The 113,157-nt window shown below is 68.8% G+C and carries 104 protein-coding genes and 1 tRNA gene (2 of these 105 only partly in view); 56 read left to right on the forward strand and 49 right to left on the reverse strand.

Annotated elements, in window-relative coordinates; all coding sequences use genetic code 11:
* The 3 genes in view from ACJMK0_RS16540 to ACJMK0_RS16550 are tightly spaced (at most 16 nt apart) and all read left to right on the forward strand, a layout consistent with a single transcriptional unit that may run on beyond the window.
* A protein-coding gene (locus ACJMK0_RS16540) for a glutathione S-transferase family protein (protein ID WP_405239966.1) crosses the window boundary here: on the forward strand, positions 1-315 show its 3' end. 387 nt of this gene lie to the left of the window's left edge; only the last 315 of its 702 coding nucleotides appear in the window; the start codon falls outside the window, past its left edge; its stop codon occupies positions 313-315.
* A 16-nt stretch (positions 316-331) separates the two neighbouring features.
* On the forward strand, positions 332-1,219 hold the full coding sequence (locus ACJMK0_RS16545; RefSeq protein ID WP_405239967.1) for an SDR family oxidoreductase: 888 nt from the start codon (positions 332-334) through the stop codon (positions 1,217-1,219).
* Positions 1,212-2,459, forward strand: coding sequence for a sialidase family protein (locus tag ACJMK0_RS16550; protein WP_405239969.1), 1,248 nt, complete (start codon positions 1,212-1,214; stop codon positions 2,457-2,459). The genes ACJMK0_RS16545 and ACJMK0_RS16550 overlap by 8 nt, the downstream gene beginning before the upstream one ends.
* A gap of 49 nt (positions 2,460-2,508) precedes the next feature.
* Here the strand turns inward: ACJMK0_RS16550 and ACJMK0_RS16555 are convergent, their stop codons facing one another.
* Complete coding sequence (locus ACJMK0_RS16555; RefSeq protein WP_405239971.1) at positions 2,509-3,981, reverse strand: WS/DGAT/MGAT family O-acyltransferase; 1,473 nt, start codon at positions 3,979-3,981, stop codon at positions 2,509-2,511.
* A gap of 176 nt (positions 3,982-4,157) precedes the next feature.
* Between ACJMK0_RS16555 and ACJMK0_RS16560 the strand changes: the two genes are divergently transcribed.
* The 3 genes from ACJMK0_RS16560 to ACJMK0_RS16570 all read left to right on the forward strand — a co-directional run bounded on the left by ACJMK0_RS16560 (position 4,158) and on the right by ACJMK0_RS16570 (position 8,202).
* Entirely contained in the window at positions 4,158-5,732 is a 1,575-nt protein-coding gene (locus ACJMK0_RS16560) for a 4-hydroxyphenylacetate 3-hydroxylase family protein (protein WP_405239973.1), read from the forward strand.
* Between the two features lie 24 nt (positions 5,733-5,756).
* Complete coding sequence (locus tag ACJMK0_RS16565; RefSeq protein ID WP_405239975.1) at positions 5,757-7,631, forward strand: Na+/H+ antiporter NhaC family protein; 1,875 nt, start codon at positions 5,757-5,759, stop codon at positions 7,629-7,631.
* A 151-nt stretch (positions 7,632-7,782) separates the two neighbouring features.
* Entirely contained in the window at positions 7,783-8,202 is a 420-nt protein-coding gene (locus tag ACJMK0_RS16570; RefSeq protein ID WP_405239977.1) for an NfeD family protein, read from the forward strand.
* A gap of 20 nt (positions 8,203-8,222) precedes the next feature.
* Here ACJMK0_RS16570 and ACJMK0_RS16575 read toward each other — a convergent pair whose 3' ends face one another.
* Positions 8,223-9,128 (reverse strand): glycoside hydrolase family 17 protein, encoded by a 906-nt coding sequence (locus ACJMK0_RS16575; RefSeq protein WP_405239979.1) that lies wholly within the window; start codon positions 9,126-9,128, stop codon positions 8,223-8,225.
* Positions 9,129-9,406: 278 nt separating this feature from the next.
* Here ACJMK0_RS16575 and ACJMK0_RS16580 point away from each other — a divergent pair, with 278 nt between their 5' ends.
* Positions 9,407-10,204, forward strand: coding sequence for a hypothetical protein (locus ACJMK0_RS16580; RefSeq protein WP_405239981.1), 798 nt, complete (start codon positions 9,407-9,409; stop codon positions 10,202-10,204).
* A gap of 27 nt (positions 10,205-10,231) precedes the next feature.
* On the opposite strand, the gene ACJMK0_RS16585 is transcribed toward ACJMK0_RS16580, so the two are convergent.
* The 12 genes from ACJMK0_RS16585 to ACJMK0_RS16640 all read right to left on the reverse strand — a co-directional run bounded on the left by ACJMK0_RS16585 (position 10,232) and on the right by ACJMK0_RS16640 (position 27,056).
* Positions 10,232-11,074, reverse strand: coding sequence for a hypothetical protein (locus tag ACJMK0_RS16585; RefSeq protein ID WP_405239983.1), 843 nt, complete (start codon positions 11,072-11,074; stop codon positions 10,232-10,234).
* Between the two features lie 60 nt (positions 11,075-11,134).
* Positions 11,135-12,892, reverse strand: coding sequence for an SDR family oxidoreductase (locus ACJMK0_RS16590; protein WP_405239985.1), 1,758 nt, complete (start codon positions 12,890-12,892; stop codon positions 11,135-11,137).
* An 18-nt stretch (positions 12,893-12,910) separates the two neighbouring features.
* The gene (locus ACJMK0_RS16595; protein WP_405239987.1) at positions 12,911-13,864 is read right to left on the reverse strand and encodes a bile acid:sodium symporter family protein; all 954 of its coding nucleotides are present in this window, start codon (positions 13,862-13,864) and stop codon (positions 12,911-12,913) included.
* 17 nt (positions 13,865-13,881) lie between these two features.
* A complete protein-coding gene (locus ACJMK0_RS16600; protein ID WP_405239989.1) occupies positions 13,882-15,666 on the reverse strand; it encodes a thiamine pyrophosphate-binding protein in 1,785 nt (594 codons plus the stop codon).
* Positions 15,667-15,796: 130 nt separating this feature from the next.
* Positions 15,797-16,561 (reverse strand): SDR family oxidoreductase, encoded by a 765-nt coding sequence (locus ACJMK0_RS16605; RefSeq protein WP_405239991.1) that lies wholly within the window; start codon positions 16,559-16,561, stop codon positions 15,797-15,799.
* A 42-nt stretch (positions 16,562-16,603) separates the two neighbouring features.
* Positions 16,604-18,400, reverse strand: a complete 1,797-nt coding sequence (locus tag ACJMK0_RS16610; protein ID WP_405239993.1) for a PHA/PHB synthase family protein — start codon at positions 18,398-18,400, stop codon at positions 16,604-16,606.
* A gap of 428 nt (positions 18,401-18,828) precedes the next feature.
* Positions 18,829-19,626: a TIGR03084 family metal-binding protein gene (locus tag ACJMK0_RS16615; RefSeq protein ID WP_405239995.1), complete on the reverse strand. Its 798-nt coding sequence runs from the start codon at positions 19,624-19,626 to the stop codon at positions 18,829-18,831.
* A gap of 27 nt (positions 19,627-19,653) precedes the next feature.
* Positions 19,654-20,793: an NAD(P)H-dependent flavin oxidoreductase gene (locus ACJMK0_RS16620; RefSeq protein WP_405239997.1), complete on the reverse strand. Its 1,140-nt coding sequence runs from the start codon at positions 20,791-20,793 to the stop codon at positions 19,654-19,656.
* Positions 20,794-20,826: 33 nt separating this feature from the next.
* A complete protein-coding gene (locus tag ACJMK0_RS16625) occupies positions 20,827-22,827 on the reverse strand; it encodes an acetyl/propionyl/methylcrotonyl-CoA carboxylase subunit alpha (RefSeq protein ID WP_405240298.1) in 2,001 nt (666 codons plus the stop codon).
* Complete coding sequence (locus tag ACJMK0_RS16630) at positions 22,827-23,633, reverse strand: enoyl-CoA hydratase/isomerase family protein (protein WP_405239999.1); 807 nt, start codon at positions 23,631-23,633, stop codon at positions 22,827-22,829. Before ACJMK0_RS16630 ends, ACJMK0_RS16625 begins: the two co-directional genes overlap by 1 nt.
* A 2-nt stretch (positions 23,634-23,635) precedes the next feature.
* Positions 23,636-25,258 (reverse strand): acyl-CoA carboxylase subunit beta, encoded by a 1,623-nt coding sequence (locus tag ACJMK0_RS16635; protein WP_405240001.1) that lies wholly within the window; start codon positions 25,256-25,258, stop codon positions 23,636-23,638.
* A 1-nt stretch (position 25,259) separates the two neighbouring features.
* Positions 25,260-27,056 carry an acyclic terpene utilization AtuA family protein gene (locus ACJMK0_RS16640; RefSeq protein ID WP_405240003.1) on the reverse strand — a complete coding sequence of 599 codons (1,797 nt, stop codon included), beginning with the start codon at positions 27,054-27,056 and terminating at the stop codon, positions 25,260-25,262.
* Positions 27,057-27,159: 103 nt separating this feature from the next.
* Here ACJMK0_RS16640 and ACJMK0_RS16645 point away from each other — a divergent pair, with 103 nt between their 5' ends.
* Positions 27,160-27,858: a TetR/AcrR family transcriptional regulator gene (locus ACJMK0_RS16645; protein WP_405240005.1), complete on the forward strand. Its 699-nt coding sequence runs from the start codon at positions 27,160-27,162 to the stop codon at positions 27,856-27,858.
* Between the two features lie 118 nt (positions 27,859-27,976).
* On the opposite strand, the gene ACJMK0_RS16650 is transcribed toward ACJMK0_RS16645, so the two are convergent.
* Positions 27,977-29,446, reverse strand: a complete 1,470-nt coding sequence (locus ACJMK0_RS16650) for a coniferyl aldehyde dehydrogenase (protein ID WP_405240007.1) — start codon at positions 29,444-29,446, stop codon at positions 27,977-27,979.
* Positions 29,447-29,621: 175 nt separating this feature from the next.
* Between ACJMK0_RS16650 and ACJMK0_RS16655 the strand changes: the two genes are divergently transcribed.
* A complete protein-coding gene (locus ACJMK0_RS16655; RefSeq protein WP_405240009.1) occupies positions 29,622-31,157 on the forward strand; it encodes an acetyl-CoA acetyltransferase in 1,536 nt (511 codons plus the stop codon).
* 90 nt (positions 31,158-31,247) lie between these two features.
* Here ACJMK0_RS16655 and manA read toward each other — a convergent pair whose 3' ends face one another.
* The 7 genes from manA to ACJMK0_RS16690 all read right to left on the reverse strand — a co-directional run bounded on the left by manA (position 31,248) and on the right by ACJMK0_RS16690 (position 38,050).
* Positions 31,248-32,486 (reverse strand): mannose-6-phosphate isomerase, class I, encoded by a 1,239-nt coding sequence (manA, locus tag ACJMK0_RS16660; protein WP_405240011.1) that lies wholly within the window; start codon positions 32,484-32,486, stop codon positions 31,248-31,250.
* A complete protein-coding gene (gene pth, locus ACJMK0_RS16665; RefSeq protein ID WP_405240012.1) occupies positions 32,470-33,162 on the reverse strand; it encodes an aminoacyl-tRNA hydrolase in 693 nt (230 codons plus the stop codon). Before pth ends, manA begins: the two co-directional genes overlap by 17 nt.
* Positions 33,163-33,261: 99 nt before the next feature.
* Positions 33,262-33,957: a 50S ribosomal protein L25/general stress protein Ctc gene (locus ACJMK0_RS16670; protein WP_405240014.1), complete on the reverse strand. Its 696-nt coding sequence runs from the start codon at positions 33,955-33,957 to the stop codon at positions 33,262-33,264.
* A gap of 523 nt (positions 33,958-34,480) precedes the next feature.
* Positions 34,481-35,419, reverse strand: coding sequence for a ribose-phosphate diphosphokinase (locus tag ACJMK0_RS16675; RefSeq protein WP_405223802.1), 939 nt, complete (start codon positions 35,417-35,419; stop codon positions 34,481-34,483).
* A 95-nt stretch (positions 35,420-35,514) separates the two neighbouring features.
* Positions 35,515-35,589: transfer RNA gene (locus tag ACJMK0_RS16680), tRNA-Gln, on the reverse strand.
* A gap of 120 nt (positions 35,590-35,709) precedes the next feature.
* A complete protein-coding gene (gene lolB / locus ACJMK0_RS16685) occupies positions 35,710-36,324 on the reverse strand; it encodes a lipoprotein insertase outer membrane protein LolB (protein WP_405240016.1) in 615 nt (204 codons plus the stop codon).
* A gap of 7 nt (positions 36,325-36,331) precedes the next feature.
* On the reverse strand, positions 36,332-38,050 hold the full coding sequence (locus tag ACJMK0_RS16690; RefSeq protein ID WP_405240018.1) for a tetratricopeptide repeat protein: 1,719 nt from the start codon (positions 38,048-38,050) through the stop codon (positions 36,332-36,334).
* Positions 38,051-38,155: 105 nt separating this feature from the next.
* On the opposite strand from ACJMK0_RS16690, the gene hemA reads away from it, so the two are divergent.
* The 5 genes from hemA (at position 38,156) to ACJMK0_RS16715 (ending at position 42,348) form a co-directional block, all read left to right on the forward strand.
* Positions 38,156-39,424, forward strand: a complete 1,269-nt coding sequence (gene hemA, locus ACJMK0_RS16695; RefSeq protein ID WP_405240019.1) for a glutamyl-tRNA reductase — start codon at positions 38,156-38,158, stop codon at positions 39,422-39,424.
* Positions 39,425-39,451: 27 nt separating this feature from the next.
* A complete protein-coding gene (prfA, locus tag ACJMK0_RS16700; RefSeq protein ID WP_405240021.1) occupies positions 39,452-40,537 on the forward strand; it encodes a peptide chain release factor 1 in 1,086 nt (361 codons plus the stop codon).
* Positions 40,538-40,551: 14 nt separating this feature from the next.
* On the forward strand, positions 40,552-41,556 hold the full coding sequence (locus tag ACJMK0_RS16705) for a cysteine synthase A (protein ID WP_405240023.1): 1,005 nt from the start codon (positions 40,552-40,554) through the stop codon (positions 41,554-41,556).
* Positions 41,557-41,582: 26 nt separating this feature from the next.
* Positions 41,583-41,858: a CBU_0592 family membrane protein gene (locus tag ACJMK0_RS16710; RefSeq protein ID WP_405240025.1), complete on the forward strand. Its 276-nt coding sequence runs from the start codon at positions 41,583-41,585 to the stop codon at positions 41,856-41,858.
* Between the two features lie 127 nt (positions 41,859-41,985).
* A complete protein-coding gene (locus ACJMK0_RS16715) occupies positions 41,986-42,348 on the forward strand; it encodes a VOC family protein (RefSeq protein ID WP_405240027.1) in 363 nt (120 codons plus the stop codon).
* 31 nt (positions 42,349-42,379) lie between these two features.
* Here ACJMK0_RS16715 and ACJMK0_RS16720 read toward each other — a convergent pair whose 3' ends face one another.
* Together ACJMK0_RS16720 and ACJMK0_RS16725 are read right to left on the reverse strand one after the other, a co-directional pair.
* Positions 42,380-43,576, reverse strand: a complete 1,197-nt coding sequence (locus tag ACJMK0_RS16720) for a hypothetical protein (RefSeq protein WP_405240029.1) — start codon at positions 43,574-43,576, stop codon at positions 42,380-42,382.
* Positions 43,573-43,959: a hypothetical protein gene (locus tag ACJMK0_RS16725; protein WP_405240031.1), complete on the reverse strand. Its 387-nt coding sequence runs from the start codon at positions 43,957-43,959 to the stop codon at positions 43,573-43,575. Before ACJMK0_RS16725 ends, ACJMK0_RS16720 begins: the two co-directional genes overlap by 4 nt.
* A 290-nt stretch (positions 43,960-44,249) precedes the next feature.
* Between ACJMK0_RS16725 and ACJMK0_RS16730 the strand changes: the two genes are divergently transcribed.
* From ACJMK0_RS16730 to ACJMK0_RS16775, 10 genes are all read left to right on the forward strand, one after another.
* Positions 44,250-46,967 carry a protein kinase domain-containing protein gene (locus ACJMK0_RS16730; protein ID WP_405240033.1) on the forward strand — a complete coding sequence of 906 codons (2,718 nt, stop codon included), beginning with the start codon at positions 44,250-44,252 and terminating at the stop codon, positions 46,965-46,967.
* 73 nt (positions 46,968-47,040) lie between these two features.
* Entirely contained in the window at positions 47,041-49,386 is a 2,346-nt protein-coding gene (locus ACJMK0_RS16735) for a tetratricopeptide repeat protein (protein ID WP_405240034.1), read from the forward strand.
* A gap of 27 nt (positions 49,387-49,413) precedes the next feature.
* Complete coding sequence (locus tag ACJMK0_RS16740; RefSeq protein ID WP_405240036.1) at positions 49,414-49,821, forward strand: hypothetical protein; 408 nt, start codon at positions 49,414-49,416, stop codon at positions 49,819-49,821.
* Complete coding sequence (locus ACJMK0_RS16745) at positions 49,818-50,267, forward strand: pilin (protein ID WP_405240038.1); 450 nt, start codon at positions 49,818-49,820, stop codon at positions 50,265-50,267. The genes ACJMK0_RS16740 and ACJMK0_RS16745 overlap by 4 nt, the downstream gene beginning before the upstream one ends.
* Before the next feature lie 36 nt (positions 50,268-50,303).
* A complete protein-coding gene (locus tag ACJMK0_RS16750) occupies positions 50,304-50,924 on the forward strand; it encodes a LysE family translocator (RefSeq protein ID WP_405240039.1) in 621 nt (206 codons plus the stop codon).
* Between the two features lie 50 nt (positions 50,925-50,974).
* On the forward strand, positions 50,975-51,664 hold the full coding sequence (locus ACJMK0_RS16755; RefSeq protein ID WP_405240041.1) for a hypothetical protein: 690 nt from the start codon (positions 50,975-50,977) through the stop codon (positions 51,662-51,664).
* Positions 51,665-51,729: 65 nt separating this feature from the next.
* Positions 51,730-52,149, forward strand: a complete 420-nt coding sequence (locus tag ACJMK0_RS16760) for a hypothetical protein (protein ID WP_405240043.1) — start codon at positions 51,730-51,732, stop codon at positions 52,147-52,149.
* Positions 52,150-52,533: 384 nt separating this feature from the next.
* On the forward strand, positions 52,534-53,316 hold the full coding sequence (locus ACJMK0_RS16765) for a hypothetical protein (RefSeq protein WP_405240044.1): 783 nt from the start codon (positions 52,534-52,536) through the stop codon (positions 53,314-53,316).
* A 153-nt stretch (positions 53,317-53,469) separates the two neighbouring features.
* The gene (locus ACJMK0_RS16770) at positions 53,470-53,610 is read left to right on the forward strand and encodes a hypothetical protein (protein WP_405240046.1); all 141 of its coding nucleotides are present in this window, start codon (positions 53,470-53,472) and stop codon (positions 53,608-53,610) included.
* 4 nt (positions 53,611-53,614) lie between these two features.
* Positions 53,615-53,887, forward strand: a complete 273-nt coding sequence (locus ACJMK0_RS16775) for a DUF167 domain-containing protein (RefSeq protein WP_405240048.1) — start codon at positions 53,615-53,617, stop codon at positions 53,885-53,887.
* An 8-nt stretch (positions 53,888-53,895) separates the two neighbouring features.
* Here the strand turns inward: ACJMK0_RS16775 and rsgA are convergent, their stop codons facing one another.
* The gene (gene rsgA, locus ACJMK0_RS16780; RefSeq protein ID WP_405240050.1) at positions 53,896-54,954 is read right to left on the reverse strand and encodes a ribosome small subunit-dependent GTPase A; all 1,059 of its coding nucleotides are present in this window, start codon (positions 54,952-54,954) and stop codon (positions 53,896-53,898) included.
* An 81-nt stretch (positions 54,955-55,035) separates the two neighbouring features.
* Between rsgA and ACJMK0_RS16785 the strand changes: the two genes are divergently transcribed.
* Together ACJMK0_RS16785 and ACJMK0_RS16790 are read left to right on the forward strand one after the other, a co-directional pair.
* Positions 55,036-55,515 (forward strand): GNAT family N-acetyltransferase, encoded by a 480-nt coding sequence (locus ACJMK0_RS16785; protein WP_405240052.1) that lies wholly within the window; start codon positions 55,036-55,038, stop codon positions 55,513-55,515.
* Between the two features lie 29 nt (positions 55,516-55,544).
* On the forward strand, positions 55,545-55,925 hold the full coding sequence (locus tag ACJMK0_RS16790) for a GFA family protein (protein ID WP_405240054.1): 381 nt from the start codon (positions 55,545-55,547) through the stop codon (positions 55,923-55,925).
* 156 nt (positions 55,926-56,081) lie between these two features.
* Here the strand turns inward: ACJMK0_RS16790 and ACJMK0_RS16795 are convergent, their stop codons facing one another.
* Positions 56,082-57,248, reverse strand: a complete 1,167-nt coding sequence (locus ACJMK0_RS16795) for a cystathionine gamma-synthase (RefSeq protein WP_405240055.1) — start codon at positions 57,246-57,248, stop codon at positions 56,082-56,084.
* Complete coding sequence (locus ACJMK0_RS16800) at positions 57,245-58,624, reverse strand: pyridoxal-phosphate dependent enzyme (RefSeq protein ID WP_405240057.1); 1,380 nt, start codon at positions 58,622-58,624, stop codon at positions 57,245-57,247. The genes ACJMK0_RS16795 and ACJMK0_RS16800 overlap by 4 nt, the downstream gene beginning before the upstream one ends.
* Before the next feature lie 129 nt (positions 58,625-58,753).
* Between ACJMK0_RS16800 and prmC the strand changes: the two genes are divergently transcribed.
* Genes prmC through ACJMK0_RS16815 form a run of 3 tightly spaced genes read left to right on the forward strand, consistent with a single transcriptional unit; the run spans position 58,754 to position 60,893 of the window.
* Positions 58,754-59,623 (forward strand): peptide chain release factor N(5)-glutamine methyltransferase, encoded by an 870-nt coding sequence (gene prmC, locus ACJMK0_RS16805; protein ID WP_405240059.1) that lies wholly within the window; start codon positions 58,754-58,756, stop codon positions 59,621-59,623.
* 23 nt (positions 59,624-59,646) lie between these two features.
* Entirely contained in the window at positions 59,647-60,144 is a 498-nt protein-coding gene (locus tag ACJMK0_RS16810) for a peptidylprolyl isomerase (protein WP_405240061.1), read from the forward strand.
* 14 nt (positions 60,145-60,158) lie between these two features.
* A complete protein-coding gene (locus tag ACJMK0_RS16815) occupies positions 60,159-60,893 on the forward strand; it encodes a HesA/MoeB/ThiF family protein (RefSeq protein ID WP_405240063.1) in 735 nt (244 codons plus the stop codon).
* A gap of 28 nt (positions 60,894-60,921) precedes the next feature.
* Here the strand turns inward: ACJMK0_RS16815 and ACJMK0_RS16820 are convergent, their stop codons facing one another.
* Positions 60,922-61,344 (reverse strand): UrcA family protein, encoded by a 423-nt coding sequence (locus ACJMK0_RS16820; protein ID WP_405240065.1) that lies wholly within the window; start codon positions 61,342-61,344, stop codon positions 60,922-60,924.
* Positions 61,345-61,482: 138 nt separating this feature from the next.
* On the opposite strand from ACJMK0_RS16820, the gene ACJMK0_RS16825 reads away from it, so the two are divergent.
* Positions 61,483-62,793 carry a metal-dependent hydrolase family protein gene (locus ACJMK0_RS16825; RefSeq protein WP_405240067.1) on the forward strand — a complete coding sequence of 437 codons (1,311 nt, stop codon included), beginning with the start codon at positions 61,483-61,485 and terminating at the stop codon, positions 62,791-62,793.
* Positions 62,794-62,820: 27 nt separating this feature from the next.
* On the opposite strand, the gene ACJMK0_RS16830 is transcribed toward ACJMK0_RS16825, so the two are convergent.
* Positions 62,821-63,792 (reverse strand): NAD(P)-dependent alcohol dehydrogenase, encoded by a 972-nt coding sequence (locus ACJMK0_RS16830; RefSeq protein WP_405240300.1) that lies wholly within the window; start codon positions 63,790-63,792, stop codon positions 62,821-62,823.
* 279 nt (positions 63,793-64,071) lie between these two features.
* On the opposite strand from ACJMK0_RS16830, the gene ACJMK0_RS16835 reads away from it, so the two are divergent.
* A complete protein-coding gene (locus ACJMK0_RS16835; protein ID WP_405240068.1) occupies positions 64,072-64,494 on the forward strand; it encodes a nuclear transport factor 2 family protein in 423 nt (140 codons plus the stop codon).
* On the opposite strand, the gene ACJMK0_RS16840 is transcribed toward ACJMK0_RS16835, so the two are convergent.
* Together ACJMK0_RS16840 and ACJMK0_RS16845 are read right to left on the reverse strand one after the other, a co-directional pair.
* Entirely contained in the window at positions 64,491-65,780 is a 1,290-nt protein-coding gene (locus tag ACJMK0_RS16840; protein WP_405240070.1) for a choice-of-anchor B family protein, read from the reverse strand. The genes ACJMK0_RS16835 and ACJMK0_RS16840 overlap by 4 nt on opposite strands.
* Complete coding sequence (locus ACJMK0_RS16845; protein WP_405240072.1) at positions 65,777-66,589, reverse strand: helix-turn-helix domain-containing protein; 813 nt, start codon at positions 66,587-66,589, stop codon at positions 65,777-65,779. Before ACJMK0_RS16845 ends, ACJMK0_RS16840 begins: the two co-directional genes overlap by 4 nt.
* A gap of 125 nt (positions 66,590-66,714) precedes the next feature.
* Here ACJMK0_RS16845 and ACJMK0_RS16850 point away from each other — a divergent pair, with 125 nt between their 5' ends.
* Positions 66,715-67,029, forward strand: a complete 315-nt coding sequence (locus tag ACJMK0_RS16850) for a DUF2834 domain-containing protein (RefSeq protein ID WP_405240074.1) — start codon at positions 66,715-66,717, stop codon at positions 67,027-67,029.
* A 34-nt stretch (positions 67,030-67,063) separates the two neighbouring features.
* Here ACJMK0_RS16850 and ACJMK0_RS16855 read toward each other — a convergent pair whose 3' ends face one another.
* Complete coding sequence (locus ACJMK0_RS16855) at positions 67,064-67,324, reverse strand: hypothetical protein (protein WP_405240076.1); 261 nt, start codon at positions 67,322-67,324, stop codon at positions 67,064-67,066.
* Between the two features lie 216 nt (positions 67,325-67,540).
* Between ACJMK0_RS16855 and ACJMK0_RS16860 the strand changes: the two genes are divergently transcribed.
* Positions 67,541-67,687: a hypothetical protein gene (locus ACJMK0_RS16860; RefSeq protein WP_405240077.1), complete on the forward strand. Its 147-nt coding sequence runs from the start codon at positions 67,541-67,543 to the stop codon at positions 67,685-67,687.
* Here the strand turns inward: ACJMK0_RS16860 and ACJMK0_RS16865 are convergent.
* The 8 genes from ACJMK0_RS16865 to gatC form a co-directional block, all read right to left on the reverse strand.
* Positions 67,672-68,604: a homocysteine S-methyltransferase family protein gene (locus ACJMK0_RS16865; RefSeq protein ID WP_405240079.1), complete on the reverse strand. Its 933-nt coding sequence runs from the start codon at positions 68,602-68,604 to the stop codon at positions 67,672-67,674. The two genes, ACJMK0_RS16860 and ACJMK0_RS16865, sit on opposite strands and share 16 nt — an antisense overlap.
* Before the next feature lie 62 nt (positions 68,605-68,666).
* Entirely contained in the window at positions 68,667-72,371 is a 3,705-nt protein-coding gene (gene metH / locus ACJMK0_RS16870) for a methionine synthase (protein ID WP_405240081.1), read from the reverse strand.
* Between the two features lie 2 nt (positions 72,372-72,373).
* On the reverse strand, positions 72,374-73,282 hold the full coding sequence (metF, locus tag ACJMK0_RS16875; RefSeq protein ID WP_405240082.1) for a methylenetetrahydrofolate reductase: 909 nt from the start codon (positions 73,280-73,282) through the stop codon (positions 72,374-72,376).
* An 80-nt stretch (positions 73,283-73,362) separates the two neighbouring features.
* Positions 73,363-74,268, reverse strand: coding sequence for an ArsR/SmtB family transcription factor (locus ACJMK0_RS16880; RefSeq protein ID WP_405240084.1), 906 nt, complete (start codon positions 74,266-74,268; stop codon positions 73,363-73,365).
* 154 nt (positions 74,269-74,422) lie between these two features.
* Positions 74,423-75,295, reverse strand: coding sequence for an Hsp33 family molecular chaperone HslO (gene hslO, locus ACJMK0_RS16885; protein ID WP_405240086.1), 873 nt, complete (start codon positions 75,293-75,295; stop codon positions 74,423-74,425).
* A 6-nt stretch (positions 75,296-75,301) separates the two neighbouring features.
* Positions 75,302-76,741: an Asp-tRNA(Asn)/Glu-tRNA(Gln) amidotransferase subunit GatB gene (gatB, locus tag ACJMK0_RS16890; RefSeq protein WP_405240088.1), complete on the reverse strand. Its 1,440-nt coding sequence runs from the start codon at positions 76,739-76,741 to the stop codon at positions 75,302-75,304.
* Between the two features lie 10 nt (positions 76,742-76,751).
* The gene (gene gatA, locus ACJMK0_RS16895) at positions 76,752-78,206 is read right to left on the reverse strand and encodes an Asp-tRNA(Asn)/Glu-tRNA(Gln) amidotransferase subunit GatA (RefSeq protein ID WP_405240091.1); all 1,455 of its coding nucleotides are present in this window, start codon (positions 78,204-78,206) and stop codon (positions 76,752-76,754) included.
* Between the two features lie 150 nt (positions 78,207-78,356).
* Positions 78,357-78,644 (reverse strand): Asp-tRNA(Asn)/Glu-tRNA(Gln) amidotransferase subunit GatC, encoded by a 288-nt coding sequence (gene gatC / locus ACJMK0_RS16900; RefSeq protein ID WP_405240092.1) that lies wholly within the window; start codon positions 78,642-78,644, stop codon positions 78,357-78,359.
* A gap of 155 nt (positions 78,645-78,799) precedes the next feature.
* Between gatC and ACJMK0_RS16905 the strand changes: the two genes are divergently transcribed.
* The 11 genes from ACJMK0_RS16905 (at position 78,800) to lipB (ending at position 89,481) form a co-directional block, all read left to right on the forward strand.
* On the forward strand, positions 78,800-79,843 hold the full coding sequence (locus tag ACJMK0_RS16905) for a rod shape-determining protein (RefSeq protein ID WP_405223519.1): 1,044 nt from the start codon (positions 78,800-78,802) through the stop codon (positions 79,841-79,843).
* 198 nt (positions 79,844-80,041) lie between these two features.
* Positions 80,042-80,938, forward strand: a complete 897-nt coding sequence (gene mreC / locus ACJMK0_RS16910; RefSeq protein WP_405240094.1) for a rod shape-determining protein MreC — start codon at positions 80,042-80,044, stop codon at positions 80,936-80,938.
* The gene (gene mreD, locus ACJMK0_RS16915) at positions 80,931-81,422 is read left to right on the forward strand and encodes a rod shape-determining protein MreD (protein ID WP_405240096.1); all 492 of its coding nucleotides are present in this window, start codon (positions 80,931-80,933) and stop codon (positions 81,420-81,422) included. Before mreC ends, mreD begins: the two co-directional genes overlap by 8 nt.
* 3 nt (positions 81,423-81,425) lie before the next feature.
* Entirely contained in the window at positions 81,426-83,375 is a 1,950-nt protein-coding gene (gene mrdA / locus ACJMK0_RS16920) for a penicillin-binding protein 2 (RefSeq protein WP_405240098.1), read from the forward strand.
* A 3-nt stretch (positions 83,376-83,378) separates the two neighbouring features.
* Positions 83,379-84,518 carry a rod shape-determining protein RodA gene (gene rodA, locus ACJMK0_RS16925; RefSeq protein ID WP_405240099.1) on the forward strand — a complete coding sequence of 380 codons (1,140 nt, stop codon included), beginning with the start codon at positions 83,379-83,381 and terminating at the stop codon, positions 84,516-84,518.
* A 46-nt stretch (positions 84,519-84,564) separates the two neighbouring features.
* The gene (mltB, locus tag ACJMK0_RS16930) at positions 84,565-85,587 is read left to right on the forward strand and encodes a lytic murein transglycosylase B (RefSeq protein ID WP_405240101.1); all 1,023 of its coding nucleotides are present in this window, start codon (positions 84,565-84,567) and stop codon (positions 85,585-85,587) included.
* On the forward strand, positions 85,574-86,458 hold the full coding sequence (locus ACJMK0_RS16935; RefSeq protein ID WP_405240103.1) for a septal ring lytic transglycosylase RlpA family protein: 885 nt from the start codon (positions 85,574-85,576) through the stop codon (positions 86,456-86,458). Before mltB ends, ACJMK0_RS16935 begins: the two co-directional genes overlap by 14 nt.
* A gap of 8 nt (positions 86,459-86,466) precedes the next feature.
* Positions 86,467-87,657, forward strand: a complete 1,191-nt coding sequence (locus ACJMK0_RS16940) for a D-alanyl-D-alanine carboxypeptidase family protein (RefSeq protein WP_405240105.1) — start codon at positions 86,467-86,469, stop codon at positions 87,655-87,657.
* A gap of 30 nt (positions 87,658-87,687) precedes the next feature.
* Positions 87,688-88,563, forward strand: a complete 876-nt coding sequence (locus ACJMK0_RS16945) for an aminotransferase class IV (RefSeq protein WP_405240107.1) — start codon at positions 87,688-87,690, stop codon at positions 88,561-88,563.
* On the forward strand, positions 88,556-88,822 hold the full coding sequence (locus ACJMK0_RS16950) for a YbeD family protein (RefSeq protein ID WP_405240109.1): 267 nt from the start codon (positions 88,556-88,558) through the stop codon (positions 88,820-88,822). The genes ACJMK0_RS16945 and ACJMK0_RS16950 overlap by 8 nt, the downstream gene beginning before the upstream one ends.
* Complete coding sequence (lipB, locus tag ACJMK0_RS16955) at positions 88,819-89,481, forward strand: lipoyl(octanoyl) transferase LipB (RefSeq protein WP_405240111.1); 663 nt, start codon at positions 88,819-88,821, stop codon at positions 89,479-89,481. The genes ACJMK0_RS16950 and lipB overlap by 4 nt, the downstream gene beginning before the upstream one ends.
* A gap of 65 nt (positions 89,482-89,546) precedes the next feature.
* Here lipB and murU read toward each other — a convergent pair whose 3' ends face one another.
* Together murU and ACJMK0_RS16965 are read right to left on the reverse strand one after the other, a co-directional pair.
* The gene (gene murU / locus ACJMK0_RS16960; protein ID WP_405240112.1) at positions 89,547-90,218 is read right to left on the reverse strand and encodes an N-acetylmuramate alpha-1-phosphate uridylyltransferase MurU; all 672 of its coding nucleotides are present in this window, start codon (positions 90,216-90,218) and stop codon (positions 89,547-89,549) included.
* Positions 90,215-91,231 carry an aminoglycoside phosphotransferase family protein gene (locus tag ACJMK0_RS16965; protein ID WP_405240114.1) on the reverse strand — a complete coding sequence of 339 codons (1,017 nt, stop codon included), beginning with the start codon at positions 91,229-91,231 and terminating at the stop codon, positions 90,215-90,217. Before ACJMK0_RS16965 ends, murU begins: the two co-directional genes overlap by 4 nt.
* Positions 91,232-91,416: 185 nt before the next feature.
* On the opposite strand from ACJMK0_RS16965, the gene ACJMK0_RS16970 reads away from it, so the two are divergent.
* The 11 genes from ACJMK0_RS16970 to ACJMK0_RS17020 are packed head-to-tail and all read left to right on the forward strand — an operon-like array spanning position 91,417 to position 102,697.
* Complete coding sequence (locus tag ACJMK0_RS16970; RefSeq protein WP_405240116.1) at positions 91,417-93,585, forward strand: LPS-assembly protein LptD; 2,169 nt, start codon at positions 91,417-91,419, stop codon at positions 93,583-93,585.
* 25 nt (positions 93,586-93,610) lie between these two features.
* Positions 93,611-94,906, forward strand: coding sequence for a peptidylprolyl isomerase (locus tag ACJMK0_RS16975; protein WP_405240118.1), 1,296 nt, complete (start codon positions 93,611-93,613; stop codon positions 94,904-94,906).
* Positions 94,907-94,913: 7 nt separating this feature from the next.
* Positions 94,914-95,906, forward strand: coding sequence for a 4-hydroxythreonine-4-phosphate dehydrogenase PdxA (gene pdxA / locus ACJMK0_RS16980; RefSeq protein WP_405240120.1), 993 nt, complete (start codon positions 94,914-94,916; stop codon positions 95,904-95,906).
* 7 nt (positions 95,907-95,913) lie between these two features.
* On the forward strand, positions 95,914-96,702 hold the full coding sequence (rsmA, locus tag ACJMK0_RS16985) for a 16S rRNA (adenine(1518)-N(6)/adenine(1519)-N(6))-dimethyltransferase RsmA (protein WP_405240121.1): 789 nt from the start codon (positions 95,914-95,916) through the stop codon (positions 96,700-96,702).
* A gap of 56 nt (positions 96,703-96,758) precedes the next feature.
* Positions 96,759-97,142, forward strand: coding sequence for a Co2+/Mg2+ efflux protein ApaG (apaG, locus tag ACJMK0_RS16990; protein WP_405240123.1), 384 nt, complete (start codon positions 96,759-96,761; stop codon positions 97,140-97,142).
* A 33-nt stretch (positions 97,143-97,175) separates the two neighbouring features.
* Complete coding sequence (locus ACJMK0_RS16995; RefSeq protein WP_405240125.1) at positions 97,176-98,003, forward strand: symmetrical bis(5'-nucleosyl)-tetraphosphatase; 828 nt, start codon at positions 97,176-97,178, stop codon at positions 98,001-98,003.
* 9 nt (positions 98,004-98,012) lie between these two features.
* Entirely contained in the window at positions 98,013-98,435 is a 423-nt protein-coding gene (locus ACJMK0_RS17000) for a RidA family protein (protein ID WP_405240127.1), read from the forward strand.
* Positions 98,436-98,490: 55 nt separating this feature from the next.
* Positions 98,491-99,003 carry a 3-hydroxyanthranilate 3,4-dioxygenase gene (locus ACJMK0_RS17005; protein WP_405240129.1) on the forward strand — a complete coding sequence of 171 codons (513 nt, stop codon included), beginning with the start codon at positions 98,491-98,493 and terminating at the stop codon, positions 99,001-99,003.
* Positions 99,004-99,007: 4 nt separating this feature from the next.
* On the forward strand, positions 99,008-100,012 hold the full coding sequence (locus tag ACJMK0_RS17010; protein WP_405240131.1) for an amidohydrolase family protein: 1,005 nt from the start codon (positions 99,008-99,010) through the stop codon (positions 100,010-100,012).
* Complete coding sequence (kynU, locus tag ACJMK0_RS17015) at positions 100,009-101,295, forward strand: kynureninase (protein ID WP_405240133.1); 1,287 nt, start codon at positions 100,009-100,011, stop codon at positions 101,293-101,295. Before ACJMK0_RS17010 ends, kynU begins: the two co-directional genes overlap by 4 nt.
* Before the next feature lie 10 nt (positions 101,296-101,305).
* Entirely contained in the window at positions 101,306-102,697 is a 1,392-nt protein-coding gene (locus ACJMK0_RS17020; RefSeq protein ID WP_405240135.1) for an FAD-dependent oxidoreductase, read from the forward strand.
* Here ACJMK0_RS17020 and ACJMK0_RS17025 read toward each other — a convergent pair.
* The 3 genes from ACJMK0_RS17025 to lgt are packed head-to-tail and all read right to left on the reverse strand — an operon-like array spanning position 102,657 to position 104,829.
* A complete protein-coding gene (locus ACJMK0_RS17025) occupies positions 102,657-103,181 on the reverse strand; it encodes a dihydrofolate reductase (protein WP_405240302.1) in 525 nt (174 codons plus the stop codon). The two genes, ACJMK0_RS17020 and ACJMK0_RS17025, sit on opposite strands and share 41 nt — an antisense overlap.
* Before the next feature lie 10 nt (positions 103,182-103,191).
* Entirely contained in the window at positions 103,192-103,986 is a 795-nt protein-coding gene (gene thyA / locus ACJMK0_RS17030; RefSeq protein WP_405240137.1) for a thymidylate synthase, read from the reverse strand.
* Positions 103,987-103,989: 3 nt separating this feature from the next.
* Entirely contained in the window at positions 103,990-104,829 is an 840-nt protein-coding gene (lgt, locus tag ACJMK0_RS17035; protein ID WP_405240304.1) for a prolipoprotein diacylglyceryl transferase, read from the reverse strand.
* Positions 104,830-104,918: 89 nt separating this feature from the next.
* Between lgt and ACJMK0_RS17040 the strand changes: the two genes are divergently transcribed.
* Positions 104,919-107,003, forward strand: a complete 2,085-nt coding sequence (locus ACJMK0_RS17040) for a thioredoxin domain-containing protein (protein WP_405240139.1) — start codon at positions 104,919-104,921, stop codon at positions 107,001-107,003.
* Between the two features lie 378 nt (positions 107,004-107,381).
* On the opposite strand, the gene ACJMK0_RS17045 is transcribed toward ACJMK0_RS17040, so the two are convergent.
* The 4 genes from ACJMK0_RS17045 to gcvPB all read right to left on the reverse strand — a co-directional run.
* Positions 107,382-107,861, reverse strand: a complete 480-nt coding sequence (locus ACJMK0_RS17045) for a putative molybdenum carrier protein (RefSeq protein ID WP_405240140.1) — start codon at positions 107,859-107,861, stop codon at positions 107,382-107,384.
* A 45-nt stretch (positions 107,862-107,906) separates the two neighbouring features.
* Positions 107,907-108,860 (reverse strand): M23 family metallopeptidase, encoded by a 954-nt coding sequence (locus ACJMK0_RS17050; RefSeq protein WP_405240142.1) that lies wholly within the window; start codon positions 108,858-108,860, stop codon positions 107,907-107,909.
* Complete coding sequence (locus ACJMK0_RS17055) at positions 108,832-111,624, reverse strand: trypsin-like peptidase domain-containing protein (protein WP_405240144.1); 2,793 nt, start codon at positions 111,622-111,624, stop codon at positions 108,832-108,834. Before ACJMK0_RS17055 ends, ACJMK0_RS17050 begins: the two co-directional genes overlap by 29 nt.
* A 128-nt stretch (positions 111,625-111,752) precedes the next feature.
* On the reverse strand, positions 111,753-113,157 hold the 3' portion of the coding sequence (gene gcvPB, locus ACJMK0_RS17060; RefSeq protein WP_405240146.1) for an aminomethyl-transferring glycine dehydrogenase subunit GcvPB. 71 nt of this gene lie beyond the right edge of the window; only the last 1,405 of its 1,476 coding nucleotides appear in the window; the start codon falls outside the window, past its right edge; the stop codon is at positions 111,753-111,755.

Below are 113,157 nucleotides of genomic sequence, written 5' to 3' on the forward strand. Positions count from 1 at the left end.
GAGTGGTTCCGGAAACTGGGACCCAGGATCATCCCGCGCGCGGCGCTGAAGGCGACCCGGGCCCAGGGCATCGGCCGCAAGTCGCCGGAGACCATCGCGAAGGACCTGAATCGCCACGTCGACGCCATCGACGGCCTGCTCGGCGATCGGAAGTGGCTGGTGGGCAAGTCCCTCAGCATCGCGGACATCTCGGTGTTCGTGATGCTGCACTGCCTGCAGGGCGTGCCCGAGGGCGAGGCGGCGCTGGCGCGGAAGAAGGACGTGCGCCGCTGGATGCAACGGGTGGACGAAGCCACCATGGCGCCGGTGCTCTAGACCACGGAGGAAGACCATGTTCAGAGACGACCTGCTGAAGGGCAAGCGCATCCTGGTGACCGGCGGCGGTACCGGGCTCGGCAAGGTGATGACCGAGCAGTACCTCCGGCTCGGCGCCGAACTCTACATCTGCGGCCGACGCCAGTCCGTGCTGGACGAGACGGCCGGCGAACTGACGGAGAAGCACGGCGGCCGGGTGAACACGCGCACCCTGGACATCCGCAACGCCCAGGCGGTGGACGAGGTGATCGACGGCATCTTCGCCGAGGGCCCGCTGGACGGCCTGGTGAACAACGCCGCCGGCAACTTCGTCAGCCCGACCAAGGATCTCTCGCCGCGGGGTTTCGACGCCATCGCCAGCATTGTCTTCCACGGCACCTTCTACGTGACCCACGCGGTGGGCCGGCGCTGGATCGAACGGGGTCACAAGGGCAGCGTCATCTCCATCACCACCACCTGGGTGCGCAACGGCTCGGCCTTCGTCGTGCCCTCGGCCATGTCCAAGTCCGGCATCGATGCCATGACCAAGTCGCTGGCCACCGAATGGGGCCGCTACGGCATCCGCCTGAACTGCATCGCGCCGGGGCCGTTCCCGACCAAGGGCGCGTGGGAGCGGCTGAACCCGGGCTCGAAAGCCGCGGAGAAACAGGACTCGATGGAGCGATCCAACCCCTGGGGACGTTACGGGGAGATGCCGGAGCTGGCCAACCTCGCCACCTTCCTCATGGCGGACGGCTGCGACTACCTCACCGGCGAAACCATCGCCATCGACGGCGCCCAGGGACTCGCCACCGGCGGCAACTTCTACTCCCAGCTGATCGACGTCACCGACGACGAATGGGACGAGATGCGCGAGGAGATCCGCAAGGCGAACGAGCGGGACAAGGCGGCGCGCAATGGGTAACGTCCGGCTGTGCCGACTGGCGGCGATAATTGTCCTGCTCTGCCTGCCGCTGCCGCCTGTTCAGGCCGCCGACATCGGTCTCTCCCGCTGGCGAGCAGTCGAGCCCATCCCGTCGCCGGCGGGCGATGGCAGCGCCCAGCCCCATCTCGCCGTGGCACCGGACGGCACGGTGCTACTGAGCTGGCTCGAGCCGAAGGGCGACGTTCATGCGTTGCGCTACTCGCGGCTAGAAGGCGAGACCTGGAGCGAGCCGGTGGAGATCGCGCGCGGCACGGATTGGTTCGTAAACTGGGCCGACTTCCCGTCGGTCGTGCCCATCACCGACGAAATTTGGGCCGCCCACTGGCTCGCGAGATCCGCCGACTCCGCCTACGCTTACGATGTGATGCTGACGGTGTCCGACGACGCCGGCGAAACCTGGTCGAAACCCTTCCGGCCTCATACCGACGGCACACCCACCGAGCACGGCTTCGTAACCCTGTTTCCCTGGCAGGATGCCGTCGGCGTGGTCTGGCTGGACGGACGCAACATGACCGGCGGCCACGGCGGCCATGGCGGCGGCGGCATGACGCTGCGCTCGGCACTGGTGTCGCCAGAGGGCGAGCTGCTTGCGGGGAAACTGGTGGACGGGCTGGTCTGCGACTGCTGCCAGACCGATGCGGTGGTGACCGAAGACGGCCCGCTGGTCGTCTACCGCAACCGTACCGAAGACGAGATCCGCGACATCCAGACCGTCCGCGCCGGCGACGACGGCTGGGGGGAACCCGTGGCAGTCCACGACGACGGCTGGAAGATCGCCGGTTGCCCGGTTAACGGCCCGGCCATATCCACTGACGGTCGGCAGATCGATGTCGCCTGGTACACGGCAGCCGACGAGCCGGCGGTCCGATTCGCTCGCTCCCACGATGGCGGTGAAACGTACTCTGAACCGCTGCACGTCGATCTCGCGCCCCGCCCGACCTGGGGCCGCGTCGATGTGGTGACGCTCGAGGATGGCAGCTCGGTCGTGAGCTATGTCGATCACACAGCTCCCGGCCGAGGGCATGTGATGCTGCGCGAGATCACCGCCGCGGGTGAGCTCGCGCCAGACGCGAGTTTTCTCTCCGGAGACGAACCCGCGCGACAAGTCGGCTTTCCCCAGATAGCGCGTGACGACAACGACCTGATCGTGGCATGGACGTCTGCGGAAGGCGAGGACACACACCGCGTCCACACCGTCCGCGTAACTCCGAACAGGTAGGAGGGCCTTCAGGCCCGATTCGCCAAGACAATCGGGCCTGAAGGCCCTCCTACGAGGACGGCGCTTTCTTCTTGCGCTTCCTTTTCTTCTTCGCGGCCGGCGGTGCCTCCGCCGCGGCCTTAAGTTCGCCCAGCGACTGGCGCAGGCATTCCACGAAGAAATCGATGTCCGGCAGGATGTGGCGGGTTGAGGTCACGTTGAAGGTGATCTCACCGTTGTAGCTGGGCGTGCCGATGAACAGCCCCATGCCGTCCGCCAGCGGCGCCATGCCGAACGAGTGCAGGTTCAGGGCGCCGGCCATGTACAGCGGCTGCTGCGGGCCCGGCACGTTGGAGATGAACAGGTTGCACACGCGCTGGGCGGCGCCGGCACGCAGCACGAGGCGGCCGGCCAGGGCCTGGGTGGCGGCCGGGATGTGCCGGGAGATGTCGGTCATGAGCCGGGCGGAAATCCCCGACTTGGCCTCCTTGCTCTGCCGGGTGCCCGCCGTGATGGCGGTGAGACGGGCCAGCGGGTCGGCCACGTGGGTGTGCAGGCTCGCGGTCATCGCCGTGATGCGATTGCCGGAGGCTTCCACGTCCACGCCGGTACTCTTGCCCGGGCGCGCGTTGATGGGCACCCAGGCCACCAGCGGGTCCTCGGGCAGCTCACCGTGGTGCTCCAGATAGCGGCGCAGACCGCCGGCGCAGACGGCCATCACCACGTCGTTGATGGTGGCGTTCTCCACCGCCTTGCGGATCTGCTTGAGATCGTCGAGCGCGAAGATGGCGGCATCGAACATCTTGTGCGGGCCCACCGGCACGTTGAAGCGGGTGAACGGCACGCGCTTGCTCGTTCCGTCGTCGCGGCGAAGCGCCTTCTGCGCGAGGCCGGCCAGCGCCGGCACGGAGCGCACCACCGTGTTGGCCAGCTGGAACGGCTCGCGCACGTTGTTCACCAGGGCACGGCCGACCATCTCCCGCGGGGTCGGCTCCGCCGCCGGCTCCTCTTCCCGCTTGGGCACCACCAGCGCGGGCGTGCCCAACGCATCCACATCCGACATGGCCGCGTAGAAGCGGATGACGGCGGCGCCGTCCACGGCCGTGTGATGGAGCTTGGTCGCGATGGCGTACGCGCCCTCGGGAAAGCCTTCGATCCGGTCCAGGCCCTCGATGACGTACATCTCCCAGGGCGGACGCTGCATGGCCAGCGGCCGGGAGTGATAGCGGGCCACGTGGATGCAGAACTGGCGCCAGTCTCCCGGCTCCGGCAGCCGCCCGTGGGTGATGTGGTATTCGATGTCGAAGTACTCGTCGTCCGCCCAGTAGGGGAAGTCCAGCTCAAGCGGCACGCGCACGAGCCGCCGCCGGAAGATCGGCGAGGTGTGCAGCCGGCTCTCCACGTGGGCGATGATGTCCTTGAAGCGCACCTTGCCGCCCGGCGCGGTCGAGGGGTCGAAGACGTGCACACCCGTGACGTGGGTGAAGTTGTTCGCCGATTCCATGTACAGGAACTGGGCATCCTGGGGGCTGAGCTGGTGCATGATCGCTACCTGGCGGCTGTGCGGGAATATGCCGCAGTTTACCGCTACGGGGCGCCCATGGCAGCGGCTGGCGGCGCGGCGACGGCCTGCGGGCCTGCATGCGGCGCCGATCTGCGGTAACTTTGGGGGTTCGGGCCGCCCCACGGCACCGGACAGGACACACAGAGGTAGATGCCATGAGCAGCGGAGCAGCAGCGGCAGTCACGTCGACCCGCAAACCCACACGCAAACCAATACGCACCGGCCAGGAGTACATCGATAGCCTGCGCGGCCGGAACCTGAAGGTCTGGCTGTTCGGCGAACTGGTGGAAGAGCCCGTCGACCACCCGATCATCCGGCCCTCCGTCAACGCCGTGGCCCGCACCTACGACCTCGCCGTGGAGAACCCGGAGCTGGCCACCGCCCTCTCGCCCTTCACCGGCGAGCGGGTGAACCGGTTCCTGCACGTGGCGCAGTCCGCCGAGGACCTGGTGATGCAGAACAAGATGCAGCGCCGCCTCGGCCAGCTGACCGGCACCTGCTTCCAGCGCTGCGTGGGCATGGACGCGCTGAACTCTCTGCACTCCGTGACTTATGAGATCGACGAGAAGCACGGCACGGACTACCACGCCCGTTTCACCGAATTCGTGGCCGAGGCCCAGCGTGACGGCGTGGTGATCGGCGGCGCCATGACCGACGTGAAGGGAGACCGCAGCCTGCCGCCCCACAAGCAGGCGGACCCGGACCTGTTCGTCCACGTCACGAGGCGCAACGACGAGGGCGTCTGGATCACCGGCGCCAAGGCCCATCAGACCGGCTGCCTGAACTCCCACTGGTTGATCGTCATGCCCACCATGCGTCTCGGCGAGGGCGACGAGGACTACGCCATCGTGGGCGCCATCCCGGTGGAGGCCGAGGGCATCACCTACATCTACGGGCGCCAGTCCTGCGACACCCGGGCCATGGAAGGCGGCGACATCGACACCGGCAACAACGAGTACGGCGGCCAGGAGGCGATGGTCATCTTCGACGATGTCTTCATCCCCTGGGACCGCGTCTTCATGCACGGCGAGTACGAGTACGCGGCGATGCTGGTGGAGCGCTTCACCTGCTATCACCGCAGAAGCTACGTCTGCAAATCCGGCGTGGGCGACGTGCTGATCGGCGCGGCGGCCACCGTGGCCGAATACAACGGCGCGGACAAGGCCTCCCACATCAAGGACAAGCTCACCGAGATGACCCATCTCAACGAGACCATCTATTCCACGGGCATCGCCGCGAGCTACCAGTCCCACAAGCTGAAGTCCGGCGTCTGGATCTGCGACGACATGATCGCCAACGTGTGCAAGCACCATGTGACGAAGATGCCGTACGAGATCGGCCGTCTGGCCCAGGACCTCGCCGGCGGTCTCGTGGTCACACTGCCCTCCCAGAAGGACTTCGAGAGCCCGGAGATCGGCGGCCTGCTGGAAAAGTACCTGAAAGGCCGCGCGGACATCCCCACCGAGAACCGCATGCGCATCCTCCGCCTGATCGAGAACATGACGATGGGGCGCAACGCCGTCGGCTATCTCACCGAGTCCATGCACGGCGCCGGCTCGCCCCAGGCTCAGCGCATCCAGATCGCCCGCGCCGCCCAGATGGACTTCCGGAAGGCACTGGCCAAGGAGCTGGCGGGCATCGAGGAGACGGACCGCGAGGAGATCCTGGAGACGTTCACGGACTACTTCGCGCGGGTATTCGCGACGGCGGAACCGAAGGCGAAGGCGTAGCGCCGGCCCGGCTGCGCGCACCCGATGTCCGAAGAGCGCAAGCCCACACGCAAGCGCGAGTCCGAGGACAACGGCAGCGAGCCGATCGCCTCCATCGAGGAATCCGGCACCGGCACGGCGGATCAGCCGGACATCGTCGCCGCCACGGCGCGGTGGCTCGTACCGCTGATCCGACCGGCCGTCCTGGTGGTGCTGGCCGGTCTCGGCGCCGGGCTGTGGGTGTCGGCGAACGTCGACCGGCACTGGGTCGAACAGAAGGTCACCTATAACGTCTACGAGAACGACGCCGGCCGCCTGGTCTACGTGGAGCGCGGCCGGGAGAAGCCGGTACTCGACGTGGTGCCCTACGGCGAGTCGCCGCTGCGCCAGGCGGCCCTGGACGAACTCGAGGGCGAGCCGCCGCTGGAAGAACAATGGGTGGTTGAGACGGTGCCCGCCGATGACGGCAGCGAGCGCCGCTATTCCCTGCTGGAACCCACCTACCACTTCGGTCCGTGGTCGCTGCTGCCGGCAGCCATCGCCATCGCACTGTGCCTGCTGACCCGCGAGGCGCTGACCGCCCTGTTCGCCGGCGTCGTCACTGGTGCGTTCATGCTCGGGCAGTTCGACATCACCAACGCCGTGCTGCTGCCGAGCCTCGCCAGCGAGAGCGCCGCCGCCATCCTGCTGCTCTATCTCTGGCTCGTAGGCGGTCTCATGGGCATCTGGTCGCGCACCGGCGCGGCACAGGCCTTCGCGGAATTCATGACCACGCACTTCGTGAAGGGGCCCCGCTCGGCCAAGCTGGTCTCGTGGCTCATGGGCGTCATCTTCTTCCAGGGCGGCACCATCAGCGTGGTGCTGGTGGGCACCATCGTCAAGCCGGTGGCGGACAAGGAGCGCGTGAGCCACGAGGAACTGGCCTACATCGTCGACTCCACGGCCTCGCCCATCGCCTCGGTGCTGGCGTTCAACGCCTGGCCCACCTACGTGCAGGCGTTCATCTTCATTCCGGGCGTCGCCTTCCTGGCCACCGAAGAGGAGCGCGTCCGCTTCTTCTTCCAGAGCGTGCCGTTCAGCTTCTACGGCATCCTCGCGGTGCTCGGCACCCTCCTGCTCTCACTCGGCATCACCCGTTTCGCCGGCCCGGGCATACGAGCCGCCCGCAAACGCGCCCGCGAGACCGGCGAGCTGGACGCTCCCGGCGCCATCCCCATGAGCGCGAAGGAGCTGCACGCGAGCCACGTACCGGCCGGCTACCGTCCCCAGGTGGCCGAGTTCTTCGTGCCGCTGGCGCTGCTGATCGCCATCGCCGTCGGCACCTTCGTGGTTATGGGCACGCCGCGGGTGAACTGGGCCTTCGGCGCGGCACTGCTGCTGTCGGTGCTGGTGGCGCTGTTCAAGGGTATGCACCTCGGCCAGGTCATCGAAGGCATCGGCGACGGGCTGAAGGGCGTGGTGCTCGCCTCGGTCATCCTGATGCTGGCGGTCACCATCGGCGGCATCAGCCAGGAGATCGGCGCCGGCACCTACCTGGTGCAGCAGCTCGGCGAACGCATCCCCTACTGGGCGCTGCCGGTGGCGCTGCAGCTCATGACCATGATCATCGCCTTCTCCACCGGCACCAGCTGGGGCACCTATGCCATTGCCTTCCCGCTGGCGATGCCGCTGGCGTGGACGGTCGGCCAGGTGCAGGGGGTAGCCAACCCGGAACTCTACCTCTCCGTCTGCTTCGCCACCGTGCTCAACGGCAGCGTCTACGGCGACCAGTGCTCGCCGATCTCGGATACCACCATCCTCTCCGCCATGACCACCGGCTGCGACCTCATGGACCACGTGAAGACCCAGATCGTGCCGGCAAGCTACGCGGCCGGCCTGGCCGGCCTGCTCTGGACCCTGGCCGCCTGCGCCGTCGCCTGACCCCGTCGTGCTTCGCCTCGGTCACCGGCTGACCGAGCGCCGCATCGAACGCTTGGACGGCTAACCGCGGCGCTCGAAGATCGCGTACCGTAATATCGTCCACCGTGGATGACCGACCCAGCCGAAGGACTCCGACCATGGCCGCACCACTATGAAGCGCTATTCCCTGATGTGGTGGCTGGTCATCCTGCCTACCTCGGTAACGGTGGGCGGCACTTCCATCCTGCTTGCCAGCCTCCTTACGGACTGGGGCGTCTTCACGGTTCTCGCCGTCGCGGCGGTCGCAACCGCCCTCGCCGACCTGGCGATAGCTGCCTGGATGGAGTCTATCGCTCCAACCAGGGTCCATATCGGTCCGGGGGAAAAGCACCTGGTATCCGATCGGCCTGCCGAGAAGGCCGTCGTCGTTGACGGTTTCGAATCGGAGCCGCACGGCCACGTATCGATACGCGGGGAGACGTGGCGAGCGGTCCGCGCACCCGACGATACCGGAGCCCTCGCCGCGGGGATGACCGTGAGCGTCGTCGACCGCGAGGGCCTCACCTTGATCGTGTCCACCGTGCCCCGCTAGCGGCCCGGTGGGCTACCCGGCTACTGCAGTACCGGCTTCGGCGTCCGGTCGCTGTAGTAAAGCCCCCAGTGCTTCTCCGCCTTGTCCATCGGGTTGGCGCCGTCGAACCCGCCCTTCCACTTTTCGTCGAACGACGTGAAGTAGAACGAGATGATCCTGTTGCGGTCCACCCATGGATCGTACTGATTGAAGAAGACTTCCTGCTCGGCCTCACCCGCCTTACCGATCAGTCCGCCTTCGTGGCTGCCGTCGCCATAGACCCGGCTCGTCGGCCAGCCGGTCTCGCAGTAGGCAATCTTGTGCTCGGGATGACGGCTCTGTATGTCGCGGTAGATCGACTCGGTCCATTCCATCGCGACATCGAGCGTCTTGTCGTTCCAGAACGCATAGGCGTGCAGGCAGATGAAATCCAGTTCGTCGGCCACCCGGCTTGCCTGGGGCTTGTTCCAGAAATTGTAGTCGTCCGCCACCGTCACCGGCTGGTCTATGCTTTCGCGCACCTGCCGGATCTTGTCGATGACACCGTCCATGTCATCGATGCGGTGGTACGACCAGTCGACGAATATCTCGTTGCCGACGTTGACCGCAATGATGATGTCGCTGAAGCGATTGGCGTATTCGATCGCGAGCCGCACCTGCTCGTCGTTCTCCTGCTCGGTCTTGTGGGCGTCCAGCCAGATGCCCTGCATGACCCGGATCGGCAGGTCGTGCTCCTCGATCACCTCCAGGATGTTCCGCGCCTGCTCATCCGCGCCGTAGAGTCGGATCAGGTTCCACCGTGGCGCGAGAATCCTGAGGTCTTCGAGTATGTGCTCTTTCGACGTCAGCGCCTCGCCGGGCGCTTCGCCGTCCCGGTAGGCACCATACGAGATTCCGTTGCCGATCCATTTGCCGTCGAGCATCGGCTCGAAAGGGCGCTTGGTCACGGCGTTACTCTCCGCAACGTCAGTGTCCCCGTCGGGAGTCGTCGAACCGCAAGCTGCGAGCGTGAGAGCCGCCGCAACCGGTACCCAGAAGTTTCGATATTTCATGGAGCCAGGCCCTTATCATTCTTGTGTCGCTGCATAACTTACTACACGGACGCGCTCCGTTCCTCCCTTCCCGCGCACTTCACACATCCACGATTGCCAGACAGCGAAATCCGTCCTAGCGTGGAATAGGGAGAGGAATGGCAGGGAAGCCAGGACGTCACGAGGAGAAGACCGTGACAGACTACATCAGAAAAAGCATCAAAAAGGGGCAGATGGCCGAGTCCCAGGCGGATGTGGCGCTGCGTCCCGAGGTGCGCCGGCAGAGCGGCGAGTTGCGCCACGGCGAGTGGATCCGGCAGGCCGAGTCGCAGCTGAAATCGAGGCGATTCACGAATCCGCTGTTCGCACTCGTGGTCGTGTTCGCGTTCCTGTTCGGCGGGTCGCTGTATCTGTTCGAGAACCTGCCGGTCATCGCGGGCGATCCGATGTACGCGATCAAGATCACCGTGGCCAGCTTCTTCGCGGTGAGCCTCGGTTTCATCCTCTCGGTGTGGTGGAACGCCACCTCCCGCTTCGACGCGAAGCTGCGCGAGGCCGAGAGGATCGACCGGGAGTACCGCGAACTGCTGATCGGCTTCTCGGACAGCCTGTTCGACATCATCAACGCGCTGAACACGCTCGCCACGAAGCCGCCGAAGCCGTTCGTGATCGCCACGGAGTTCCTGCTCGGCGAGTACATCCACCTGCTGCAGAGCCAGCTGCAGCGCTACGGTGACTACATCGCCGGACTGGGCTTCGACGCGACGGGCTTCCTCGACGAGAAGATCCGCATCTTCGAGGGCATCCGCGAGCGGGCCAGCCTGTCCATCAAGGGCATGCCGAAGGAGATCGAGTCGCTGTTCGTCGACAGCCTGAACCTGCAGACCGAGAAGCTGATCGACCCGCAGGCACGGCGTCAGAAGAGCCTGCAGGAGACGCTGGCGGACCTCGGCACGGCCGAGAAGGGACCGGAACTCAAGCGCGCCGGCTAGTGTCCTGTCTCGCTAATTCGCAGCCTTTCAGCGCCTGACGCGGCCCGCCAGCTCCACCGTCGTGCCTTTCTCCGACACGGCGGTGGCGCTGCCCGTGATGCGCAAGGCGGTGTGCCCGGCCGCATCGCTCAGCAGCAGCACGCGCCCCGCGGCCGCCCGGTTCGCGGTCGGCAGGTCGACGAATTCGACCGGATCGGTCGCCGCCGCGGCTCCGGCGAGTGCTAACGTGTCGGTCAGCTCCGGCCAGATGCCCGCCGGCAACTCGCGCAGCGACAGTCCTGCCAGCGCAGGCCGCATGCGGATCGTGACATCGATCGGCTCCACCGTGACCCACGTCAGGCCGGAGATCCCCGCGGCCTGGACCGGGCCGGCGCCGATGCGGCGCAGGACGGCGTCCGACGCTTCGAGCGCCCGCCCGAACGCCTCGCCGGCAGCCGGCTCGGGCGGTAATTCGGGCTCGCCCACGGCGATCTCGAGGGTGGCGGTGCTGCGGCGTTCCTCCCGGTCCGTGAGTGTCACCAGGAAGAGGTATACGCCGTCCGCCGTCAGCCGCTGGTTGATGTAGGGGCTGAAATCCAGCGTGACGTCGTAGGCCTGCAGCGGACGGGACTCCAGACCGAACAGCGGGAACAGGGCACGGTCCGGCGTGGTGGCCAGATCGGCCTCGAACTCGCCCTGCCTGACGACCAGGGAAGCGATGCGTGCCGGCGCCTCCGCCCGCAGGCGCACCGGCGGGAACGCGCCGGGCTCGCCGCGCTGGACGCTGGTGATGGCGAAACCCTGGGCGGTGAGGCGGGGTGGATCGGCGGCTATCGCGGGCTTGGTCAGTAGCAGGAAGAACAGAAAGTAGAAGAGTAAGCGGAGGTTCATGGCTGGCTGGTCTCGTTCCGTGATCGCGGCGGAGGATCGGGGCTGAAGCCCCTCCCACATCTATCTTTCCCGCAGGCGGCGGGTCATGCCGCGGGCGTAGAGCCGCGGGGTGAGTCTGGCCATGTAGTACGACAGTCGCCCGAGGAAGCTGAGCACGACGATGTGTTTTCCCTTCTTCGCGCCGCGGACGATGGCGTCCGCCACGTCGTCGGGCTCGGCCAGGCGGCCGATCATGGTGCGCCTCGTGCCGGCCGGTCTGCCGTCGCCGCCCATGGCCCGCTGCTCGAAGGGGCTGCGCACGAAGTTCGGGCAGGCCATCATCACGCGCACGCCGTCCGCGGCGACCTCGCAGCGCAGCGACTCGAAGAAGCCGTGCAGCGCGTGTTTGCTGGCCGCGTAACCGGTGCGCCCGTACAGCGGCGCGACACCCGCAATGCTGCTGGTGACGACGATCAGGCCCTTCGTCGCCTTCAGATACTCCAGCGCGGCCTTCGTGCAATTCACGCTGCCGAAGAAGTTCACCTCCATCACCTTGCGGTACACGTCGAGGTCGGTCTCCTCGAACAGGCTGCGGTGGACGGTGCCGGCATTGTTCATCAGCACGTCGAGACGCCCGTAGTGGCCCACCACCGCCCGGACCGCGCGCTGGCAGGCCGCATAATCGGTGACGTCGCACTCGACGGTCATGACGTCTGCACCCGTCACGCGCAGCCCTTCGGCGGCCTGCTCCAGCGGTTCGGGCTCGAAGTCCAGCAGGGCGATGCGGGCGCCCTCCAGCGTCCAGCGCCGGGCCAGTGCGCGTCCAATGCCGCCGGCGCCGCCCGTGATGGCGACCACCGGGCGGTAGTCGGCATCGCCGGCGAGGCTCTTGTCGTCCGGCTCGTCCCGGTCCTCCAGCCAGATGCGGAAGGCCGCCGCGGAGGAGATGGGCGTGTAGCCGAACTCGCTCTTCAGCCGTTCGTTGGAGAGCACCGGGCGATAGCGCAGGAAGTCCACCGTCTCCGGGCCGTTCACGGTCTTGCCGAGGCGCTTGGCGAGGCCGAGCCCGGCAGCCAGCAGGGCGGCGGGCACGGGCACGTAGGGCTTGCGCAGGGCCTTCGCGATGGCTTTCGCGGTGAGCGCGCCGTCGCCGGCGACGTTGTAGACGCCGGTCTGCTCGCCGAGCGCCGCCTGCACGAGGATGGCCACCAGGTCCCGGTCCCAGACGAACACGAAGGGCGCATCCGTGCCGAGGATGCCGGGCACCACCGGCCCCTCGAAGATCTCGGTGACCGGGCTGCTGGTGCCCTTGCCGATGACCGTGCCCGGCCTGAGCAGCACCTGGGCGAGTTCGGGATGCGTGACCCGGTACTCGGCCAGTATCCGCTCCACCTCGCTCTTGTTGCGGCTGTACTCGAACGCGGGATGGCCGCGGGCCGGCGCCTCCTCGGTCATCCAGCGGGGATTGTCGGGGCTGTAGCCGTAGGCGGCCCCGCTGGTGGTGACCACGAAGCGCCCCACGCCCGCCTCCACGCAGGCCTCCAGCAGCCGGCGGGTGCCGATGACGTCCACCCGGCGGGCGAGGTCCGGCGGCGCGTCCGGCGGCGGCTTCAGAATGCTGGCGAGGTGGATGACGGTATCGATGCCGTGCTCCCGGAGCAGGGGCCCGATGTCCGCGCTGGCGATGTCGCCGCTGACCGTCACCACGCCCGCCGGCGCCTCCGCCTCGCGGATGTCGTAAGCGACCACCGTACCCACGTCGTCGTGGCCGGCCAGCTCGGCGATGGTCAGCCCGCCGATATAGCCGGCCGCGCCCGTGACGAAGATGTTGCTCGGCATGGATGCCTCCCGTGTCTGTCAGCCGGGCAACGCCCGTCCGGTCCCGTCGCCGGAATTGTCACCGGAATGGCCGCCCGGCTCGCGCCGCGACCACAGGGCGGCCAGGGTCAGCCCGCCGACGATGTGCCAGCTGCCCCACCAGGCCGCCACAATGGCCATACCGCCCAGCCCCGCGAAGAAGGTGAAGATCAGCGCGAGCCCCAGGCCGCTGTTCTGGATGCCCACCTCGATGGTCACGGCGCGGCGGTCCCGCGTCGAGAGACCGGTGAGCCGGGCCGCGGTGTAACCCAGCGCCAGAGCGAGGGCATTGTGCGCGGCGACGATCCCCAGCACCGGCAGTATAGCGAGAGTGAGGTATTCCCGGTCGCGCCAGAACGCGAGCACGATGAAGCTCAGGAAGAACAGGCCGCCCGCCACGCGCAGCGGGCGGCGCATGCGGGCGGCGAACTCGGGATAGCGGGAACCGGTCCACATGCCGGCGAGCAGCGGCAGCGCCAGTATCAGCAGGATAGTGATCACCATGATCACCGGGTCCACGGCGATGTCCGCGAGCAGCCGCCGCGTGTCCGGGTCCAGTGCGGCCCAGAAGGTGAGGTTGAACGGCGTCATGAACATGGCCGCCGTGCTGGTCACCGCCGTCATGCTCACCGAGAGCGCGGCGTTGCCCTTCGCGAGCCATACCAGGAAGTTGGAGACGTTGCCGCCCGGGCAGGCCGCGATCAGCATCATGCCCAGCGCCACGCTGGGGATGGGGTCGATGAGCTGGACCAGCAGGAAGGTGGCCGGCGGCAGCAGCAGGAGCTGGGTGGCGATGCCCACGAGCGGACCCCGCGGCGCCTTCGCCACCGCCCGGAAATCCGACAGACGCAGATCCAGCGCCACCCCGAACATGAGCAGCGCGAGGATGATATTGAGCGCGAGCAGGCTGGCCGGCTCGAAGTCCAGCCTGATGGCGTCGAGGGCGGGATCCACGCGGGCGGCTCAGCCGCTCAGCCCACCGGCTCCCCGTGCATCTCCTTGAACTCGGTCAGCCCCGGCGCCATCAGGTGGGCCATCGGGTCCACGTCCACGTGGATTACCGCCGGCCGGCCGGACTCCATCGTACTCCGGAGCACGCCCTCCAGCTCCGCCGGGTCGGCCACCCGTTCGCCGATGGCGCCCATGGCCTTCGCGACCTCGTCGAAGCGGGTTTCCTCGAAATCCGTGTTGATGGTGGAGTCGGCGTCGATGCCCATGGCCTTTCGGAGCTGGCCGATGCCCACGGTCTGGGTGAGCTTCACCATGCCCCACTGCTTGTCGCAGAGCACCACGTACACCAGCGGCAGCTTCTCGCGCACCGCCGTCTCCACCTCCTGCAGGTGCATGGCCATGGCCCCGTCGCCGATGATGCAGACCACGGGGCGATCCGGGCAGGCGGTCTTCACGCCGAGCGCCTGGCCGACGCCGGCACCGAGCATGCCGAACTTGAAGGTGGAGTAGATCGCATCCGGCCTGGCGTTGCGGTAATAGTGCGCGCACCACACCGCCGTGTTGCCGCCGTCGATCACCAGCATGGCGTCGTCGCCGAACACCTCCCGCGCCTTCGCCGGCACGTGGGCCGGATGCATGGGCGACTTGTCCGAGGCGAGCACGGCGTCCAGCCCGGCGCGGACCTTCGCGCGGGCTTCGGCGAGTTCCGCGATGGCCTTGCCGCGCGCCGTGATGAGCGCATCGGCCACCGGCTCGCGCTCCAGTTCGGCACGCAGCGCCTGCAGGAACACCTTCACGTCGCCGACGATGCCGAGGCCCACGGGGCGGTTGCGGCCAATGATGTCCGGGTCGATGTCCACCTGGATGGTGCGCTTGGGCACCTCCGGGTCGGAGCCGCCCCAGAACCGGCCGCGGCCCCACCAGTCGGTCTCGCCCACGCGCGAGCCCAGGATCAGGAACAGGTCGCTGCGACCGCGCGCCTCCCGGGCCACGTCCAGGGTGCTGTTGGGGATGGCGAGCGGACTGGATTCGTCCAGCGCGCCGCGGGCGCCCCAGCTGACCGTGACGGGCGCCTGCAGCAGATCGGCCACGGCCTGCAGTTCTGCCGCTGCGTCCGCGTGCACGATTCCGGTGCCGCCGTGAAGCATCGGGAATTGTGCCTCGCGCAGCATGTCCGCCGCCGCGCGCACCTGATCGGGATGGACCGCCAGCGGCGCCACCGGCCGGTAGCTGGCCGGCTCGCGCAGGAAGTCGACGGGATAATCCGCCGGCCCGTTCATCAGGTTCTCGGGCACGTCCAGGTGCACCACGCCGGGACGCCCGATCCATGACATGCGGAACGCCTCCCGCGCGAGCTCCGGCAGCCGGTCCGGCGTGGCCACCGCGCCCGACCACTTGCTCATGGGCGCCGTCGTACCCACCTGGTCGAAATACTGGAACGTGCCGCCCCGGTCCGGATATGCGAGCCCGGTGCGCCGGCAGCTCGTGATCAGCAGCACCCGGTTGCCCTCGCCCTGTTCCACGGCCACGCCGGGCAGGATATTGGCGACGCCGGGCCCGTTGCTGGCCATGCAGACGCCGAGCCTGCCGGTGGCGCGAGCGTAGGCGCCGGCCATGTGCGCCGCGGTGGATTCGTGCCGCGGCGACACCAGGCGGATGCCATATTTCTGGAACGCGGTGTAGAAGCCGAGATAGGTGCCGTCCACGATACCGAATATCGTGTCCACCCCTTCCTTCGCCAGCATGGCGGCCAGCACCTCGCCGCCGATCATCTGTTTCGTCGCGGGTGATTGCGCGTCGTTCATGGTGTCCCCCTCGCCTTTCTCATGCCGGTAGGAGGGCCTTCAGGCCCGATGCCGATTGCCATTTTCAAAACGGGGGTCGGGCCTGAAGGCCCTCCTACAGCCCCATATCGAATCGGGGATAAATCCCCTCCTACAACCTTAATGCGCCGTCCACCTCTATGCAGCGGCCGTTCACGTAGTCGTTCTCCAGGATGAACTGCACCGCATGGGCGATCTCGTCCGGGTCGCCCACCCGGCCGGACGGTATGCCCTTGGTCAGCTTCTCGCGGGCCTCCGGCTTCATGGACATCACCATCTCCGTGCCGATGAAGCCCGGCGCGATGGAGGCGGCGCGGATGCCGTAGCGGGCGAATTCCTTGGCCCAGACGACGGCCATGGCCTGCACGCCCGCCTTGGTGGCCGAATAGTTCACCTGACCCATGTTGCCGGCGCGGGAGATGGAGGAGATGTTGATGATGCAGCCCTTCGAGCCGGTGGCGATCATCTTCGCGGCCGCTTCCCGCCCGCACAGGAACACGCCGGTCAGGTTCACGTCGACCACCAGCTGCCACTGGTCCAGCGACATCTTCGAGACCAGTTCGCCGTCCTTGACTTTCAGCGTCAGCGCATCGCGGGTGATGCCGGCATTGTTCACCAGCCCGTGCAGCGCGCCGAAATCGCTCCCGATGTCCTCGAACAGGGTGACCACCGATTCCTCCTCGGCGACGTTGGCCTTGTAGACGGCCACCTGGGGCGAGCCGGCCTTCTCGCATTCTGCGGCAGTCGACTTCAGGGCGTCCTCGTCGAGATCCACCAGCGCCAGCTTCGCGCCGCGGGAGGCCAGGCGGAGTGCCATCGCGGCGCCGAGTCCGCGCCCGCCGCCGGTGATCGCAATGGTCTTGTCTTTGAGGTCCATGGGAATGATTGCTCCTCGTTGTCGTTGTCGAATGCGTGTCGTTCAGCCGAAGACGTACTCGCCAGGCGCATCGCGCAGCGGGCGATAACCCTTGCGCGGCGCGCCCATGGACGGCGGTTTCACCCGGCTGGTGGTCTGCGCGTCCAGCCACGCATCCCACACCGGCCACCACGAACCGTCCTCCGGCGGCGTCTCGGCCAGCCAGCGCTCCGGCGCAATGTAGCTCTCGCCCGGCGCACGGGTGCGCAGGCGGTAGCGGCGCCGCGGGTGGCTGGGGCCGCTGATGATACCTGCATTGTGGCCGCCGCTGGTGAGCAGGAAGGTCACCTCCGCGTTGGTGAGCCGGTTGATCTTGTACACGGACTTCCACGGCGCCACGTGATCGGTCTCCGTGCCGACGACGAACAGCGGCACGTCGACGGCGTCCAGGTGCACCTTCTCGCCCTCCACCTCGAAGCGGCCCTCGGCCAGATCGTTGTCCAGGTACAGCCGGCGCAGGTACTGGGAATGCATGCGCGGCGGCATGCGGGTGCCGTCGGCGTTCCACGCCATGAGGTCGTTCAGCTGCGGCTCCTTGCCGAGCACGTAACGGTCGACCGCGGGCGCGTACACGAGATCGCTCACCCTGAGCGCGGCGAAGGCGCCGCCCATGTTCTCGACGCCGAGATAGCCCTGCTTCCACATGAAGCTGTCCAGGAACGAGACGATGCTGTCGGAGAGGAACAGCCGGATCTCGCCGGCCTCCGTGAAGTCCGCCTGGGCGGCGAAAATGGTCAGCGACTTCAGCCGCTCGTCGCCGTCCCGGGCCATCTTCGCCGCGGCGACATAGGCCAGCGTGCCGCCGATGCAATAGCCCACCAGGTGGATCTTGCGCCGCGGCACGACGGCGCTCACCGCGTCCAGCGCCGCCATGATGCCCAGATTCAGGTAGTCGTCCATGCCCAGGTCCCGGTCGTCTTCGGTCGGGTTCTTCCAGGAGATCATGAACACCGTCTTGCCCTGCTCCACCAGGTAGCGCACCAGCGAGTTCTTCGGCGAGAGATCCAGGATGTAGTACTTCATGATCCAGGCGGGCGTGATCAGCACCGGTTCGGCGCCAACGTCCCCGGTCTGCGGCGTGTACTGGATCACCTCGATCAGACGGTTCTCGTAGATCACCTTGCCCGGCGTCACCGCCACGCTCTCGCCGGGCCGGTAGGCTTCCACGCCCGGCGGCGGCAGGCCGCGGGCCCGGCGCAGCTGATCGTCCACCAGGTTGCGCGCGCCGCGCAGAAGGTTACGGCCGCGCTCGGCGACGGTGGTCTGGATGACCTCCGGATTCGTGACCGGCACGTTCATCGGCGAGGCCAGGCTCAGTATCTGCTGCGCCATGAAGGCGACCAGCTGCTCGCGGGACCGGTCGACGCCGTCCACACCGGTGGTGGCCTCCTGCCACCAGTCCTGGCTGAGCTGATACCCCTGGGCCATCACGTTGAACGGCCAGCGCTGCCAGGCCTCGCCCTGCATGCGCCGCTCCATGATCCGCGCCGGCGGCTCGCCGCCGTGGCCGAACATGGCCTTGACGTTGTAGATGCCCAGCTGGACGGTCTTGCGTATGAAGCTCTGGGCGAGCAGCGCGACCTTCCCGGGGGAGAGACTGAGATGCACCAGCCAGTCGAGATACGCCAGCGACAGTTCCACCGGAGACATGCCCCGGGTGGCCCGCGCGATCAGCGACCGCACCTCGCGGTCCAGCTTCTCCGCGTCCTGCCTGCCCAGCGGCTGATACTCCCTGACGAAATCGTCAAGCGATGCCGCAAGCGAGGTCCCTTTTTCTTCTTCGCCGCCGTTGTCCGCCATGGTCTCGACCCCCGGATCGTGCGCAAACAGGCTTGCCTGATGCTACAGGCTTCTTGCGGTGCAGCAAGTCGGGTAAACCGAAACGTGTTCTCTTATGGCCGCCCTGCGGGGGTATCCATCTTGCTCCCGACAAAAGGTCGCGGCGATGGATACCCCCGCAGGACGGCCGCCTCGTGGTGGCGTGCAGGAGCTGCCGGTCAGACACGGTGACTGACGGGTGCCAAGCCTCTCGGCTACGGGTCCGTCAGCGGGTGGATAAGGGTTGCGGGGTCGTCCGGACCGACTGCAGCCAGGACGGCGGGAAGAAGGTCTGGCCGAAGCGAGCGAGGATAGGACGTCCGAGTGAGCGTCCCCGTGACCCTTATCCACCCGATGGCGGGCCAACGCCAGAAGAAAGCCGGATCGGGCCTGAAGGCCCTCCTACGTGGTTATTTCACCGTGTGGCGGGTGCCTGGTTCGGGCGGGTCTTCCGGCGGGCCGGCGAAGCACTGGGCCATGGCCATCCAGCGGACGGCGGTCTCGCCCTTCACGTCGAGGCTGGTGTCAGCCACGTTGCGGGTCTGGGTCACCACCTGGCAGAACTCGGTGGCGTCACCGGCCACGGTGTTCACCTCGCTCGGCTCGTTGAACTCCCAGACGGCGCCGGAGGGCGCATCGAGGCGGACGAACGGCGGCTGCTCCGGTATCTCCAGGCCGCGATTGCGGAAGGTCCAGCCGAAGGTGTTGACGCCGAGAACGGCGATGCTCCTGATGCGGTCGGCATCCCGGCGCACGACGCCGAGTTCGTCGTAGACCTCCTGGCCGTGGGCCCAGGTCTCCATGTGGCGGGCGGTGATGGCCGAGCGCACGCTCATGTCCGGCCCGGCCCACTGCACCCGGGCCTTCGGGTCGGCCTCGCGGAAGCGCTCGCACATGGGCAGGTAGAACTCGCGCCACGCCTCCAGCAGGGCGCGGCCGGCGAGCTCGCCGCGCCACTCCCGCTCGAAGGCCCGCATGCCGCCTTTCTGCGCCGCGGCCATCACCTCGGCCAGGAACTGCCGGAACGCCTCCGGATCCGCCAGCGACAGCGCGGCCGCCCGGTTCCAGATGTGCAGGTGGCTGATGACGTCGTCGATGGTCCAGTCCTTGAACTGGGTGGGCCGCGCGAACTGCTCGTCGCCCAGCGGCGCGAGCAGCTGATACAGCGCCTCGCTCTCGTCGCGGAAATCGATCACCTGCTGGAACATGGCTGCCTCCCCCGTTGCCGAATACCTTCAGTCGTCCAGGAATTCGCCGAGCCGCTCGTAGGCGGCGAGGAAATCCTCCTGGAACTCCTGCACCACGGCGCGCACGGACTTCTCCTGGTTCATGAGACCGACGCCCTGGCCCACCCAGTAGGTGGCGAGCTCGCCCGCGCCGGCGTGACCGCCCTGAGCCAGCTTGTCCAGCTTTCTGAGCGCCGGTTCGCTGACCAGCGACTGCAGCGGCATGGGCAGGGGCTCGGGGCTGTCGCCGGACTCCCAGGCGTCGGTCCACGGCGAGCGCAGCTGACGGGACGGTTTGCCGGTGCGGCTGCGCGAGCGCACGGTGTCGCGCGAGCTCGCTTTCAGCATCTTCTCCTTCACCACCGGATTGGTCTCGGCCTCGGCCGTGGTCAGCCAGACGGAGCCGGTCCACGCGCCGTCCGCGCCCATGGCCATGCAGGCCGCCATCTGGCGCCCGGTCACGATACCGCCCGCCGCCAGGATGGGCACGTCGCTGATGGGCCGCACCGCCTCGCAGACCTCCGGCACCAGCACCAGTGTGGAGACGTCGCCGCAGTGGCCGCCCGCCTCGCCGCCGGCCACCACCAGGATGTCGACGCCGGCGTTCACCTGGCGGATGGCGTGCTCCTTCGCACCGACCAGAGCGGCGACGGCCACATCGTGCTGCTTGCCCATGTCGAGCATGATCTGCGGCGGCACGCCGAGTGCGTTGGCGATGAGCTTGATGGGATGGGAGAAGGCCACCTCCAGCAGCTCGCCGGCGCCGCCCTCCTGCAGGTTCTTTGCAAAGCGCACGTGCTCGCGACGCCCGTCCTCGAGGTCGTCGGTGGGGATGTCCCGGCTCGCGAGCAGGCCGGCTGCGAACTGCTTGTGCGCGTCGGGCACGGCGGCGAGCAGCTGGTCTTCGTCGACGGCCTGGCCCTTGCCTTCCACCTTGTTGGGCACGATCAGGTCCACGCCATAGGGCTTGCCGTCGACATGGTCGTCGATCCAGGAAAGCTCCTCCTCGAGCCGGTCGGGCGGCAGCGTCACCGCGCCGAACACGCCCATGCCGCCGGCACGGGAGACGGCCGCCACCACGTCGCGGCAATGGCTGAAAGCGAACAGCGGGAACTCGATGCCGAGTCGCTCGCACAGGGGTGATTTCATAGATTCCTCCGGTCAGTCAGGGTCGCCGGCGGCTCAGGCCGCGTCGTCGTCCGCCGGCTCGATTTCCAGGATCAGTTCGTCGGCCGCCACCTGCCGGCCGGCCTCGCAGTGCACGGCGGTCACCACGCCGTCGATCTCGGCGCGCACCTCGTGCTGCATCTTCATGGCTTCCAGCACCAGCAGCCGGGTGCCTCGCGTGACGCTTGCGCCGGGCGCGACCGCAATCTCGGTGATCAGCCCGTGCATGGCGGCGGTCACCCGGCCGCCGCCGGCCTCCTCGGCCGCCGCGACGCTTTCTCTCAGATTCTCGAACGCGGCGGCGCGCCCGTCCACCGACACGTGGATGAACCCCGGCCGGGACAGGTGGAACAGCACGTCGACGATGCGGTCGTCCATGCGGTCGGAGATCGCTATGCGCGCCCGGTGCGCTTCCCGCCCGAGGATGTGCAGCCGCCAGTCACCGCCCGCGCCGGCCACCGCCACCGTGCCGTCGGGCGCGGGGCTGACGGCGAGATCGACCGGCTCGCCGTCCAGCTCGTAGCGGTATCGCGACACCAGGCTGCCGGCGCTCGACCAGCCGAGCAGCCCGGGCGATACACCGACGGCGGCCGCCAGCGCGGCTTCGCCGGCCAGGGTGTATTCCAGCAGCGCCGCGACGGCGGCATCGGCCGGTTGCGGACCGCCGCCGAACGCCCCCTCGCCCTGCTTTTCGAGGAAGGCCGTGGTGACGCGGCCCTCGGCGAACTCCGGCCGCCGCAGCACCTCGACGAGAAAGTCCCGGTTGTTCGTCACACCGAACAGCGCCGTTCTCTCCAGCGCCCGGATCAGGTTCAGCCGGGCGGCGTCCCGGGTCTCGCCGTGACTGATGATCTTGGCCACCATCGGGTCGTACCAGGGCGAGATCTCCGAGCCGGTCGCGACGCCGGCGTCCACCCGGACGCCCTCGCCCGACGGCGGCAGCCACAGTTCGATGCGGCCGGTAGCGGGCATGAAGTCCCGGGCGGGATCCTCGGCGTACAGGCGCACCTCGATGGCATGACCCTGCAACGCGATCTCGTCCTGCTCGATGCCGAGCGCGCGGCCCTCGGCCACCCTGAGCTGTAGCGCGACCAGGTCCAGGCCCGTCACCATCTCGGTCACCGGATGCTCCACCTGCAGCCGCGTGTTCATCTCGAGGAAGTAGAAATGCCCGGACGCGTCCAGCAGGAACTCGACGGTGCCGGCACCCCGGTAGTCGATGCTGCGGGCCGCATCCGCCGCCGCGGCGCCCATGGCCTCGCGCAGCCTCTCGGTCATCACCGGGCAGGGCGCCTCCTCCACCACCTTCTGGTGACGGCGCTGCACCGAGCAGTCCCGCTCGCCCAGGTGAATGACGGCGCCGTGGTCGTCGGCGAACACCTGAATCTCAACGTGGCGGGCGTCGACCACCGCCTTCTCCAGGATCAGCTCGCCGGAGCCGAAGGCGCTCTCCGCCTCGCTGCGAGCCATGGCGAGTGCGGAAGCCAGCTCGGCTTCGTGCTCGACCCGGCGCATGCCGCGGCCGCCGCCGCCGGCGGCCGCCTTCACCATGACGGGATAGCCGATGTCCCGGGCGGCGGCGGTGAAGGCTGCGTCGCCCTGGTCCTCGCCCTCGTAACCGGGCACGCAGGGCACGCCCGCCTCGATCATCCGCCGCTTGGCCGCGGCCTTGTTGCCCATGAGCTCGATGGCGCCGGCGGGCGGACCGATGAACGTCAGTCCCGCGTCGGCGCAAGCGCGGGCGAAGTCCGCGTTCTCCGCCAGGAAGCCGTAGCCGGGATGCACGGCGTCGGCGCCGGCAATCTGCGCCGCGCGCAGCACGGCCTCGATGTTGAGGTAGGACTCGGCGGCGGGTGCCGCACCGATGCACTCGGCGGCGTCGGCCAGGCGCACGTGCGGGGCGTCGGCATCGGCCTCGGAGTACACCGCGACCGCCCGGCGCCCCGTCGCCTGCACGCCGCGGATGATGCGGCAGGCGATCTCGCCCCGGTTGGCGACGAGGATGCGCTCGAGCATCACGGCGACCAGCCCGGTTTGCGCTTCTCGACGAAGGCGGCCACGCCCTCGCGGCCCTCCTCGCCCAGCATGCATTCGGCAAAGCGCTGCCCGGCGAGATCGGCCATGGCCTCGGCGTCCAGGTGGACCGCCGCCCGCGCCAGTTCCTTGGTCACGGCGATCGCGCCGGGCGCGCAGCGCAGCACGTCGGCGCGGATCACCGCCTCCAGGGTCTCCAACTCGTCCGTATCGTTGGCGAGGAAGTCCGCGATGCCGATTTCCTTCGCCCCGGCGCCGTCGAACTCGGCGGCGGTCAGCATGATGCGCCGCGCGGCGGCCAGGCCGATGCGGCGCACGACGTAGGGCGCGATCTGCGCCGGCGGGATGCCGAGACGGGCCTCGGTCAGGGCGAAGCGGGCGTCGCGGGTGACCACCACCACGTCGCCGCCGCACACCATGCCGAGGCCACCGGCGACGGCCGCGCCCTCCACCAGCATCACCACCACCTGGGGCATGGAGTCCACCAGCGCGAACAGCTCGCCTCCCCGGCGGCTGGCCGCGGCCACGTCGTCGGCGCTCTGGCCGCCGCCCTGGAAGACCGCGCGGAAGCCCTTCACGTCGCCGCCGGCGCAGAACATCCCGCCGCGACCACGGAAGGTGATGCCGCGCACAGTACGGTCGTCGCGCACCGCTCCCAGCACCGCGATCAGCTCCTCGATCATCTCGGCGGATAGCGCATTCCTCGCCTTCGGCCGGTTCAGCCAGAGGGTGAGCCAGCCGCCGGCGAGCTCCAGGTCCAGGTTCTTCGTGTCGGGCAGGTCGCTCATGGTTACATCCTCGCGATGCCGAAGCTGTTGGGTTTCACCGTGCGGTTCCTCGCCTCCCACACCGTCTCGAGCATGAAGCCGAGCGTGCGGCGGCTGTCCCGGGGATCGATCATGCCGTCATCCAGCATGTGGCCGGAGGTGTAGAAGGCGCTCGACTGGGAATCGAAGTGCTCGGCCAGGCGCCGCTCCTGGGCCTCGACCTCCGCCGGATCCAGCTCCCGGCCCTTCGCCTTCGCCGCGGCCCGGGTCACGATGGACATGGTGGTGGCCGCCTGGTCGCCGCCCATCACACCGGTGCTCGCGTTCGGCCAGGTCATCAGGAAGTCCGGGTCGAGGCCGCGGCCGCACATGCCGTAGTTGCCGGCGCCGTAGCTCGCTCCGATCATCAGCGTCAGGCGCGGCACCGAGATGTTGGTGACGGCCTGGATCATCTTCGAGCCGTGCTTGATCATGCCGCCCTGCTCGTAGTGCCTGCCCACCATGTAGCCGGTGGTGTTCTGCAGGAAGACCACCGGCAGGTCGGACTGGTCGCACAGCTGCAGGAACTGAGTGGCCTTGGTGGCGCCGTCCGGATCGATGGGCGCGTTGTTGGCGAAGATGCCGCAGGCCTGGCCGTGGATCTCCGCCTGCACGCAGACCGTGCCCGCGCCGTAGCGGGGCTTGAAGTCCAGGAAGTCCGAGCCGTCGACGATGCGGGCGATGACCTCCCGCACCTCGTAGGGCCGGTGGTAGTCCAGCGGCACGATGCCCGCGATCTCGTCCGGGTCGTACAGCGGCTCGGCGCCGCCGCGCGCCGGCGGCCGCGGGCAGCGGTCGTTCCAGGCGAGCCGGGCCACCACCTCGCGGGCGATGAGCGCGGCGTGGGCGTCGTCCTCGGCCACGTACTCGACCAGGCCGGATACCGTCGAGTGCATCTCGGCGCCGCCCAGTTCCTCGTCGGTGGCGATCTCCCCGGTGGCCGCCTTCAGCAGCGGCGGACCCGCCAGGAACGCCTTCGCCCGGCCGCGCACGGCGATGACGTAGTCGCTCAGGCCGGGCATGTAGGCGCCGCCGGCCGTCGACGAGCCGTTGAGGATGTTGACCACCGGGATGCCGGCCGCGCTCAGGCGCGCGAGATTCGCGAAGAAGGTGCCGCCGTCCAGGAAGCCGCCCACCTTGTACTGCATGAGGTTCGCGCCGGCGCTCTCCACGCTGTGCACGAAGGGCAGTTTCTGGGCCAGCGCGATCTCCTGGCCGCGCAGGATGCGGTAGGCGGTGGGTTCGGTGAGCGAGCCGGCCTGAATGCCGGAATCGCTCACCGAGACCACGCAGCGCACGCCGGCGATGAAGCCGATGCCGACGATCACGTTGCCGCCGGGCAGCGACTTCTCCTCGTCGCTGGTGTCGTAGAGGTAGCCGGCGATGTTGCCGATGGCGAGGAACGGCATGCCGGGATCGAGCATCGCCGACAGGCGCTCCCGGGGCGTGAGCTGGCCGCGTTCCTCGAAGCGGGGCCGGCGCTGCTCGGAGATGGCGGCGCCGCGGGCATTGAGGCCCTCCAGCTTCTCGATCAGGCCGAGCATGCCGGCGCGGTTGTCGGCATAGCCGTCGGCGGCGGTGTCGATCCGGGAGTGATAGACGGGCATGTCAGAGCGTCTCCGCCAGCGCGGCCGGCACGGTGATGGGATGGTCCAGCAGGACCTGGGCGTAGCCCTTGCCCTGGGGGTCGTTTCGGAGGCTCGCCACGCCGCCGCCGCCGAGCACCTCGTGCAGCAGGAAATTCACGGCGCTCGAGCCGGGCAGCAGGAAGCGCTCGACCGGGCCGCGGAGGAAGTGGGCGAAGCGGGCCGCGACGGCGTCCTCGGTGAGAGCCGTCCAGATGTATGGCAGGTAGTCGGGCCGGCGGGCGATGATGCCGATGTTGGCCTTGTCGCCCTTGTCGCCGCTGCGGCCCCAGGCGAGCTGAACCAGCGGCACCTCGACGGTGTCGCCGGCGAGATCGGGCGTGGCCGGCGGCGCCGGCCGCCGGATGTCATCCGCGTCGAACGGGACGCCGGGCAGCGGCTGAACGGGAGCGGTGGCGCCGTCGACGTCGACGGTGACCGGCACGTCGGTCTTCGGGTACAGGAAAGAGAACAGGCGCACCACCGGCGAGGGCTTCGGCCGGCCGCCGCCGGAGAACAGCGTGAGGCCCGGCGGCGCGCTCAGCGCAGCGCCGATGGTCTCCTGCAACAGCGCGCCGACGCCGCGGGGGTCCGCGTGTTTCGCGGCGATCTTCAGGGTGACTTCCCGGGCGCCGGCGATGCGCCGCGCGGCGCCGTAGTGGCTCTCGTCGCCGAAGACTTCCACCAGGGTCTCGGTGTAGTCGTCCAGGCCCTGGCGCTCGAGACGGCTGCGGGCTCGGGTCAGTGCGGCGTCCGCATAGGCCCGTGCCTTGCGGTCGGCATCGAAGCCGTAGAAGAACAGGAGCTGGCCGCCGCGGTAGCCGTCGGCGTAAGTCGCGCTCACCTTGTAGGTATCGGTGGGCGGCCGGCCGCGGGCGCCGCTGACGCGCACCCGGTCCGGGCCGGCCTGCTCCAGGGTGACGCCGGTGAAGTCGCAGATCAGGTCCGGCAGGACGTAGGCCTGCGGGTCGCCGATCTCGTAGAGCATCTGCTCGGCGACGGTGCCGATGCTGACCAGACCGCCGGTGCCTTCCGGCTTGGTGCAGACGAAGCTGCCGTCGGGCGAGATCTCCGCGACGGGATAGCCGATGTCCGCGATGCCGTCGGCCACCTGCTCCCAGTCGGTGAAGTTGCCGCCGGTGGCCTGGGTGCTGCATTCGAGGATGTGGCCGGCGACGCTCGCGCCGGCCATGGCGTCGTAGTCGTCCGGGGACCAGCCGAACTCGTGCAGGCAGGCGGCCAGCGTGACGGCGCTGTCGACCACGCGGCCGGTGACGACGATGTCGGCGCCGGCGTCCAGCGCGGCGGCGATGGGCAGCGCGCCGAGGTAGGCGTTCACGCTCGCGATACGCTCGGCCGGCGGCAGCGGCGCGCCGGAGAACATGTCACGGATCTCCGACCCGGCCAGGTCGGCGATGCGGTCGGTGAGGTCGTCGCCGCGCACCACGCCGACCTTGAGTTCGAGGCCCGCTTCTTCCACCAGTGCGCGGATGGCATCGGCACAAGCGTCCGGGTTTACGCCGCCGGCATTGGAGATCACTTTGACGCGTCGGCGGGCGATCTCGGTCAGGTTGGGCCTGATGACGGCGGAGACGAAATCGGTGGCGTAGCCGCGCTCCGGATCGGCGCCGCGCGCGCGGGCCATGATCGACATGGTGATCTCGGCGAGATAGTCGTAGACGAGGTAGTCGACGCCGGCGGCGAGCAGCTGCGGGGTGGCCACCGAGGTCTCGCCCCAGAAGCCGACCGCACCGCCGACGCGCAGGATGTCCTTCGCCATAAGCCCCTCTGGCCGGCGTCTGCAGCCGGCTCCGGTTGACTATGAAAGCAATTCAGTATAAATGAGTCAAGTTCATTTTTGCCTTTGCAGGCTGGATACGAGCATGAGTAACGCCGAGCCGAGGACGCGCCGCGAGCGGGTGGAAGCGCGGGAGGAGGCCATCATCGCCGCGGCCCACGAGGTGTTCCGGGAGCACGGCTTCGACGGCGCGCGCATCGCGGAGATCGCCGGGCGGGCGGCGGTCGCCGAGGGGACGATCTATCTCTACTTCAAGAACAAGGAAGCGCTGCTGCACGCGGTGGTGGGGACCTTCTACGAACGGCTGACGGCGAGTGCGGAGGATGGCGTGCACGGGCTCTCCGATACGCGCAAGCAGCTCGAGTTCCTGGCACGGCACCACATGATCAGCTGTCTGTCGGAGTGGCGCATCATCGAGCTGGCGATGGCGACCTACCGGCAGATGTCGGAGTACGAGAGCTCCGGGTATCTGCAGTTCAACAAGACTTATGTGGCCGTGTTCGACCACGTCATCCGGGAGGGCATGAACCGGGGCGAGATTCGCAAGGACATCCCCATCTGGAACATCCGCGACCTCTTCTACGGCGCGCTCGAGTACTCGTGCCGCACCTATCTGCTGCGGGGGCACGCGGCCGACGATCTGGTGGAGATCGCGAGGAACGTCCAGCGCCTCATGCACATGGTCTGGCAGGGCATCGCGCGGGTCGGCGAAAAGCCGCCGGGCCACGCCGACCTGGAGGCGATCACCCGCCGCCTGGAAGCCATAGCCGCCCGCCTCGAATAGGTGCCGGACCGAACTTTTGCAACTTTTCCAACTTATTCTGGAAAGGGGTTTAGCTCGCCGGACAACGCTCCGACTTCAAAGAAACGCAAGAAAGTTGCAAAAGTTCGGTCCGGCACCTCTACTTTTTGATTTCGCGTTTCAGGGTTTTTTGCAGCGTGTCGCCGTAGGGCGGGCGGATGCCGATTAGCTTGGCGACGCTCACCTTCGCCTGGCGGTAGACCGCCTTGCGGTGGCTGAACTCCCGGAAGCCGTCGATGCCGTGGTAGGCGCCCATTCCGCTCGGGCCCACGCCGCCGAACGGCAGGTCCTCGTGGCCCACGTGCCAGATCACGTCGTTCAGCGTCACGCCGCCCGACGTCGTGCGCTCCAGCACCTCGCGCTCCTCGTCCCTGTCGGTACCGAAGTAGTACAGCGCCAGCGGCCGCGGGTGATCGTTCACGTAGTCGATGGCCTCGTCGATCCCCCCATACGTCATCAGCGGCAGCAGCGGGCCGAAGATCTCGTTCTTCATCACCGCCATGTCGTCGCTGACCTGCTCGATGAACATCGGCGGAATCTTGTGGCTGCCCTGCTGATGCGCGAAGTCCTCACCCGCGGGATTCAGCTCCACGATCTTCGCTCCCTTCTCCTTCGCGTCCGACACGTAGCCCTGCAGCCTCGTGTGGTGCCGCTCGTTGATCACCGACGTGTACTCGTCGTTCGCGAGAATCTTCGGGTACATGTCGACGGCCACCTCCTGCATCGTCTTCAGCAGCTCGTCATGCCGGGACTCCTGCACCAGGATGTAGTCCGGCGCCAGGCAGATCTGCCCGGCGTTCATCAGCTTGCCGAGCATCACGTTCTCCGCCGCCTGCCGGATGTCCGCCGTCTTCGAGATGATCACCGGCGACTTGCCGCCGAGCTCCAGCGTCACGGGCGTGAGGTTCTTCGCTGCGGCCGCCATCACGTGGCGGCCCACCTCGGTGGCGCCGGTGAACTTCAGGTGATCGAAGGGCAGCGTGGAAAACGCCTTGCCCACCTCCGGCCCGCCGAGGAAGAAGGCGAGCTCGGTCTCGTCGAAATACTTCGCGGCCAGCTCCGCCATCAGGGCCGAGGTACGCTCCGTGAACTCCGACGGTTTCACCATCACCCGGTTACCGGCCGCGAACATGCCGGCCAGCGGCATGAAGGTCAGATTCACCGGGAAGTTCCACGGACTGATGCAGCCGACCACGCCCTTCGGCTGGAAATGCACCCGGGCCTTCGCGCCCAGCAGCGGCAGCGGGAAGTCGAGCTTCCGCTTCTCCGGCTTCATCCACTTCTTCACGTGCTTGCGCGCATGCTTCAGCGCGCTCACCGACGACATGATGTCGGTCATCATGGACAACGGCCGCGGCCGCCCCCCGAAGTCCGTGTCCATGGCGGCGACCAGGTCGTCCTTGTTGTCGATGACGAGATCGATGGCCCGGTTCAGCCGGTCGATACGGGTCTCGACGGGAACGAAGCCCTCCTCGAGGAAGGCGCGGCGTTGTTTCTCCAGGACCGCGAGCATGTCCTCACGGGTGGGCTCGGACGTCTTGGCACGGATCTGGTCTGCGACGGCGCTCATGAGTTCTCTCCTGTTGCGGCGGGTGCCGGCGGCACCGCTCCCCTGCATCGGCATTAACCCCTCGGTTAGTCCGATCATACCGCCCGGGCCACTGCTTTTCAGCCGCGAGGCCGGTGGCAGCCGCGAGGCGATGCGCTAACATTGCGCCCCGTTCCCGAACGAGCGAGAGCAAAAAGTGCCCCAGGACAGAACCCCCGTCATCGTCGGCGCCGGCCAGTACACCCAGAAGGACGTGGCTCCCGAGGACGCCCTGCCCCCCATGGGCATCGCCGCCGAGGCGGCCCGCGCCGCCATAGCTGCCGCGGGCGCGAAGGGCGACCTGGCCGCCGCCCTGGATACCATCGCCGTCACCCGCACCTTTTCCGACTCCACGCCCCGGCGCAGTCACGACCACGGCCGCGCCACGAACCCGCCCCGCAGTCTCGCCCGGGACATCGGCGCCGACCCCGACCGCGCCGTCTACTCCGAGGCGGGCGGCGAGGTGCCCCAGCGCTACGTCAACGAGTACGCCGGGATGATCGCCAGCGGCGAGGCAGACGCCGTGCTGCTCGCCGGCGGCGAGGCGATCGCCACCGAGAAGGCGGCGCGCCGGGCCGGCCTCACCCTGCACTGGCAGGACGAGGTGGACGGCCAGCTGGACGACAAGGGCTTCGGCGTCCTGTTCGTGGACCCCCGCGAACTCGCCCACGGCATCGGCTTCCCGGTGCAGACCTATCCCCTGTTCGAACAGGCCATCCGCGGCCGGCGCGCGCGCAGCGTCTGCGACCACCTGGCCGCCATGGGACGGCTGCTGAGCCCGTTCACCGCCGTGGCCGCCGAGAACCACTACGCCTACTTTCCGCGCCGGCGCAGCGCCGAGGAGATTGCCACGCCGTCCGCCGAGAACCCGTTCATCGGCTTCCCGTACACGTTGCTGATGAACGCCCGGGACGGCGTCGACCAGGGCGCGGCGCTGGTGCTCACCTCCGCGGGCAAGGCCGACGCACTCGGCATCCCGGAGGAAAACCGTGTCTACCTGCACGGCTGCGCCGACCTGCGCGACAAGCTGCTGGTGGGCGACCGGGTCAACTACCACAGCTCGCCCGCGATCCGGCTGGCCGGCACCGAGGCGCTGGCAATGGCCGGCATCGGCATCGACGACATCCGCTATCTCGACCTCTACAGCTGTTTCCCGTCCGCGGTGGAAGCGGCGGCCGAGGCGCTCGGCATCGCCGAGGACGACTCGCGCGGCCTCACCCTCACCGGCGGCCTCCCGTACTTCGGCGGCCCGGGCAACAACTACACCATGCACGCCATCGCCGAAGCGTGGACGCGCTGCCGCGACAACCCGGACGAATACGCGCTGGTGAACGGCAACGGCGGCTATCTCACCAAGCACTCCATCGGCATCTACTCCGCCCGGCCGCTCGAGGGCGCCTGGCAGCGGCCGGATGCCGCCACCCTACAGCAGCAGATCGATGCGATGGAAAGTCCGGCCCGTGAGCACAGGCCCGAAGGCCGGGGCACCATCGAGACCTATACGGTGGTGTTCGGCCGGGAGGGCGCCGAGCGCGGCATCGTCATCGGCCGGCTGGATGACGGCGGAGCCCGGTTCATCGCCAACACGCCGGCCGATCCGGCACTGCTGACCCGCATGATCGAGGAGGAGTTTCTGGGCCGGGGCGGCAGCGTGGCGGCGGGCGACGTGGTCAACACGTTCACACCCGACTAGTGCGCGCCCGGTTGGCGGCGTGCGACAGGGCGAGCTCGATTGCGCGTCAGCCGAGCGGCAGCCGACCGGCCGCCAATAGTCAGCCGCTCATCAGCCGCCGGGCACGGTCGCACGGAACACGGTGGCCGGCGCCCCCGTCCGCAGCGAGTACGGCACGCCGGCCGGCGCGAACAGGCTCTCGCCCCGGGCGAGCCCGAGCAGCCTGCCGCCGCTCTCCACGGTGAGGTCGGCGTCCGCGGCGGTCACGATCAGGATGTCCGCGCCGTGCGCGCGTCCGCCGTGCCACTCGCCGCCGGAAGGCAGGTCGATGCGGCGGAGTTCGAACTCGTCGGCCGGCGTGCGATAGACCGACTCCACGCCGTCACGCTCGCCGCGGATCACCTCCGCTGCGCCGCCCTCGAAGGTGACCACGTCCAGCAACTCGTCCACGTCCACGTGCTTCGGCGTGAGACCGCCGCGCAGCACGTTGTTGGAATTGGCCATGAGTTCCATGCCGGTGCCGCGCAGGTAGGCATGCAGGTTGCCGGCCGGCAGGTAGATGCCCTCGCCGGGGGCGAGCCGCATCAGGTTCAGCAGCCACACCGAGAACAGGCCCCGGTCGTGATGACCGTCACGGGAGAACTGCCGGTCCGCCTCCAGCGTCCAGTAGCCACGCTCCCCGGGATCCGCCGGAGCCTCGCGGCGCAGCCGGTCCACCAGCGGTGCCAGCGCGGCGTCCACCACACCCTGTCCGGCGGTCATCAGCCGGCGGTAGAGCGCCTGCAGCCCCGCGGGCGTGGGCTCGAACTCCGCGAACAGCGGCGCGAACTCCGGCACCTCCCGGGGCAGCGCCGCGATCTCCGTCAGCGGCCGGAAACCCCGCAGCGCGAAGAACTCCGTCACCGCCACCAGGGCCTCGGGCTTGTGGTTCATGTCTTTGTAGTTGCGATGAGGCGCCGACAGGGGAATGCCGGAGGCCTCCTCGCGGGCATAGCCCTCCTCGGCCTGCTCCCGCGTGGGATGCGCCTGGATGGACAGCGGCACCGCCGCGGAGAGCACCTTGAAAAGATAAGGCAGCCCGCCATAACGGCGCGCCGTCGCCTCGCCGAGCACGCGGCCGGGGCAGGCTGCCACCAGGCGGTCGAGCCCGACGGTGCCTGAGCCGAGCTCCACCTCGGACGGCCGATCCGGATGGGCGCCCAGCCAGAGTTCGGCGTACGGCTCGCCCTCCGCGTTGGGCTCGCCTATCAGGTCCGGGATGAAATCGGTGCTGCCCCAGGCATAGTGCTGCACGCCGCCGTGCAGACGCAGCACGCCCGGTCCCTGGCAGTAGTCAGTCAGGTCGCTCATTGCCGCCGTTCTCGCCGCCGCCTTTGCCCGCGTCCTTGCCAGCACCCTTGCCCGCGCCCTTGCCCGCACCCGCGGGATTCTTCGCCGACTCGCCCGCGGGCTTCGTGTGCAGCCGGTTCATCGCCTGCTGCATGCCCTTCTCGAGCAGCGCCGGCATCACGTCGGCGGCCCGGTCGACGGCATCGCGGATTGGCCGCTCCTCGCCGGCCGGCGCACGGCGCAGCACGTAGTCGGTGACCTCGTCCCGGTGCCCGGGATGGCCGACGCCGATGCGCAGCCGCGGGTATTCGGGACCGATGTGCCGGGAGACGTCCCTGAGACCATTGTGGCCGCCGTGGCCGCCGCCCTCCTTCAGCCGCACGGTGCCGGGCGGATGATCCAGCTCGTCGTGGGCCACCAGAATCTCGCCTGGCTTCAGCCGGTAGTAGTCCATGAAGGCGCGCACCGGCCCGCCGCTGCGGTTCATGTAGGAGTGCGGCTTCACGAGCCACAGCTCCCCGCCGTCCACCCGCACGCGGCAGACCTCGGCGTCGAAGCGCTTGTGGTAGGCAAAGCTGCCGCCGTGGCGCCGGGCCAGTTCGTCGACGAACCAGAAGCCCGCGTTGTGGCGGGTGTCTGCGTAACGCTCGCCCGGGTTGCCCAGGCCGACGATCGCCTTCACGGGAGGATAGTCCATGGCTTCGGCATGTTAGCGCGATTCGCGGTGTTCACAAGAAACGCACACAAGAAAAAGGCCGCACGCGGCGGCCTTTTCCGTGGGCACGAAATGAGCGGATCAGTCTTCCTTCGAAGACTCGCCTTCGCCCTCGTCCTCGTCCTCTTCGCCGACCCGGGGCACTTCGCCGGCCTCCGGCTCCTCGGCTTCCTCGCCTTCCTCTTCCTCGACCACCTGACGCGGCATGTGGATGGAGACGATTACCTGGTCCTCGGCGTCTTCCTGGGCCAGTTCGACGATCTCGACACCCTCGGGCACCTTGATGTCGGAGAGATGCAGCATCTCGTCCATGCCGAGCTCGGCCACGTCCACCTCGATGTACTCGGGCAGGTCCTTGGGCAGGCAACTGACCTCCACCTCGTTGTACTGGCGGAACAGCACGCCGCCTTCCAGCTTCACGCCCTTCGCCGATTCCTCGTTGAGGTAGTGGATCGGGACGTTCATACGGATGGCCTCGCCGGCCACGATGCGCTGCAGATCCAGATGCAGGATCTTGTTCTTCGCCGGGTGGCGCTGGATGTCCTTGAGGATGACTTCCTGGGCCTTGTCACCCACCTTCACCACAAGCACGCTCGAGTAGAAGCGCTCGCTCTCGGACTGCTGCAGGACCTTGTCGTGGTCCAGGGTGATGGCCCTCGGCGGCCGGTCGCCGCCATATACGATTGCGGGGAGCTTACCTTCGCGACGCAGGCGGCGGCTCGCACCCTTTCCCTGGTCTTCCCGGTACTCCGCAACCAGATCGTACTCTTCTTTCATGAGCTTTCTCCGGTCGGATGAAAATTCGCCGGAGAGCCTTGCGACCAGGCCCGCCGGCGGACCCCTCGACGAGGGGGCGCGAATAATACCGGAAGACGGCAGCTTTGTGTAGGAGGGCCTTCAGGCCCGATCCGGCCCTTCTGACCGCAGCACCCTTCTATCCGCGTAGGCCCGCCAGCGGCCGGACCGGGCTCCGGGGGACGCTCAGTCGGACGTCCTGTCCTCCCTCGCTTCGGCCGGGCCTCCTTCCCGCCGTCATGGCTCCAGTCGGCCCGGACGACCCCCGCAGCCCGGTCCGGCCGCTGGCGGGCCTGTAGCCGAAAGGTCTGGCACCCATCAGCCACCGTATCTGACGGGCAGTTCCTTTACGCCACCGCGAGCATGGCCGTCATGCGGGGGTATCCATCGCCGCGACCTTTTGTCGGGAGCAAGATGGATTCCCCCGCAGGGCGGCCAGGAGAGAAGGAATCGGGCCTGAAGGCCCTCCCACAGCCGGATCGGGCCTGAAGGCCCTCCTACGCGGCTAGTCGAGGTAGAGCGAGCTCACCGATTCCTCGTCGCTGATGCGGCGGATGGTCTCGGCCAGGAGCTCCGCCGTGGAGAGCTGGCGGATACGGGTGCAGGCGGCAGCTTCCTCGGAGAGCGGGATGGTGTCGGTCACCACCATCTCGTCCAGTTCCGAGTTGGAGATGCGCTCCACCGCCGGGCCCGAGAGCACCGGGTGGGTGATGTAGGCGACCACGCGCACGGCGCCCTTCTCCTTCAGCACGGAGGCCGCCTGGCACAGCGTGCCGGCGGTGTCCACCAGGTCGTCGATCAGCACGCAGGTCTTGCCGTCGACGTTACCGATGATGTTCATCACCTCCGCCACGTTCGCGCGCGGACGGCGCTTGTCGATGATGGCGAGATCCGTGTCGTCCAGCCGCTTGGCCAGCGCCCGGGCGCGGACCACGCCGCCGACGTCCGGCGAGACCACCACCTTGTTGGGGTACTTCTGTTTCCAGGCGTCGCCGAGCAGGATGGGCGAGGCGTAGACGTTGTCTACCGGGATGTCGAAGAAGCCCTGGATCTGGTCGGCGTGCAGGTCGACGGTGAGCACCCGGTCCACGCCCGAGGTGGCGATGAGCTTGGCCACGAGTTTGGCGGTGATGGGCACCCGCGAGGCGCGGGGCCGGCGGTCCTGGCGGGCGTAGCCGTAATAGGGGATGACGGCGGTGATGCGCGACGCCGACGCCCGGTGGCAGGCGTCCACCATCACCAGCAGTTCCATCAGGTTGTCGTTGGAGGGCGGACAGGTGGGCTGGACGATGAAGGTGTCCCGGCCCCGGATGTTCTCGAGTATCTCGACGCTGGTCTCGCCGTCGGAGAACTTGCCCACGTGGGCCTTCGCCAGCGGTATGCGGAGATGACGTGCGATATCGGCCGTCAGCTGGGGATGCGCGTTCCCGGAGAACAGCGCCATACTGCGAATATCCACCGAATCCTCCCTTTTGCCCGTCTGTGACTCTTTGTTATTGCTCTTCTTGACGGGCCCAGTCCCTCTATGCCCGGCGACGATGGCTGGGGTGGCAGGATTCGAACCTGCGAATCACGGGATCAAAACCCGTTGCCTTACCGCTTGGCTACACCCCAGAAACCCGACCGCCGCCCCCCGACGGGGGCCCTGCGGCGCGGCTCGAAGGCGGAGGCCGCCCCCAGCCGCGCCGACGCGCGCATTGTCCCGGGCCTCCCCGGGGGTGTCAACGCGACACCTCAGCGCACCGCGCGGGGCCCGAAATTCCACTCCTTCACCACGATGGTGAGGCGGATATCCGCGCTGCGCGCCCGTATCCGGTAGGGCAGCATCACCCCGGCGGCGGCACGGTATTCCGGATACTCCACCTGCCAGCCGGCCTGCTGCAGCCGGGCCAGCCAACCCTCCGCCGCCACCTCGGTGTCCGCGGGGCGGGCCGGGTCCGGCAGTCCGCGCAGCCACCAGGACAGGCTCGCCACCGGGATGGACCAGCCGTAGATCTGGCGCAGCTCCTCCTCCGGCCGGGTCAGGGCCACGGTGCTGCCATCCGAGGCGGTGAGGATCAGCCCGTCCGGGCCGCCTTCCAGCCGGATGCCGCCGGCGCCAAGCGGGCCACGTATGGACACCGTGACCTCGCCATCGTCCTGGCGCCAGTCCAGGCTGCCGCTCTCGGCCTGGTCGCCGGCCACCACGGCGATGCGCCCGCCAGCGCGCCAGGCCTCCACCGCACCCAGCACTGCCTTGCGCTGCTCCCAGCTCTCCAGCGGCGGCAGGGTCAGGGTGGGCCGGGCCGCGCAGCCCGCCAGCAGCAGGCCGACGAGGCCGAGCGCAGCCAGTACGGGCAGACGGGGCACGGCGGAATCAGCCCTCGGTGCTCTCGGACGCTTCCATCAGGCGCTGCAGCGTATCGCGCAACGGTTCGCTGCCGGGGAACTCGTCGTAGGCCTCCTGCAGGATGTCGCGGGCCTCCTCCCGTCGGCCGAGCGCCCAGAGGGTCTCGCCGAGGTGGGCGGCCACTTCCGGGTCGCGGATCATGTCCCAGGCACGTTCCAGGTACGGCAGCGCCTCCTCGGGCTCGCCCTGGCGGAACAGCACCCAGCCCATACTGTCGATGATGGCCGCGTTATCCGGTTCTTTCTCGAGGGCGCGCTCGATGAGCTTGCGGGCCTCCTTCAGGCGGTCCGTGCGGTCCGCCAGGGTATAGCCCAGCGCATTCAGCGCCGTGGCGCTCTCCGGGCGCAGCGCCAGCGCCTCGCGGTAGCCCTCGACGGCGGCGTCCGTCTCGCCGCGGGCCAGCTCCACCTCGGCACGGCTCAGCAGCAGCCCGAGCGACGGCGGCTTGGCCGCCAGGATCTCGTCGTAGGCTTGCAGCGCCTCCTCGTAGCGCTCCATGGCCTCCAGCAGCTGGGCTTCGGTGAAGCGCACGTCCAGCGCCTGACGCGGATTGCGCCGGGCGAACCGCTCCAGCTGGGAGAGCGCGCCGTCCGCCTGGCCCAGACGGGTCAGGATGATGCTCACCCGCTGCTGGGCGGCGAGCTGCAGGCCGCCTTCGCCCACCTGGGAGTACAGGCGCATGGCCTGCAGCCAGTCCTCGCGCTCCTCGGCGATCGTGCCCAGATAAAAGAGTGCCTCGTGGGTATGCTCGCCGCTCTTCAGCAGTTCCGAGAAATCCGTCCAGGCGGCGTCGTAGTCGCCCTGCTGCAGGCTGATGAGTGCCGTGGCACGCCAGGCATCCGCCTGCTCGGGCTCGTCCTGCAGCACCCGGTTCACCACGGTGCGCGCCTCGTCGGGCCGGTCCGCGCCGGCGAGGAACAGGGCGTAGTCCAGCCGCAGGTCCAGATCTTCGGCATCCGCCAGCGGCGCGGCGGTCTCCAGCGCCGCCTCGGTCTGCTCGTCCGCCTCCAGCGCGCGGGCCAGCAGCAGCGTGGCGCGAGGTTCCTCCGGCGCGAGTTCCCTGGCCCGACGGGCGTAGGCGATCGCGGTCTCCGCTTCACCGGCGCGCAGGGCCGCGCTCGCCGCGGTGGCCTGGGCGTAGGCATTGTCTTCGTAAGCATCGGCGAGGCGCTCGGCCACGGCGAACGCGTCCTCGGGGTGGCCTTCCTCCATCAGTATGGTGACCAGCTCGCGGAAAGCGGCGTCGTCGGCACCGTCGGCGGCGGCGGCCTCCTGCAGGTGCCGCGCGGCCTGCTCCACCTGCTGGTGCTGCAGCGCCAGCCGGCCGGCGTAGCGCCGGGCTTCGGCCTCCTGCAGCGCGAGCTCCACCCAGCGCTGCGCGGCCTCGTAGGCGACGCGGTCATAGCCGTACTCGAAGGCCGTGCGGGTCGCCTGGCTTGCGGTCTCTACCGACTCCCCGGCCCGTGCCGCCTTCAGGTATTCTTCGACCCCCGTGGCGTTCTCGCCCCGCTGCAGGGCGATCTCGGCCATGAGTATGTGGTAGGTTCGATCCTGCCCGTCGGTGGACTCGGGGGCCGGTTGCGGGGTGCCGGCGCAGCCCGCCGCAAAGGCGGCCAGCAACAGAATCTGCAGCGTGGCGAGGGCGGGGACCCCGCCTCGACGCGGGAGGGTATGTGTGTCTAGCATTCGGAAATCTCTGTCGGTGACCCGGTGGGCCGCTTCGGGCAGATCACCGGCAGTTCGCTTATCATAAGCGCTGCGTGAACCAATCCGAATTATCGATTCCTTCAGATGCCGTTTTTCATCCTGGGCATTAACCATAACACGGCCCCGGTCGATATCCGTGAGCGGATCGTGTTCGACGAGACCGTGCTGCCCGATGCGCTGAACGAATCGGGTTCGCTGCCCGGCGTCAACGAGAACGTGATCGTCTCCACGTGCAACCGCACGGAGATCGTCTGCGACCTGGAGAGCGAGGCCGAGACCGGTCTCGTCCAGTGGCTGCACAACTTCCACGGCATGGACGACCGCCTCGCCGAGTGCCTGTTCCAGGCCCGGGACGAGGCCGCCGCACGGCACCTGTTCCGCGTGGCCTGCGGGCTGGATTCTGTCATCCTCGGCGAGCCCCAGATCACCGGCCAGCTGAAGGACGCCTTCCGCCATGCCCAGGGCCACGGCCGCGCCGGACCGCGGCTCACCCGCCTCTTCCAGCACGCCTTCTCGGTGGCGAAGAAGGTGCGCACCGACACCACCATCGGCTCCAGCCCTGTCTCGGTGGCCTACGCCGCCGTGTCGCTCGCCCGCCAGATCTTCTCCCGCTTCGACAAGCACACGGCGCTGCTGGTCGGCGCGGGCGAGACCATCGAGCTGGTTGCGCGCCATCTGCACGGCCACGGCATCGGCCGCCTGTTCATCGCCAACCGCAGCCTGCCCCGGGCGCGCGCGCTTGCCGCCGAGTTCGGCGGTTTCGCACTGCCGCTCTCCGAACTGCCCGGCACCCTGCCCGAGGCCGACATCCTGATCACCTCGACGGCGAGCCCCGACCCGCTGATCTCCGCCGCCGACATGAAGCGCGCGCTGGAGCTCAGGAAGCGCAAGCCCATCTTCGCCTGCGACATCGCCGTGCCGCGGGACATCGAGCCCGAGGTCGCGAACTTCGAGGACGTCTACCTCTATACCGTCGACGACCTGCAGGGCGTGATCAACGACGGCCTGCAGAGCAGGAAGGCGGCCGCCGACGAGGCCGAGCGCATCATCGAGTTCGAGCTGGAGCGCTTCCGCAACGCCGAGCGGGTGCTGGACGCCGTGCCCATCATCAAGTCCATCCGCGGCCGCGGCGAGGAGCTGAAGCAGGAAGTGCTCGAGCAGGCCATGCGCCGGCTGGCGAACTCCGGCGACCCGGAGGCGGCGCTCCGGTTCCTGGCCTCCACGCTCATGAACAAGATGCTGCACAAGCCCAGCGAACGGCTGCGCCAGGCGGGTGAGGAGTCGGACGAGGCCATCATGCTCTCGGCCCGGGAACTCTTCGGCCTGAACGACGGCAAGAAGAACCGTTCCTGAGGCCGGCCGCCGCGACGGCCCTCCCCCGTGAAAGACAGCATCGAACAAAAGCTCCAGGGTCTCGCCGACCGGTTCGAGGAACTCGCCGGCCTGCTCGCCGACCCGGACGTCATCTCGGCCCAGGACCGCTTCCGGGACTATTCCAAAGAATACGCGCAACTCGAGCCGGTGATGACCCTGTTCCGCCGCTACCGCGAACTCGTGGGCGACCTGGCCGCCGCCGAGGAGATGGCGAAGGACGCCGACGCCGACATGCAGGCCATGGGCCGCGAGGAAATCGAGCGGCTGGAGGCCGAACGCGAGACCCTCGAGCGCGAACTCGAGCTCGCCCTGGTGCCGAAAGACCCGAAGGACGAGAGCGACGTCTACCTCGAGATCCGCGCCGGCACCGGCGGCGACGAGGCGGCCATCTTCGCCGGCGATCTGTTCCGCATGTACTCCCGCTACGCGGAGGACAAGGGCTGGCGCGTCGAGGTGCTCTCCGCCAGCGAGGGCGAGCACGGCGGCTACAAGGAGATCATCTGCAAGGTGAGCGGCCGCAACGTCTACGCGCAGATGAAGTTCGAGTCCGGCGCCCACCGGGTGCAGCGGGTACCGGAGACCGAGTCCCAGGGGCGCATCCACACCTCCGCCTGCACGGTGGCCGTGCTGCCCGAGGCGGAGGAAGTCGGAGAGATCGAAATCAATCCCTCGGAGCTGCGGGTGGATACCTACCGGGCGTCCGGCGCCGGCGGCCAGCACGTGAACAAGACCGATTCCGCCGTGCGCATCACCCACCTGCCCACCGGCATCGTGGTGGAGTGCCAGGACGAGCGCTCCCAGCACAAGAACCGGGCGCGAGCGCTGTCGCTGCTGCAGGCGAAGCTGGTGGCCGCCGAGGAAGAGGCGCTGGCCACCGAGCGCGCCGAGACCCGCAAGCTGCTGGTGGGTTCCGGCGACCGCTCCGAGCGCATCCGCACCTACAACTACCCCCAGGGCCGCGTGACCGACCACCGCATCAACCTGACTCTCTATAAACTGGACGAAGTGCTGCAGGGCAGCCTGGATCAGGTCATCGACCCGCTCACCCGGGAATACCAGGCCGACCAGCTCGCGGCGCTCACCGAGCACTGAGGGAGGACGCCAGGATGGACGCGCGGCAACTCATCGACGCCATCGGCACCACGCCGCTGATCCGGCTGAACCGGGCATCCGAGGCCACCGGTTGCGAGATCCTGGGCAAGGCCGAGTTCATGAACCCGGGCGGCTCGGTGAAGGACCGGGCGGCGCTCGGCATGGTGCGCCGCGCCCAGGCCACCGGGGAACTGAAGCCCGGCGGCACCATCATCGAGGGCACCGCGGGCAACACCGGTATTGGATTGGCCATGGTCGGGAACGCTCTGGGCCATCCGAGCATTATTGTGATGCCGGATACCCAGAGCAGAGAGAAGATCGATACGCTGCGGGCCTACGGCGCCGACGTCCGGCTCATCCCCGCCGTGCCCTTCCGGGACCCGAACCACTTCGTCCACGTCTCCGGCCGCATGGCCGACGACATGAACGCGAAGGAACCGGGCAGCGCCTTCTGGCCGAACCAGTTCGACAACACCGCCAACCGGGACTTCCACGCCGAGACCACCGGCCCGGAGATCTGGGACCAGACCGACGGCGACGTGGACGCATTCATCTGCGCCGTCGGTACCGGCGGCACGCTGGCCGGCGTGTCGCAGTATCTGAAGGCGTGCAAGCCGGAGGTGAAGATCGGCCTCGCCGACCCCGGCGGCTCCGGGCTGTATCACTACTACACCGAAGGCGAGATTCGCATCGAGGGCAGCTCCATCACCGAGGGCATCGGCAACTCACGCATCACGGCCAATCTCGAAGGCGCCGGGATCGACGTGGCCTATCGCATCACCGATGAGGTGGCCATCCCGCTGGTCTACGACATGATCCGCGAGGAAGGCCTGGTACTCGGCGGCTCCAGCGGCATCAACGTGGGCGGCGCCATGGCCATGGCGCGGGAGCTCGGACCCGGCCACACCATCGTGACCGTGCTCTGCGACGGCGCCATGCGCTACCGCGAGCGGCTGTTCAACCGCGCGTATCTGGAGTCGAAAGGGCTGTCATTGCCTGGCTGGCTGGAGACCATGTAGGAGGGCCTTCAGGCCCGATCCCAATCATGACCTACGCCTGGCACGACTTCATCGGCAACGCAGGCGTCGCGCTGATCATCCTCGCCTACCTCCTGCTGCAGCTCGACCGCCTGAGCAGCACCGCCCTCACCTATTCGGTGATGAACGCACTGGGCGCCGCGCTCGTCATCATCTCGCTGTGTTTCGATTTCAATCTGTCCGCATTCGTCATCGAGGCGTTCTGGGTGGTGATCAGCCTGGTCGGAATCGGACGCTGGTGGATGAGAAGGCAGGCGAGGCGCCCAACGGATCGTAAACTGTGACCGGAACGATCGCGCGACACTCCGATCAGCGCCGGGGACAATGATCTGCGTGATGAGTATGAGTGGGTAGCGCCACACAGGATGCGGTCCTATCAGTGACCGCGGCAGATACCGGGAGGTAATCGCCATGCAAGCACACGAGAAGATCAGCTACGTCGAGTTTCCCGCCAGGGATCTGGCCGCCACCAAGGCATTCTTCGAACGAGTGTTCGGCTGGTCTTTCGTTGACTATGGCCCGACCTACGCATCGTTCTCGGGTCAGGGCCTCGATGGTGGCTTCTACGAGGCGGACGCCGCTGCATCGACGGACAACGGCAGCGCCCTGATCGTCTTCTACAGCGAGCGCCTGGAGGAGACCCGGGACAAGGTGGAGGCGGCCGGCGGTCGCATCGTCAAGCCGATCTTCTCTTTCCCGGGTGGACGCCGCTTCCACTTCACCGAGCCGAGCGGAAACGAGTTCGCGGTCTGGGGCGAAGACGCTGGCTCATGAAGGTCGTCTGCCCGGAAACATAAGACGACCCTCAGAGGTCCGGCGCCGCGCCCTTGCCCGCATGCTGTGCCTCGATGGCGGCCTTGAGATCGACGTCGAACTGCCGGACGGCGTCGTCGAAGCGCTTCTGATCCATCACGACGACGTTCAGCTCGCCGGCGAGTACCGCGTTGCCTGCCGCCGGCACGATCTCGGCGCGTACCGTGAGGCCGCAGGCACCGTTCCAGCTCATCTGCCGCTGAAACGTCGGCCGCGGACCGTTGACGCAACGCGATCTCAGCGCGCTGTCGCTGGCGGCGATCGGCCGCTGCTGCGCATCGTAGACCCAGCTGTAGGTGACCGTGCCGCGTCGGTGACCCAGGCTGTAATAGCCTTCCTGATTCGCCGCGAGATGGGGCTGGCCGTATTTCTCGACGAGCGCCTCCTGCAGTGACGATACGGTCGGATACTCACTGGCGGAAAAGACCGTCCGCCGCCAGATGATCCCGGCGCGCTCGGCCTGAGGCAGGCCGGTGAAGGCGACGATGAATTCCTCGCTGACATTCTGCAGGAGTTCGAAGCCGTAGCCGCCGTCCTCGCACCCGCCACCGCCCGCCGTACGTGCCTCGGCCGGGCAGATGTCGCCGGCCGCCGCGCGCAGCAGCTGGCGCGTCGGTTGCCCCTGGCTGTTGCGAGCCCAGCTCTCCGCCACGTCGAAGTTGAGGATGTCGCCGCGGCATTCGAGCAGGGCTTCGACGTCGTCGAAGCTCATGCCCGGGCGCAGGTCCGCCACGTCGTCGACGGGCGCTCCCGGGAGACGGGGAGCCATGGCAGCCTTGTGGGGACAGCGGCGGGCGGAGGCCTGCTTGCGGCGTTCCTCGCGAGCCGCTTCCAGCGCGGCGACCTCCGCTGCGGCCGCTTGCAGGGCAGCCGCCTGCTTGCAGGTTCTCGCCACGGCTTCGGTCTTGTCGAGCGCCGCGACCAGCCGGGGGTTGGTCAGTGCGCCCATCGCAATCTGGCCCTGGCCCTCCTCGCTCGCCGCGGCCATCCCTTCGGCGAAGTCGGCCAGTATCGCGAAGGTCTCCTCGTCGAGCTCGGCCAGGAGGGCATCGCCCTGACAGGCGCAAAAGGCTTCCGCATCGCCGCCGGCGACGCAGGCATCGACGAACCGCGCCTTGTCGTTGTTACCGCCGCCGCAGGGAGCGACCAGCACGACGGCTCCCACTGCGGGCAGGAATTTCGTTCTCATGACGCAACCGCCCTGTTCTTCGAATGCGCAACGAATGCGAGTCCCCCGGCCGCGATGAGCAACGCCGTGAAGACGACGGACTGAGCCTGGATGAAGACGGGCAACAGGCCCGCACCCAGCAGCATCCCGCCAGCGAGCGCGAACCGGCTCTTCATGGCGAAGAATGCAGCGGCCAGACCCACCAATGCTCCGATGACGAGGACGAGTGCCGCCGCTCCCATCTTGTCGAGCGACTGACCCTGCGCGGCGGCCATGGACTTGGCGGCCATCCGCTCCAGCTCGCTCATGCCCTCGAGTGCGCTGAGGTCGTTCAGCCAGTTCATGCCCAGGAACCCGGAGGCCAGCGCGCCGAGTACGGCCAGTATGACGATTGCGATTTTCATGTCGTTGTTCCTTCTTCTGTTTCCCCGCTCTGTTCGCGCCTCGTGCGCGGCCTGGGTGGCGGATGGTGCGCGGTGCTCCCCCGATGTGTCCGACCTGCCCCGGCCCGCAACAGGGTGGCGCAGCCCATCGCCGAAACCTTCACGCGTTGCTAACGGATTCCTAACGCGCTAGATTATTTCGGCGGATCAGGGGGTTGTGGCTGCCCACGTGGCGACGCAAGATGCGCGGGACGCGTTGGCGTCCGGGAGAATCCCCCTGGCTGCGTTCCATCTCGGGAGCGAGGCTTCCCATGAGCGATTCGGAGCCGTCACGCCACGGGGCGCTTTACCTCTACCGTTTCGGCGCGGCGGAGTTCGATGAATCGCGGTTCGAACTGCGGGTGGGCGGCCTGCCCGTCGAACTGGAGCGCCGGCCGCTCGAAGTGCTCGGCATCCTGTTGCGCCACGCCGGCGAGGTCGTCACCAAGGAAGAACTGCTCGACACGGTCTGGGAGGGCCGCGTCACCGTCGAGAATGTGCTCGCCAACGCGGTGACCAAGCTCCGCAAGGCCCTGGGCGAGACGAACGCCGGCCTCATTGTGACGAAGGCGCGAGTCGGATACCGCATCGACGGCAAGGTGGAACGCATGGCGACGGGCCGACGCCTCGTCAGCCGGTTCGACCTGGAGACCGACCAGCCGGTACCGGGCCGGCCGAACTTCCGGCTTGTTCACCAGCTGTCCGATAACGGCAGCGAGGTCTGGCTCGCGCGCCATGACAAGACCGGCGAGCACCGGGTCTACAAGTTCAGCCCTGACGGCGAACGGCTCGCCGCTCTCAAGCGCGAGGCCACTCTCTCGCGCGTCATGCGCGAAACGCTCGGCGAGCGCGCCGATATCGCCCGTGTGATCGACTGGAACTTCGAGACCGAACCGTTCTTCCTCGAGTGCGAATATGGCGGGCTGAGTCTGCCCGCCTGGACCGGCGATGACGGCAGACTCGCCGAGCTGCCCGCGGCCGAACGACTGGGTCTCGCCCTGCAGGCGATCGAGGCCGTTGCCGCGGCCCACGACGTCGGCGTGCTGCACAAGGACCTGAAACCGGCCAACATACTGCTCGACGAAGCCGGCGACGGCACCCGGCGGGTCCGACTCACCGATTTCGGCAGCGGCCGCCTGATGGAGCCCGGACGGCTGGACGAGCTTGGGGTGACGCCACTGGGACTCACGCTCGACTCCGTGAGCGATTCGAGCTTCGGCACACCGCTGTACATTGCCCCCGAGATCATCGCCGGCGAGGCGGCGACCATCAAGAGCGACGTGTATTCCCTCGGCGTACTCCTGTACCAGATTCTCGCCGGCGATCTCCGTAAGCCACTCACGACGGGCTGGGAGAGCGATATCGCCGACGAACTCATCGCCGAAGACATCGCCGGGGCGACCGCAGGCAACCCCGCGCAGCGTATCGCCTCTGCGGCCGAACTGGCGCAGCGCCTGCGCCGACTGGAAGAGCGCCGGGCGGAACGCAAACGGGTCGATGATGCCGAATCCCGCGCACTCGCCGCGCAGGTGGCGCTCGACCGTGCGCGCTCGCGCCGACCCTGGGCGCTTGCGGCCGGTATCGTGCTGCTGGTCGGCGTAGCAGCCAGCAGCACGTTATTCCTGCGCGCGAGAGCCGCTCAGCATACGGCGCAGGAACAGGCCGCGCGCGCCGAGGCCACGGCTGCGTTCCTGCGCGACATCATGATCAACGCCGACCCACGGGAGCCCGGAGCCGGTTACGACGCGACCCTGCGCGACGCCCTCTCACACGCCGCCGATCGTATCGAGGCGCGCTTCGCTGCCGACCCCGCCATGGAAGCGACCATCCGCGAGACCGCCGGAGAAATCTACACGGGCCTGCAGGATTTCCGCACCGCCGCGGAACACCGCCGACGCGTTGCATCCCTGTTGGCGACGATGCTCGGTCAAGGTCACCCGCGCACGCTCGAAGCGAGCTACCGGTTCGGCGAATCGCTGGTCAACGCTTCCGCGTATGCCGAGGCTACCGAGGTCATCGACAAGGCGGACGAGGCGGCTGCGGCCTTGCCGGCAGAAAGTGACACCGTCGCCCTGGCCGCCGCACGGGCGCGCGGACGACTGCACCTGATGCAGGCACAGATCGAACCGGCGGTTGCCCACTACGAGGAAGCGCTCGCGTTGCTCGACCGTGTGGCGCCGGATAACGCGCGGGCACGCCACGGCCTCGTCCTCGATCTCGCACAGGGGTATGTCAGAACCGGCCGTCAGGACGAGGCGGTCGAGCTGCTGGAGCAGCTGCAGGATGAAGCGCGCTTCGTCGAGGCAGGCGTCGCCGGTTCGAGCCGTGCGACGGCCCGGCTGCACTACGGCGCTGCGCTGCTGCATGCGGGCCGGCTCGACGAGGCCGAGCCCGTACTCGATCAGGCCATCCCGGCGCTGGCGGAGGCCTTCGGCCCTGCTTCGAACCAGGTGGCCGAGGGCAAGAGCGTGCTCGGCAATCTCTATGCGGCCGGCGGCCGCTGGGCGAAAGCGCTGCCGCTGATCAGCGCCGTCCGCGAGACGGCCTGCGCTGCCCAGGGCCCCGACCATCTGACCTGCGTGATGGCCGGCGGCAACGAAGGGGTCATCCTGGTGCAGGTGGGCGACTCCGCGAGTGCGATCCCGAAGCTGCTCGCTGCCCGCGACGTCTTCGAGCGGATGATGGGCCCCGGGACTCCCGGCGTCCAGGTGATGAATTACTACCTGGCGCAGGGGCTGCTCGATGCAGGCGACGGCCGCGCCGCGTCCGCGCTCATCGACGGCCTCGATCCCGCGCAACTCGCCGCAGGGAGCCCGGGCGACGAATGGCCGGCGCGCATCGATGCGCTCAGAGGCTGGGTGATGCTGCTCGACGGCCGTCAGGAGGAAGGCATTGCACTGCTGCGCAAGACCATCGCGGCCATGGAGCGCGACGGCATGCAGGACTGGATCATCGCGCCGTTCCGACGGGCACTCGGCCAGGCAAGCTGACCGACCTCCGCCCGCACCAGTCACAATCGGCGATGGGCTATACTCGCCGCCAGAAGGGAGAGAGGTCCGGCCGATGTCCGCCGACGGATCGGTATTGCACAACCTGATGCACCGGCGCGTGCCGCAGATTGTCGGCATGTACATCGCGGCGTCGTGGCTGGTCATCGAGCTAGGCGACTGGGTCACCGAGCGCTCCGCCCTGCCGCCGAACCTCACCTCCTATGTGTTCGTCGCCATGCTGGTGATGCTGCCGGCGGTCATCCTGTTCGCCTACAACCACGGCGCGCCGGGCAAGGACCGCTGGACCCGCACCGAGCGGGTGTTCATCCCGCTGAACGCAGCCGTTGCCGTCGGCATACTGTACTTCACGGGTCCGTCGCTGCTGGTGGAGGCGGCCACCGAGACGGTGCAGGTCACGGACGAGACCGGCGCCGTGCGCGAATACGAAGTGGCCCGGCAGGGCTATCATCGGGAGGTGGTCGCATTCTTCTGGGAGAACCGGTCCGGCAACAACGATCTGGACTGGCTGACCTACGGCCTCCCCTTGATGCTCTCCCACGACATGAACCGGGTATCCCCGGTGATCACCGTGGAGACGCCGCTCGATTCCACGTCGATGAAGAACGAACTCCGGGACCGCGGTTACGACACGCTGCGCGACGAACCGCCCGCACTGCGGGTAAAGATCGTGAGAGACCGTCGCAGCGCCGCGTTCGTCACCGGCAGTTTCAGGACCGACGACGACACGCTGATCATCACCGCCACGCTGATCGATGCGGAGAGCGGCGACGAGATCGGCACTCACACGGTATCCGCCGATGACTGGCTGGCCGGCGTCGACGACGTCAGTGAGGCACTCCTGGATTACCTGGACGTTTCGCCAGGCGAGAACCGCAGCGACGACCCGGTCGCGCAGCATCTCAGCCACTCGCTCCAGGCGTTGCGTCACTACACCGCCGGCGTGGTTGCGATCGGCCTGAACAACGACTTCGAGCAGGGCATCGCGGAGCTGAGTCAGGCGCTCGAGGAAGACCCCAATTTCGCCGAAGCCAGCGGCGAACTCTCGGTCTCCTATTACCTGGCAGGCGACATCGAATCCGCGCGTGCCGCCGCGGCGGCGGGCCTCAGGAACAGCTACCGTCTCTCGGAGACCAGCCGGTTCGTACTGAGAGCCAACCGCTACGTCTTCGACGGCGATTACGAACGCGCACTGCGGGTGCTCGACATGTGGACGGAGGTACAGCCGAACAGCACGAAGGCCTACGAGCAGCAGGCACGCCTGGCACGGCTGCAGGGCGGCGACGAGGGACTGGCGAAGGCGCGAGCGGCCTACGACCGGCTGCTGGAGCTGGACCCGCTGGCGGTCAGCGTCTATCGGCAGATGGCGGGCCTGGAACAGCAACGAGGTGACTACGAGGCAGCGGCGAATTACCTGCGGCTGTACCTGGAGAGCCGGCCGGACAGCGCCGGCGCGCACCAACAGCTGGCCGCCGTCTACCAGGCCGCCGGAGAGCTGGACAAGGCCCGGGCATCGCTCGAGGATGCCGCGGTGCTGGCGGACGACCCCCGTGCCTCGGAGCTGGCGCTGGCCCGCATCGAGGCGGCCCGGGGCGACTACGCCGCGGCCGAACAGCGTCTCGCCGCGCAGCTGAGCGACTCGCTCAACCCGGAACAGCGGGTCGAAGTGCTCAGCGCCCAGACCGAGATCGCGCTGGTGCGCGGACAGATCGAACGTGCGCTGGCGCTGCACGCGGAGATCGTCGAACTCAGCAGGACCTTCGTGCCGCCGATGGTGCGCCTGATCAACCTGGAGAATCAGCGCTCCAGCCTGCTGCTGCTGCTCGGACGGTTCGACGAAGCCCTCGCGAACGCCGACGCGATATCCGCACAGCTGCAGCCGCCCTTCGACTCGTTCATGAACTTCACCTACACGGAGATCCACGCGCGCACCGGCGATCGTGAGGCGTTCCGGGAACGCGCGGCGATGAGCCGGCAGTCGATGGGCCAGTACCCCGAAATCTTCAAGTCCTTCATCGCCACGGAGACCGCGAGGATCGCGATCTGGGACGGAGACTTCGAGACAGCCATCCGCGAAGTCGACCGGGCGCGGGAGCTGCTGGACAAATCGATCCTGCAGGTGCTGGTCGGCAACCTTAGCTCCTCGTCGGTGTACGTCGGCATCGCCGAGTTGTACCTTGAGGCCGGCGCGCCGGAGAAGGCACGCGACGTACTCGAGCGCGTGCTGAAAGTGTTCCCTACCTACGGTTTCGCCAAGCTGACGCTGGCCAGAATCCATATCGGCGAGGGTGACCCGGCGCGCGCGAGACCGCTGCTGGAATCCGCGCTGGAAGTCTGGTCGGCTGCCGATGCCGATTACGTGCACCGGCAGGAAGCGGAGGAGTTGCTGGCTAAGCTGTGACGCGGCGAGGGGCCGCGCGGATTCGTGATGTCTGTCGAGATAATGAAACGCATCGGGCTCGGTGTTGCCGCGGCGATCGGCACGCTCTTCCTCATCAGTGCCCTCGGCTCGCTGTTCCCGCCGTTCGACGTCACGCCGCGCGCCGCGATACTCACCAGTGCAGCGATGATATTCGTCGCGGCGCTCGCGGGAACATGGGTCGCGCGCAGGAACTTCGTCGCCCCTGCGGTCTGTCTGTCCTTCACCCTCTGGCTCTTCGTCATCTATATCCTTCATTCGATCGCGACCGTCGCCGGCCAGGGCGATTTCTTCGGCATCGCTGCACAAAATAGCCTGTTCCTGCTGCCGAACGTGGCGGGCGCTCTGGCGGGAGCCATCGTCGGACAACGCCTGGTCCGCCACCGTTGGCGGGATGATCAAGGAGGTCCCTCGTGAAGACCGGTTTCCGATTACTGCAGCTGGCAGCATTGCTGATTGCCGCCGTCGGTTTCTCCCATGTCGCGGCTGCGCAGTCCGACGACGAGGAAGCCGCCGTTGCCGGCGACATCGAAATGGCCTGGATCATATCGGCTGCCGCCCGGGCAGCGATCGAGGAAGTGTGGCGGAACAACCGGTCCTTCCCCGCCGACCGCACAGAGACGGGCATGAGCCCGTCGCCCGCCGATACCCGGACCGGCCCGGTGGCCGCTCTCGACGTCACGGACGGACACGTGTTCGTTACCTTCGGCGGCGAAGCCCATCCGACGCTCCTCGGCAAGACCGTGGTGTTCTCGCCGAGAGTGACGTCGGAACAGAGTATCCAGTGGGTGCGTAATCGTTCGCTGGAGGTACCTGCGGAGGACCGCGACGTCAGCGGTGCGCCGGTCGACGACATCGACTGATGGCCGGCAGTGCCGGAGACTGGCACTATCCCGGCAATGAGCCTCATCGAGACACTGGCCCTCTTCGGCATCATGGCGTCGCTTGCCGCCCTGCCGAGCGCCAGTGTCGCACTCGTCGTGACCCGGTCGGCGACGTTGGGTGTGGGTAATGGGGTAGCCGTTTCCGCGGGAATCGTTCTGGGTGACGTGGTCTTTATCGGGCTGGCGGTGTTCGGTCTGTCGGTGCTCGCCGAGACCCTCGGCAGCCTGTTCCTGGTCATCAGGTACCTGGGAGCGATATACCTTCTCTGGCTTGGTCTCTCGCTGCTGAGACCGAAACCCGGGACCACCGTCCCGGCGCACGCCGGTAACAGTGGTGGGAGTGTCGCGGCCAGCTTTCTCGCAGGCTTTGCTCTGACCCTGGGGGACGTCAAGGCCATCCTGTTCTATCTCAGCCTTTTTCCCCTGTTCGTTGACTTGTCTGCGCTTCGAGCCGCGGACGTGCTGACGATCGTGTGTATCACGGTCGCGAGCGTCGGCGGCGTGAAGATGCTGTATGCGCTATCGGCCCGAAAGCTGGCGATGATGGCGAGAGAATTAAAGTTCGAAAGCGCAGCCAGGAAGACGGCGGGAACCATCATGCTCGGGGCCGGGAGCTATATCATTGCGAAAGCGTGACTGTGCGCAGCGGCCGCGCACGTCCGCACCCTCATGCGGGGCGGATATGAATGGCCGCTGAGTACGGCGCGACAGCCCGTCGCCTCGGTATCGGATCCGCATCGCTCGTCGCAGCCTTGCTGCTGGCGTACGCCATCACGCTCGCTGCCGGCTTCGCTTCGCTCGAGTCCCGTGACGAGCCAATAGGCGATCCGTATTTCACGCTGCTCGAGGTTCTGATCCTCCTGATGATGCCTGCGATGGTCCTGCTGATGGTCGCGGTTCACTCCTGGGCGCCGGCCCGGCGGAAGGCGCTCAGCCTCGCAGCGGCGATCTTCATGGCCATTGCGGCGGCGCTTACCTGCACGGTGCACTTCGCAATCCTGACTCTGAGTCGGCAGGCGGAGTTTGCGGCGCACGAGAGTCTGCCGCTCCTGCTCTCGTTCGAATGGCCTTCGCTCGCCTACGCCATCGATATTCTGGCCTGGGACGTATTCTTCGCGCTTTCCATGCTCTGTTCCGCCGGCGTGTTCACCGGGAGTCGGCTGGCGCTCTCGATCAGGACGGCGATGCTCGTCAGCGGGCTGCTTGCGTTGGCCGGACTGAGCGGCGTGATTGCCGGCGACATGGCGCTCCGCAACATCGGCATCGCGGGCTATGTGGGCGCGTTCTTCATCGTCGTGCTGCTGCTGGGCGCACTGTTTTACCGCAGCGTACCGGTGACGGCCGAGGACACGGGACGGCCCGGCGCCGAAGCTTGACGTCCTCCCGCAAGGTAAGCTAGGGCGTCCCGCCCCGCTGCCGGGGCCGCTCGAGGAGACACGTCATGAAGATTCTGCGCGTGATTCTTGCCGTCGTCGCCGGTGTGTTCATCGGCGGACTCGTCAACATGGCGCTGGTGATGCTGGGATCGGCGATCGTGCCGGCCCCCGCAGGCGTGGATGTCACGAATACCGAGTCGGTCGCGGCATCCGCTCACCTGTTTCAGCCACGGCATTTCCTGTTTCCCTTCCTCGCGCATGCCGTCGGCACGCTGGTCGGCGCCACCGCGGCGCATCTCTTCGCCGGCAGCCACCGCAACGCGGCCGCGTGGGCCGTCGGCGCGGTGTTCTTCGCGGGCGGCATCGCGGCGGCGCGGATGATACCGGCACCGACCTGGTTCGTGGTCGCCGATCTCGTGCTGGCGTATTTCCCGATGGCGTTCGCGGCGACGAGGATCGGCAGCGCCATCAAACAGGCGGGATGACTGCACGCCGCCGCGGCCCTGCGCCGCAACGCCGCCAAGTTCGCGCCCTGGGAGTTCGGTCATACGGTGGCCCAACAGGCCGTCTATTCCGGGGAAGGCGGCTTCCCGGCCTGGGTGTGGATGCCGGCCGCCGTGGCAGTGGCCGGGCCCGTCTGGTGGCTGGTCACGCTGTCGACCAGCGGACGCACGCCCTATGACCGATGGTCCGGCGCACGAGTGTTGCCGCGGTAATCGCGCTGACCGCCATTCCGCGGAGACAGACGGATCGCCCCTGATCTCCGGCAACGATCCGGCCTGCCATCAACGGGGTATACTCGGGCACACGGGCACCTGACCGCTCAGGCGCCGCGCAGAATAATCAACAACAAACGGGGGACTAATCCTATGTATATCCGCAAGTTATCGCCGGCGGTATTGCTGGCGTTCGCCTTCGCCCTGCCGCTATCCGCGGCGGCGGACAATCACGAATCACCTCCGCCGCTGACCGATGTCTGGATCATGGTGCCGAAGCAAGGGATGGAAACGAAGTTCGAGGCGGCTCTCAAGGCCCATGCACAGTATCGCGTGGACCAGGGCGAGTCGGCCGAGTGGACGATCTATACGCCCGTCGTCGGCGACAAGATGAACATGTACCAGATCCGCTCCTGTTGCCACGACTATGCCGGCATCGACACGATCAACGCCGAGGCCGTGGAGAAGGGCCTGTCGGCGCACTGGAACGAGAACGTACACCAGTACGTCGACCACTATCACCACTACCTCGAGCGCAACGACTGGGAACACAGCCACATGCCGGAGGACGCCGGTCCGTTCCGCTACTACTGGGTCACCAGCTGGAAGTGGAAAACCGGCTCGGGCCCGGGTCCGGACGACGCACGCAAGCGCTTCAGCATCATCGCGAAAGAACAGGGCTGGGCCGACGAGGATCATCAATGGCTCTGGCTGTCGCGGATCGGCGGTGAACCGACGCTGATGCTGGTTACCCCCGCGGAGAACTGGGCGGATATGGAACCGTCGGATCCGTCCTTCTACGAGTTCCTAGCCGGGAAAATGGGCTCTTCGGAGGCCGCCGACGCTCTGTTTGCCGAGTTCGAGTCGGGATTCACCGGCTCCAGCGATACGGTCTGGATGGAACGCGGTGATCTGAGTGCGTCTGCCGAGGACTGATCGACCCGACTGACCAATCCACTGGCATCGCCGGGAGCCCGTACCGTGTCGTGACGCAACATCACGGCAATCCACGCGGTACCGCTCCCGGCGAGTCTGCCCCGGGAGCCGCACAAGTACGAGAGCAAGGCAGCCCAGGATGCGAACCTCGACATGCTGATCGGCTGGATCCGGGACTACACCGAACGGCAAGACGTGTTCTCCTACCACGCGCATCGGGATTTCTACGAACGCTTCGCAGGCGAGAAGCGGATGTATACCGACAACGTTCAGCGGAATGTCCCGCAACGGTAGGCCGATGGCCATCCGACTCAGGGTGAAGGTGGTACCCGGCGCCAGCAGCGCGGGCGTCGTCGGCTGGCTGGGTCCGGTGCTCAAGGTCCGCGTGACGGCAGCGCCCGAGAAGGGCAAGGCGAATGCCGCCGTGACGGCACTGCTCGCCGCGGAGCTCGGACTGTCCCCGGCCGGCGTCAGGATCGTGTCGGGTGGCGGCTCGCCGAACAAGGTCGTCGAGATCGAGGGGGCGAGCGAGGCGGATGTCCTGCGGCAGCTCGGCAAGGCCGGCGACTGAGCAGCCGTTCAGTCGGCCTCGCCCCGTTTCCGCTTCAGCGCCGTGACCTGCCTGACCTGTTTGGCGAATTCCCGGTCACTGCGCCGAGTCTCCGCAAGCGTAGCCGTGTGGCGCGCGCTCTCGCGCTGCAGTTTTCGGTAGTTCTCCAGCCGGCGCTCGTCCAGCTGCCCGGCCGCGATCGCCTCGCGCACGGTGCAACCCGGCTCCGACCCGTGGCGGCAGTCGGCGAACCGGCATTGCCGGGCCAGCGACCCGATATCCTCGAATACGGCGCCCAGTGCATCCCCGACGTCGGCGACCTTCAGCTCTCTCATGCCCGGCACGTCGATCGCGACGCCTCCGTCCGGCAGCCGATACAGCGAACGGGAGGTGGTCGTATGACGCCCCTTCTTGTCGTCCTCACGGATGGCTGCCGTCGCCGCCACGCTCCCGCCCATGAGCGTGTTCAGTATCGTCGTCTTGCCGACACCGGATGATCCCACCAGCGCCACCGTCGTCCCCGGCTCGATCCAGGCACGGAGGTCGCCGAAGGATTCTGCGTCCAGCGCGTTCAGCGTGACGACGGGGATGCCCGCCTGCACGCTCCGGGTCCGGGCGACGTAGGAATCCGCATCCTCCGCGAGGTCCATCTTGGTCAGCACGACGACGGGCAGCACGCCGGCCTCGCCGGCGAGCGCCAGGTAGCGCTCGAGGCGTGATTCCTTGAACTCTTCGTTGCAGGAACTGACGACGAACAGGATGTCGACGTTCGCGGCGATCAGCTGCAGCTCGGCCCTCTCGCCGGCGGCGACGCGCCGGAAGAGGCTCTTGCGCTCCAGCACGCGGTCGATCCTCGATCCGCCGCCGGAGAGCACGACCCAGTCCCCGACGGTCGGCCGGTCCTCCGGTGGAGCCGACGGGTAGTCGGCGGGCAGCGGCAGCGTCTTCTCGCCGGCACCGTCCAGGACTCGCAGCACCGACCGCTGCACCTGAGAGACCCGCGCGATGCGCCCATCCTCCAGTTCCTCCACCGTCGTCTGGACGGCGAAGAATGGGGTCAGGCCGAGGTTTCGCAATTCGCTGTTCATGGGATGTCCCGTGCTATTGGCGGGATAATGGCGGCATATTAGCGCTTGTGCGATGCTCCCGACACACAGGCCGAGGACCCGATGATCGAATTCAGAGACTTGCGCGCATCGGACCAGTCGCTCCTCTGGGACTGGCTGCACATCGCTTTGTGGGACCCGCCGCCGGCCGGCCTGCGGCCCCGCGAGGTGCTCGACGATCCCGGCGTGCGCATCTACGCCGAAGACTGGGGGCAGCCGACCGATATCGGCGCCGTCGCGGTGGTGGACGGCAGCGACGCCGGCGCCTGCTGGATGCGCGTGCTGCCCGAGGGCGTCGGCCTGGCTTCCGTCGACGACACGACGCCGCAGCTCGGCATCGCGCTCGAACCGCCGTATCAGGGCCGGGGCCTCGGTGAGCCGCTGATGCGCGAGGCACTCGGCCGCGCGTGGCGAGCGGGCCACGAGCAGGTATCCCTGACCGTGCATCCCGAGAACCCGGCCATCCCGCTCTACGAGCGCTGCGGCTTCGAGAAGGTCGAGATCCGCCGCGGCTATCACCTCATGGTCGTGACCCGGCCATGATCACTGAACCAGCAACGGAGAATACGATCATGCACAAGGGATCCTGCCTCTGCGGCGCCGTCACCTTCGAGGTGAGCGGCGAACTCGCCACGCCGGATGCCTGCCACTGCTCCCAGTGCCGCAAGCAGTCGGGCCACTACTGGGCGGCGACCGACGTCCCGAAGAGCCGTGTCACCATCCACGGCGAGGACAACCTGACCTGGTACCAGGCCTCGGAGAAGGCGCGGCGCGGCTTCTGCTCCACCTGCGGGTCGTTCCTGTTCTGGGATGCGATCGGGAAAGACGAGTTCGGCATCGCCATGGGCGCCTTCGACGGCCCGACCGGCGTGAAGCTCGGCCTGCACATTTTCGTGGCGGACAAGGGCGACTACTACGAGATCGCCGACGGCCTGCCGCAGAACCCGCAATGACTAATGTAGGAGGGCCTTCAGGCCCGAAGGCGTATCGCGCCTGAAGGCGCTCCCACAGGGTGCCTGTAGGAGGGGCTGTAGGAGGGGCTTTAGCCCCGATTCTTCTAATGGATCGGGGCTAAAGCCCCTCCTACAAGCCCCTCCTACGAGTCCCTCTTACATCGTCAGTGCCTGTTCCAGGTCTGCGATCAGGTCGTCCACGTCTTCCACGCCCACCGACAGCCGGATGAGGGTGTCGCTGATGCCCAGCGCCTCGCGCTTGTCCTTCGGTATGGAGGCGTGGGTCATGATGGCCGGGTGCTCGATCAGGCTTTCCACGCCGCCCAGGCTCTCGGCCAGGGCGAACACCTCGCAGCGCTCGAGGAAGCGGCGGGATTCCTCCAGGCCGCCCTTCATGAAGAAGGTGACGATGCCGCCGCCCCCGCGCATCTGCCGCGCGGCCAGCTCGTGCTGGGGATGGCTCACGAGCCCCGGGTAGACCACCTCTGCTACTTCGTCGCGGCCGACCAGCCATTCGGCGATGGCGCCCGCGTTGTCGTTGTGACGCTGCATCCTGAGTGCCAGCGTCTTCACGCCGCGGAGCGCGAGGAAGCTGTCGAACGGTCCCGCAATGGCGCCCACCGAGTTCTGCAGGTAGGCGAGGCGCTCCGCCAGCTCGTCGGTGGCGACCACGGCGATGCCGCCCACCATGTCCGAATGACCGCTCAGGTACTTGGTGACCGAGTGCACGACGATGTCGCAGCCGAGCGCGAGCGGCTGCTGGCTCCAGGGCGTGGCGAAGGTGTTGTCGGCCACCAGCAGGCAGTCATGCTCCCTGGCAATCGCCGCCACCGCCTCGATGTCCACCAGCTTCAGCAGCGGATTGCTCGGGCTCTCCAGCCACAGCATGCGCGTCTCCGGCCGGATGGCGGCGCGGATGGCGTCGCAGTCGGTGAAGTCGACGAAATCGAAGTCGAGATTCGCGGAGCGCTTGCGCACGCCGTCGAACAGGCGGAAGGTGCCGCCGTAAAGATCGTCCATAGCCACCACGTGGGAGCCGGCATCCAGCAGTTCCAGCACCGTGGCGATGGCTGCCATCCCCGAGGCGAACGCGAACGCGCCCGCGCCGCCCTCGAGATCCGCCATGCAGCGCTCCCAGGCCGCCCGCGTCGGGTTCTGCGTGCGCGAGTATTCGTAGCCCTGGTGCCTGCCGGGGCTCGACTGCACGTAGGTGGAGGTGGCATAGATCGGCGGCATGATGGCGCCGGTGGAGGGATCCGGCGACTGGCCGGCGTGAATGGTCCGCGTCGCGAAGCCGTATTTCAGGTTCCTGTCGCTGCTCATGTCGTCGCCACCTGTCCGCTCTGCTTGCGCAGGTAATTGAGTACGTCCGATCGCGTGATCAGGCCCAGGAACTCGTCGCCGTCGGTGATGGCGGCATAGGGCTGCACCTGCAGCATCGCCACCAGGTTGTCAACGCTGGTGTCCTTGTCGAGCCGGATGAAGGCGGTCTGCATGGCGTCTGCCACCGCCGCGTGCATCAGCTCCGGATGGCCGAAGACGAAGCGGATGATGTCGTCCTCGGTGAGCACGCCCACCAGCCTGCCCTCCTCCATCACCGGCAGCTGCGAGATGCCCGCGTTGCGCAGTCGGTTGTGGGCAGTGGTCACCACGTCGGACGGGCCCACCGTGATGGTGGCCTGCTCGCCGTGCAGGCGGCCGATGAGATCACGCAGGTCACCGTAATGCGGCCGGCTGATGAAGCCGTTGTCCTCCATCCAGAAATCGTTGTAGAGCTTGGAGAGATACTTGTTGCCGGTGTCGCAGGCGAAGGCGACTACGCGCTTCGGCTCGGTCTGCTCGCGGCAGTAGCGCAGCGCGGCCGCCAGCAGCGTGCCGGAGGAGGACCCCGCCAGGATGCCTTCCTGCAGCAACAGCTCCCGGGCCATGGCGAAGGATTCGGCGTCCGGGATCGTGTAGGCCGCATCCACGTCGGAGAGATCGCAGATCGACGGAATGAAGTCCTCGCCGATGCCCTCCACCAGCCAGCTGCCCTTCTCGCCCAGCTCGCCGGTCTCCACGTAGTCGGCCAGCACGGAGCCTTCGGGATCGGCCAGGATCATCTTCACGCCGGTCTCGTGCTCGCGGAAGTACTTCGACATCCCCGAGATGGTGCCGCTGGAGCCGACGCCCACCACGACGGCGTCGAGGTCGCCGTCCATCTGCTCCCAGATCTCCGGTGCCGTGGTCCGCTCGTGGGCCAGCGGGTTGTCCGGGTTGCCGAACTGGTTGATGAAGTAGGCGCCCCGCTCGTCCGCGATACGCTTGCCGAGGTCCTGGTAGTACTCCGGATGGCCCTTGCCGACGTCCGAGCGCGTGAGCACCACCTCGGCGCCCATGGCGCGCAGGTTGAAGATCTTCTCCTGACTCATCTTGTCCGGCAGCACCAGCACCAGATGATAGCCCTTCTGGGCGGCCACCAGCGCGAGCGCGATGCCCGTGTTGCCCGCCGTCGCCTCCACGATGGTGTCGCCCGGTTTCAGGTCGCCGCGATTCTCGGCCTCCTCGATCATGGAGATGCCGATGCGGTCCTTGATGGAGCCGCCGGGGTTGGCGAGTTCGAGCTTCAGGAACAGGCGGCAGGGGCCGGTGTCGAAGCGGCTCACCTCCAGCATCGGCGTGCGGCCCACCATCTCCAGCACGTTCGAATAGATTTTCATCAGGGCTTCCCCTTTCGGAATGGGCGCCATTCTACGCGATGAGTGCACGGCGGCTAGCGGGCCGGGCGTCCTGCCGGTAGCATGCGCCGCCAGGCGGCAGCGCGGCGGACACCGCGCCCGGGGCGGTTCATGAACGAGCGCATGCACAACGGGGCGGACGACATCGGTGGCTGGCTCAGGCGCGCACGGGCGGCACTGGCGGACGTCTCGGACAGCCCGGCGCTGGACGCGGAGCTCTTGCTCGCACGCGCGCTCGGCCGCGACCGCAGCTGGCTGATTGCGCACCGGGACGATACGCCCGCCGCCGGCGCGAAGGCGCAGGCCGATGCCTGGCTGGCCCGTCGTCTGACCGGCGAGCCGCTGGCCTACATCACCGGCACGCGGGAGTTCTGGTCGCTGGCGTTCGAGGTGACGCCCGCCGTGCTGATCCCCCGGCCGGACACCGAGATCCTGGTGGAGCGGGCGCTCGAACTGATCCCCCGCGGTGAGCGCTGCCGGGTGCTGGACCTCGGCACCGGCAGCGGTGCGATAGCGGTCGCCATCGCCAGCGAGCGGCCCGCGGCCGAGGTGACGGCGACGGACGCCAGCGCGGAGGCGCTCGCCGTCGCCCGGCGCAATGCCGCCCGCCTCGTGCCCGGACGCGTCCGCTTCGTCGTGAGCGATTGGTTCACGGCCCTCGGCAGCGAGCGCTGCGACCTGATCGTCTCGAACCCTCCCTACGTCGCGCAGGACGACCCGGCGCTCGCCGACGCGGCGCTCGGCTTCGAACCCCGGCGAGCGCTCACGGCCGGCGCGGACGGACTGGACGAGATCCGGCGCATCGCGGCGGGCCTGCCCGCTCACCTGACCCCCGGCGGACGGGCACTGATCGAGCACGGCGCCATGCAGGCCGCGGGCGTTGCGGGTATCCTCCGGGCCGTGGGTCTGGAGGTCGTCGCCTGCCGGCGAGACCTCGCGGGCGCCGACCGCGTCACGGAAGCACGGCTCCCGGACGCCTGACAGCCAGTAACAGGAGAGAGCGAGTGGTCATTTTCGAGACGAGCCTGGGCGACATCAGGATAGAGCTGATGACGGAGGAAGCACCCGTAAGCACGGAGAACTTCCGCCGCTACGTGGAAGAAGGCTTCTACGACGACACCATCTTCCACCGGGTCATCCCCGGCTTCGTCATCCAGGGCGGCGGCCACACCGAGGACATGAGCCGCAAGCCCACCCGCGACCCGATCACGAACGAGGCCGACAACGGCGTGAAGAATCTGCGCGGCACGCTGTCGATGGCCCGAACCCAGGACAAGGACAGCGCCACGTCCCAGTTCTTCATCAACCTGAAGGACAACGCGTTCCTGGACCACGGCTCCCGCGATTTCGGCTATGCCGTGTTCGCAAGGGTGGCCGATGGCATGGACGTAGTGGACAGGATCGCGGCCGTCGAGACCGGCAACCGGGGTGGACACAGCGACGTGCCGGTGGAACCGGTGAAGATCGTCTCGGCGCGCCTCGAAGACAGCGCGCAAGGCTGAGCGAAGACCGGGCCTTGAGCACCCCGCTGCGTTACGCGCGGCATCTGCCGCTGACCGGGTTCGGCGCCGAGGGGCAGCGACGGCTCGCCACCACCCGCGTGCTGGTGGTCGGCATCGGCGGCCTCGGCTGCCCGGTCGCGGCCTATCTCACCTCTGCCGGGGTGGGCCAGCTGGTGCTGAACGACTTCGACACCGTCGACGAGACCAATCTCGCCCGCCAGTTCCTCTACACCGCCGACGACATCGGCAAGCCGAAGGTGGAGATCGCCGCCGCCCGGCTGCACATCATCAACGGCGCCGTGCGCCACGAGATGATCGACCGGCGGCTGGAGGGCGAGGCCCTGGCGGCTGCCGTGCGGGAGGCGGACGTGGTGGTGGACGCCAGCGACAACTTCACCACCCGCTTCGCGGTCAACGCGGCCTGCGTGGCCGCGCGGACACCGCTGGTGAGCGGGGCGGCCATCCGCTACGAGGGCCAGCTGGCCGTTTTCACAGACTACGATAACCAGCCCTGCTACCGCTGCATCTACGAAGAGGCGGACGAGTCCCTGGAGGACTGCCAGGGCAACGGCGTGTTCGCCCCGGTGCCCGGCTTGATCGGCCTGGCCATGGCCGGCGCCGTCATGAAGCTCGTGGCCGGCCTGCCCGTGCACGCCGGCGAGCTGGCACTCTACGACGCCATCACGGAGGAATGGCGGCGCATCCGCCTGCGGAAGCGCCCCGATTGCCCGGTATGCGGCGGCCTCTGACCGACCCCGCAGCGTATTTCGTCGGCGCCTACTCGGTGGCTTCGATCGCGGTCTCGAGCTGTTTCTCGGCGTCCGCGACGGCCCGTTTCACGCAGCGGGCGGTGCCCTGCACGCCGTCGCGCGTGACGGGGAACATCTGGTTCAGCCGCTCGCAGGCCCGTTCCGCGGTCTCCTGGATACGGCCGCGCAGCTGCTCGACATCCTTGTGTCGCGTAAGATCCAGGTCGGCGAAGCTCACCTGACGGCTCAGCTCTATGACTTCGGTCTTCGGCTGGCCGGGCCCGGCGGGCTCGACGGTGCGACGCTCGATCGGCGCCCGCACCACTACGATCTCCTCGATCACTTCGGTTTCGTCGCCCTGGGCATGCGCCGGTGTCACGACGGCGCCCGTCGCCAGGACTGCCGCTGCCGGCAGCAGCGCGCTCAGTGTCAGATACCGGTGAATCCTCATCTTTCCCTCCTTGGGGCTGGTTCCTGCCCCCTCGTCTCCACTGTAAGGCCGGGGACGCGATGAGGGTCAATAGGGGATACTGACTAGTGCGCGTTATACTCCCGCCGCATCCGATCCAGCCGAACACCGGGAGATTTCATGCTACGTCGTCCCCTTCTGTCCGTCCTTCTGCCCCTCCTCGTCGCCGCCACCGCGGCCGGCCCGCCCGCCGCCTCCGCCGCCGCGACCAAACTCGTCCACGCCGGCACGCTGCTGGCGGTGCCCGGCCAGCCGCCGGTGCGGGAGCGCACGATCGTCATCGTCGACGAGCGCATCAGCGAGGTGAGAAAAGGCTACGCGGACCCCGCCGACTTTGAAGGCGAGGTCGAGGTGGTGGACCTGAAGGACTACTTCGTGCTGCCCGGTCTGATGGACATGCACGTGCACCTGCAGGGCGAGCTCGGTCCCCGCAACGACAGCGAGGCTCTCCGCCTCTCGCCACAGCAGATGCAGATGCGCAGCGTCATGTATGCGATGCGCACCCTGGAGGCGGGATTCACGACGCTGCGCGACGTCGGCAGCTCCGAGCAGGAGATGTACGCGCTGCGCGACGGCATCGAGAACGGCTGGATCGAGGGGCCGCGCATCATCGCCGCCGGCGGCGTCGGCATCACCGGCGGACACGCCGACGTGAGCGGCATGAAGCCGGAACTGATGGAGTTCTACACGGATGCCTCGATCTGCGACGGCCCCTACGACTGCCGCCGCGCCACCCGCGACGCCATCAAATACGGCGCGGACCTGATCAAGATCACCTCGACGGGCGGCGTGCTGACCGACCGCGCCACCGGCACCGGCCAGCAGATGGAAACGGACGAACTCCGCGAGGTGGTGCGGGCCGCCAACCGCATGGGCCGCAAGGTGGCCTCTCACGCCCACGCGGCCGAGGGCATCATCGCGGCGCTGGAGGCCGGCGTGGACAGCATCGAGCACGGCACCTACGTCAACGACGAGGCCATCGCCCTGTTCCGCGAGACCGGCGCCTACCTGGTGCCCACGCTGCTGGCCGGCGCCACGGTGAAGCAGATGGCCGAGGAGTCGGATTTCATGCGGCCTGCCATCCGTGAGAAGGCCATCCGCGTCGGCCGGGAGATGCAGAACAACTTCGCCAGAGCGCACCGGGCGGGCGTGAAGGTGGCCTTCGGCACCGACAGCGGGGTATCCAGGCACGGCGACAACGCGCAGGAAGCCGTGCTCATGGTGGAGGCCGGCATGAGCGAGGAAGACGTGATCGTGGCCGCCACCGTCAACGCCGCGGACCTGATCGACATGACGGACGACCTCGGCACGCTGGAGACGGGCAAATACGCCGACGTCATAGCGGTGGACGGCTCGCCGCTGGACGATATCGCCGAACTGCTGGACGTGGACTTCGTGATGAAGGGCGGCAAGGTGTTCAAGACGCCGTGAAAGAATGCCCGGGGCGACCGGGCGCGATCACCGCATGGTGACCGCAACCTTGCCCGTCGCCTTGCCGGACTTCCAGTACTCGATGGCGGCGGGGAGCTCGTCCAGAGCGAACTTGCGGTCGACCACGGGCGTCAGCGCGCCATCGCGCATCAGCTCGCCGAGGCGGACCGCATCGTCCTGCGTCATGTAGGCGAGCATCGTGCCCACCTGCTGGTCGACGAACGGCGACATCAGCGCGGAATCGATCATCGGCTTCAGGGGCGCGAACCAGTCGCCCTTGGGACCGCCCACGATCACCAGCCGGCCATCGGGCTGGAGGACCCGCGTATTCGCCCGTACGGAACGGTTGCCGACGAGGTCGATTATGACGTCGTAGCGACGCTCGCCGTCCGTATAGTCCTGCTGCCGGTAATCGATGACGTGATCGGCGCCGATGGATCGCACCAGGTTCATCTTTCCTGCGCTGCAGACGCCGGTGACCTCGGCGCCCATGGCATGGGCGATCTGCACGGCAAAGGTACCGACGCCACCGGACGCGCCGTTGATCAGCACCGCCTCGCCGGGTTCCAGCGCACCGTGATCCCGCAACGCCTGGATGGCGGTAAAGCCCGCGATGCCGACGGCGGCCGCCTGTTCGAAGGAGACGCTCGCCGGCTTCGCCGCCACGGGACCGTCTTCCGCGACGGTGAGATATTCCGCGAACGAGCCGCTTGCGCCGCCGAAGACTTCGTCTCCCGGAGAGAATCGCGTCACGTCCGCCCCGACCGCGACCACGGTCCCGGAGAAGTCTGCGCCGAGCCGAATCTCCTTCGGTCGGCTCAGCCCGGTCATGAGCCGCATGAAATAGGGCGAGCCGGTCATGAAATGCCAGTCGTAGGGATTGACGGCTGCGGCGGCCACCCTGACCAGCAACTCGTCGTCGGCCGGCACCGGCCGATCGAGCCGCTCGAGGCTGAGCACCTCGGTGGTGCCGTAACATCGATAGACCCACGCCCGCATTGCGTCGCCGGACTCCGCACCCGGCGGCGTCTCCGGGCAAGGCGCCTCGTGGCTGAGCAGGAAGGCGATGGCCGCCACCGCGACGACGAGAACGGCCACCGTTCCCGTCAGGATCTTGTAGCGGAGTTTCATGCTGCTCTCCCGGGCGACCACGAAAGCGTGGACCGCTGCATTCTAAACGCTCCGGGACGCGAGTACTGACCGGCACTCGAGAAGGCCGATTGACAGGCATCCGGACAATCGCTGTCATGGTCGCATCACACTCATCTGGAGACGATCATGACCAACGCCTCCGACATATCCGAACAGCAGGCAGATGCGTGGCTGGCGCGCTACGGCGAGGTGTGGCAAACGGGCGACGCCGACGCGGTCACCGCGCTGTTCGCCGAGGACGCGATTTACCACGAGGACCCCTTCGAACCGCCGATGCAGGGGCGCGATGCCATCCGGCGCTACTGGCAGGAAGGCGCCTCCGACGCCCAGGAAGACGTGTCTTTCCAGCACAGGGTCTGGGCAGCGGCCCGCGATCAGTGCTTCGCGCACTGGCAGGCGTCGTTCACCCGCGTTCGGGACGGCAGCCGGGTCCGGCTGGACGGCGTGTTCCGCCTGCAATTCCGCCGCGCCGACGACGGCACGGTGCTGTGCACCTCGCTGCAGGAATGGTGGCACCGGCGGGAGGCGCCCGCGCCGGAAAGCGCCTAGTCGGGCGTCAGCACGAACAGCCCGTACTGCTGATCGCTGACGAGGACGTTGCCCGACGGCAGCCAGGGGTAGACGCTCCAGGCGCCGGAGAATTCCACCGCGTCGTTGTCCGGATAGGTATCGAAGTACGCGATCTCCTGCAGTCCTCCCGCGGCGAGGTCGCCGAACTCCAGTATCCGCAGGCCGGAGGTGTAGTTCGCCTGGTAGACCCGGCTGCCACGTACGTAGAGGTTGTGGTCGATGGAAGGGGTCAGCGCTTCGTAGGCGAACAGGAAGCGGGGTGCGTCGAGGTCCGAGACGTCGAACACGTGGGTCCGCGTGGGGACGCCGCGGCGCGACTCGTCGGTCTCGTCGCCGAGCAGGAAGTAACGGTGATCCTCGGTGAGCCAGCCCTGGTGGGCGTAACCCGATTCCGGATAGGCGGTCAGTGACAGCTGCAGCGGCGAGGATTTGAGGCTCACGTCGACGATCTCCAGCCGGGCGACGCCGTCCGCCGGCGCCGCCGGATCCGGGCCGTCCAGGTTCGCCGAGCCGAAGCAGACCTGGCTGCCGGCGTGGTCGGCGTCCGGACCGCGGTAGACCACGCACTGGGTATCGTGGGTATCGACGGCGGTGTGGCAGCCGGCGAACATCGGGTTGATCGGCGTGCGCACGTCGATCATGTGCAGGCCGTGGTCGCAGCCGCCGGGACCTTCCGCGCCGACGGCGTAGGCGAAGCCGCTCTCCTCGTCGATGGCCAGGTTATGCGCCGAGCCAATGTCCACGTAGACGTTGTCCGCGGCGAAGGTCTGCGGCGCCGTCACGCCGCGCAACCGGGTGAGGTCGAACACCTGCATGCCGTGGGCGCCGGCGGCATCTGCCACGATGAAGGCGTGGCCGTCGTGCACCTTGATGTCCCGCCAGGTGCTGTTGAAGGTCTCGGTCGGCAGCCTGCCGAGAAAGACCGGCGCCGCGGGATCGGTCACGTCGACGAACGCGGTGCCGTTGGTCAGGCCCATCAGCGCGTACTCCGCGCCGGTCTGCGGGTCCGCCCAGCCCCAGACGTCGTTGCCCGCGTTGCCGCCCATCTCGGCGATCGGCACGCGCGAGGCGAGAGAGACCCCCGAGCAGGCGAAGCCGCCGGCTGCGCCGGCCACGCAATCGTCGGGCCCGGTGGAGAGCGTGGGCGGCGGGTCCGGCGCCGCCGGGGCCGGCGCCGTGTCTCCGTCGCCTCCGCCGCCGCCGCAGGCGGTCAGCGCAAGCGCGATCCATAGACCGGCGATCGTCGGGATGGCTGCGCGTGTCATGAGGCTACCCTCGTGAAGAAGTCCGCCGTCTTCGCATCCGTGGGATAGAACGCTTCGATGCGGAGTTCGTCGGTCGTGACATCCTGGGGCGTGCCGAAGGTCGACATCACGGAGAACAGGCTCAACTCCAGGCCGTCGATGTTCAGCTCGAGGGGCAGGACGGGCAGCAGGCTCTCCATGACCGGACCCCCTTCCGCCACCGGCCCCGCCAGCTCGAGCAGGCGCGAGAACCAATTCTGCACTTTCGGATCGTCGGTCGCCATCGCCTCGCTGCGCAGCCGGCGCACGAACGACGGCATGACCTCGTCCCAGTTGACGATGAAGCGTCTCAGTCCCTGCGGATGCACGGTCAGCAGCGCCAGGTTCAGCGCGTCGTCCACGACGACCTCCGCGAGCATCGCTCCCGGGTCGCCCCCCGCACCGAGCAGCCTCTCCGCCGCCCGGTTCTGCATCCGAACGTTCCAGAGGCGATCCACGACCACGGCCGGCAGCGGCTCGTGATGATCCAGGATGCCCTTCAGCGCCTGCAGCACCGGCTGCATGACCGGCTCGTCGAGCGCGCTCTCGCCGTACACCGGCGCGTAGCCGGCGGCGCGCAACAGGACGTTGCGCTCGCGCAACGGGATTTCCATGGCATCCGACAGGCGGAGCACCATCTCGCGGCTGGGCGTGCTGCGGCCGGTCTCGAGCCAGCTGACGTGGCGTTGCGAGACGTCGGCCGCCAGCGCCAGGTCGAGCTGCGAGAGCTTCCTGAAACGACGCCACTGGCGGCAGAGCGACGGGAACTTCCGGGCTTGAACAGGCGGCATAAGGACTCCCTCCCCCGAGAGCGACTATCCCCGCCGTGCGCCAGCGGGTTCAATGACCTGCGAGGTAATTGCGGTCATTCACTCCCCCGGAGAGCATAGCGCGAAACCCAACCGAGGAGCGCGCAATGGACCATCCGATTAGACACCGCCGGATACTCGCCATCGTCCTGCTGATCCCGTTCGGCCTGATCTCGGCTTTTGCCGTGTCCCGGGTCGGCTACACCGGCATCTTCGCGCATGCGCTGGACGGCCCGGCAGGCTGGCAGCTCGCCACAGACCTCGTCGTCGCACTGATACTGATTCTCGCCTGGCTGATACCGACGGCTCGTCGGGAAAGCCGCAGTCCGTGGCCGTGGGTAGCCATGACCCTGTTCCTGGGGTCTTTCGGCCCCCTGCTCTACCTCGCCACAGGGAAGGTGCCGCAGACCGGGGCCGAATGAGCGGCATGCGGCAGACTGGGCCGCAGCTGCGTCCTCAGTCGTCCCCGTCTCTGGGTCCGTAGGTGCGAACGAGGATGGCCAGCGGCGCGAACATGACGAGGATCACCGGAGCACCGAACTGCGCGTACAGCACCTCCATATCGCGCCAGACCATGGCCGGCAGGAGGATGGCGGCGAGGCCGAGCCCCAACCCGAAGCAGGTGCGGAGGAAGTCGGTCAGCAGGACGGACAGAGGGGTACGCGACGGCTCGTCGCCGTAGGAAGTGAGGCGTTGAGTGGGTCCGTTAATCGCCATGGCGATGTCGGAGACCGGTAGAGCGATGTCGGCGTTCGTGGCGCATGGGTCCTGTATACCGCGGACGGCACGGCCGATGCTCTGCACTGTTTCACAATTCGCGCCGATCCCCCGATGACGGCACCACGAGACGGGGCGATGGTCTCCGCCCGGAACCCGCTGAGTTATAGTCGGTCGGCAGACGCGCTGAACTCATATCGGGAGTGTCGCAAACGGATGGAAGGCAGAGAACTCATGATCCTCGGCAAATTGCTGCTGACCTTCGGCGTTCTGCTGGGCGTGGCGCTGTGGCAGTTGTACGCCTTGAGGAGGGAGCGGCTGCGCCGCGGCGAGGATGACGGCGAGGGTCACGGCCGGGCGTAACGCAGCGGCCGCAGGGCGTCGATGTGCTCCGGCGACAGGCCGCAGCAGCCGCCCACGATCTGCACCCCGTCCGCGACCCAGTCCGATGCATGGCCCAGGAATTCGCCGGGCAGGATCACCTCCTCGAACTGCCATTCCGGCATGCGGAAAAAGCCGGAGTCCGGGTAGGCCAGCAGCGGGCCTGCATGGTGACCGCGCAGCAGGGCGAGCGCGTCGGCCACCAGGTGAGCCGGTGTATGCATCACGCCCGCCGCGGCCACGTCGTAGTCGTCCAGGACCGCGACGAGTTCCTCGAAGGGAAGGTCCCGCTCCGGCGCATAACTGAGCAGCCGCCCGTCCTCCGCCCTCCTGGCGGAGAAGCCGGCCCAGACCGGGAGCCCTGTCGCCAGCGCGGCCTCGAACGCGAGACCGACGCGCTCCGGGTAGTACATCATCTCCAGCAGGATGAGATCGCAACCGCTGTCACGCAGAAACCCGGCGAGTTCCGCATAGGCCTCGGCCATGGCTGCCGCGGACGGTGACCGGGCGGCATCCGGCTGCGCGCTGCCGGCGACGAACGGCGCCATGTGCGAGAGGGAGCCGGCGACGAGCACGTCACTGCGGCCGCTGGCCTGGCGCGCCCGGTGTGCGGCGTCGACGGCGGCACGATTGATCTCTTCGAAGCGCTCGCCGTAGCCCGCCGGCTCGAGCATGAGGCGGGAGGAGGCATAGGTATTGGCGGTGATGACGTCGGCGCCCGCAGCGATGTAGTCCCGGTGCACGCGCTCGAGGATGTCGCCGCTCTCGAGCGACGCCGGCCCGCACCAGGCGCCGGGGTCCATCTGCACGCCGCGGCGCTGCAGTTCGGTGCCGGTGCCGCCGTCCAGGAGGACGATGTCGCCGGCCTGGAGTCTCTCCCTGATCGCTCCGTAACCCATATCCGGCCTCCATGGCTGAATTGCTCCGGCACGCCGGAGGACGCCCGGATTGCCAGAGGGTATCAGGCGGCCTCGTCCTCCGTCTCCGGCTCGTAGCCGAGCGAGGGCGCGAGCCACCGCTCGGCCTCCGCGAGGCTCATGCCCTTGCGCCTCGCATAGTCCGCCACCTGGTCGCGGCCGATCTTGCCCACCGTGAAGTAGTGGGCCTCCGGGTGGGCGAAGTAGAGACCGCTCACAGAGGCGGTCGGCAGCATGGCCATGGACTCGGTCAGCCGCATGCCGATGCGCTGCTCCACTTCCAGCACCTGCCACAGGGTCCGCTTCTCGGTGTGGTCCGGGCAGGCGGGATAGCCCGGCGCCGGGCGGATGCCGTGGTATTCCTCGGCGATCAGAGCATCGTTGTCCAGTGACTCGTCCGCCGCGTAGCCCCAGTACTCCTTGCGCACCCGCTCGTGCAGATACTCGGCACCCGCCTCCGCCAGCCGGTCCGCGAGCGCCTTCAGCATGATGGAGGAATAATCGTCGTGGTCGGCCTCGAAACGCTGCACGTGCTCGTCGATGCCGAAGCCGGCGCTCACGGCGAAGGCGCCCAGGTAGTCCTGCCGGCCGCTGTCCGCGGGGGCGACGAAATCCGCCAGGCACTCCTGGGGCAGATCGTCGCGCTTCTTCTTCTGCTGGCGCAGGTGGTGGAACGTGGCCAGCGGCTCCGCGGCGCCTTCTTCCGGATAGATGGCAATATCGTCGCCCACCGAGGCCGCCGGGAACAAGCCGATGACCGCGCGGCACTCCAGCCACCCCTCGTCGATGATGCGCCGGAGCATCGCCCGGGCGTCAGCGTACAGCGAGCTGGCCGTCTCGCCCACTTCCGGGTCTTCGAGGATGTCGGGGAAGCGGCCGCGGAACTCCCACGCGTTGAAGAACGGCATCCAGTCGATGTAGTCCACCAGCGTCGCCAGCGGTATGCGCTCGAGGGTGCGCACCCCCAATGCTTCGGGAGCGGGCGGCCGGTAGTTCTGCCAGTCGATCGCGTGACGCCGCCGGCGGGCGTCCGCCAGGCCCAGCTCCGGCGCCTGCCGGGTCTTGCCCGCGTGCATCTCCCGCCGCCGCGCGCAGTCGGCCTTGATCTTCTGCACGAAGGCGTCGCGCCCCTCGCCCACCAGCGACTGGGCCACGCCCACGGAACGCGAGGCGTCCTTCACGTAGATGACCGGGCCCTCGTAACGGGGATCGATCTTCACCGAGGTGTGCGCCGGCGAGGTGGTGGCGCCGCCGATCAGGAGCGGCACGGTGAAGCCCAGGCGCTGCATCTCGGCGGCGACATTCACCATCTCGTCCAGCGAAGGCGTGATGAGGCCGGACAGGCCGATGATGTCGGCGCCTTCCCGACGCGCCGTCTCCAGGATCTTCTCGGCCGGCACCATCACGCCGAGGTCGATCACCTCGAAGTTGTTGCACTGGAGCACGACGCCCACGATGTTCTTGCCGATGTCGTGGACGTCGCCCTTCACCGTGGCCATGATTACCGTGCCGTTGGAGCGCGACTCGCCGTCCTGCTCCTCCTCGATGTAGGGGATGAGATGGCCCACCGCCTTCTTCATGACCCGGGCCGACTTCACGACCTGGGGCAGGAACATCTTGCCTTCGCCGAACAGGTCGCCGACCACGTTCATGCCGTCCATGAGCGGGCCCTCGATCACGTCCAGCGGCCGCACTGCCGCGAGCCGCGCGGCTTCCGTGTCCTCGATGACGTATTCGTCGATGCCCTTGACCAGCGAGTGCTCGAGGCGCTTCTCCACCGGCCACTCGCGCCAGCCGAGATCGGTCGTGCGCTTCTGGCCGCTGCCGTCGCCCCGGTATTTCTCCGCGATCGCCAGCAGCCGGTCGGTGGCGTCGTCGCGGCGGTTCAGCACCACGTCCTCGACCGCCTCGCGCAGTTCGCCCGGCAGGTCTTCGTAGATGGCGAGCTGGCCCGCGTTGACGATACCCATGTCCATGCCCGCGCGGATGGCGTGATACAGGAACACCGAATGGATGGCCTCGCGCACCGGATTGTTGCCGCGGAACGAGAAGGAGACGTTGGAGACCCCGCCGCTCACGAGCGCATGCGGCAGTTCCGCCTTGATGCGGCGGGTCGCCTCGATGAAGGCGATGCCGTAGCCGTTGTGCTCCTCGATGCCCGTGGCCACCGCGAAGATGTTGGGATCGAAGATGATGTCCTCGGCCGGGAAGCCGACCCGTTCCGTCAGTATCCGGTACGACCGCTGGCAGATCTCGAGCTTGCGCTCCACCGTGTCCGCCTGGCCGTCCTCGTCGAAGGCCATGACAATGACCGCCGCGCCGTAATCGCGCACCCGCCGGGCCTGCTCGACGAACTCCGCCTCGCCCTCCTTCAGGCTGATGGAGTTCACGACGGGCTTGCCCTGGATGCAGCGCAGTCCCGCCTCGATGACGCTGAATTTCGACGAGTCCACCATGATCGGCACCCGGGCCACGTCAGGCTCGGACGCGATCAGGTCGAGGAACGTCACCATGGCCGCCTCGGAGTCCAGCATGCCCTCGTCCATGTTCACGTCGATGATCTGGGCGCCGTTCTCCACCTGCTGGCGGGCCACGTCCACGGCGGTGGCGTAATCGCCGGCCTCGATCAGCTTGCGGAACTTCGCGGAGCCGGTGACGTTGGTGCGCTCGCCCACGTTCACGAACAGGTCGTCCGGACCGATGTTCAGCGGTTCCAGGCCGGACAGCCGGCACTCGCGGGGGATGTCGGGCACGACGCGGGGCGCAAGCGGCTCGATGGCCTGGCGCAGGCGGCGGATGTGCTCCGGCGTGGTGCCGCAGCAGCCGCCGACCAGGTTCACCAGTCCGGACTCGGCGAACTCGCGCACGACCGCGGCCATCTCCTCGGGCGTCTCGTCGTACTCGCCGAACTCGTTCGGCAGTCCGGCGTTCGGGTGTGCGCTCACGCGGGTATCGGCCACCCGCGACAGCTCGGCGACGTAGGGCCGCAGGTCGGCGGCGCCCAGTGCGCAGTTCAGCCCGATCAGGAACGGCTCGGCGTGGCGCACCGAGTTCCAGAACGCCTCGGTGGTCTGGCCGGACAGGGTGCGGCCCGAAGCATCGGTGATGGTGCCGGAGATCATGACCGGGATGCGGCCGCCGCGTTCGCGCTCGATCTCGCGGATGGCGTACAGCGCGGCCTTCGCATTCAGCGTATCGAAGATGGTCTCCACCATCAGGAAGTCCGCGCCGCCTTCCATGAGGGCGCGGGCCGCCTCGGCATAGGTCTCCACCAGTTCGCCGTAGCGGATGTTGCGCTTGCCGGGGTCGTTCACGTCCGGCGACAGGGACGCCGTGCGGTTGGTCGGCCCGAGTACGCCTGCGACGAAGCGGGGCCGGCCGTCAGCGGCCTCGAACTCGCCGGCGACGTCGCGCGCGAGCCGCGCCGCGGCCAGGTTCAGCTCGCGCACCAGGGACTCCATGCCGTAGTCGGCCTGGGAGGGGGCGTTGGAGTTGAACGTGTTCGTCTCGATGACGTCCGCACCGGCCTCCAGGAAGTCCCGGTGGATCTGACGGATCAGCCCGGGCCGGGTCAGCGTCAGCAGATCGTTGTTACCCTTGAGGTCGCTCGGCCAGTCGGCGTAGCGCTCGCCCCGATACTCTTCCTCGGACGGGGAATGGCTCTGGATCATGGTGCCCATGGCACCGTCCAGGAACACGATGCGCTCGGCGAGCAGCGCCTCCAATCGTTCGAATCGGCTGCTGCTCATGATCAGGCCGCCGTCGCGCGCTGCGCACGCACGCCCAGCGCATGGCAGATGGCGTAGGTCAGCTCCGAGCGGTTCAGGGTGTAGAAGTGGAATTCGCGCACGCCGTAGCGCTCGAGTTCGCGGGCCTGCTCGATGGCCACGCTGGCGGCGATGAGCTGGCGGGTTTCGGCGTCGTCGTCCAGGCCGTCGAAACGGTGCACCAGCCAGTCGGGCACCCGCGCCCCGCAGCCCTCGGCGAAGCGCTGCAACTGGGGGAAGCGGGTGATCGGCAGGATGCCGGGCACGATCGGCGCGCCGATGCCCGCCGCCGCGCAGCGGTCGCGGAAGCGCAGAAAGTCCTCGATGTCGAAGAAGAACTGGGTGATGGCCCGGCTCGCGCCGGCATCCAGTTTGCGCTTCAGGTTGTCCAGGTCGAAGGCCGCGGACGGCGCCTCCGGATGTACCTCCGGATAGGCCGCCACGGAGACGTCGAAGTCGGCCACGCGCTTCAGGCCCGCGACCAGGTCGGCGGCGTAAGCGTAGCCCTCGGGATGGGGCGTGTAGCCGTCACTGTCCTTCGGCGGGTCGCCCCTGAGCGCCACGATGTGGCGGACGCCGATGTCCCAGTACTGGCGGGCGATATCGTCGATCTCGCCCCGGCTCGCGCCGACGCAGGTGAGGTGCGGCGCCGCCGTCAGGTCGGTCTCGCGCAGGATGCGGCTGACGATGCCGTGGGTGCGCTCCCGGGTGGAACCGTCGGCGCCATAGGTGACGGAGACGAAGCGGGGTCGCAGCGGCGCGAGCCGCTCGATGGAGCGCCACAGCGTCTGTTCCATCTTCTCGCTGCCGGGCGGGAAGAACTCGAAGGAGACCGCGACGTCCGGGACGCTCCGTCCGGCAGCCGGCCCGGGTGTGATGGGTGTCTGTGTCATTGCCATGATTCCATTAGTCCTTGAGTTCCGGATCCTCGAGTTCCGGATCCTTCAGTCTCGATCTTTCGGTTTTCGATCTTTCAGGCGACCTGCCGTTGTGCCGACGTTGCCACGGAGACCAGCCAGGCCGGCTGTCGCGCCGGCACCGGGCGCGGCCGGCCGAGGGCGAGTCCGGCTTCTCCGGCCAGCCGGGCGATCCAGCGCCCCCGGGCCTCGGCGGAGGCTCCAACGCTGTCTTCCGCCGAGCCTCCCGCGAGCGGCTCGATCAGGAGCAGCCGCCCGCCGGGCGCCAGCACCCGCGCGGCCTCGGCCACCGCCTGCTCCGGCGTGCTCGAATGGCCGAGCACCTCGTCCAGGATGACGGTGTCGAACGCGTCGTCGGCGAAGTCCAGCCGGTGCGCATCGCCGGCGCGGATGGTGCAATTGCCGAGGCCGGCGACGGCGAGCTCGGCACGGGCCTGACGGCGCTGGTTGCCGTCGATGTCGACACCCACCGCCCGGCTGGCACGGCGGCCGAGCAGCTTGAGCATGCGCGCGCTGCCGGTACCGATATCGAGCAGGCGGCCGACCGGCGCCGTCAGCACCGTATCCAGCACGGCCCGGTGCAGGCCGCGCTCCGCCTCGGTCAGCGGCGCGGCTTCCGGCTCGACGGCCGCGCGCCGCTCGGCCTCCGCGAGCTCGGCATCCCGCGCGAACTCCGCCGCCTCGGCCGGCACCAGCTCCAGCAGCCTGCGCACGCGCACGGCCCCGGGACCCGAGGAGGGGGTGCGGTAGTAGATCCAGTGACCGTCCCGGAAACGTTCCAGCAGCCCGGCCTCGCACAGCAGTTTCAGATGGCGGGAGATACGCGGCTGGCTCTGGCCGAGCACGCGCACCAGTTCGGAGACGGTGCTCTCGCCCCGGTGGCACAGCACCAGCAGGCGCAGGCGGGTGGGCTCGGCCACCGCCTTCAGCGCTCGCAGGGTTTCCTCGAAGGGTTCCGCCACGGTCAGCTCCAAAACTTGAAATATAAAGCTTAAATATATAAAGATATCTTTATCTTTACTGCACACAAGTTTAGCGCACCTTCCGGGCGCTGTCCCGGCCGATTTGAAATAAGGGGAATAAAAGGGCGACGGAGCGCGAAGGGCCGGCGCCGCGTCAGTGGACGCGGGACGATGCCGGCTGGCCGCCGACAGAGAACAGGCGCTCGACGTCGATGGCGTCGAGCCGGCGCTCCCGGTTGCAGAATTCGCAGGTGGCCCGGATCTCGCCCTGCTCCTCCAGGGTCTCGCGCACCTCATCCTCGCCCAGCAGGCGCAGCGCACGCTCGACCCGCTCGATGGAACAGCGGCATTCGAACCGGGTCGTGCGCGGCCGGAAGGCCCGCACGTCGTCCTCGGCGAACAGCTTGCCGAGCAGCTCCGTGCCGATGCCGCCCCGCATCTCGTCCAGCGTCAGCGTATCGGCCATGAAACCCAGGCGCCGCCAGTCATCCTCCGGCAGCGGCGCCGCCGCGTCGGGCACCCGCTGCAGCAGCAGCCCGGCCGCGCAGTCTCCGTCGGCCATCAGCCAGAGGCGGGTCGGCAGCTGCACCGAGCGCTCGAAATAGCCCTCCAGGCAGGCGGCGAGCGACTCGCCGCCGGCATCGACGATGCCCTGGTAACGGTCGGCCAGCACGCTCGACTCCACCGTCATCGCGCAGCGGGCACCTCGCGAGAGCGCCGCGAAGCCGGCCTCCGGCGACACGTCCCGGGCCAGCGCCATGCCGCGCAGGTGCAGCTCGTTGGTGGACTGGACCACCAGCAGCTCCAGCGGCCCGTCACCGGAAAGCTGCAGCGTGAGCTGGCCGTCGAACTTCAGCGAGTTGGCGATGAGCGCCGCGGCTGCCGCGGCCTCGCCGAGCACCCGGCCTACCGGTGGCTGGTACTCGTGGGTACCGGCGAGCTCCCGCCAGGTCTCGGCGAGCTGTACGAGCGCACCGCGCACCGGCAGGTGCTCGAACAGGAACGGTTGCAGGACGTCCCGGCTCAACGCGCTTCACTCCGCATCCAGGGCGGCTTTCAGCAGGCGATTGACCTCGCCGGGGTTGGCCTTGCCTTTCGTCGCCTTCATCACCTGGCCGACGAAGAAGCCGATCACCTGGGTCTTGCCGCCCCGGTATTGCTCCACCTGCTCCGGGTTGGCGGCCAGCACGTCTTCCACGATGCGCTGTATCTCGCCGCTGTCGGTGATCTGCTTCAGGCCTTTCGCCTCGATGACCGCATCGGCATCGCCCTCCCCCGCCCACATGGCCTCGAAGACCTGCTTGGCGAGCTTGCCGGACAGTGTGCCGTCCGCGATACGGTCGAGCAGTTGCGCCAGGCCGGCCGGCTCGATGCGGCTCGCCGTGATATCCAGGCCGTCCCGGTTGAGCGCCGCGGAGAGTTCGCCCAGCACCCAGTTGGCCACGGCCTGGCCGTCGCTGCCGCCGGCGGCCGCCACCGCCTCGAAGTAATCCGCCAGCGCCGGCGTACCGGCCAGCACCACCGCATCGTCCGCCTTGACGCCGTATTGCTCGCCCAGCCGTCGGCGCTTGGCATCCGGCAGCTCCGGCAGGGTCTGCCGCACCGTCTCGACGAGCGCCTCGTCGATCTCCACCGGCAGCAGGTCCGGGTCGGGGAAATAGCGGTAGTCGTTGGCCTCTTCCTTGGTGCGCATCGGCCGGGTCTCGTCCCGTTCCGCATCGTACAGGCGGGTCTCCTGCACCACGGAGCCGCCGTCCTCCAGCACCTCGATCTGGCGCTCCACCTCGAAGTTGATGGCGCGTTCGAGGAAACGGAACGAGTTCAGGTTCTTCAGCTCGGTGCGGGTGCCGAGCTTCTCGTCCCCGGCCCGGCGCACCGATACGTTGGCGTCGCAGCGGAACGAGCCCTCCTGCATGTTGCCGTCGCAGATGCCGAGATAGCGCACCAGCGTGTGCATGGCCTTCATGTAGGCCGCGGCTTCCTTCGCCGAGCGCAGCTCGGGCTCGGAGACGATCTCGAGCAGCGGCGTGCCCGCCCGGTTCAGGTCGATGCCGGTGAGGCGCTCGAAACCCTCGTGCATGGACTTGCCGGCGTCCTCCTCCAGGTGCGCGCGGGTGAGGCCGATGCGGCGCACCTCGCCGTCGTCGGTGACGATCTCCAGGGATCCGCCGGTGACGATGGGCAGCTCGTACTGGCTGATCTGGTAGCCCTTCGGCAGGTCCGGATAGAAGTAGTTCTTGCGGGCGAAGACGCTGCGCGGCGCGATGGCGGCGCCGACGGCCAGGCCGAACTTCACGGCCATCACGACCGCACCCCGGTTCAGCACCGGCAGCACGCCCGGATAGCCCAGATCCACCAGGCAGGCCTGGGTGTTGGGCTCCGCGCCGTAGCGGGTGGGCGCGCCGGAGAAGATCTTGCTCTCCGTCGCGAGCTGCGCGTGGATCTCCAGACCGATGACCGTCTCCCAGCTCATGGCCGCCTCCTCACTCGTAGTGCGCCGGTGCGCGCCGGTGCCAGTCGGTGACGCCCTGATACTGGTGGGCGCAGGCGAGCAGGCGCTCCTCGCCGAACGCCGGTCCGATCAGCTGCAGGCCCACCGGCAGCCCGCCCGAGAAGCCGCAGGGGACCGACAGGCAGGGCAGCCCGGCGAGGTTCGCGCCGATGGTGTAGATGTCGTTCAGATACATGGTGATGGGATCGTCGGTCTTCGCGCCCAGCTCGAAAGCCGGTGTCGGCGTGGTCGGCCCGGCGATGAGATCCACGTCGGCGAACGCGCGGCGGAAGTCCTCGCTGATGAGCTGACGCACCTTCTGGGCCTTCAGGTAATAGGCATCGTAGTAGCCGGCGGAGAGGACGTAGGTGCCGGTCATGATGCGGCGTTTCACCTCCGCGCCGAAGCCCTCGGCGCGGCTGCGGCAATACAGGTCCATGAGGTCTTTCGGGTCTTCGGCCCGATAGCCGAAGCGCACGCCGTCGAAGCGCGACAGGTTGGACGAGCACTCGGCCGGCGCCACGACGTAATAGGTGGGCACCGACAGGCCGATATTCGGCAGGTCGATCTCCCGCACGCTCGCCCCGAGGCCCTCCAGCTCGCCGATGGCCGCGCGCAGCGCCGCCTCGTTGTCGGCCTCGAGACCCTCGTCGAAGAACTGGCGTGCGAGCCCGATGGTGAGGCCTTCCAGCGGCTGATCCAGGCCGGCCACGTAGTCCGGCACCGGCTCTTGCACGGAGGTGGAATCCCGCGGATCGAAGCCGGCCATGGCACCGAGCAGGAGTGCCGCGTCCTCCGCGCTGCGGGTCAGCGTGCCAGCCTGGTCCAGGCTGGAGGCGAAGGCGATCATGCCCCAGCGCGAGACCCGGCCGTAGGTGGGCTTCAGCCCCGTGATGCCGGTCAGCGCCGCCGGCTGGCGGATGGAGCCGCCGGTGTCCGTGCCCGTGGCCGCCGGCACCAGCCGCGCGGCCACCGCCGCCGCCGAGCCGCCGGAGGAGCCGCCGGGCGAGCGGGCGGTATCCCAGGGGTTGGCGACCGGGCCGTACCAGCTGGTCTCGTTGGACGAGCCCATGGCGAACTCGTCCATGTTGGTCTTGCCCAGCATGATGGCGCCGGCCGCCTTCAGCCGCTCCACCACCGTGGCGTCATAGGGAGAGACGAAGTTGTCGAGCATGCGCGAACCGCAGCTGGTGCGCACGCCGGCGGTGCAGAAGATGTCCTTGTGGGCGATGGGCAGGCCTTCCAGCGGACGCGCCTCGCCGGCCGCGCGGCGGCGGTCGGAGTCGGCGGCGGCGGCCCTGGCCTCGTCCCCGGTCACGGTGATGAAACTGTTCAGCGTGCCGTCGTGGGCACCGATGCGCTCGAGCAGCGCCTCGACGAGTTCCGCGGCGGTGAACTCGCCCGCCTCGAGCGCGCGCCGTATCGCGGCGAGTGACAGCTCATGCATGGTCGTGACTCGGCAGTGGTTGGACGATGATGCTTCTGGACAATCTGACCGGATAGACTGAAACGCGCGGCCGGGGCGACGAATGCCGGAGCCGGCCCGCGGCCGCCGAACCGTGCGGAGACACCCGTTCGATGACCCTTCCCGTGATCCTTATTCGATAACCCTGGGCACCAGATACATGCCGTCGGCGACCGCCGGCGCGTTCTTCTGGTACTCCTCCCGGTCGACTCGCTCTGTCACTTCGTCCGGGCGCAGGCGCTGCACCTGGTCCAGGGGGTGGGCCATCGGTTCCACCGAATCCGTGTCTGCCTGTTGCAATTGGTCCACGAAATCGACGATGCTGCCCAGCTTGTCGACGAAATCGGGGATTTCCCCCTCGTCGAACTCCAGTCGCGCAAGAGTCGCGATATGTTCCACTTGCTCTCGGGTCAGGGACACCGCAAGGCTCCGGTCTGTGACGCGTGTATCGTTGTCGAAAGGGTCGGCACCTGCCACGGCAGTGCCGAACGCGAAATGATACACGCCGTCTTGCCCAATGTCGTCCCCGTTGCTAGAGTAGCTTTTTGCCTTGATCCGCGGGATTTTGCCCGACAATGCTGAAGAGTCTTCTGGGTTATTTCTCCAACGACCTTTCCATCGATCTCGGGACAGCGAACACACTGATCTACCTCCGCGGGCATGGCATCGTGCTCAACGAGCCGTCGGTAGTAGCCATACGGGAAGAGTCCGGCCGCGGCGGCCGGAGCGTGGAGGCCGTCGGTACCGAAGCCAAGAGTATGCTGGGGCGCACGCCCGGCAACATCACCGCAATCCGTCCGCTGAAAGACGGCGTCATCGCCGATTTCACCGTGACCGAGAAGATGTTGCAGCACTTCATCAAGAAGGCGCACGGCAACCGCTTCTTCGCCCCCAGCCCCCGCGTGCTGGTGTGCGTACCCTACGGGTCCACCCAGGTCGAGCGCCGCGCCATCCGCGAGTCCGCCGAGGGTGCCGGCGCCCGCAAGGTCTATCTCATCGAGGAACCCATGGCGGCGGCCATCGGCGCCGGCATGCCGGTGCACGAGGCGCGCGGCTCCATGGTGCTCGACATCGGCGGCGGCACGTCCGAGGTTGCTGTGATCTCCCTGAACGGCATCGTCTACGCCTCCTCCGTGCGGGTGGGCGGCGATCGCTTCGACGAGGCCATCACCAATTACGTGCGCCGCAATTACGGCATCCTGATCGGCGAGGCCACGGCCGAGCGCATCAAGCACGAGATCGGCTCCGCCTATCCCGGCCAGGAGGTCAAGGAGATCTCGGTGAAGGGCCGCAACCTTTCCGAGGGCGTGCCGCGGAGCTTCACGCTGAACAGCAACGAGATCCTGGAGGCGCTGCAGGAGCCGCTGCAGGGCATCGTGGGGGCCGTGAAAGAGGCGCTGGAGCAGACCCCGCCGGAACTCGGGGCCGACGTGGCCGAGCGGGGCATCGTCCTCACCGGCGGCGGTGCCATGCTGAAAGACCTGGACAAGCTCCTCATGGAAGAGACCGGGCTGCCGGTGGTCATCGCCGACGATCCGCTGACGTGCGTGGCACGGGGCGGAGGCCGGGTGCTCGAACTCATGGATGAGCACGGACCGGCCGTCTTCGGCCTGGACTGAGCCGTCCGTGAGCGCGGCGGCCGCATCCACCGTCGCCGCCCAGTGAACATCCCTGCACGGCCGGCGACCCGGGCGCCGGAGCCCGGCGGCACGGGAGGCCGGCGGGCGGTCTCCGACCCTTTTTTATTGTTCTTATCGTGCTGATCATTCAGGGGCATGGCCACAGCTCAGTCTGACACCCAGCGAAGAACGGCTCCGATGCGCTCGCTCGGCGCCCGTACGCTCGCGCTGGTGCTGCTGAGCGTCGTCGCAATGGTGATTGACCACCGGGAGAACCACCTGGATGCCGTGCGCCGGGCGATCGCCACCGCCATCTACCCCCTGCAGGTCATCGTCGCGCTGCCCGCCGAGGCCTTCGGATGGGCCCGCGAAAGCGGCATCAGCCGCAGCGACCTGCAGCGGGAGAACAACCGGCTGAAGGCCGAACGCCTGGCCATCCGCGCCAAGCTGCAGCAGATGGCGGCGCTCGAATCCGAGAACGCCAGGCTGCGCCTGATGCTGCAGACCACCACCCGGGTGGGCGACCGGGTGCGGGTGGCGGAGATCATGGCCGTCGACGCCAACCCCTACCGCCACGACATCGTCATCGACAAGGGACGCCGGCACGGCGCCTACGAGGGCCAGGCCATCATCGACGCCACCGGCGTCGTGGGCCAGATCATGCACGTCGGCCCGTTCACCTCCGAGGCCATGCTGATCAGCGACCCCGACCATGCGCTGCCGGTGGAAGTGAACCGCAACGGGCTGCGCACCATCGCCGTCGGCACGGGCGAGTACGACCGGCTCGATCTGCCGTTTCTGCCGAACAATGCCGACATCCGGCCCGGCGACCTGCTGGTCACCTCCGGGCTGGGCGGAGCCTTCCCGGCGGGCTATCCGGTGGGCGAGGTCACCGAGGTCGCGCCGAACCCGGCCGAGTCCTTCGCCGCCATCCGCGCCCGGCCGGCCACCGCGCTGAACCAGGTGCGCGAGGTGCTGCTGATCTGGCCCGGCGAGCCTGAGACGCCGGTGGCGGACGAGTCCGCCGAGGATGCGGCCGGCACCCCGGAGCCCGCGGGCGAGGCGGCGACGGAGACGGAGACGGCCGATGAGTGACGCCGTGGCCCTCGAGCGCTGGCCAGTGTGGTTCTGCCTGCTGGCGGCACTGCTGCTCTCCATCATGCCGCTGCCGGAACTCATCGAACCGTTCCGCCCGGACTGGGTGGCGCTGACGCTGATCTACTGGGCGCTCGCGTTCCCGAGGGTGTTCGGCCTGCTGACCGCCTGGATCAGCGGCCTGCTGCTGGACGTGGCCCAGGGCACGCTGCTCGGTCAGCACGCGCTGGCGGCGACCGCGATGATCTACTTCCCGCTGCGCTTCCACCTGCGCCTGCGGGTCTTCCCGATCTGGCAGCTCTCGGCCACCGTGATGGCCCTGCTCGCGCTGTACCAGTTCATTCTGTTCTGGATCAACGGAACCGCGGGCGTGGCATCCGATCTCATGGAATATTGGGGTTCCGTCATCACCGGCGCACTGCTGTGGCCGCCGCTGATGCTGTTCTTCAACGGCGTGCGCCAGCAGATGACGGTGACGAGGTAGACGATGCGCAGACGCGCTCCCATCAAGGACTCGGGTGCCGAGCAGCGGATGTTCCTGAACCGCGTGATCCTCGCGGTGGTGGTCGCGCTCGGCCTGATGGGGCTCGTGGTCGGCCGCCTGGTCCAGCTCCAGGTGATCGAGCACGAGCACTTCGCCGACCTCTCCCAGGGCAATCGCATCCGCATCGAACCCGTGCCGCCCACCCGCGGCCTGATCTACGACCGCCGGGGCGTCATCCTGGCCGAGAACGTGCCCACGTATCAGCTCGAGCTGGTGCCCGAGCAGGTGGAGGACGTGGATGCGACGCTGGCCGCGCTGATCGACGAGGGCCTGCTGGCCGAGGAGGATCTGCCGCGCATCCACACGCTGCTGGGCACGAACCAGCGCTTCACGCCCATCCCGCTGCGCTACCGGCTTGAGGAAGAGGAGCTGGCGCATTTCGCCATCGCCCGCCCGCGTTTCCCGGGCGTCGACATCCGCGCGCGACTGATGCGGCACTACCCCTTCGACAGCGCCGCGGTGCATGCCGTCGGTTACGTCGGCGGGCTGAGCAAGGAGGAGCTGGAGCGCCTCGAGGACCCGGCTGCCTACGCGGGCACCACCCAATACGGCAAGACCGGCATCGAGCAGCGCTTCGAGGAGTTCCTGCACGGCGACGTCGGCCACCGTCAGGTGATCGCCAACGCCCGCGGCCGCACGCTCGGCCAGGTGCCCGGCGTGCAGCCCCGGCCGGGCGCGAACCTCTACGTCAGCCTGGACATCGAACTGCAGCTGCTCGCCGAGGAAGCCATGGCCGGGCGGCGCGGGGCCGTGGTGGCGCTGGACCCCCGCAGCGGCGAGGTGCTGGCGCTGGTCAGCACGCCCGGCTTCGACCCCAATGCCTTCGCCGCGGGCCTGAAGCCCGCCGAGTTCCGCGCGCTGAGCACCCACCCGGACCAGCCGCTGTTCAACCGGGCGATCCGCGGCCGCTACCCGCCGGGCTCCACCATCAAGCCCATGCTCGGCTTCGCCGCCCTGGAGGAGAGCGTCTCCGACCTGGACCACAGCCTGCGCTGCTCGGGGCATTTCTCGCTGCCCGGCAGCAGCCACCGCTACCGGGACTGGAAGACACATGGGCTGGTCAACCTGCACGACGCCATCACCGAGTCCTGCGACGTGTACTTCTACGAGATGTCGACCGAGCTCGGCATCGATACCATGCACGACTATCTCACCCGCTTCGGCCTCGGCAGCCGCACCGGCATCGACATCGCCGGCGAGACCGCCGGCGTGGTGCCGTCCCGGGCCTGGAAGCGGGAGAAGTTCTCCAGCCGCGCCAACCAGGTCTGGTTCCCGGGCGAGACGGTCATCGCCTCCATCGGCCAGGGCTACATGCTGACGACGCCGCTGCAGCTCGCCGTGGCCACCGCCGCCGTGGCCACCCGCGGCGAGCGCCACCGGCCGCACCTGGCGCTGGGCTGGGAACACCCGCTGGACGGCGAATTCCATCCCTTCGAACCCGAGCCGCTCACGGCGATGAGCGTGCACGACCCCCTGCACTGGGAAGTGATCATCAACGCCATGCGCGACGTGCTCCAGGGCGAGAACGGCACCGCGCGGGCGGTGGGACTGGATGCGCCCTACTCCATGGCCGGCAAGAGCGGCACGGCCCAGGTGTTCAGCGTGGGCCAGGACGAGGAATACGACGAGGACGAGATCGACGAACGGCTGCGCGACCATGCCCTGTTCATCGCGTTCGCCCCGCTCGAGGATCCCCGCATCGCGGTATCGGTCATCGTGGAGAACGGCTCCAGCGGCAGCCGCGTGGCGGCGCCCATCGCCCGCGCCGTGATGGACAAGTGGCTGCTCGAGGAGCGTTACGAGGCTGCGGCCGCGGGCCGCCGGCAGCCGGCCCCGCCGGCCGAGGCGCTGACCGAGACGCCAATGGCGAACAACGCGCCGGCGGAGGACTGACCGATGGGTACGTTATTCCGTGAGAACGCCCGTTTCGCCGAGCGCCGGCCACTCGGCGGCATCGGCCAGATTCTCGCCAACCTGCACCTGGACGGCCCCCTGCTCGCCGGGCTGGGCGTCATCTGCGTATTCGGCCTGTTCGTGCTCTACAGCGCCGTGGGACAGAACCCGGACCTGCTGCTGCGCCAGGTGATCCGCCTCGGCCTCGCCCTGCTGGCGCTCGTGATCGTGGCCCAGCTCTCGCCGGCTCTGCTGCGGCGCTGGACGCCCTGGGGTTATCTGGCCGGACTCACCCTGCTGGCCCTGGTGCTGATCCTCGGCGAGGTGGGCCAGGGGGCGCAGCGCTGGCTGGACATCGGGGTGCGCTTCCAGCCCTCGGAGATCATGAAGCTGGCGGTGCCGATGATGGTGGCGGCCTTCCTGCACGACCGGCCGCTGCCGCCGCGGCTCGGCCATCTGGTCGTGATCGGCGCCATGATCGTCCTGCCCGCCCTGATGATCGCCGTGCAGCCCGATCTCGGCACCGCACTGCTGATCGTCGCGGCCGGCGTGCTGGTGGTGCTGCTCGCCGGCATGTCGTTCGGCCACATCCTCGCGCTGGGCGCGCTCGGCGTCGCCACCATGCCGGTGCTGTGGCACTTCATGCACGACTACCAGCGCCAGCGGGTGCTGACCCTGCTCGATCCCCAGAGCGACCCTCTCGGGGCCGGCTACAACATCATCCAGTCCAAGATCGCCATCGGCTCCGGCGGGCTGTTCGGCAAGGGCTGGACCAACGGCAGCCAGGCGCAGCTCGAGTTCCTGCCGGAGAAGGATACCGATTTCATCTTCGCGGTGCTGTCCGAGGAGTTCGGGCTGCTCGGGGTGCTGGCGCTGCTGACGATGTACCTGTTCGTGGTCGCGCGCGGCCTGTACATCGCCGCCAACGCCCAGGACACCTATTCCCGGCTGCTGGCCGGCAGCATCAGCCTGACCTTCTTCGTCTACGTGTTCGTGAATACGGCCATGGTCTGCGGCCTCATCCCGGTGGTCGGCGTGCCGCTGCCGCTGGTGAGCTTCGGCGGCACCTCCATGGTGACGCTCATGGCGGGTTTCGGTATCCTCATGTCCATCCACACCCACCGCAAACTCCTGCCTCGGTAGGTCCACGACAGATGTACAGACACTGCCAGGAAACGCCGGACAGGACATGCACCCAGTGATCCGCTCTCTCTGCCTGCTCGCCGCCATCGTGGCCCTCGCCGGCCTCGCGGCGTCGCCGGCCCGGGCGCTGGACACCTCCCGCGCCGACGTGGCCACGTTCATCGACGAAGTGGCCGAGCGCCACGGCTTCGACCGGGCCGAGGTCGAGCGCACCCTGGACGACGCCGAGACACAGCAGCCCATCCTGGACGCCATCAGCCGGCCGGCCGAGAAGGTGAAGCCCTGGCACGAGTACCGCGCGATTTTCCTGACCCCGGAGCGCATCGAGGCCGGCGCCGCGTTCTGGCGCGAGCATGCCGACGAGATCGAGCGCATCGGCCGCGAGACCGGCGTGGACCCTGAGGTCATCGTCGCCATCATCGGCGTCGAGACCTACTTCGGCCGCATCACCGGGCGCTACCGGGTGCTGGACGCGCTGGCGACACTGGCCTTCGACTACCCGCCGCGCAGCCCGTTCTTCCGCCGGGAACTCGAGCAGTTTCTGCTGCTGGCCCGCGAGGAGCGCGTCGACGTCGATACCGCGCTGGGCTCCTACGCGGGCGCCATGGGCGCGCCCCAGTTCATGCCGTCCAGCTACCGGGCCTATGCCGTGGATGCGAGCGCGGACGGGCTGCGCGATCTCTGGACGGACTGGAGCGACGTGTTCGGCAGCGTCGCCAACTATCTCAAGGCCCACGGCTGGCGTGCCGGCGAACCGGTCTTCGCCCGCGCCACCACCGGTTCGGCCTGGACCGGCGAGCCCGCCGGCGACAAGGGTCTGGACACGGACGCCACGATTGCCAGGCTGAGCGCCGGCGGCATCGTCTTCTCGACGGAGCTGCCCGGCGAGGCGGCCGCGCGGCTGCTGCGCATGGAAGGCGAGGACGGCGACCAGCTCTGGGTGGGCTTCCACAACTTCCACGTGATCACCCGCTACAACCGCAGCGCCATGTACGCGCTGGCGGTGTGGCAGCTCGGGCGCGAGATCGCGCTGGCGGTCGGGGACGGGGACGGCGATGCAGAGGCGTAAGCTCAGGACGGCAGCGCTGACGGCGGCGGCTCTGGCGCTGGCCGCCTGCGCCGGCACCGGGCCGCGCCAGGACGGCTCTGTGCAGGACGGGCCGCCGCCGGCCGCCCGGGCCGACGTCCGCGTGCCGCCGACCATACCGGCGCCCGAGCCGAAGAGCCGCTACGGCAACCCGGATTCCTACGAGGTGTTCGGCAAGCGCTACCACGTGCTGCCCACCGCCGACGGCTACCGGGAACGGGGCGTCGCCTCCTGGTACGGCACCAAGTTCCACGGCCGGCGCACCTCCTCCGGCGAGCCCTACGACATGCACGCGTTCACGGCCGCCCACAAGACGCTGCCGCTGCCCACCTGGGTGGAGGTGACCAACCTGCGCAACCGCCGCAGCATACTGGTGCGGGTCAACGATCGGGGCCCGTTCGTCGCCAACCGCATCATCGATCTCTCCTACGCCGCGGCGCAGGAACTCGACATCGTGGGGGACGGGACGGGGCTGGTGGAGGTACGCGCGATCACCTTCGACGGCGCCGCCACCGGCGACATCATGACGGCGGCCGCCCCGGCTGCGGCGCCGGCCGAGAGCCTCCCGCCCGAGGACGTCGCCGCCCGGGCGCCTGCGGCGGGACAGACGGGCGATGCGCCGGTACTATATGCGCAGGTCGGCGCCTTCGGCCAGCGGGAGAATGCCGAGCGCATGCACGGCAGGCTGCTGGCAAACGACTTTCCCGATGCATTCATCTTCGAGGACACGACCGAAGAGCGCCGGCTGTACCGGGTGCGGGTGGGGCCGATCCCTTCGGTGGAAGCCTATGACGCCACCGTCGCCAGGCTCGCTTCCCTCGGCATCGACAGCGTCCACATGATTATCGAATAGACTGTGCCATGAGCCTCAAACAGCCCCCGACGGCGCGCGGACGCCTGTGCGCCAATCTCCTCTTGTCGATCCTCGTCCCGATCCTGGGCCTCGTCGCGCCGCTGCCGGCCGCGGCGGCACTGCCGGACATCCCCATACCGGCCCCGCCGCAGCTGAACGCGGCGAGCTACGTCCTCGTCGACGCGGACAGCGGCACGGTGCTGGCGGACCGGGAGGCGGGCAAGCGGGTGGCGCCGGCGAGCCTGACCAAGCTCATGACCGCCTACGTGGTGTTCCACGCGCTGCGCGACGACCTCATCACCCTGGAGGAGGAGGCCACGGTGAGCCGCAAGGCTTATCGCACGCCCGGCTCACGCATGTTCATCGAGATCAACTCCCGGGTGAGCATCCAGGACCTGCTGATGGGCATGATCGTGCAGTCCGGCAACGACGCGAGTGTGGCGCTCGCCGAGCACATCGCCGGCTCCGAAGAAGTGTTCGCCGAGATGATGAACCGTTACGCCCAGGAGCTGGGCATGCTTGGCAGCCACTTCCAGAATGCCACCGGCCTGCCCGGCGATAACCACTACACGACGGCCGGCGACATGGCCAAGCTGGCGCGGGCCCTCATCAACGACTTCCCGGAGTACTACCGCTGGTACTCCGTGCGCGAGTTCACCTACAACGAGATCACCCAGCGCAACCGCAACCGGCTGCTCTGGCGCGACCCGACCGTGGACGGCTTCAAGACCGGCCACACGGACGCGGCCGGCTACTGCCTGGTGGCCTCCGCCGTGCGCGACGACATGCGGCTGATCTCGGTGGTGATGGGCTCGCCGAGTTCGCGGGTGCGCACCGACGCGAGCCAGGCCCTGCTCAATTACGGCTTCCGCTTCTTCGAGACCCACCGGCTGTTCGCCGCGGGCGATGTCGTGGAGACGGCGAAGGTGTGGAAGGGCGCCGTCGAGGCCGCACAGCTCGGCGTCTCCCGCGACCTGTTCGTCACCATCCCGCGGGGCACCTACGACCGGCTGCAGCCGCTGGTGGAGATGCCGGCGACGGTGATCGCCCCGGTTGCCGAGGGCCAGACGCTCGGCGAACTGCGCGTCGAGCTGGACGATCAGCTGCTGGCCGCGATGCCGCTCGCCGCCCTCGCCCCCGTCGCCGAAGGCACGTTCTGGCAGCGCCTCAGCGACGAGGTCATGCTCTGGTTCGAATGAGGACGCGCCCGGCGGGCGCGGGTGTGCACGATGGCTGAAATACTGCCCAACGTCTGGCTCGACGGGGACATCGTCCCGGCCGGGCAGGCCCGGATATCACCGCTGGACCGGGGCTTTCTGTTCGGCGACGCGGTCTACGAGGCCATGCCGGTGTGCGGCGGGCGCGTGGTGGGCGAGTCCGGGCACCTGGCGCGCCTGGACCGCAGCCTGAGCGCCATCGGCATCCGCAACCCGGTCGACGACGCCGGCTGGCGGCGCCTGTTCGCCCGCCTGGTGGAGGCCAACGGCGGCGGCGACATGTTCCTGTATCTGCAGGTGAGCCGCGGCGCCGATGCGGGCCGGGATCACCGCTTCCCGGCGGACACGGAACCGACGGTGCTGGCCATGGCCATGCACTGGCGGCCGCCCCGGGAGGCCGATTATGCGACCGGCGTCAACGCCGCGCTGGTACCGGATCAGCGCTGGGCCCGCTGCGACATCAAGTCCACCTCGCTGCTGGCCAACGTGCTCGCGCGCCAGGACGCCGCGGAACGCGGCGCGGCGGAGGCCATCCTGCACCGGGACGGCTGGGTCACCGAAGGGGCCGCCAGCACGATTGCCATCGTCACCGGCGGCACCCTGCTGGCGCCGCCGCCGGATCCCTCGGTGCTGCCCAGCGTGACCCTGCAGCTCGCCTGGGGCGTCGCCGAGGCCGAGGGCATCCCGCGCGCGCGACGGCGCTTCACGGTGGAGGAGCTGCTGGAGGCCGACGAGGTCATCATGCTCGCCAGCAGCCGGGAACTCGTGCCCGTGGGCCGGGTCGATGACACCACCATCGGCACGGGCGCACCGGGGCCGCTGTGGCGGCGCCTGTTCCGCGGCTACCAGCAGGCACATCACGGGCAGAGAGCCGAAAGCCATGCATGAGGACAGCCCTCTCGAGTTTCCCTGCGACTTCCCCATCAAGATCATGGGCAGGGACGAGCAGGACGACTTCCGCAGCGAGGCCGTGGCCATCGTCGAGGCCGAGGTCGGGCCGCTGCCCGCCGGCGCGGTGACCACCCAGCCGAGCCGCAACGGCCGTTTCCTCTCCGTCACGGTCACTGTCCGGGCGGAGAGCCGCGAACAGCTCGATTCGCTGTACCGGCGGCTGAGCGACCACGAGCGGGTGCTGGTGGTCCTGTGACGGCCGAACCGGTCATCGCCCGCGACGGCGGCCGCACGCTCACCGTGCGGCGCCTGGGCCGGCGCGACTACGAGCCGCTCTGGCAGGCGATGCAGCGGCACACCGACGAGCGCGACGCCGACACGGGCGACGAGATCTGGTTCACCGAACACCCGCCGGTCTTCACGCTGGGTCTCGCCGGCAGCCGCGAGCACGTCCTCGCGCCGGGGGACATCCCGGTGGTGCACATCGACCGGGGCGGCCAGGTCACCTATCACGGCCCTGGCCAGCTCATGATCTACCCGCTGATCGATATCCGCCGCGCGGGTATCGGGGTGCGGCGGCTGGTCTGCGCGCTGGAGACGGCGGTGATCAGGATGGTGGCGCCGTTCGGCATCGAGGCGGCGGGCCGGCGCGACGCACCCGGCGTGTACGTGGACGGCCGCAAGCTGGCGAGCATCGGGCTGCGCATCCGCCGCGGCGCCAGCTACCACGGCATGGCCCTGAACGTAGACATGGACCTGGAGCCGTTCTCCCGCATCAACCCGTGCGGCTACCAAGGCCTCGAGATGACCGACCTCGCCCGCCTCGGCGGACCGGCCGACCTGGACCGGGTGGCGGACCTGCTGCTCGCGCCGCTCTGCGAGGAGCTGGGCTTCGGGCCGCCCGCCGCGGAGTAGGCTCCGCCGCAGGACCGTCCGGGACGTTGCTCCGACTCGCGCGGGGTTGCGCGTGCCGGGTCGTGCTAGCGGGTCAGCCGTCGGCGCAGCGCGGACAGGCGGGCCGGCGTGCCGGGATCGTGCCAGGCGCCGGTGTAGAGCTCGCCGCGGACCCGGCCGGCGGCCGCGTGTTCGCGGATGAGCGGCGCGAGCGGGAAGATGCCCTCCTCCACACGGGCGAAGAACTCCGGCCGATAGCGGCCGATGCCCGAGTAGGTGTGGCGCCGGCCGCCGCCGCTGCCCACCAGGCCGTCCTCAAGGGAGAAGTCGCCCCGCGGATTGTGCTCCGGGTTCGGCACCAGCACCAGCCAGGCCATGGCGTCGTCCGGCGGCGGCAGCCGGGTGAATTCGTAGTCGGTATGGATATCGGCGTTCACCACCCAGAACGGCTCGGCGCCCAGCAGCGGCAGCGCCCGCCGGATGCCGCCGCCGGTATCCAGCGCCGTCTCGCCCTCCGGGCTGTAGACGAGGGTGACGCCGTAGCGGCTGCCCTGCCCCAGCCGGTCGACGATCTGCCCGCCGAGCCAGGCCAGGTTGATCACGATCTCCGTGATGCCGGCCCGGGCCAGCGCACGGATGTGGCGCTCGATCAGCGTCTCGCCGCCCACCTCCACCAGGGGTTTCGGCACGGTGTCCGTCAGCGGGCGCAGCCGCTCGCCGCGGCCGGCGGCCAGGATCATGGCCCGCGTCGCGCTCACGGCGCGCGCTCCGACAGCGCGGGCAGCACCCGCTCGGTGATCAGGGCGCAGAGCCACTCGAGCTCCGGGTAGTCGGCGCGGAGCGCCGTCACGTAGGCGAGCGTGCGGGGCACGTCGGCCAGGTAGCCGGGCTTGCCGTCCCGGTGCCAGAGCCGGGCGAAGATGCCCGCCGCCTTGAGATGCCGCTGCACGCCCATGAGGTCGAAGGCACGCAGGAACCCGCCGTCCCCGTCGGCCGCGCCGTCGAGACGGAGACCCGCCGCACGCGCCTCCTGCCGGTACACGTCCACCCAGGCAAGCACTCGCTCTCGCGGCCAGGTGATGTAACAGTCCTTCAGCAGCGATACCAGGTCGTAGGTGACGGGGCCGTGCATGGCATCCTGAAAATCGAGGATACCCGGCGGCTCGGCCGTCACCATGAGGTTGCGGGAGTGATAGTCCCGGTGCACGAAGACCGCGGGCTGGGCCACGGCGCTCGCGGCCAGCCGGTCCGTGACGGCGTCCCAGGCGGCCGCATCGTCCGCTGACCAGTCCAGCGCCAGGTGCCGCTGGCAAAGCCAGTCCCGGAACAGCGCCATCTCCGTGTGCAGGAACTCACGGTCGTACGGCGGCAGCTCGGCCGCGTGGCGGGCGCCGCCGCGCTGCAGCTGCACCAGCGCCCGGATGGCGGCTCCGTACAGCCGGTCGGCCTCTCCGGGCTCGGCCCGGAGCCGGTGCAGATAGAGCTCGTCGCCGAGATCGGTGAGCAGCAGGAACCCGGCGCCGAGGTCGGCCTCGAGGACCCGCGGCGCCGTGAGCCCGATGGCCTGCAGCCAGCCGGCGATCCGCAGGAACGGCTCGCTGTCCTCCTGCGCCGGCGGGGCGTCCATCGCGATATAGCTGTGGCCGCCGCTCAGCACCCGGAAGTAGCGGCGGAAACTCGCGTCCGCCGATGCCGGCCGCAGGTCGTCGAGGGTCATCCCGCAGTCGCGGACGAGCCATTCCTCGAGCTCGCGAAGCCTGTCGTCACGCAATGCCGGGATACTCCATTCGAGGACCGCCGCGGGGGCCGGAGGCCGCGCCAGCCGGCGGATCGGCCGGTTTGAAGGGGTCGGGAAACTGTGCGAAGGTAGCAAAAAATCACGAGCGAGTTCATCCCACCTTGCTGCCCAGTACGCTCCGCCTCGCCGCAATGGCCTGCCTGCTCGTTGCGACCTCCTTGCCTGCGCGCGCACAGGAACGGCTGGACTGTCAGGCGGACCCGGTGGTGACGCCGCCGGTCGCGGACACTGCCGCGCCCGATGCTCCGGCGGTGCCTGGCGACCCCGACGCCGACGACGAGGAGATCCAGCTGGAGGCCGGCGAGGCCGAACTCACGCTCGGCGGCGGCGCCTCGCTCAGCGGCGGCGTGCGGCTGCAGCGCTCCGGCTTCCTGCTGGAGGCGGAGCAGGCCGATTACGATCCGGCCCTGCGTGCCCTGAGCCTGGCCGGCGGCGTGCGCTACGGCGGTCCCGACGCGGACGTGGAGAGCGAGCTCGCCCGTTTCAGCTATGACGAGGGCCTGATCCGCTTCGAGGACGCCCGCTTCGGCCTGGCCGCCCGCAGCTCCCGCGGCGAGGCCGGGCTGCTGCAGATCGAGCGCTCCGGACTGCTCACGCTGGAAGACGTGAGCTACACCACCTGCCCGCCCGGCAAGGACGACTGGCAGCTGCTCGGCGATCGCATCCGCCTGGATACCGCCGAGGGCGTCGGCACCGCCCGCGACGTGAAGCTGGAATTCCAGGGCGTGCCGATCCTGTACGCCCCGTGGCTGTCGTTCCCGATCAGCCCGGCGCGCAAATCCGGCTTCCTCATTCCCGACATCGGCAGCAGCGGGCGCAACGGCACGGACGTGAGCGTCCCCTATTACTGGAATATCGCCCCGAACTACGACGCCACCATCACGCCGCGGTTGCTCACCCGCCGGGGCATGCAGCTCAACACCGAGCTGCGCGTACTCACCGGATCGAGCGACGGCACCGCCGAACTGGAGTATCTGCCCGGCGACGACGAGACCGGCGAGGACCGCGTCTATCTGCGCCTGCAGGACCGCACCATCATCGCCGACCGCTGGCGGGCGCTGCTGGACGTGCGCAGCGTCTCCGACGACAACTACTTCGAGGACCTGGGCGGCAGCCTCAGCGAGGCCAGCACCACCCACCTGAACCAGAGCCTGCGCTTCGACTACCCCGGCCGCCACTGGTACCTCGCCGCGGATTTCCGCATCTTCCAGACCATCGATTCCACCATCACCGGCGAGGAGGAACCCTACCGGCAGCTGCCGCGGCTGACCGCCTCCGGCGACTGGCCGTCGACGGGAACGGGGCCGTCCTGGGGCATCGACTCGGAGCTGACCTATTTCGACCGGGACGCCGGCGTCACCGGCTGGCGGCTGAACGCCCGGCCCCGGTTCGAGTACTCGATCGAGCGGCCCGGGCTGTACCTGCGCCCCGGCATCGAGGTGGACCACACGGCCTACGGCCTGACCCAGACGGCCCCGGGGGAGGCGGACGCGCCGAGCCGCACGGTGCCGCTGTTCAGCGTCGACGCCGGCGCCATCTTCGAGCGCAGCATCGACAAGCGGGGCTGGATACAGACGCTGGAGCCCCGGGCGCTGTACGTGCACGTGCCCTACACGGACCAGCAGAACCTGCCGGTTTTCGACACCATCGAGCCGGACCTGAACCTGGTGCAGGTCTTTCGCAAGAACCGCTTCGTCGGGCCGGACCGGCTGGCCGATACCGACCAGGTCGCCCTGGGCGTGACCACCCGCCTGTTCGACGCGGCCAGCGGCCGCCAGCTGCTGCGCGCCACCATCGGTCAGACCCGCTACCTGAGCGACCAGGGCGTGACCCTGCCGGGGCTCGCGCCCGTCTCCGCCGACTCGTCGGACTACATCGCCGAGCTCGGCTTCGACGTATACGGCAACTGGAACCTGGACTTCGGCCACCAGTGGAACTCCGACACCGACACCACCACGCGCTCGGAGATCCGGCTGCAGTACCGCCCGGAGGACGACCGGGTGCTGAATTTCTCCTACCGCTTCCGCCGCGGCTCCATCGAGCAGGCGGACGTCTCGTGGAGCTGGCCGATCGGCGAGCGCTGGAACCTCGTCGGCCGCTACAACTACTCCCTGCGCGAGGACACGACGCTCGAACGCTTCGTCGGCGTGGAGTATGAAAGCTGCTGCTGGAGTATCCGGCTCGTCACCCGCCGCTACATCAGCCGCCGGGACCGCACGGCCGACTCGTCCATCGCCATCCAGCTGGAACTGAAGGGCCTGACCAGTGTCGGAGACCCTGCAGACGAGCTCCTGGAACGTGGTATTCTGGGCTATTCACGTGACTGAACACTCTCACGCCCCCTTCATTCCTATGTACAGAACCGTATCCCTGACAATCTCGTTCGGGGTCCTCGCCTTCCTGCTGCCGGCGCTGGCCGGCGCCCAGGACAGCGAGCGCCTCGACAGCATCGTGGCCGTCGTCAACGAAGGCGTCGTGCTGGAGAGCGAACTCGACAACCAGACCGAGCTGGTGCTCTCGCGCCTGCAGGAGCAGAACGTCCAGCTGCCGCCTCCCGAGGTGCTGCGCGACCAGATCCTCGAGCGGCTGATCATCGACCGCATACAGCTGCAGCGCGCCGAGCGCATCGGCATCCGCATCTCCGACGAGATGCTGAACAGCGCGCTGGCCGACGTCGCGCAGCGCAACAACATCTCCTTCGCAGACCTTCCGGCGGCACTGGCGGCCCAGGGCCTCGACTACACGATGTACCGGGAGGAGATGCGCGACCAGCTGGCGCTGGAGCAGCTACGACAGGTGGACGTGATGAGCCGCATCAACGTCTCCGACCGCGAGATCAACCGCTGTCTCGAGAACCTGGAGGCGAACGTCGGCGCGAACTCCGAGTTCGACATCTCCCACATCCTGATCAGCGTGCCCGCCAACGCCACGGCGGAACAGTTCCGCGAGGCCGAGGTGGAGGCCCGCCGGCTGTACGAGGAGTTGCAGGACGGCGCCGACTTCGCCAAGGCGGCGGTGAGCTACTCCGACGCCCAGAACGCGCTGGAAGGCGGCAACCTCGGCTGGCGCAAGGGCACCCAGCTGCCGACGCTCTTCACCGGCGTCGTCGAGAATCTCTCCCCCGGCGAGATCGCCGAGCCCATACGCAATGCGAGCGGCTTCCACATCATCAAGCTGAACGACGCGCGCGGCGCCATCGCCCGCAGCGAGGTCGACCAGTCGCGCATCCGTCACATCCTGATTCGCCCCGACGAGATCATCGACGACGCCACCGCTCGCCAGCAGCTGGCGGAACTGCGCGAGCGCATCCTGGCCGGCGAGAGCTTCGGCGACCTGGCCCAGCTCAACTCGGACGATCCGGGCTCCGCGGCCGAAGGCGGCGACCTCGGCTGGACCTCGCCGGGCACCTTCGTGCCCGAATTCGCCGAGGTGGCGAACTCGCTCGAGATCGGCGAGCTGAGCGAACCGTTCCGCTCCCGCTTCGGCTGGCACATCCTGGAGGTGACGGACCGGCGCGTCTACGACAACACCGCCGAGGTACGCGAGCGCAACTGCGTGAACAGCATTCGGGCCGGCAAGCTGGAGGAGGAGACCCAGCTGTGGCTCCGGCGCATGCGCGACGAGGCCTTCGTCGACAAACGCATCTGAGGCGGCCGTGGCCGCCGCATCCCCACGCCTGGTGCTGACGGCCGGCGAGCCGGCCGGCATCGGGCCCGACATCTGCCTGATGCTCGCCGCGGGGCCCCTCCCCGCCGAGACGGTGCTGGTGGGCGACCGGCGCCAGCTGGCCGAGCGCGCCGCCGCGCTCGGCATCGACGTGGTGCTGCCGGAGTACCATCGGGGCGATCCCCGCCGCGGCGGCCACACGCCAGGCGATATTCCGGTGATGTCGTTCCCCCTGCCGAATGTCGAGTGCTGCGGCACGCCGGACCCGGCCAACGCCAGCGCGCTGCTGGCCGGCCTGGAGTGGGCGGCCCGGGCCTGCCTGGACGGCGAATTCGACGCGCTGGTGACCGCGCCCCTGCAGAAGAGCGTCATCAACGAGGCCGGGCTGTCCTTCAGCGGCCACACCGAGTTCCTGGCCGAGGCCACCGGTGCGCCGCTGCCGGTGATGATGCTGGCCACCGACGAGCTCCGCATCGCACTGGCGACCACCCACCTGCCGCTGGCCGAGGTCCCCGCGGCGATCACGGCGGAACGGCTCACGCGGGTCATCGACGTGCTGCACGGCGACCTGCGCCGGCGTTTCGGCATCGACGAGCCGAAGATCCGGGTCTGCGGTCTGAATCCGCACGCCGGCGAGGGGGGGCATCTGGGTCGGGAGGAAATCGACGTGATCGCCCCGGCACTGGACGAGCTGCGGGCGCGCGGGATCGCCATCGAGGGCCCCGTCTCCGCCGACACCGCTTTCCTGGACACCGCCGGCAAGGCGGATGCGGTGCTTGCGATGTACCACGACCAGGGTCTGCCGGTGATCAAGTATGCCGGCTTCGGCAAGGCCGTGAACATCACGCTCGGGCTGCCCATCGTGCGCACGTCGGTGGACCACGGGACCGCCCTCGCGCTGGCCGGCAGCGGCCGCGCCGACCCGGCCAGCCTCGGCGTCGCGCTGCGCTATGCGGCCGAGCTCGCCGGGCGCGGCGGATGAGCCCAACTTGAGCCACCGACCGCGCAAGCGTTTCGGCCAGCACTTCCTGCGCGATCCCTCCGTGGTATCGCGCATCGTCGCGGCGATCGGCCCCGCCGGGGGCGACCACCTGGTGGAGATCGGGCCCGGCGAAGGCATCCTCACCGCCCCGCTCGCCGCGCTGCCCGTGAGGCTGGACGCCGTGGAGATCGACCGGGACCTCGCGGCGGCACTGCGCTCCCGTTACGCCGGCGCCGCGAACGTCACCGTGCACGAAGCCGACGCCCTGAAGTTCGACTTCGCCGCACTCGGCGACGGTCTGCGTGTCGTCGGCAACCTGCCCTACAACATCTCGACCCCGCTGCTGTTCCACCTCGTCGAGCAGCGCCGGGCGATACGCGACATGCACTTCATGCTGCAGAAGGAGGTCGTGGACCGCATGGCGGCGTCCCCCGGCGGCAAGCAGTACGGCCGCCTCACGGTCATGCTCGCCTGCTCCATGGAGGTCGAGCGCCTGTTCGACGTGCCGCCGGAGGCCTTCCGGCCGCCGCCCCGCGTACAGTCCAGCGTGGTCCGGCTCGTGCCCCGCGCCCGACGGCTGGAGGTCGGTGACGAGAGTCTGTTCGCCGCACTCGTGACCGGCGCGTTCTCGCGCCGGCGCAAGACGCTGCGCAATGCGCTGGCGGCATGGCTCACCGCGGAGGCCATCGCCGAGGAAGGCATCGACCCGACGCTGCGACCGGAACGGCTCGCGCCGGAGGAATTCGCCCGGCTCGCCAACCGGGCGCTGCGCGAGCGGGACGATGCGCTAGAATGACGCCCCGAACGAGATGCCCACCCGATTTTCCGCAGCGAGAGGCCAGCCGAGAGGCCATGACCGACAAGCCGAATCACCGCATCAGCGTGGACGTGAGCACCCACTTCCTGGACGAGCAATCGGAACCGGAGCTGGACCGCTACGTCTTCTCCTACACGATCACCATCGCCAACCGGGGCGATGTGCCCGCCTCGCTGCTCAGCCGGCACTGGATCATCACGGATGCCAATGGCAAGGTGCAGGAGGTACGCGGCGACGGCGTGGTGGGCGAGCAGCCCCATCTCAATCCGGGGGAGCAGTTCCGCTACTCCAGCGGCACGGTGCTGGAGACGCCCGTGGGCAGCATGGAGGGCAGCTATCAGATGCTGGCCGACGACGGCGTGCGCTTCGATGCCCCGATCGCGCCATTCACCCTGGCCGTGCCGGGTCTGCTGCACTAGCGGACCCGCGGCCGCGACAGCGGAGACCGTAGCATGGCGGTCTATGCCATCGGCGACCTGCAGGGCTGCTACGACCCCTTCCGGCGCCTGCTGGATAAACTGGACTTCGACCCGGGCCGGGACACGCTCTGGCTCGCCGGCGATCTGGTCAACCGCGGTCCGAAGTCGCTGAAGACCCTGCGTTTCGTCCGATCCCTGGGCGACGCGGCGGTGACCGTGCTGGGGAACCACGACCTGCACCTGCTGGTGATCGCCCACGAGCGCACCGCGGCCAAGCGCTCGGCCTCCCTCGCCATGAAGCCCATCCTGCGCGCCCACGATTGCGACGAGCTCATCGACTGGCTGCAGAACCGCCCGCTGGTGCACTACGACGAGGGTCTGGACACGGTGCTCGTCCACGCAGGCGTGCTGCCCGCCTGGGACCTCGACACGGTGCTCGCCCTGGCAGCCGAGGTAGAGACGGTACTGAGAGGTCCGCGCCCCTCCAAGCTGCTGGCGCATCTGTACGGCAACGAGCCCGACCGCTGGCGCGACGATCTGCACGGCGTGCCGCGGTGGCGCTTCATCGTCAACGTGCTCACCCGCATGCGCATGCTCACGCGCAAGGGCAGGCTCGATTTCGACTTTACGGGCCCGCCGGAAGACGCGCCGCCGAAGCTCACACCCTGGTACCGCGCGCGCGACCGGGCGCTGGCCGGCACGCGTATCGTCTTCGGCCACTGGTCGGCGCTGGGACTGCTGAACGAGCCGGATCTGGTCTGCCTGGACACGGGCTGCGTGTGGGGCCGCGCCCTCACGGCGTTGCGCCTGGACCGGGCGGCGAAGCCGGTGAAGGTAAAATGCCGGGACCAGTCGCGCTAGAATCTCCCCGTGGAATCCGACGACAGGGCCATCAGCACGAGCGCGGCGCCGCCGCCGGTGGGCGCGTATCCTCACGCCCGGCGGGCCGGGGGGCTCCTGTTCCTGTCCGGGCTGGGCCCGCGGGACCCGGCGGGCGGCGACATACCCGGCGTGCGCCGGGACGACGAAGGCCGCGTGGTGGACTACGACATCGAGGCCCAGTGCCACGCCGTCTTCCGCAACGTGAAGAGCGTGCTCGAGGCCGCAGGTTCCGGCTGGGACCGACTCGTGGACATTACCGTCTTCCTGACCGACATCGAGCGCGACTTCGAGGCGTTCAACCGCATCTATGCGGACTATTTCCCCGGCGCGGGCCCCTGCCGGACCACCGTCGAGGTGAACCGGCTGCCGACGCCCATCGCCATCGAGCTGAAATGCATCGCGGCCCTCTAGAACGCGCCATGGAACACGCAGCGGAACGCCCGCGGACACGTGCCGGGAGAGAGATATGAGACCCCTCACCGCCTTCAATTTCCGCGACTGGATCGACACCAACCGGGACGCACTGCGGCCGCCGGTATGCAACAAGCAGGTCTTCGAGGACGGCGAGTTCATCATCATGGTGGTCGGCGGGCCGAATTCCCGGGACGACTACCACTGGGACGAGGGCGAGGAATTCTTCTACCAGCTCGAGGGCGACATGCTGCTGAGGACCATGCAGGACGGCGAGCGGGTGGACATCCCCATCCGCGAGGGCGAGATCCTGCTGCTGCCGCCCCGGGTGCCCCACTCGCCCCAGCGTTATGCCGACACGGTGGGGCTCGTGGTCGAGCGCAAGCGCGCGCCCGAGGAGCTGGACGGATTCATGTGGTTCTGCAACGAGTGCGACACGAAGCTGTACGAGGAATTCCTGCACGTCGACGACATCGTGAAGCAGCTGCCGCCGGTCTTCGAGCGCTTCTACGGCAGCGAGGAGAACCGCAGCTGCCCGAACTGCGGAGCCGTGATGCCGCCGCGCTGAGCCCGTGAAGATCGACATCCACACCCACGTGCTGCCGCCGGACTGGCCGGACCTGAAGGAACGCTACGGCTACGGCGGCTTCGTGCAGCTGGAGCATCACGGGCCCGGCTGCGCGCGCATGCTGCTGGACGGCAGGAACTTCCGCGAGGTGCAGTCGAACTGCTGGGACCCCGGCGTACGCATCAGCGACTGCGACGCCACGGGCGTGGACGTGCAGGTACTCTCCACCGTGCCCGTCATGTTCAGCTACTGGGCCAAGCCGCGGGATACGGCCGACCTGGCCGCGCTGCTGAACGACCACATCGCCGCGCTGGTCGAAGAGCACCCCCGCCGCTTCCTCGGCCTCGGCACGCTGCCGATGCAGGACGCGGACCTGTCGATCCGCGAACTGGAACGCTGTCTCGAGCTCGGACTGCACGGCGTGGAGATCGGCACCCATGTGAACGGCTGGAACCTGGACGACGAGCGGGTGTTCCCGGTACTCGAGGCCGCCGCCGAGCTCGGCGCGGCCGTGTTCGTGCATCCCTGGGAGATGCTCGGCCGCGAGCGCATGAACCTGTACTGGCTGCCCTGGCTGGTGGGCATGCCGGCGGAGACGGCGCTATCGGTCTGCTCGCTGATCTTCGGCGGCGTGTTCGAGAAGCTGCCGGACCTGCGCGTGGCCTTCGCCCATGGCGGCGGCGCCTTCCCCGGGCTGATCGGGCGCCTGGAGCACGGCTTCGCCGTGCGGCCCGACATCGTCGCGGTCAAGAACACGGTGCCGCCCTCGGAGTATCTCGGCCGCTTCTACGTGGACTCGCTGGTGCACGACCGGCGCATGCTCGAGTACATGATCGAGCTGTTCGGCGCGGAGGCCATCGCCCTCGGCAGCGACTACCCATTCCCGCTCGGCGAGCACCACCCGGGCGCCCTGATCGAATCCATGGACCTCGACGCGGCCGTGCAGGACCGGCTGCTCGCCGGCACGGCGTTGGAGTGGCTGGACGTGGACCGGAGCCGTTTCCAGTGAGCGCGGCGTTCGAAGAGGCCCGGCGGCTGGACGCGGCCGATGCGCTGGCCGGCTTCCGGGAGGAGTTCGTCTTCCCGGAGCGTATCGACGGCCGCTCGCCCGTCTATCTCTGCGGCAACTCCCTCGGCCTGATGCCGCGCCGTGCGGCCGACGCGGTGCGCGCGGAGCTGGATGCCTGGGGCCGCCTGGCAGTGCGCGGGCACGTCGAGGGCGAACACCCCTGGCTGCCGGCGCACCGGCGGGCGGCCGAGCCGCTGGCCGCGCTGGTGGGCGGCACACCCGCCGAGACCGTGGCGATGAACACGCTCACGGTCAACCTGCACCTGCTGATGGCGAGCTTCTACCGGCCCGAAGGCGAGCGCCGCTGCATCGTCATCGAATCCGACGCCTTCCCGTCCGACCGCTATGCGGCCGCCTCCCAGATCGCCTGGCACGGCCACGACCCGGACCGGGATCTGCTGGAATGGCGCCCGCCGGAGGGAGAGCACGGCCTGCGCACGGAAGACCTGGCCGCGCTGCTGGAGCGCCGCGGACACGAGATCGCACTGCTGCTGCTGCCGGGCGTGCAGTACTACACCGGCCAGTGTCTGGACATGGCGGAGATCTGCCGGCTGGCGCAGCGCCACGGCGTGACGGTGGGTCTCGACCTCGCGCATGCCGTCGGCAACGTGCCGCTGTCACTGCACGACTGGGGCGCCGACTTCGCGGTGTGGTGCAGCTACAAGTACCTGAACGGCGGCCCGGGCGCGATCGCCGGCGCCTGGGTGCACGAACGCCACTGCCGCGACCGCAGCCTGCCCCGGCTGCTGGGCTGGTGGGGCCACGAGGAGAGCACCCGCTTCCGCATGACGAAGGACTTCACGCCCGCGCCGGGCGCGGACATCTGGCAGCTCAGCAACCCGCCGGTGCTCGCGCTGGCGCCCGTGATCGCCTCGCTGGAGCTGTTCGACGCCGCGGGCATCGGCGCGCTGCGCGAGAAGTCCCTGGCGCTGACCGGTTATCTGCGCCGCCGGCTCGCGGAGCGGTTCCCCGGCGGCTTCGGCATCCTCACGCCGGAGGATCCGGCCAGTCACGGCGCCCAGCTCTCACTGGTGGTGCGCGGCATGGGCCTCACGGGCCGGGACCTGTTCGAGAACCTCGAGCGCCTGAACGTGATCGCGGACTGGCGCGAGCCGGACGTCATCCGTGTGGCCCCGGTGCCGCTGTACAACTCCTACGCGGACGTCGAGGCCTTCCTCGAGCGCCTCGCCGAGGCCGCCGCCATGACCCAGGCTCTGGCATGAGCGGCCTGGCATGAGCGGCACGGCCCTGCACGGCACCGGCGACGACCCCATCGCCATCCTGGGCGCGGGACTGACCGGCTCGCTGCTGGCCGTGCTGCTCGCCCGCCGCGGCCATGCCGTGGACCTGTATGAGCGCCAGCCGGACCTGCGCACCCACAATGCCCAGGGCGGCCGCTCGATCAACCTGGCCCTGGCCGCCCGGGGTCTGCGGGGGCTGGCCCTGGCCGGCCTGACCGAGGCGGTGGAGCCGCTGCTGATGCCCATGTCCGGGCGCCTGCTGCATCAGGAGGACGGCGGCCTCGACTTCCAGCCCTACGGTCAGCACGAAGGCGAGGAGAACTATTCGGTGTCCCGCGCCGACCTCAACCGGGTGCTGCTGGACGCCGCCGAGGCAGCCGGCGCCCGGCTGCACTTCGGCGAGGGCTGCAGCGGCATCGATCTCGATGCGCGGCGGGCCACGCTCCGCCACGAGCAGACCGGTGCCGAGCGGCAGGTCGCCATGGCACCCCTGATCGCCGCCGACGGCGCCGGCTCGGTCGTGCGGCGCGCGCTGGCCGATGCCGGCCACATCAGCGCCGGCGAGTCCCTGCTGGCCCACGGCTACAAGGAACTCACCATCCCGCCGGCGGAGGACGGCGGCTTCCGCATCGACCCGGGCGCGCTGCACATCTGGCCGCGGGGCGGCTTCATGCTCATCGCGCTGCCGAACCCGGGCGGCGACTTCACCGTGACGCTGTTCCTGCCCAACGAGGGCCCGGAGAGTTTCGCCTCGCTCGACGACGAGGCATCGGTGCGGGAGTTCTTCGAGCGCCATTTCCCGGACACCCCGGGGCTCATTCCCGATTTCGCGGAACAGTTCGCCGCCAACCCGGTCGGCATCCTCGGCACGGTGCGCTGCGAGCCGTGGCACCTGGGCGGAGACGTGCTGCTGATCGGCGACGCGGCCCACGCCATCGTGCCGTTCCACGGCCAGGGCATGAACGCGGGCTTCGAGGACTGCGCCGAATTCTGCCGGCTGCTGGACGGCGGCTGCGACGACCGCGAACGACTGTTCGGCGAGTTCAGCCGGCTGCGCCGCCCGAACGCAGAGGCCATCGCCGACATGGCGCTGGAGAATTACGTGGAGATGCGCGACACGGTGCGCGACCCCCGCTTCCACCTGAAGAAGGCCCTCGCCTTCGAGCTAGAGCGCCGCTGCCCGGACCGTTTCGTGCCCCGCTACTCCATGGTGATGTTCCACGCGGAGATCCCTTACGCCGAAGCGCTGGCCCGGGGCGAGGTGCAGGCCCGGCTGCTCGAGGAGCTGACCGCCGGCGCGCACTCGCTGGCCGACGTGGACCTGGCGCTGGCCGAGCGCCTCGTCAGCGAGCGGCTGGCGCCGCTGCCCTGCGCTCCAGCGTGAGATAGCTGTAGCCGAGTTCGCGTTCCCCGCCGGCGGGGAAGTCCTGCCGCTCCACCGCGCGCCAGTCGGCATTGTCCAGGGACGGGAAGCGGGTGTCTCCCTCGAACGGGCGGTGCAGCCGGGTGAGATAGATGCGCCGCGCCAGCGGCAGCGCCTCGCGGTAGAGCGCCGCGCCGCCGATCACCATTACCTCTTCCTCATCCGCGTCCCGCGCCAGCGCGAGAGCCGCCTCCAGCCCGTCCGCCACCTCGCAACCCTCGGCGGAGTAGCCGGGCCTTGTGCTCAGCACGATGTTGCGCCTGCCGGGCAGCGCCCGGCCGATGGACTCGTGGGTGCGCCGGCCCATCACGATCGGCTTGCCCATGGTGATGTCGCGGAAGCGGCGCAGGTCTTCCGGCAGGTGCCAGGGCAGGCGGTTGTCGACGCCGATCACGTCGTTGGCGGCAGCGGCCACGATGAGCGAGACGACGGGCGTGGCGGACACCCGTGACACGTCAGACGGCCACCGGCGCCTTGATGTGGGGATGGTGGCGGTAGCCGCGGATCTCGAAGTCCTCGTAGCGGTAGTCGAACAGCGTCGGCGGCCGGCGCTTCAGCGCCAGCGTCGGCAGCGGCAGCGGCTCGCGCGTGAGCTGCTCGTCGGCCTGGTCCAGGTGATTCAGATACAGATGGCAATCGCCGCCGGTCCAGATGAAGTCGCCCACGTCGAGATCCGCCTGCTGGGCCACCATGTGGGTCAGCAGCGCGTAGGAGGCGATGTTGAACGGCACGCCCAGGAAGATGTCGGCGCTGCGCTGGTACAGCTGGCACGACAGCCGCCCCTCCGCCACGTAGAACTGGAAAAAGGCGTGGCAGGGGGCCAGCGCCATGCGGTCGAGTTCGCTCACGTTCCAGGCGCTCACGATGATGCGGCGCGAGTCCGGATCACTCTTGAGCTGCTCCAGCACCCGCGACAGCTGGTCGATGTGGCCGCCGTCCGGCGTGGGCCAGGAGCGCCACTGCGCGCCGTAGATCGGGCCGAGGTCGCCGTTCTCGTCGGCCCACTCGTCCCAGATCGTCACCCCGTTCTCGCGCAGGTAGGCGGTGTTGGTGTCGCCCTGCAGGAACCACAGCAGCTCGTGAATGATGGAGCGGGTATGCAGCTTCTTGGTGGTGACCATCGGGAAGCCCTCGCCGAGGTCGAAGCGCATCTGGTGACCGAACACGCTGAGGGTGCCGGTGCCGGTGCGGTCGTCCTTGCGCACCCCCTCCTCGCGCACCCGCCGCATCATCTCCAGGTACTGCCTCATCCGTCAGCTCCCGGTCGCGGGTCCGCCGGGCCTGCCCCTCTGCCGGCCCCCGTGACGATAGGCCAGGGCGAGCACGATCAGGCCGGCCACGATCATCGGCACGCTCAGCACCTGGCCCCTCGTGAGCCAGCCGAACGCCACGTACTCGCCATAGTCCGGCAGGCGCACGAACTCCACCGCCGTGCGGAAGATGCCGTAGAACAGCAGGAACAGCCCCGAGACCGCCATGGTGGGACGCGGACGTGCCGAGTAGACCCACAGAATGACGAACAGCACCAGCCCCTCCAGCAGCGCCTCGTACAGCTGGGAGGGGTGCAGCACCTCCGGGCCCGGCCGGAAGCCCTGGAAGACGTCGTCGGGGACCCGGAAGCCCCAGGGCAGATCCGTGGGCCTGCCCCACAGCTCGCCGTTGATGAAGTTGCCGATGCGTCCGGCGCCGAGACCGATGGGCGCCAGCGGCGCCACGAAATCCGTCATCCGCCAGAAGCCGTGGCCCACCCGCCGGCCGAGCAGCCACACGGCCACCATCACGCCGATGAGACCGCCGTGGAAGGACATGCCGCCCTCCCAGATCTTGAACGGATACAGCGGGTCCTGCGCCCATGCGCCGAGACCGTAGAAGAAGACGTAGCCGATGCGCCCGCCGAGCATCACGCCCAGCGCGCCGTAGAAGATCAGGTCGTCGACCTGCTGCGGAGTGACGGGTGCGTCCGCCCGCTGCGCGCGGTGCCGCGCCAGCAGCCACGCAGCCACGAAGCCGACCAGGTACATCAGCCCGTACCAGCGCACGCCGAGGGGACCGATGGAGAAGATGACGGGATCGATGCGGGGGTATTCGAACATGGCGGCGTAGTCTAGCACCGGGCCGGGGCGTCCTCACCTCGCCGATGCGTACGTTATAGTGGCCGGCCACGCGAAGGGAGGTGAATGCCATGGCCACGCCCGAAGGCGGCCGGGAGACCAACCGCCTGGCCGACGAGACCAGCCCCTACCTGCTGCAGCACGCGGCCAACCCGGTGCACTGGTACCCCTGGGGCCCCGAGGCACTGGAGACCGCCCGGGAAACGGGCCGGCCGATACTCCTGTCCGTGGGCTACTCCGCCTGCCACTGGTGCCACGTCATGGCCCACGAGTCCTTCGAGGACGAGGACACGGCGGCGCTGATGAACAAGCTGTTCGTCAACGTCAAGGTCGACCGGGAGGAGCGGCCGGACATCGACCGCATCTACCAGATCGCCCATCAGCTCATCGCCCAGCGCCCGGGCGGCTGGCCGCTGACCATGTTCCTTACGCCCGAGGAGCAGCTGCCGTTCTTCGGCGGCACCTATTTCCCGAAGGAGCCCCGTCACGGCATGCCGGCTTTCCGCGACATCCTGCAGCGGGTGGCGGAGTACTTCCGCCAGAACCCGGAGGAAGTCCGCAACCAGGGCCGCCAGCTCGCCGACATCTTCCCCAGGCTGGACCCGGAGCCCGCCGAAGGCATCGTGCTGGACGGCACGCCGCTCGCGAAGGCGCGCGAGAGCCTCGCGGAGCGCTTCGACGAGCGCTACGGCGGCTTCGGCGACGCGCCGAAGTTCCCCCACCCCGCCACCCTGGAGCGGCTGCTGCGCCACTGGCGGGCCAGCGCCGGCGAGGAAGAGCCAGACGTGCAGGCGCTGTACATGGCGGCGCTCACCCTCACCCGCATGGCCGAGGGCGGCCTCTTCGACCAGATCGGCGGCGGCTTCTGCCGCTACTCGGTCGACGCACAGTGGCTCATACCTCATTTCGAGAAGATGCTCTACGACAACGGCCCGCTGCTCGCCCTGTACGCGGAACTCGGACTGGCCGGCGGGGATGCGGAGATGAGCCGGGTGGCCGGCGAGACCGCCGACTGGATGCTGCGCGAGATGCGCGCGCCCGGCGGCGGCTTCTACTCGTCGCTGGATGCCGATTCCGAGGGCGAGGAAGGCCGCTACTACGTGTGGACGCCCGAGACGGCGCGCGCGGCCGCCGGCGACCAGGACTTCCCCCTCGTGGCCGCGCATTTCGGCCTGGACGAGGCGCCCAACTTCGAGGGCCGCTGGCACCTGTACGTGCGCCGGCCGGTGGCGCGCCTGGCCGAGGAGCGGGGCGAGGACGGGGACGCGCTGCGCCTGCGCATCGACCGGGCCCGCGAGGCCATGCTGCGCGCCCGCGAACAGCGCGTGCGCCCGGGACGGGACGAGAAGATCCTGACGAGCTGGAATGCGCTGGCCATCCGCGGCCTCGCCGTCGCGGGGCGCGCCCTCGCCCGTGACGATCTGATCGACGCGGCGGCCGGCGCCACCGCATTCCTGCGGCAGGAACTCTGGCGTGACGGCCGCCTGCTCGCGACGTACAAGGACGGACGCGCCCGTTTCCCCGCCTACCTGGACGACCACGCGCTGCTGGCCGACGCGCTGCTCGAGCTCGCGCAGGCGCGCTGGGACGCCGATCACCTCCGCTTCGCCATCGAACTCGCCGAGCTGCTGCTGGCGCATTTCGAGGATGCCGACAACGGCGGCTTCTTCTTCACCGCCGACGACCACGAGGCTCTGCTGCACCGCTCGAAACCCCTGGCCGACGAAGCCATCCCGTCGGGCAACGGCATCGCCGCGCGCGCGCTGCTGCGGCTGGGCTTCCTGCTCGGCGAGGAGCGCTACGTGGCGGCCGCCGAGCGCACACTGCGGGCCGCCTGGCAGGCCATGACGGAGTACCCCCACGGCCACGTCAGCCTCATCACGGCGCTGGAGGAATACCTGCAGCCGCCGGAGCTGGTGATCCTGCGCGGCGATCCGGCCGAGATCGGACGGTGGGCGCGCAACGCGGCCGGCATCTATGCGCCGCGCCGGCTGGTGTTCGCCATCCCGGCGGCGGAGAAGGATCTGCCCGGCCACCTCGCCCTGCGCGAGCCGGCGGCCGACGGCCCGGTGGCCTACATCTGCGAAGGCACCCGCTGCTCGCTGCCCGTCACCACCTGGCCGGCCCTGGCCGCCCTCCTTGGCCACAAGCGCTGATTCGTTCTTTCATGGCCGCCCTGCGGGGGTATCCATCTTGCTCCCGACAAAGGGTCGCGGCGATGGATACCCCCGCATGACGGCCGCCTCGTGGTGGCATGCAGGGGCTGCCAGTCAGCAGCGCCTGCTGACTGGTGCCAAGCCTCTAGGCTACGGGCCCGTCAGCGGGTGGGTGAGGGTTGCGGGGTCGTCCTCGATGCAGCGCAGGCCTCGATGGGCATGTAGGAGGGGCTTCGGCCCCGATCAGCGCTCGGCCACCTGAGGCGAAGATCGGGCCTAAAGGCCCTCCCACATGAGCGTCCCCGCGACCCTCACCCACCCGATGGCGGGCCCACGTCAGGAGAAACGAGGGATCGGGCCTGAAGGCCCTCCTACCGGTTAGCGGGGGAGGTTCTCCAGGAACTCGCGGACCGCGGCGCGCGCCCAGGCCTGCGCCGCCGGATGGCGGCTGGCGCGCGGGCCCGCCACGTTCAGCGTGCCGATGCCGTGCCCGGCGACGAACTCGCCGATGCGCCGTGCGGCTTCTGCCGTGTCCATCTCGTGAGCGTCGAGCAGCAGGTAGGGTTTGCGCTCGCGGCGGCAGTAGGCGACCGTGAGTTCGGTGCCGCCTTCCAGCGCGGAGAAGAAGATCACGGCGGTGCCGTCGCTGTCCTGCACGTTTTTCAGGGTGCGGGCGGGATAGTCCTCGTCCGGCAGTTCGCGCATGGGGAAGAAGGGCGGTATGGCGCCGTCCTCGGCCTTGCGGCCGGCGGGACACCAGCCGCCGCAGGGCACGCCGCGGTCCAGCGCCGCGATGAGCGCGCCCCGGTCCACACCGGTCTGCCCGCCGGAGACGATCCTGATCTGGCGATTCTTCACGGCACCATCATACGGCGGCGCCGGCCGCCGGCAACAGGAACGGGGTCAAAAAGCGGTGATCTCCCTGCCGGTCTCCGGCGTGACCGGACCCCGGGGGCCGGCGAAGCGCACCGGCACGGATTCGAGCCGCAGCCCGGCGTTGCGCTGCACGGCGAAGTGCAGGTGCGGGCCGGTGGTGTAGCCGGTGTTGCCGGAGTCGGCGATGTACTGGCCGCGGGCGACCTTCTCGCCGGGCCGTACCCGGATCGAATCCCAGTTCAGGTGGGCGTACACCGCCATGGTGCCGTCGTCGTGGACGATGCGCACCAGATTGGCCCGCGGCAGGTCCCGCTCCCGGTCCGTGCCGCCGGTGAAGTGCCGGGCGGCCACCTCGAACACGGTGCCCGCACGTGCCGCGTAGACGCCCGTGCCGACCGGCACCGCGACGTCCACGCCATGCCGGCTCGCCAGGGTGTCGTGGGTGCTCGTGTCCGGCCAGGCCTGGGTGACGCGGTGGCGCGTGGCCGCAGCAAACGGGAACCGGTACAGCACGTCCGGATCGTGGCTGGCGGCCGGGTCGCCCGGCAGCGACTCGTAGCGGAAACGGAAACGGCCGGGTACCGCCGGGTCCACGCGGTCGAGGCCGAGCACCACGGAGCCGGTGCGCGCGGGTATGGTGGTGCGCACGTCGCGCTCGGCCACCGGCTCGAGATTGTCGAGATCCATCGCGGCGAGGACGAGTTCCACCGGCACGTAACGGCGATTCTCGGCGATGACCTCGAAGCCGCTGTCGGTCTCGCGCCGCCGGATCACCAGGCCGTCGTCCGACGAGGACGCCAGCGGGCGCACCTCCACGTCCTGCGCGGCGGCGGGACGCCGGTCGGTGTAGACCCACTGACCGTCGTCGCCCCGGTACTTGTACAGGGTATCGCCGGCCGCCGCGGCGGCCGGCAGGACCGCGGCGAGGAGCACCACGCCGAGGCCCATGCGATCAGCCCAGCGGGCGGCGCTCCCAGCCATCACCGGTGCGCCGGATTTCGTAGGCCGGCCAGTACTGCTTGTCGAGCTTCAGCGTGATCACCTCGACGGCCAGGTTCCAGTTCACCGTCTTCAGCCGCACCGACTCCCTGTGCTCCTTGCCGCGGACGGCCTCCAGGAAGGCGTCGAGGTCGGGCGTGGGCCGGCCGTCCACCTCGACGATGCGCCGCCCGGCCCACAGACCGTAGCGCGTGGCCGGCGAGCCGTAACTGAAATAGGCCACGTAGACGCCGCTGGGGTCGATCCCCCGCTGGGCCGCCATCGCCCGGTGCGGCTTCTGCAGCAGGGCGCCGGCCCACATCATGGCCCGGTCGATGCCCGTGCCGTCCAGCGCGACCGTGGCCACCTCCATTTCCCGCACACTGCCCCGCCGCCACACGGCGAGTTTCACCGAGGGCTTCTGCATCGCGCGCTCCACGTCGCGGAAGGTATTCACCACCTCGTCGTCGATACTGAGGAGGATGTCGCCGTTGTTGAGCAGGCGGGCCGCCGGCGAGCCGGCCACGAGACGCTTCACCTGCAGGGCGCGGCGCTGCTCGGGATGGTGGCGCTCCAGCCGCGCCGCCCACTCCTCCGGCAGACCCAGCTTGCGGGCCGCGGCAAGCGGCAGGTAGGCCAGCTCCGCCTCCAGCGAATACAGCGTGCCGCCCGAACGGACCAGATCCACGAATTCCTCAACCAGGTCGGCCGGCACGCCCTTGTTGACCTGGCTGGTCTCGCCGCCGCCCTGGTAGGCAAAACTCGACCACAACGAGACCACCCGTCCACGCTCGTCCGCCAGCACGCCGTCCACCTGATCCGGCGCGTTCACGACGGTGAGCGCCTCCAGGTTGGTATCCCTGAAGCGCAAGGTCCGCGACAGCGGCAGGACGAGCGCATCGACCGAGGCCACCCGGGTCTGCTGATGCACGAGCCGGTGGTCCGGCTTCAGGCCGACCACCCACACGGCATCGCCCGACTCGGCCGGCGAGGTGTTGAAGCGGGCCGACCGGACGGGGGTGTCGCCGATCAGTGCGGGATCGTAGGAGACGATGGTCAGGTTGTGCAGCGGATGGACGTACTCCACCCGGCCGGGCACCTCGAGAGAACCGGCGAAGGTGATGTGGACGTCGCCCATCGCCACCGGCACCGTGTTGCGGTCGACGACCACCAGCCCCCGCTCCGCGTCGACGACGAGACCCGTACCGTAGTAGTGCCGTTCCGCGACGCCCGAGATGGTGTAGGGCAGGTCGAAGTTCACCAGCACCAGCGACGGTGCCAGCGCCTCGGCGCGGCGGTCGTCGTAGGGCGGGAAGCGGGTGCTGGCCACTGCCGGCATTTCCGGCGGCGGGCCGGCCGCCAGTTCCCGGCAGGGCCACAGGCCGGTGTCGTCGTCGCGGCGGCAGCGTTTCGACGGGAACCAGCGCCGGTCGATGCGCAGCGAGCGCAGCTGACTGGTGCGCGGGTCCTCCAGACTCACGAAACGGATCGAGGTGCGCTCGCCGTCGGCCAGCCCGTCCAGCACGGACTCCAGGTCGTCGAGATCGCTCACGGGTTGCGAGTCCAGCTCCGTGAGGACCGCCGCACGGGGGATGGCGGAATTGCTGAGCACGTAACCCGGGTTGGCGACGTACACGCCGTCGACCGGGCGGTTGTAGTGGCGGGCCTGCTGGTAGGACAGCCGATGGAGCACGGCATCGCCGAACTCGATGTACTCGTCCGGCGTGATGGCGTGCAGGTCCTGCACGCGGACGTCGTGCTCGATCACGCTGCCGCCGCGGCGCAGCTCCAGCCGCACGGTCCCGCCCACGCTGTCGTCCAGCACGGCACTCAGCGGCACGAACTCGGTGACGATCTCCCCGTTCAGCCGCACGAGCACGTCGCCCACCTCCAGCAGGCCATCCGCGGGAGAATCCGGCAGCACTTCGGCCACCGTCAGCATGCCGGTCTGCTCCGGGTGCGCCGCCCGCGCCGCCGCTTCCGTCTCCGGGTCCAGCCCGAGCCGGACGAGTTCGTCGTAGGGCCTGCGCACGAACACCGTCTGCAGCGTCCCGCGGCTGACGGGCTCGCCGGCGCGGATGAGTTCCAGCGCCCGCTCGATGCGGTCCAGCGGCAGGAAGAAACTGGAGGCGGCGCTCGAATTGGCCCCGGCATTCAGCGCGACGACGCGGCCGTCGATATCCACCACCGGCGAGCCGGACGAGCCGCCGGAGGTGCCGGAGGCCGCCTGCAGGTAGAAGGTATTGAAGTCGTTGTACTTGCCGCGGCCGTACTCGGGCGCCTGGCGGTCGAGCCGGGCGATGGTGCCGGCCAGGATCGAGAGCTGCTCCCCCGCGTCGTTGCCCACCACGCGGATCTCACGGCCCGTGCGCGCGCCTGCCGGCGAGAGCTCCAGCTCGGCCGGCTCGATGAAGCGCAGGGCGCCCGGGTCGTAGCTGAAGAACCCGAAGTCGTGGACGGGATCCCGGTAGACCGGTGTGAGCGGCACCTCTTCGTTGTTCAGGAATACCGCCTCGGCCACCACCGGCCCCGGCGTCACCACGTGGCGGTTGGTGAGGATCAGGCCGCGCTCCGCGTCCACCACGAAGCCGGTGGCCTGGGTCGAGGTGTTCCAGTCGGTATCGAACGCGCGGGTGGCATCCACCCGGATGGAGACGACCCCCGAGGAGATCCGCTCCAGCGTGTCGGTCCACGCCTCGCGTTCGGCCGCGAACAGGGGCCCGGCGAGGAGCAGGGCGAGCAGTGTGATGACGGAGATACGCTTCATGAGGCTCCCGATAAGGCTTCCGGCGACGGCTGCGAAAGCGCCGCATTGTGGCAGATCGCAATCATCTGAGTCCGGTACTGGCGCGCAAAGTTCCACGCCGCCGGGCGGCGCCGGCGCCGGACCCGGGCTCAGGCCGCGTCCGGCCGCCAGACCAGATCGAGTTCCTTGGCCGCCTTCACGTCGTCCAGACGGCGTACCGGCGTGGTGTAAGGGGCGCCGTGCACGCGCTCGGCGTCGCCGCTCGCCTCCTCGGCGATGGCGACCATCGCGGCGACGAAGCCGTCGAGCATCTCCTTCGACTCGGTCTCGGTGGGCTCGATCAACAGGCACTCCGGCACCAGCAGGGGGAAATACGTGGTCGGCGCGTGATAGCCGTGGTCGAGCAGCGCCTTGGCGAAGTCCATGGCGGTGACGTGCAGCGTCTTCGCCTGCCGCCTGAGGGTCACGATGAACTCGTGGCTGGCACGACGGTCCGGGAAGGCGAGATCGAAGCCCTCGTCGCGCAGGCGCGCCAGCAGGTAATTGGCGTTCAGCGTGGCGAACTCGGCGATGCGGCGCATGCCGTCGCGGCCGACCATCCGCATGTAGACGTAGGCCCGAAGCAGGACGCCCGCATTGCCCATGAAGCCGGACAGCCGGCCGATGGTATCCGGCCGGTCGCGCTCGTCCAGCCAGCGGTAGCGCACGCCGGTCGGGGTCTCCTCCCGGCCGACCATGGGGATGGGCAGGTAGGGCGCGAGCTTGTCGCCCACGCCCACCGCGCCGGAGCCCGGCCCGCCGCCCCCGTGGGGCGTGGAGAAGGTCTTGTGCAGGTTCATGTGGATGACGTCGAAGCCCATGTCGATGGGCCGAACCTTGCCGAGCACGGCATTCAGGTTGGCGCCGTCGTAGTACATGAGACCGCCCGCGTCGTGGACGATGCGCGAGATCTCCAGGATGTGGCGCTCGAACACGCCCAGCGTCGACGGATTGGTGAGCATGATGCCCGCCGTCTTCGGCCCCACGGCCTCGCGCAGCGCGTCCAGGTCGACGTCGCCGGTGTCGTCCGTGGGCAGCTCCACCACCTTGCAGCCGCACATGGTGGCGGTGGCCGGGTTGGTGCCGTGAGCGGCGTCGGGCACCAGGATCTCGTTGCGTTCGTGGTCGCCACGGGCGCGGTGGTAGGCCTGGATCATGGCGACGCCGGTGAACTCGCCCTGAGCGCCCGCCATCGGCGTCAGCGAGACCGCCTTCATGCCGGTGACCGCCTTCAGCATGTCCTGCAGCTCGTACATGCACTCCAGGAAACCCTGGCCGTGGGAGGCGTCGCCATAGGGATGACGGCCGAGGAACTCCGGCAGCATCGCCAGCGTGTTGCACGCCTTCGGGTTGTACTTCATCGTGCACGAACCCAGCGGATAGAAGTGGGTGTCGATCGAGAAGTTCTTCTGCGACAGCCGGGTGTAGTGCCGCACGGTCTCCAGTTCCGACACGGCCGGCAGCGAGGTGGGCGTCTCGCGCAGGAACTTCTCCGGCAGCGCCGGGCGCAGCCGC

This window comes from Lentisalinibacter orientalis (assembly GCF_040706535.1).
Classification (GTDB): Bacteria; Pseudomonadota; Gammaproteobacteria; order Steroidobacterales; family Woeseiaceae; genus Lentisalinibacter; species Lentisalinibacter orientalis.

Coding starts and splice junctions, on each gene's coding strand:
- ACJMK0_RS16545 (WP_405239967.1), top strand. CDS start 332: ATGTTCAGAGACGACCTGCTGAAGGGCAAGCGCATCCTGGTGACCGGC.
- ACJMK0_RS16550 (WP_405239969.1), top strand. CDS start 1,212: ATGGGTAACGTCCGGCTGTGCCGACTGGCGGCGATAATTGTCCTGCTC.
- ACJMK0_RS16555 (WP_405239971.1), bottom strand. CDS start 3,981: ATGCACCAGCTCAGCCCCCAGGATGCCCAGTTCCTGTACATGGAATCG.
- ACJMK0_RS16560 (WP_405239973.1), top strand. CDS start 4,158: ATGAGCAGCGGAGCAGCAGCGGCAGTCACGTCGACCCGCAAACCCACA.
- ACJMK0_RS16565 (WP_405239975.1), top strand. CDS start 5,757: ATGTCCGAAGAGCGCAAGCCCACACGCAAGCGCGAGTCCGAGGACAAC.
- ACJMK0_RS16570 (WP_405239977.1), top strand. CDS start 7,783: ATGAAGCGCTATTCCCTGATGTGGTGGCTGGTCATCCTGCCTACCTCG.
- ACJMK0_RS16585 (WP_405239983.1), bottom strand. CDS start 11,074: ATGAACCTCCGCTTACTCTTCTACTTTCTGTTCTTCCTGCTACTGACC.
- ACJMK0_RS16590 (WP_405239985.1), bottom strand. CDS start 12,892: ATGCCGAGCAACATCTTCGTCACGGGCGCGGCCGGCTATATCGGCGGG.
- ACJMK0_RS16600 (WP_405239989.1), bottom strand. CDS start 15,666: ATGAACGACGCGCAATCACCCGCGACGAAACAGATGATCGGCGGCGAG.
- ACJMK0_RS16605 (WP_405239991.1), bottom strand. CDS start 16,561: ATGGACCTCAAAGACAAGACCATTGCGATCACCGGCGGCGGGCGCGGA.
- ACJMK0_RS16610 (WP_405239993.1), bottom strand. CDS start 18,400: ATGGCGGACAACGGCGGCGAAGAAGAAAAAGGGACCTCGCTTGCGGCA.
- ACJMK0_RS16615 (WP_405239995.1), bottom strand. CDS start 19,626: ATGTTCCAGCAGGTGATCGATTTCCGCGACGAGAGCGAGGCGCTGTAT.
- ACJMK0_RS16620 (WP_405239997.1), bottom strand. CDS start 20,793: ATGAAATCACCCCTGTGCGAGCGACTCGGCATCGAGTTCCCGCTGTTC.
- ACJMK0_RS16625 (WP_405240298.1), bottom strand. CDS start 22,827: ATGCTCGAGCGCATCCTCGTCGCCAACCGGGGCGAGATCGCCTGCCGC.
- ACJMK0_RS16630 (WP_405239999.1), bottom strand. CDS start 23,633: ATGAGCGACCTGCCCGACACGAAGAACCTGGACCTGGAGCTCGCCGGC.
- ACJMK0_RS16635 (WP_405240001.1), bottom strand. CDS start 25,258: ATGCCCGTCTATCACTCCCGGATCGACACCGCCGCCGACGGCTATGCC.
- ACJMK0_RS16640 (WP_405240003.1), bottom strand. CDS start 27,056: ATGGCGAAGGACATCCTGCGCGTCGGCGGTGCGGTCGGCTTCTGGGGC.
- ACJMK0_RS16645 (WP_405240005.1), top strand. CDS start 27,160: ATGAGTAACGCCGAGCCGAGGACGCGCCGCGAGCGGGTGGAAGCGCGG.
- ACJMK0_RS16650 (WP_405240007.1), bottom strand. CDS start 29,446: ATGAGCGCCGTCGCAGACCAGATCCGTGCCAAGACGTCCGAGCCCACC.
- manA (WP_405240011.1), bottom strand. CDS start 32,486: ATGAGCGACCTGACTGACTACTGCCAGGGACCGGGCGTGCTGCGTCTG.
- pth (WP_405240012.1), bottom strand. CDS start 33,162: ATGGACTATCCTCCCGTGAAGGCGATCGTCGGCCTGGGCAACCCGGGC.
- ACJMK0_RS16670 (WP_405240014.1), bottom strand. CDS start 33,957: ATGAAAGAAGAGTACGATCTGGTTGCGGAGTACCGGGAAGACCAGGGA.
- ACJMK0_RS16675 (WP_405223802.1), bottom strand. CDS start 35,419: ATGGCGCTGTTCTCCGGGAACGCGCATCCCCAGCTGACGGCCGATATC.
- ACJMK0_RS16690 (WP_405240018.1), bottom strand. CDS start 38,050: ATGCTAGACACACATACCCTCCCGCGTCGAGGCGGGGTCCCCGCCCTC.
- hemA (WP_405240019.1), top strand. CDS start 38,156: ATGCCGTTTTTCATCCTGGGCATTAACCATAACACGGCCCCGGTCGAT.
- ACJMK0_RS16705 (WP_405240023.1), top strand. CDS start 40,552: ATGGACGCGCGGCAACTCATCGACGCCATCGGCACCACGCCGCTGATC.
- ACJMK0_RS16710 (WP_405240025.1), top strand. CDS start 41,583: ATGACCTACGCCTGGCACGACTTCATCGGCAACGCAGGCGTCGCGCTG.
- ACJMK0_RS16715 (WP_405240027.1), top strand. CDS start 41,986: ATGCAAGCACACGAGAAGATCAGCTACGTCGAGTTTCCCGCCAGGGAT.
- ACJMK0_RS16720 (WP_405240029.1), bottom strand. CDS start 43,576: ATGAGAACGAAATTCCTGCCCGCAGTGGGAGCCGTCGTGCTGGTCGCT.
- ACJMK0_RS16725 (WP_405240031.1), bottom strand. CDS start 43,959: ATGAAAATCGCAATCGTCATACTGGCCGTACTCGGCGCGCTGGCCTCC.
- ACJMK0_RS16730 (WP_405240033.1), top strand. CDS start 44,250: ATGAGCGATTCGGAGCCGTCACGCCACGGGGCGCTTTACCTCTACCGT.
- ACJMK0_RS16735 (WP_405240034.1), top strand. CDS start 47,041: ATGTCCGCCGACGGATCGGTATTGCACAACCTGATGCACCGGCGCGTG.
- ACJMK0_RS16740 (WP_405240036.1), top strand. CDS start 49,414: ATGTCTGTCGAGATAATGAAACGCATCGGGCTCGGTGTTGCCGCGGCG.
- ACJMK0_RS16750 (WP_405240039.1), top strand. CDS start 50,304: ATGAGCCTCATCGAGACACTGGCCCTCTTCGGCATCATGGCGTCGCTT.
- ACJMK0_RS16755 (WP_405240041.1), top strand. CDS start 50,975: ATGGCCGCTGAGTACGGCGCGACAGCCCGTCGCCTCGGTATCGGATCC.
- ACJMK0_RS16760 (WP_405240043.1), top strand. CDS start 51,730: ATGAAGATTCTGCGCGTGATTCTTGCCGTCGTCGCCGGTGTGTTCATC.
- ACJMK0_RS16765 (WP_405240044.1), top strand. CDS start 52,534: ATGTATATCCGCAAGTTATCGCCGGCGGTATTGCTGGCGTTCGCCTTC.
- ACJMK0_RS16770 (WP_405240046.1), top strand. CDS start 53,470: ATGCTGATCGGCTGGATCCGGGACTACACCGAACGGCAAGACGTGTTC.
- ACJMK0_RS16775 (WP_405240048.1), top strand. CDS start 53,615: ATGGCCATCCGACTCAGGGTGAAGGTGGTACCCGGCGCCAGCAGCGCG.
- rsgA (WP_405240050.1), bottom strand. CDS start 54,954: ATGAACAGCGAATTGCGAAACCTCGGCCTGACCCCATTCTTCGCCGTC.
- ACJMK0_RS16785 (WP_405240052.1), top strand. CDS start 55,036: ATGATCGAATTCAGAGACTTGCGCGCATCGGACCAGTCGCTCCTCTGG.
- ACJMK0_RS16790 (WP_405240054.1), top strand. CDS start 55,545: ATGCACAAGGGATCCTGCCTCTGCGGCGCCGTCACCTTCGAGGTGAGC.
- ACJMK0_RS16795 (WP_405240055.1), bottom strand. CDS start 57,248: ATGAGCAGCGACAGGAACCTGAAATACGGCTTCGCGACGCGGACCATT.
- ACJMK0_RS16800 (WP_405240057.1), bottom strand. CDS start 58,624: ATGAAAATCTATTCGAACGTGCTGGAGATGGTGGGCCGCACGCCGATG.
- prmC (WP_405240059.1), top strand. CDS start 58,754: ATGAACGAGCGCATGCACAACGGGGCGGACGACATCGGTGGCTGGCTC.
- ACJMK0_RS16820 (WP_405240065.1), bottom strand. CDS start 61,344: ATGAGGATTCACCGGTATCTGACACTGAGCGCGCTGCTGCCGGCAGCG.
- ACJMK0_RS16825 (WP_405240067.1), top strand. CDS start 61,483: ATGCTACGTCGTCCCCTTCTGTCCGTCCTTCTGCCCCTCCTCGTCGCC.
- ACJMK0_RS16830 (WP_405240300.1), bottom strand. CDS start 63,792: ATGCGGGCGTGGGTCTATCGATGTTACGGCACCACCGAGGTGCTCAGC.
- ACJMK0_RS16835 (WP_405240068.1), top strand. CDS start 64,072: ATGACCAACGCCTCCGACATATCCGAACAGCAGGCAGATGCGTGGCTG.
- ACJMK0_RS16840 (WP_405240070.1), bottom strand. CDS start 65,780: ATGACACGCGCAGCCATCCCGACGATCGCCGGTCTATGGATCGCGCTT.
- ACJMK0_RS16845 (WP_405240072.1), bottom strand. CDS start 66,589: ATGCCGCCTGTTCAAGCCCGGAAGTTCCCGTCGCTCTGCCGCCAGTGG.
- ACJMK0_RS16850 (WP_405240074.1), top strand. CDS start 66,715: ATGGACCATCCGATTAGACACCGCCGGATACTCGCCATCGTCCTGCTG.
- ACJMK0_RS16855 (WP_405240076.1), bottom strand. CDS start 67,324: ATGGCGATTAACGGACCCACTCAACGCCTCACTTCCTACGGCGACGAG.
- ACJMK0_RS16860 (WP_405240077.1), top strand. CDS start 67,541: ATGGAAGGCAGAGAACTCATGATCCTCGGCAAATTGCTGCTGACCTTC.
- ACJMK0_RS16865 (WP_405240079.1), bottom strand. CDS start 68,604: ATGGGTTACGGAGCGATCAGGGAGAGACTCCAGGCCGGCGACATCGTC.
- metH (WP_405240081.1), bottom strand. CDS start 72,371: ATGAGCAGCAGCCGATTCGAACGATTGGAGGCGCTGCTCGCCGAGCGC.
- metF (WP_405240082.1), bottom strand. CDS start 73,282: ATGACACAGACACCCATCACACCCGGGCCGGCTGCCGGACGGAGCGTC.
- gatB (WP_405240088.1), bottom strand. CDS start 76,741: ATGAGCTGGGAGACGGTCATCGGTCTGGAGATCCACGCGCAGCTCGCG.
- gatA (WP_405240091.1), bottom strand. CDS start 78,206: ATGCATGAGCTGTCACTCGCCGCGATACGGCGCGCGCTCGAGGCGGGC.
- ACJMK0_RS16905 (WP_405223519.1), top strand. CDS start 78,800: ATGCTGAAGAGTCTTCTGGGTTATTTCTCCAACGACCTTTCCATCGAT.
- mreC (WP_405240094.1), top strand. CDS start 80,042: ATGCGCTCGCTCGGCGCCCGTACGCTCGCGCTGGTGCTGCTGAGCGTC.
- mreD (WP_405240096.1), top strand. CDS start 80,931: ATGAGTGACGCCGTGGCCCTCGAGCGCTGGCCAGTGTGGTTCTGCCTG.
- mrdA (WP_405240098.1), top strand. CDS start 81,426: ATGCGCAGACGCGCTCCCATCAAGGACTCGGGTGCCGAGCAGCGGATG.
- rodA (WP_405240099.1), top strand. CDS start 83,379: ATGGGTACGTTATTCCGTGAGAACGCCCGTTTCGCCGAGCGCCGGCCA.
- mltB (WP_405240101.1), top strand. CDS start 84,565: ATGCACCCAGTGATCCGCTCTCTCTGCCTGCTCGCCGCCATCGTGGCC.
- ACJMK0_RS16935 (WP_405240103.1), top strand. CDS start 85,574: ATGCAGAGGCGTAAGCTCAGGACGGCAGCGCTGACGGCGGCGGCTCTG.
- ACJMK0_RS16940 (WP_405240105.1), top strand. CDS start 86,467: ATGAGCCTCAAACAGCCCCCGACGGCGCGCGGACGCCTGTGCGCCAAT.
- ACJMK0_RS16945 (WP_405240107.1), top strand. CDS start 87,688: ATGGCTGAAATACTGCCCAACGTCTGGCTCGACGGGGACATCGTCCCG.
- ACJMK0_RS16950 (WP_405240109.1), top strand. CDS start 88,556: ATGCATGAGGACAGCCCTCTCGAGTTTCCCTGCGACTTCCCCATCAAG.
- ACJMK0_RS16975 (WP_405240118.1), top strand. CDS start 93,611: ATGTACAGAACCGTATCCCTGACAATCTCGTTCGGGGTCCTCGCCTTC.
- apaG (WP_405240123.1), top strand. CDS start 96,759: ATGACCGACAAGCCGAATCACCGCATCAGCGTGGACGTGAGCACCCAC.
- ACJMK0_RS16995 (WP_405240125.1), top strand. CDS start 97,176: ATGGCGGTCTATGCCATCGGCGACCTGCAGGGCTGCTACGACCCCTTC.
- ACJMK0_RS17005 (WP_405240129.1), top strand. CDS start 98,491: ATGAGACCCCTCACCGCCTTCAATTTCCGCGACTGGATCGACACCAAC.
- ACJMK0_RS17020 (WP_405240135.1), top strand. CDS start 101,306: ATGAGCGGCACGGCCCTGCACGGCACCGGCGACGACCCCATCGCCATC.
- thyA (WP_405240137.1), bottom strand. CDS start 103,986: ATGAGGCAGTACCTGGAGATGATGCGGCGGGTGCGCGAGGAGGGGGTG.
- lgt (WP_405240304.1), bottom strand. CDS start 104,829: ATGTTCGAATACCCCCGCATCGATCCCGTCATCTTCTCCATCGGTCCC.
- ACJMK0_RS17040 (WP_405240139.1), top strand. CDS start 104,919: ATGGCCACGCCCGAAGGCGGCCGGGAGACCAACCGCCTGGCCGACGAG.
- ACJMK0_RS17050 (WP_405240142.1), bottom strand. CDS start 108,860: ATGGCTGGGAGCGCCGCCCGCTGGGCTGATCGCATGGGCCTCGGCGTG.
- ACJMK0_RS17055 (WP_405240144.1), bottom strand. CDS start 111,624: ATGAAGCGTATCTCCGTCATCACACTGCTCGCCCTGCTCCTCGCCGGG.